Here is a 115,343-nt window from a genome sequence, read left to right on the forward strand (position 1 = left end):
TCTTGCATATTCACTTGAATCATCAAAGTCGACCAGACTGCCGGAAATGCTGCTCCGCCATTTTGGAGTGAACTTATGGGTAAAGCCGATATTCAGACTGTTAAATGAATTCAGTAAAAGTTCATCATTCGCAGTATCAACTGAATAATCGCCACCCCAGGCTGCGCCATCGACGGTCGAGCCCTGAACTAAATAGGCCGCAATCCGTTGATCCCCGACGATATGAAAATAATTGCCCTGAACCGAGTTTTTATCATCAATAAGATAGCGTCCACCAACGCCCACGCCCCAGCCGATTTTATTAATATCACCTGTATCCGTTTGAGCCTGCTTTTCATTGACAAAGCCTTGTGCCAATAAATGTAAGGGACCAGACTGATGCACATATTTGCTGGTGAATGCCGGTAAGGCAGATGAGCGGTCGCCACTTGCCATATATTCCAGACCGACATTCCAGGTATTTTCCGGATCAAGCTTAAAAGCATAACTGACTTGAGGCGTACGCAGAACCGAACCGCCAAGCAGTAAACTGTAGTCTACTGCTTCTGTGCTGATTTCAGGTGTAGACATCAGTGACCAGGCCTGACCAAAAGTCCAGTTATAATATTTAAAATGGGCATGACGAATGCGCAAGCCGCCATCACCTTTACCATTATTGGTCCAGAAGTCAGCTTCTACACGTGCCGATACATTTGGATTGCCGCCAATATCTTTGGCCAGAAAACCAATCCGGCTGGCTGCTAAAGTGAAATCTGAACGTACCGAATCCGGTTCAGTAAAAGGCACTTTATTGATCTGGTTAATGGTACGGCCACGCGTTTCGGTGGTGCTCTTAAAATCTACTGCGCCATCCAGACGGATCAAGCCATAAACATCGACATTATCAAGCATTGAACCTAAAGTCTTGGCGTCTGCAGTTTTAGTTTGTTCCTGTTGGGCTTTTAAGGACAACTGGGCTGCTTTTTGTTGTTCCAGCTCAGCCTGAATTTGCTTTAATTGCGTTTCTAAAAACTCGATACGATCAGGAGAAACCTCTGCTGAAAATGCCTGTGCTGATGCGATACTGCAAAGCGTAACTAATACTATTTTTTTCATTTCTTAATCCCTAAAGAAATTTTCAGATGTAAACAAGGAAAGCGCTTTCCTTGTGATTGCCTTAATTTTTAAATTCAAATAAAGATGATTTTCACTTTCGAAGCCTGAATATCGTGCTCGTCAAATGAGCAATATTTTGTTCAGCTAACAACAGATATTGGCTTGCAAGGTCAAAAAAGATGAAGTGTAAGGAGGGTGGTTTGCTCAACCGCCCTCCAGGTGGTCAGTTATTCTGCTTTTTGTGGATCGTATAAACGGTCTTTAATAAACAGGGCAGGAATCAGGCCACACAGGAAATAAGCTGCACCCATCACCATCAGGCCGGTTCCGATTGAACCATGCATCGCCAGATAACCAATGGTGATTGGAGCAAAGACAGCACCAATTCGGCCAATGTTAAATGCACCGCCGACAGCAGTACCGCGCACTCCGGTCGGAAAGCTTTCAGTCAAATACGTTGCATTAATGGCATAAGGAATACCGTACAGGAAACCGAAGATCAGCATTAAGACACCAATATTTTCAGGGGTATGCAGATATACCACCACTGGAATAAAAATCGCGGTGCCCATGGTGCCAAAAGCAAATACGATGCGGCGGCCAATTTTATCTGCCACATAGCCGGCAATCACTTTGGCAAAGATCATGGTCAGGAAAGTACCGACCATATAAAGGGCCATTTCCTTGAACTTGATGCCTAACTCAGCTTCCAGATATGTCGGTAACCAGTTACTTACTCCAAAATAACCGAACAGCAGGAAACCGGAACTGAAAGACCACAAGATAAACATTTTGCCATGGGTCTTGTCTTTCAGAATGGTGAGATATGGATTGCCTTTTTTGGCATCATTATCCACGATCTGACCAGTACGCTTCATTTCACGGACACGTTTCCATGATTCTGGCTCAGGTACCATAAAATGCATCAAGACACCCAGTGCCAGTGGTGCAATGGTAATCCAGTACAGCATACGCCAGCCAAACTCGGGAATAATCCAGCCAGACAGCAGGGTAATCACCAGCGAGCCCAAGGTAAAACCGGTCATGAGTGTGGCCAATACTGTGGTACGGTATTTGGTTGGCACATATTCAGACATCAAGGTGTTACAGGCAATATATAAACAGCCTAAACCCAGACATGAAAGCGTACGCAAAATTGCAAATTCAGTATAAGACTGGGCAAAACCTGAATAGGCAGACAGTAGGGAAAAGGTGATGGTGGCCAGTACAATCACACGAACCCGTCCAAAGCGATCACAGGCCCATCCACCGACAAACCCGCCAATCCCCATACCCAATAAAGACCAGCTGCCTAAAGCACCCGCCTGCATCGAGCTTAAACCCCATTCTGCTTTTAAGCTGGTCAGGCTAAAAGCCAAAATACCAATATCCGCACCGTCACACAGCAAGATCAGGAAAGCAAAGATAAAAGCTGTAATCCACAGGCGTTTTGGTGCCTGTTTAATGGTGTCCTCGGAAGAGACAGGTGTTTTATTGTCTCCTGTGACGATCGTGTCGCTTGTCATTCTTATATCCTCTATTTATTAAAAACAGCATTCCTATGCTGCCACTACATCCATTTCATTCCTCACGGAAACGTATTTCCCTTGATCTAAGGAGATTGCTTCTGTTTGCCTTAGCCGTATCCACCATCCGGCTGCAGTGATTTTTTCAATTTCCAAGCTGAAAAAACCAGCATTTACTGAGGATTTATGTTTCACAAATCAATATTTAGTTTTGCTCTATGGTTATTTTTTACTTAAATAAACAACCAAATCACATTTAAAATATTTAATTCCGTATTGCGAAATCAATTAATCATAAAATTACTAGCCAAACAAGATTTTTTACTCTATTTTTAGTAAAAAATAACTTATTAGAGTTTATGGGCTAAAAAAACTTGATTTAATAACCTAAAAATCATATGTTTTATACAAAATAAAGTTTCGCTATACAAAATAAATGGAGATTATAATGGAACAGGTCGTTCAAATAGAGCAAATCTCGACGCATGTGGCGATGGTTAAAATTCATCGCCCTGAAGCAAAAAATGCCTTGAATACAGAAGTACGTCAGAAACTTGCTGCTGCTTTTCTACAACTCAATGATGATGAAAATATCCGTGCCATTATTCTCACTGGTGGCGAAACAGACTTTGCCGCAGGGGCCGACCTGAAAGAATTAGCAAGCGCTGAAACCATCCAGATGATGCAGCGCCGTACCGAACGTTACTGGCAGGCGATTGCCCAGTGTTCAAAACCGGTAATTGCCGCTGTAAACGGATATGCACTGGGGGGTGGCTGTGAACTGGCAATGCATGCTGACATTATTATTGCCGGAAAAAGTGCCCAGTTCGGTCAACCGGAAGTGAAAGTTGGCGTGATGCCGGGGGCAGGTGGCACTCAACGTTTATTCCGTGCAGTGGGTAAATTCCATGCCATGCGCATCATCATGACCGGTTGTCTGGTACCTGCGCCGGAAGCTTATCAAATTGGCCTGGTCTCTCAAGTGACCGAGGACAATGAAACCCTTGCCACTGCCATCAAGATGGCCGAAGGTCTGGCAAAATTACCGCCAATTGCACTGGAACAAATCAAGGAAGTGGCATTACTGGCCGAAGATGTGCCGCTCAATGCCGGTCTTAGCCTGGAACGGAAGTCTTTCCAGATGCTGTTTTCTTCAGAAGATCAGAAAGAAGGCATGCAGGCCTTTATCGAAAAACGTAAACCGAATTATCAGGGACGATAAGCATGAGCATTCAAATTCAGAAAATCGGTATTATTGGTGTCGGCACCATGGGTGCAGGCATTGCCCAGATTGCCATTCAGTCTGGTCATGATGTGGTGTTATTTGATGCCAAAGCCGGTGCAGCCGAACAGGCGCAGGAAAAACTGGCTAAGACACTGAATACTCTGGCCGATAAAGGCAAGTTTAGCCACGAAAAAGCAGCTGAAGATATTGCCCATTTATCAATCGCGCAGCAGCTAGAAGACTTGAAAGATTGTGATCTGGTTGTTGAAGCGATTATCGAAAATCTGGAAATCAAGCAAAAGCTGATGCAGCAACTGGAAGCGCTTGTAAAACCGGAAGCCATTCTGGCATCGAATACCTCTTCATTATCGATCAGTGCCATTGCTGCCAATTGCAGTCAGCCGGAACGTGTAGCTGGCTATCATTTCTTTAATCCGGTACCACTGATGAAAGTGGTCGAAGTGATTGAAGGCTTTAATACCCGCGCTGATATTGTGCAAGCCTTGACTCAATTATCTACCAAGATGGGACATCGCCCGGTCAAAGCTAAAGATACCCCAGGATTTATCATTAACCATGCTGGCCGTGCTTTTGGTAGTGAAGCCTATGCCATTTTGAATGAAAATGTCACGCCATTTTATGATATTGACCGGATTTACCGTGACGGTATTGGTTTTAAAATGGGACCATTCGAGCTGGGTGATCTGACCGGTATGGATGTGTCGCACCCAGTCAGTGAATCGATTTATCAACAGTATTATCAAGAAGCTCGTTACCGTCCAAGTGTGATTACCCGCCAGCGTTTTATCGCTAAACAGTTAGGTCGTAAAACCGGTAAAGGTTTCTATGATTATACCTCGGGAACTAAAGAGGGTGATGTTGCTCCCACATTGGTTGAAAAACTGGCGCAATATCCAGCAGTTTGGCTAGGCACCGAATATGAGCAAGACCATCAGGCGCTTGAGCAGTATCTGCAACAGTTCAATATTCAGATCGAGCAAACTGAAACACCTTCGGCAGATGCCTTAATCTTAATTGCCACTTATGGTGAAGATGCAACTTCAGCCGCTGTTCGTTATCAGGTGGCACCTCAGCAAGTGGTGTGTATCGACCTACTGTATGGGCTGAATAAACACCGCACCTTAATGCCAACTTTTGTGACCAAGCCTGAACTGACCCAAGCGGCTCAATCGATTTTCAATCTGGATGGTGTGACTGCGAGTGTAATTCAGGAAAGCGTTGGCTTTGTGGCTCAACGTGCTTTGGCAATGATTGTGAATCTCGGCTGTGATATTGCCCAGCAAGGCGTCGCGACAGTTGAAGACATCAATGTTGCGGTAAAACTAGGCCTCGGTTATCCGCATGGCCCAATTGAATGGGGCGATGTGCTGGGTGCTGAAAAAATTCTGAAAATTCTGGATCGCATGACTGCGATTACCCGTGACCAGCGTTATCGTCCAAGTCCTTGGTTGCGTCGCCGCGTTCAGCTTGGTCTACCTCTTGTTCATACAACACATTAATTAGAAAGTTAAAGGAATAACACTCATGTTAAATGCCTATATTTATGATGGTTTACGTTCACCAATCGGTCGCCATGCAGGAAGTCTGGCAAGCGTACGTCCAGATGATCTGGCAGCAACCGTGATTAAAAACCTGCTGGAAAAAACCGGTATTCCGGCAGCAGATGTAGAAGATGTAATCTTTGGTAGCACCAACCAGGCCGGTGAAGACAGCCGTAATGTGGCACGTTTTGCAGCATTGTTAGCAGGTATGCCGGTAACAGTTCCGGGTCAGACGGTAAACCGATTATGTGCTTCAGGTCTCGGTGCTGTGATTGATTCGGCACGTGCCATTACTGCAGGTGAAGGCGAGTTGTACATTGCTGGTGGCGTAGAAAGTATGACCCGCGCACCTTTTGTGATGGGTAAAGCAGAAAGCGCTTATTCACGTGATGCCAAAATTTATGACACCACGATTGGTACACGTTTCCCGAACCGTAAATTCACGGATCAGTTTGGCGCGCACAGCATGCCTGAAACAGGTGATAACGTGGCTGAAGAATTTGGCATTAGCCGTGAACAAGCTGATACATTTGCAGCTGCATCACAAGCCAAATATCAGGCTGCAAAAGAAGCGGGATTCTTTGAAGGTGAAATTACCCCAATTGAAGTATCACAAGGGCGTAAATTACCGCCTAAACAGGTGACTGAAGATGAACATCCACGTGCATCTTCAACATTTGAAGCATTATCCAAGCTAAAACCGCTTTTCGAAGGTGGTGTAGTGACTGCGGGTAATGCATCAGGTATCAATGACGGCGCTGCAGCACTGATTATCGGCAGTGAAAAAGTTCAGGAACAGTATGGCTTAAAACCTTTGGCTCGTATCCTGTCTTCTGCAGCCGCTGGCATTGAGCCACGCATCATGGGTGCAGGCCCAATTGAAGCGATTAAAAAGGCAGTACAACGTGCTGGTTTGACGCTGGACGATATGGATATCATCGAGATTAATGAAGCCTTTGCCAGTCAGGTATTATCTTGCCTGAAAGGTCTGGATGTCGCTTTGGATGATCCGCGTGTCAATCCAAATGGTGGTGCGATTGCCATTGGTCATCCACTGGGCTGTTCGGGTGCGCGTTTGGCTTTAACCGTTGCACGTCAGTTACAGCGTACTGGTAAAAAGTATGCCGTGATCAGTCTGTGTATCGGTCTGGGTCAAGGGCTGGCGATGGTGATTGAAAACCCTGAAGCTGCATAACAGTTTTAGTCATCACCTAAATGCCATGTATCTATGATATGCATGGCATTTTTTATTGAGATTTTTCTTTCAAAATAAAAAATCCCCGCGCATGGCAGGGATTGATTAAATCAGTTCAATGATTATTTACGGCCAGTGACCAACAAAGTCGCTGAACCAAAGGCATAAACTTTACCTTCTTTATCGATAATTCGGCCTTCTGAGGTCAGTACATTACGCCCGATCCGGATGACTTCACCAATAGCTGTATAAGTTTCGCCGCTTTTCATCGCTTTCAGCATTTTGACATTCAGGTCAATGGTCGAAAAACTGACGCCTGCATCGATTGTGGTATGCACCGCAGCACCAGTCGTACTATCTAAAACCGTTGCGCAAAAGCCACCATGAATGCCACCTTGTAAATTGAAATGACGATGATCCGGGCGTACTTCATATTCCACATAGTTTTCACGCACTACACTCAGGCGCATGGGAATAATTTCACTCATGGGTGAACTGGCAATTTCCCCATTCTTAATTGCGGTGAGATATTCAAGTCCATTTAATTGTAATTTTCGCATATCAACTCCTTGTAATGATTTATTTCGCTTTATGAAATAATATTCTGTTTTTCTAAAATTATGATATAACAGATAGTGATCGAAATGCTATATTTTTCCAGGATGGAATCATGACAATAAAAAATCTCGTCACAGATGCTGAATGGCAGGCACGTTGTGAACTCGCAGCGCTTTATCGCATTATTGCGCATTACCGGATGACTGATCTAATTGATACCCACATCAGTTTAAGAGTTCCTAATCAGCCTGACTGTTTTCTGATTAATCAGTATGGTGTTGCTTTTGAAAAAATGCGTGCTTCAACGCTGGTCAAGATTAATCATGAAGGGCAGGTCGTAGAAAGCTATGAACAGGACAAGCCGGTGAATATGGCTGGCTTCGTCATCCACTCCGCAATTCACGAAGCACATGCTCATCTGAACTGCGTCATTCATACACATACCGCAGATGGGATAGCCGTTTCTGCCCAGAAACATGGACTTTTGCCAATTTCCCAGCATGCGCTGAAATTTTATCAGCAGGTGGCCTATCACGAATATGAAGGCGTGGCACTCTCAACAGATGAGCAGGAGCGCCTGATTCAGGACCTAGGCGGCCATCGCGCCATGATTTTACGCAATCACGGACTTTTAACGGCTGGCGAAACGATCGCTCGGGCCTTTCATGAAATCTATTTTCTGGAGCGTGCCTGTCAGGCACAGGTGAAGGCCTTAAGTGGCGGTGCTGAATTGCATTATCCAGCAGAAGAAGTCCGAATTAAAACTGCTAAACAGTTCGCCAGTCCGTTGGTAGAACCGATTTTACAGCGTGCCTGGCAGGCTGCGTTATCCCTGATTGAGCATCAATATACGGAGTATGCATCATGATTGTGATATCCAGTACTGTGCCGAACATTGAAGCCATTCTGGTCAAGTCTTTTCAGAAATATGCCCCTGAGAGCAGTTTTTGTACAGTGGACAGCCCGGAAGCAGAGCAGGCGACCACGGCCGCATGCTGGTTTCCAGATCTGGAGAAATTGCAGCAGCTCCCAAAACTTGGCCTGATTCATTCGATTGCGGCAGGAGTCGAGCATTTAAACTTGAATGAGATAAGACCTGATCAAGCCGTGTGCCGGGTACTCGATCCGCATCATCAAAAAGGCATGTTTGATTACCTGCTTTGGGGTGTGCTGTATTTTCAGCGTTATTTTGACCGCATGATTCAGCAACAAAAGCAGCAGTTGTGGAAGCAGTATCGTCAGAGTTATAGCCAGCATATCCAGATCGGGATCATGGGTCTTGGGCATATGGGGGCTTATGTAGCGCAACGTCTTGCTGACATGGGCTATCAGGTCTCGGGCTGGGCCAATTCCCCGAAAGAGATTGATCAGGTTAAAAGCTATGTCGGTTCAGAACAGTTCTCCGATTTCCTGGCCCAAAGCCAGATCCTGATTAATCTGTTGCCACTTACAGAAGACAATACCGGCATTCTATCTGCTGAATTATTCCAGCAACTCCCTGAACAGGCAGCTCTCATTCAGGTCGGGCGAGGCCAGCATTTAATCGAACAGGATTTATTGGCAGCGCTGGATTCAGGCCATTTGCGTGGTGCAATTGTCGATGTGTTTGAACAGGAACCGCTGCCTGCCGAGCATCCATTCTGGCAGCATGAAAAAATTATCGTAACCCCACATGTGGCCTCACATGCGCCGATGTCGGTAGTGGTGGAACAGATTCTGGAAAATGACCGCCGTTTCAAGCAGGGTCTGCAGTTGTGTCATCAGGTAGATGTCAACAAAGGTTATTAATTGTAGGGATACAGATAAAAATAGGGAGATTGCGAATGTGGGATACGATTCAAACTCAGGTTCAGCAAGGCGTCGCGACTTTAAGCTTTAACCGCCCGGATTCACTCAACAGTTTTAACCGGCAAATGCATGAGGAAGTGCAGCAGGTGCTGAAAAACTGGAATACAGATCCGGATATACGGGTGATTGTGATTCGCGGCAATGGTCGGGCCTTTTCAGCGGGACAAGACTTAAAAGAACGTGCCGGACAGCTCGGCAATGTGCCTTTGCCGCCACAAGGTTCGCTAGCCAAATATTATAATCCCTTGATTAAGCTGATCCGTGAGAGCCCCAAACCGGTGATCGCAGCAGTAAATGGAGTTGCTGCCGGTGCTGGTGCCAATATCGCGCTGGCCTGTGATCTGGTCATTGCCAAGGAAAGTGCCCAATTTATTCAGGCCTTTTCCAAAATCGGCTTGATTCCCGATGCTGGGGGCACCTGGATGTTGCCGCGTTTAATCGGTTATGCACGTGCCATGGCACTGACTTTATTCGGTGAACCTGTGCATGCCAAAGAGGCTGCCGAAATGGGCATGATCTGGAAAATGCTTCCAGATACAGAATTTGATGTTTATATCGACCACATTGCACAGCGACTGGCACAACAGCCGACTTATGCACTGGCTTTAACTAAACAGGCCTTGCAACGCAGTGCTGAAAATACCATCGACCAGCAACTGGAGCTGGAACAAAACCTGCAATATCTGGCGCTGAACAGTCAGGACTATAAAGAAGGTGTTCAGGCTTTTGTCGAAAAACGCCCTGCACAATTTACCGGATGCTAAGGAGAGCTTGCATGAACATTCAGACCCGTATAACCGAGCTTTTAGGGATTCGCTATCCGATTATTCAGGGTGGCATGATGTGGGTCGGTACAGCGGAAATGGCCAGTGCTGTATCCAATGCTGGCGGCTTGGGAACATTAACGGCACTAACGCAACCAACGCCAGAAGCACTGGTCAAGGAAATTGCACGCTGCCGGGACATGACTGATCAGCCTTTTGCGGTGAATCTGACTTTATTGCCCGCTGTGAATCCGCCGCCGTATGCCGAATATCGACGGGCCATTATTGAAAGCGGTATCAAGATCGTAGAAACAGCAGGAAATAAGCCACACGAACATATTGAGGCATTTAAACAGCATGGCATCATTGTGATTCATAAATGTACCTCGGTTCGTCATGCACTTTCAGCGCAAAGAATCGGTGCGGACGTGATCTCGATTGACGGTTTTGAATGTGCCGGGCATCCAGGTGAAGATGATATTCCTGGCCTGATCCTGATTCCTGCGGCAGCAGATCAGCTTACTGTGCCGATTGTGGCCAGTGGCGGTTTTGCCGATGGTCGTGGACTGGTGGCAGCATTGGCTTTGGGTGCCGAAGGCATCAATATGGGCACACGTTTTTGTGCGACTCAGGAAGCGCCAATCCATCCGAACATCAAGCAGTTTTATGTCGACAATGATGAAAGGGCGACGCATCTGCTGTATCGGCAGTTTAGAAATACTACGCGTGTCGCCAAGAATGCAGTATCTGAGCTGGTGATGAAGATGAGTGAAGATCCAGATCTGAAATTTGAACAGATTCGTCCCTATGTCAGCGGTTTAAAAGGCAAGCTTGCTTTAGAAAATGGCGATGTAGATGCGGGCGTACTGACCGCTGGGCAGGTGATGGGATTGATTCATGACATCCCGACCTGTCAGGCGCTGATTGACAATATCATGCAGGATGCCGAGCAGATTATTCATCAACGTTTGGCTCAATTTTTCCCGCGCTAAATCATCTAAGCTTTATTACTCAATAAAAAGCCATTCAAGCACGAATGGCTTTTTTTCATGTTGAATATTTTTATTTTTTAAATAGGAAATTTCACAGAATGACTAGATTTTATACTTGGACTTATATTATATTGGATTTAAAACATAATTTCGTATTATGAAATTTTAAGTCATAAATGTATAAATTAAAAACTCATGCAAGGGAATTACGATGAGAAATTATATTGCGCCATTAAAAGACATGACGTTTGTACTGAAAGACCTGCTTAATGTGGAACAGAAATATCAGGGCTATGCCAGGTTCGCAGACAAAGTATCGATGGATATTATGGAGCAATATCTGGAAGTCGCTGCCGATTTTTGCCAGAACGAACTGCTACCGATTAACGCCACAGGCGATCAGCAGGGTTGCCGTTTACAAGATGGCGTAGTAACCACACCAGATGGTTTTAAAGCGGCTTATGATAAATATGTGGAACTTGGCTTTACCTCTTTAACCGGCGATGAACAATATGGCGGCCAAGGTTTCCCGACTTTATACCGTATCGCGATTTCAGAAATCATCACCGCGACCAACTGGTCTTGGGGCATGTATCCGGGCCTGTCACACGGTGCCATGCGTACTCTGGAACACCACGGAAGCGATGAGCAAAAACAGAAATTTCTGGTACCTTTAATTGCCGGTCGCTGGACTGGAACCATGTGTTTAACCGAATCGCATGCTGGTTCAGATCTGGGACTAATCCGTACCAAAGCAGTGCCAAATGAAGATGGCAGTTATAGCATCAGTGGTGAAAAAATCTTTATTTCTGCCGGTGAACATGACCTGACTGAAAATATTGTGCATATCGTACTGGCACGTTTACCCGATGCGCCTGCCGGTACCAAAGGTATTTCGCTGTTTATCGTGCCGAAATACAATCTGGATGAAGCTGGGAATGTGGCTTCACGTAATGGCGTGGTCTGTAGTGCGCTTGAACACAAAATGGGGATTCACGGGAATGCGACCTGTGTACTGAATTTTGACAATGCCAAAGGTTTTCTGATCGGGCCTGAAAACCGCGGCCTGAACTGCATGTTTACCTTTATGAACTCGGCGCGTATTGGCACAGCGATTCAGGGTCTGGCTGCAGCAGAATCTTCTTATCAGGGCGCATTGGCTTATGCCAAAGACCGTCTGGCCATGCGTTCACTTGAAGGTGCCAAGGCGCCGAACCAGCCAGCAGATCCAATTATCGTGCATCCGGCTGTACGTAATATGCTGCTGACTCAAAAAGTATTTGCAGAAGGTTCACGTGCGCTGGCCTATTATCTGGCGACCTACGCCGATATTGCTGAAGCAACCGATAATCCCGATGAGAAAAAAGCAGCTGAAGACCGTCTGGCATTAATCACCCCAATTGCCAAGGCGCTCATGACGGAAACAGGCGTGGAAGCGGCGAAGCATGGTATGCAGGTCTTCGGTGGTCACGGTTATATTGCCGAGCATGGCATGGAACAGATTGCCCGTGATGCACGTATTGCCAGCCTTTATGAAGGCACCACTGAAATTCAGTCGATTGATTTGTTGGCGCGTAAAGTTCTGGGTTCAAAGCTTGGCTTGCTGACTGCATTGACCGATGAGATTCAGGCTTATGTGAAAGAATATCAGCAACATGCCCAGTTGAGCCAGCAAGTTGCACAAGTCAGTCAGCTAACTGAACAATGGCTGGAACTCACCAAAACCATTCAGACTCAGGCACAACAGTCTGCCAATGAAATTGGTGCGGCATCAGTCGATTATTTATATTTCTCCGGTTATGTGGTGTCGGCTTATTTATGGCTAAAAATGGCGATTACGGCACAGCAGAAAATTGAACAAGGCCATACCGATCCGTTCTATGCAGCAAAAATCAAAACTGCACAATTCTTCTTTGCACGGATTTTACCAAGAACTGCAACGCATACTGCCAATATTCTAGCGGGCGGTGAAAGCCTGTTCCTGCTTGAAGCTGAAGAGTTCAAATTCGATTAAACCTTTTGACCCACGATCGCCTCTCTTGATCGTGGGTCTTTTTTTAACAACCCATTTTGTATCCCCACTGTATTCAATATCAGGGTTTTTCTCTGTGGTTGAACAGACTATAAAACAACAAGATCAGGAGTCTATATGGATTTAGACGTGATTACTCGACAGTTTCCTTATGCTGGTCTGCAACTTAATTATCACGAAGTCGGACAGCGTTCTGCATTCCCCAGCATTATTCTGATTCATGGCACGGGTGGAAATACCGACAAGCATTTTAGTTATATTCTTCCGATGCTAGGCATGCATCAGCGGGTGTTATCAATTGATTTGCACACGCCTGATAAAACTGATCTGGCGATTAGCGATTTCAGCCAGCAGGTCGAAGCACTGATTCAGCATGCCGTTGCAGAAGATGAAACGATTACAGTTGTAGGTTATTCACTCGGTGCCGTGATTGCTGCACAAGTCGCCGCGAGTCTCAAACAGCGCGTAGCGCGCTTGATCCTGTTAGCCGGCTGGGCAAAAACCAGTTCGGTACAGCAACTGCGGACAAGCATCTGGCAACAGTTATTTAATGAACAATCCGCTGCCTTGCCGCATTTTGTCAATTATTGCCTGTATAGCGATGATTATCTATGTGCCCGTAGCGAACAACAGGTGCTTGATCTGGCACGCTTTGTCAAACCTTCCCAAGATGCAGCTAAACAACGTGAACTGAATTATCGCATTGATATTACCTCGATCTTGCCGGACATTTGTGCGGAGACCCTAATCGTCGCTTGCCGTGAAGACCGCATGATACCTCTGGCTCAAGCAAAGCTGCTGTTTGCCTCAATACAGGACAGCCGTTATATCGAAATTGCGTCGGGACACGCCCTGTATATCGAAGCGCCTGCAGAAGTGCTGCAACTGGTGAACCAGTTTAGCCAGCATCCACAGCAGTATCCGGCCAATCAAAAAATCCAGCCGTCGATGCCTTAAAACAGGAGAAAAATAATGCAAGCTCCAGTACAGCGCAGCAAGATTTTAATCGTAGGTAGCGGTTTTGGTGGTTTGGGCATGGCAATCCGTCTGAAACAGCAGGGCATTCACGATTTTAAAATCATTGAACGTGCCGCAGAAGTCGGTGGAACATGGCGTGATAACACCTATCCCGGTGTCGCTTGTGATGTGCCGTCTCATTTATATTCTTTTTCTTTTATTAAAAATCCGGACTGGTCGCGTGTCTTTCCGCAAGGGGCAGAAATTCAGCGTTATTTAATCCAGTGCTGTGATCAGGAAAATATCCGGCCACATATCGACTTTCAAACTCAACTGGAAAAAGCCAGCTGGAATGCCAAAGCACGTATCTGGGAAATTCAGACTTCTCAAGGTCTGTATCAGGCAGAAATTTTAATCACAGCAACCGGACATCTTGCGGATGAACATCTCCCGCAAATTCCGGGTCTGACAGAATTTCAGGGCCAGGTCATGCATTCCGCGCGCTGGAATCATCAGCTGAATCTGGATAATCAGCGCGTGGTTGTGGTCGGTTCTGGAGCTTCAGCCGTTCAGCTTGTGCCGGAAATTGCCAAAACGGCCAAAAGCCTGACCGTCTTGCAACGTAGTGCGCCCTATATTTTACCGCGGCCAGACCGAGCTTATTCTGAGTCAGAAAAACAGCTTTTCCGCAAAGATCCGGACAGTATGTCAGCACTCAGACACGCGTTGTTCTGGGGCAATGAATACAATTTTGCCCAGCGCCGTAATCTGAAAAGCCAGATCGAGCGGGTCAAGAAAAATTGTCTGCAATTTTTAAAACATCAGATTCCAGATCCTGAGTTACAGCATAAACTCACTCCGCATTATGAACCAGGTTGCAAGCGCTTATTACTCTCTAATGATTATTATCCGACCTTTTTAAAAGCGCATGTCACGCTTGAAGACTCGGCCTTGGCAGAAGTACGCCAAGATGGCGTAATAAGCAAATCCGGCCATGAATTCCCTGCAGATATCATTGTATTTGCCACCGGGTTTGAAGCAGCACGTCCACCTTATGCGGCAAAGGTCGTCGGTAAGCATGGCCTAAGTCTGGAACAACAATGGTCTAGCGGCATGCAGGGCTATCAGTCAACGACCGTACATAATTTTCCAAACCTGTTCATCCTGAATGGACCCAATACCGGCAGTGGCCATAATTCAGCGCTTTATTTTCTGGAAACCCAATTTGATCTGGTACTGGATGCCTTGCAATTTTTTGAGCAGAATCAGATTCAGGTTTTCGAGGCTGATCCGCATGCTGAAAATAGCTATATGCAGGAGCTGCAGCAACTGTCTAAAGGCAGTGTCTGGCTATCGGAAAGCTGTAAAAGTTGGTATCTGGATCCGGTCAGCCGCAAGTTGACTCTGGTCTGGCCAGATTATGCGCATTCATTCAGAAATAAAAATCAGCATTTTATTCGTAGCGGTTATCACTACCAGTATCTAGATCAGATGCAGCAAAAACTGGTGTAAAAGCCTGCTAGGAAAATTGAAACCTTAGAGTTTTAACAATACAAAATAAATTTAAAGCAAAGACAGGAGTGCTGTAATGAACAATCAGCCATGGATGGAAGAATATAAAAAGTGGAACATCAATCCGGAATTTACCCGGCCAGATCCCGAGAAAACCCTGAGCATGACGATTGCCGAGAATTTAATTAAATTTCAGGATAAAACTGCATTTATCTATCTGGATCGCAAGTTCAGCTATAAAGACATCGACGTGTATAGCCAGAAATTCGCCACCTATTTACAGGAATTGGGTCTGGCAGCTGGTAGCCGTATTGCAGTAATGTTGCCGAATATTATTCAGTACCCGATTGCGACCTTTGCCATTATTCGTGCCGGTTATGTGCTGGTCAATGTCAATCCGATGTACACCCAGCGTGAGCTGTATCATCAGCTACAGGATTCAGGAGCGGAAGCCTTGATTATTCTGGGACAGACTTTGGAGCAATTAACAGCCCTAGATGAATGTCCTGCACTCAAATATGTGATTTCAACACATCCGCTGGATTTTATTCAGGAGCAACCCGTGACTGCTTCTCGTCAGGCTGCAGAATATCCAGATAAACAGTTTTTTGACTTTAAACAGGCGATTGATCAAGTCGAAACGATTGGTTTTAAGACGCCTATACAGCATCAGCAAGATACGATCATTCTGCAATATACCGGCGGAACAACGGGTGTATCTAAAGGTGCTGAACTGAGCCATCGCAATATTCTCTTTAATATCGCGCAGAACAGTACGGTCTTTATCAGTCATTTCGGGGATCGCTTTGCCACTGAAGAAGAATATGTGTTCTGTGCCTTACCGCTGTATCATATTTATGGTTTTACCATCTGCCTGTTCAGTTATGGTCTGAGTCGTGGTTTCGCCAATGTCCTGATTCCGAACCCGAGAGATCTGGATGCTTTGCTGGATCAATATCATAAACATCCACCGACTGTGTTTCCGGGCGTGAATACCATGTTTAATGCGCTGGGTCATCATCCTCGATTTCGTGAGCTGGATCATTCACGTCTTAAAACTACCACAGGTGGTGGATCGTCTATTTTAAAAAGCACTGCCGAGTTATGGCATGAAGTCACAGGCTGCCAGATTTATGAAGGTTATGGACTTTCTGAAACATCACCTACCGCGACCTTTAATCCACCGCTGAGCCGACGCTTTAGTGGCACCATTGGTTTGCCACTGGCAGGGACTGAAATCCTGATTTTAAACGATGAGGCCAAACCGGTTGAGTTTCAGCAAGCTGGAGAAATCGCCATTCGCGGGCCTCAGGTGATGAAAGGTTACTGGCAGCAACCGGAAGCAACGGCTCAGGCATTTACGACAGATGGCTTCTTTCTGACAGGCGATATCGGCTGTATGGATGAGCAGGGTTATATCACCATTCTAGACCGTAAAAAGGACATGATTCTGGTGTCTGGTTTTAATGTCTATCCGAATGAGCTGGAAGGCGTACTGTCCAAACATCCCAAAATACTGGAATGTGCCGTGATCGGGATTGAGGATGAAAAATCCGGACAGGTACCCAAGGCATTTATTATGAAACAGGACGCCAACCTGACTCAGGATGAGGTCATGGCTTTCCTGAAACAGCAACTGACCAGTTATAAAATGCCAAAATATATAGAATTCGTATCTGAATTGCCAAAGTCTGCGGTAGGCAAAATTTTGCGTCGTGAACTGCCTCGAACTGTTCAGACCAATACCAAAGCCTGTTAAAAAAGAATAGAAAATCTGGCTAATTACGGTAAAAATAAAAAAGGAATCAAAAAGATTCCTTTTTTATTGCTCGCTAGCTTATCGCTGCTGGATAACTTTTTTGCTTTTCAGCTCATCTATTTCATCCGGGCTTAAAAACTGGCTTAAGACTACATCGGTATCTTCACCTAAACAGGGTGGCGCTTTTTTATATTCCACCGGGGTCTTGGAAAGTTTAATCGGTGAGCCAATCGAGGTGTAATCTTCACGTAAAGTATGTGGCATCTGGATGACCATCTCACGTGCCAATACCTGTTCTTCTTCCAGGGTCTGCTTCAGGTTATTAATCATGCCGACCGGAACTTTGACGGCATGAATCAGATCCACCCAGATTTTTGCGGGTTGCTTATAGAAATGCGCCTGTAGAACTGTGGTCAGCTCTTCACGATGCATGACCCGTCCTGAATTTTTTAGGAAACGAGGATCTTCGGCGACCTCAGCCAAGCCCACTGCCTGACACAAGGCCTTGAATTGCAGGTCATTACCACAGGCAATAATAAACTCACCTTGCTGTGCCTTAAACACCTGATAAGGCACAATATTGGCATGCGCATTTCCAAAACGGCCCGGCACTTTGTCTGAAGTCAGATAATTCATTGCCAGAACGGAGAGGGAGGCCACTTGGGTATCCAGCAGTGCCATATCGATATGCTGGCCTTCACCGGTTTTTTCCCGCGACAATAATGCCGCCTGAATGGCAATTGCAGAATATAAACCGGTGGTCAGGTCAGCAAAGGCCAGACCGGCTTTTTGCGGGCCGCCTCCCGGCAAGTCATCGCGTTCACCGGTGACGCTCATCATGCCCCCCATGCCCTGAATAATAAAATCATAACCTGGTTCATGTGCACGTGGGCCGTTCTGGCCAAAGCCGGTAATTGAACAGTACACCAGACGCGGATTTAACTGACTCAGACTTTCATAATCCAGACCATATTTTTTTAGAGAACCCGCTTTATAATTCTCGATGACCACATCACTTTGCTGGGCAATTTTTTTAATGATCTTTTGACCTTCAGGCGTAGACAGATCCACCGCAACTGAATGTTTACCACGGTTGGCAGAAAGATAATAGGCCGATTCATGCGTATCTTCCTGCTTGTCATTTTTTAGCCAGGGTGGGCCCCAGATTCGTGTGTCATCTCCATGATCAGGTTTTTCAATTTTAATCACTTCTGCGCCTAAATCGGCCAAAATTTGACTACACCACGGGCCGGCTAAAATACGGCTTAAATCCAGTACGCGAAAGCCTGTTAAAGCACCCATCCTTACACTCCCTGTTTTATTGTATTCAATATCATCTAATTTCTAATCCTCATATCAAAATATCTTAAAATGATTTAATAATCAAACTAGCGATAATTAATTTCGCATAACAAAACTTAATATCAAATATTATTGAAAATTCAACTTATCTTAATTACCCTGATTGGGCTCGACAGGAACAGCAAAAATAAAAGGAGATCTCAAAATCTCTCAGAGAAACCAAGAAAAACAGGAGCTAGAAATTGTCAGGATTGCATTTATAGCAACCCGTCTATGTGCAAGATGGCAATTAGAACATTAATACGAAATAAGCAATAACAAGGATATTTACGATGACGGATCTCGCAACAGAGTTAGGAAAAATCAAGCCCACGACCAAAAGAACCCAGCAAATTGCCTTTATATTTGCTTTTCTGGCCTTACTGGTCGATGGCGCAGACATGTTATTGCTGTCATTTAGCTTGAACAGCCTCAAAGCTGAGTTTGGCTTAAGCAATTTACAGGCAGGAGCACTTGGAAGTTTCACTTTGGCCGGGATGGCCATTGGCGGATTTATGGGCGGTTGGGCCTGTGACCATTTAGGCCGGGTACGCACCGTGGTCATTTCCATCCTGATTTTTTCTACATTGACTGCGGCACTGGGTTTTACCCAGAATTTTGAACAGTTCGCGCTATTACGCTTTCTGTCTGCATTCGGGATTGGCGCTTTATATATTGCAGCCAATACATTGATGGCAGAATATGTACCTACTGAATATCGGACAACAGTCTTGGGAACCTTACAGGCAGGCTGGACAGTCGGTTATATTGTAGCGACCTTGCTTGCTGGCTGGATTATTCCAGACTACGGCTGGCGGATGCTGTTCTTTGTCGCGATTATTCCAGCCGCCATGGCATTTTTTATCCAGAAACTGGTGCCAGAACCAGAGTCTTGGCAGCGGGCCAGACTGCAACGTTTATATGCGCCTGCAGATGTAACGGCAAATCAACCTGTTAAAAAAAGTACCACCAAGGAAATTTTTGCCGATCCTCGAAACCGCAGAATGTTTATCCTGTGGATCTTAACCGCTGGCTTTTTACAGTTTGGTTATTACGGCGTCAACAACTGGATGCCGGCCTATCTAGAATCTGAATTACATATGGATTTTAAATCGATGGCAGGTTATATGATTGGGACTTATGTCGCCATGATTTTCGGCAAGGTTCTGGCTGGCTTTGCAGCAGACCGTTTAGGACGCCGTTTTGTCTTTGCCTTTGGTGCTATTGGCACAGCGATCTTCCTGCCGGTGATTGTGCTGTTTAATAGTCCTGACAATATTGCCTATCTACTGATTTTCTTTGGTTTCCTGTACGGTATTCCTTATGCGATTAATGCCACCTACATGACCGAAAGCTTTGCAACCTCGATTCGTGGTACTGCGGTTGGTGGTGCTTATAATGCCGGGCGTATTGGCGCCATGTTTGCACCTGCAATTATCGGGGCGGCTGCAAGTGGTGGCTCTATCGGTTTAGGCTTCCTGATTATGGGCGGTGCATATTTCTTATGTGGTGCTGTATCCGGGATCTTTATCAAGGACCGTCAATATGATCCGCAAAAAGCATAACTATTCATAAAGTCTGTAAAAATGAGCCTGCACAGGCTCATTTTTATATGAATCAATCTGAAGCATCGTGCTTCTCATTTTTATTCTGCATTCATTTCTTTTGGCAAATGAATGTTTTTCAGGCCGTCATTGACTTTATTCAGAAGGTGAATCAGGGTAATGGCATCATCAAAAGTCAGCTTGTTCAAAGCCTGTCCATAAAAATCAAAGAAATCATTCTGCAAACTATCCCAGGTTTTAAAGCCTTCGCTGGTCAGCGCGACATTTTTAGCCCGTCTGTCTTGCTCACTGATAATCCGTTCGACCAGACCATCACGTTCCAGACGTTTTAAAACTGCGTCCAGATTTTGCCGGCTTACACCGAGGTATTCGGTCAAATCAGAAAATGACATCCCTGATTTTACCCGTGGCCGAGACAAGGCTCCCAGTACGGCCCAATGCACTGGAGAAATTCCCAGTTCATTCGAGCATTTGCGATCCAGCGTATTCCCCACCTGAAACAGCCTGAAAAAAAGTCTATTGTGGGCAGAGTATAAGGATTGATCATATTTTTTTGACACAGTATCACTCATTTGATAAGCCACCCAGCTCAACACGTCTAAATAAAAAAGAGTATAGCTTAGAGCTCACTCGCATAAATCGAATTCCAGATTGCAGCGCGCATGTAGAACCCAAGTACACTGGCACCATATTAACTTGAGAAATCATGATTTTTTTCTCTTTATTCAGTCAGCTTGATTGAATGAAGCAACATAAAAAGTTTTTTCGATTCAGGTTGCATTATTCCGAAAATGAGCCTGTGATTGATAGTGCAAATCTAAGAGTAAAGCTGATATGTGTCAATGTCTTTAATTTGTTAAAATTATAAGTTGTTGATAATAATTTATAAAATAAATATATAAACTTATTTTATGTAAATATATTGACATAAAAATATTCTAATTCTATTTTAGTGATAACAGGCGATATATGAACAATAGTTAATCAGAATCAGATAAAAATATACCAGGGAGAGCTAAATGAAAGGGCTGAAGGATAAAGTCGTAATTGTGACCGGTGGCGCAGGTGGCATCGGTTCAGCAACCTGCCGCCGTCTGGCTGAAGAAGGTGCCAAAGTTGCGATCTTTGACATGAATATTGCAGCAGCAGAAAAACTGGCCGCAGAAATTAACCAGCAGAATGGCCAGGCCCTGGCTGTGCAGTGTGACATTACCCAAAATACTGTTGTGGAGCAGGCTGTACAGCAAGTAGAAGCCGAGCTTGGCCCGATTGATGGACTGGTCAATAATGCCGGTTGGGATATTTTCAAACCTTTTATCAAAACGAATCCGGAAGAATGGGAAAAACTGATTCAGGTCAATCTAGTCGGTATGCTGAATATGCACTTTGCTGTTCTGAAAGGTATGGTCGAGCGCAATTCTGGCAGTATTGTCAACATTGCCTCTGATGCTGCCCGAGTCGGTTCTTCAGGTGAAGCGGTTTATGCTGCATGTAAGGGCGGGCTGCTTTCATTCTCAAAAACACTGGCCCGTGAACATTCTCGTCATAACATCAAAATTAATGTGATTTGTCCGGGACCAACCGATACAGCCTTACTGGCAGGTGTCACCGAAGGTGCATCGAATCCAGAAAAATTACGTGAGGCTTTCACTCGTGCTATTCCACTCGGTCGTTTAGGCCAGCCGGAAGATTTAGCTTCTTCGATTGCATTCTTTTTAAGTGAAGATGCCAGCTTTATTACCGGGCAAGTGCTCAGTGTTTCTGGTGGTTTAACCATGAGTGGTTAAGCAAAAACTGCTAGAAAATACGAATAATAAGGTCAGATAGATAAATACAGGAAGTTATAACAATGAATTTTGAAGATATTTTATACGAAGTGAAAAATGGTGTGGCCTGGATCACCATTAATCGCCCAGAAAAAATGAATGCCTTTCGTGGCACCACCTGTGATGAATTAATCAAGGCCCTAAACAAGGCCGGCTATGACCGTGAAGTGGGTGCGATTGTACTGACTGGCGCCGGTGGTCGTGCTTTCTGTACTGGCGGCGACCAGTCTGCTCACGATGGTAATTATGATGGCCGCGGCACTATTGGTCTCCCGATGGAAGAACTCCATACCGCGATTCGTGATGTACCAAAACCGGTGATCGCTCGTGTACAAGGCTATGCCATTGGTGGCGGTAACGTTCTGGCCACCATTTGTGACCTGACCATTTGTTCGGAAAAAGCCATTTTTGGTCAGGTGGGCCCGAAAATGGGATCAGTAGACCCAGGTTATGGCACAGCTTATCTGGCTCGTGTGGTGGGTGAGAAAAAAGCCCGTGAAATCTGGTATATGTGCCGCCGTTATAGTGGACAGGAAGCAGTTGAAATGGGGCTGGCAAATAAATGTGTTCCTGCCGATCAACTCGATGCCGAAGTACAGGCCTGGGCCGAAGAAATCTGTCAGCGCAGTCCGACCGCAATCGCGATTGCCAAACGTAGCTTCAATATGGATACCGCACATCAGGCAGGGATTGCCGGCATGGGGATGTATGCATTAAAACTTTATTATGATACGGAAGAATCGCGCGAAGGCGTCAATGCTCTGAAGGAAAAACGTCAGCCTGAATTTCGTAAATTTTATAAATAAGGAAAATGACTGATGACTAAAAATCCTTATATCACGGAAGAACTCGAATTTTTAGCAGAAACCGTTGAAAAATTTGCACAAAAATATATTGCCCCTGGTTTTTTAGAACGTGATCAGAGCCGAATCTTTGATCGAGATCTGGTCAAGAAAATGGGTGAAATGGGTTTTATTGCGCCGGAACTGCCTGAACAGTACGGCGGTCAAGGTATGGGACGTCTGGCTGCAGGGGTCATTCATGAAGCGGTAGCCAAGGCAGATCTAAGTTTTTCCTATATCAATCTGCTTGCTTCGCTAAATGGCCAGATTCTGGCTGAACATGGACAACCGGAAGTGGTAGAGCCCTGGCTGAAAAAACTCACTTCGGGTGAAGCGATTTTTTCAATTGCATTGACCGAACCGCGTGGAGGTTCAGATGCCGCCAACCTGCGTTTAAAAATTGAACGTGACGGCGATGAATATATCATTAACGGTGAAAAAACCTCGATTTCGGCTGCCGATCAGGCCGATGCATCGGTGGTATTTGGCCGTACTGGTGCCAATGAAGACGGCGCACATGGCGTGACAGCACTTCTGGTTCCGATGGATTTACCGGGCATTAGCACCACGCGTTTTGACTGTCATGGGCAACGTGCCATTGGTCGCGGTTCAATCTTCTTTGATAATGTTCGTGTACCAGTCAATCATCGTCTCGGTGATGAAAACAAAGGCTTTGTGCAGGTCATGCAAGGCTTTGACTTTTCACGTGCCTTGATTGGTTTGCAGGTTTTGGCCGTGGCTCGTGTCAGTCTGGATGAAGCCTGGGAATATGCAGCGCAACGTGAAGCCTTTGGCCAGCCCTTAAGCGCTTTTCAAGGGGTGTCACATCCATTGGCCGAGTATGAAACTCAGGTAGAAGCCGCACGTTTACTCTGTCTGCAAACCTTATGGCTGAAAGACAATCATCTGCCACACACCTCCGAGGCTGGAATGTGTAAATGGTGGGGGCCGAAGCTGGCCTATGATGTGATTCATCAATGTTTGCTGACCTTTGGTCATGCCGGATATGATCGTGGTGTCATGGAACAGCGCATGCGCGATGTACTGGGTTTCCAGATTGGCGATGGTACTGCACAAATTATGAAAACTATTATTGCGCGTAAAAAAGCAGGTCGAAAGGCCGTCCCGGCTTAGCGCATTATTCAGTAAAGACTCAGCCCATATAATTAAAATTAGGAGTGAACGAATGGAATTCGATGCGGTTCTTATAGCTTCCAGAAAAGAGAAGATGCTGAAAGATGGCTACTGGTTAAATAAAACCATTATTGATTCTTTGCGTCAGGCCATCGACAAGAATCCAGATAAAACTGCGCTAGTCAGTTTTAAGATGGAACACAAAACCGAGCAGGTGTTTAGCTACAAGGATCTCTGGGAGATGACCAATAAAATTGCTTTAGGCTTAAAGCAATTGGGTGTTACTCAAAATGACGTTGTCTCGTGTCAGCTGCCGAACTGGTGGGAATTTACCTTGCTGTATCTGGCCTGTAGCCGCATCGGTGCTGTACTGAATCCTTTGATGCCGATTTTTCGGGAACGTGAACTGGAATTCATGCTGAAACATGGCGAAGCCAAAGTATTTATCGTACCGAAAAACTTCCGTAATTTTGATCATGAACAGCTGGCAAATCACTTAAAGACTAAAATTGAGACCTTGCAACATGTGGTGGTGGTCAATGGTCTTGAAGAGAATAATTTTGACCGGGTACTGGTCAATCATGGGCTTGAGCAGGACCCCGCAGCAATTGCAGGCCTGGATCAGCTTGAAGCTCGTCCCGATGATATTACCCAGCTGATTTTTACTTCTGGCACCACAGGTGAGCCGAAAGGGGTAATGCATACTGCCAATACCTTATTTTCCAATATCGTTCCTTATGCCGAACGGCTACATTTAAATGAAAATGATGTGGTACTCATGGCTTCACCCATGGCGCATCAAACCGGCTTTATGTATGGCCTGATGATGCCGATTGAACTGAATGCCAAAGTGGTGTTGCAAGATGTCTGGGATGTGTCACAGGCAGTGGATTTAATTCACCAGCATCAGGTCAGTTTTACCATGGCCTCTACACCATTCCTGAATGATCTGTCTACCACGGTTGCAGAACAGCATGATCAGGTGGGTAGCCTGAAAACTTTCTTATGTGCGGGTGCACCAATTCCAGGTTCATTGGTTCAAAAAGCACGGGAAACTTTGGGGGTCAAAGTGATTTCGGCTTGGGGCATGACCGAGTGTGGCGCAATTACCACCACACGACCTGAAGATGATGATGAGCGTTCCTTTAATACGGACGGAATTGCTTTGCCCGGTGTAGAGATTAAAATTGTCAATAAAGCAGGAGAAATTAAACCGCTGAATGAGCCGGGACGCTTAATGATTCGTGCCTGTTCAAGTTTTGGCGGTTATTTAAAACGTGCACATTTAAATGATACCGATGCAGATGACTGGTTTGATACCGGAGATATTGCCTATCAGGATGAACAAGGCTATATCCGTATATGGGGGCGTAAAAAAGATGTGATTATTCGCGGTGGAGAAAATATTCCGGTGGCGGAAATTGAATCACTGCTTTATAAACACCCGAATATCGCCGTCGTGGCGCTGGTCGCTTATGCCGATGAACGGCTCGGTGAACGAGCCTGTGCGATTATCAAGCTCAAAGATCCAAGTCAGCCTTTAGAGCTGAGTGATATCGTCAGCTTTTTGAAAACCCATAATCTTGCGATGCAGTATATTCCAGAGCGTTTGGAGATTTGGGAAGATATTCCAATGACACCGTCTGGAAAAATCCAGAAGTTTAAACTTCGCGAGCTGCTGGCCAGTCATATTGCATCATCCAGTTAAGCCCCATTGATCTATAAAAACAAACTCCTGAAATGTATTTAGGAGTTTGTTTTTCATTGTTTGAAATGAAAGGCCAAGCTTTAAATTTGATTTATCTGGTTACTTTAATCGTTTGAGTAAAGCCTCAGCTGTTGCAGCCGAAGATGCCGGATTTTGTCCGGTAATGAGCAGGCCATCTTCTTTAACATGTACCTGCCAGTCTTCAGCTTTCGAGTATTTTCCGCCATTTTCTTTCAGCATGTCCTCAACCAGAAATGGAACAATCTCGGTTAGACCGACAGCATCTTCTTCGCTATTACTAAAGCCAGTCATGGTCTTGCCTTCTACAATCGAACGGCCTTCAGCATCTTCGACATGTCGAAGGACACCCGGCGCATGACAAACCAATGCCACAGGTTTATTTGCCTGCAAAGTTCGCTCAATCAGGGAAATGGAGTTCTGATCTTCGGCCAGATCCCATAAAGGCCCATGACCACCTGGATAGAATACTGCATCAAAATCATCAATAGAGACTGCACTTAGTTTCTGGGTATTTGCCAGTGCTTGCATGGCCACTTCATCTGCTTCAAAACGCTGGGTCGTTGCAGTTTGTGCATCCGGTTCGCTACTTTTCGGATCCAGCGGTGGCTGACCTCCCTGAGGAGAGACCAGGGTGACTTCTGCACCGGCATCGATAAATGCATAATAAGGTGCTGCAAGCTCTTCCAGCCAGAAACCGGTTTTCTTGCCGGTATCACCCAGCGTGTCATGTGAGGTCAGAACCATCAGAATTTTCATATTATTTTCCTGTATTTGTTTATAGATAATGCAAGTCATCGGCTGTTAGTTTAACTAATTTAACAAGTCCCAGGCGTCAGCAATGTTCTGATACGTTCAATTGCTGTATCGAGATATTGTTATTCCGATTTGATTCAATGCATTCCGGATAATATTGAATTAAACAAAACAGCTGATTTAAGCGCCAAGATAGGCTATCTGCCCATTAACAGTTCTTGTTGTACATCGGCCTGTTTACGCAAAAAATCCCAGACCAGTTTAATCCGTGGTTCATGTTGTAAATCGACCAGCGTCAGCATCCAGAAGGTGTGGGAAAAACTGACTTGATCACTGAGAACCTCTTGTAGCTCGGCTTTTTCATGGGCAATAAAACGCGGCAAAATCGCCAGTCCGGCACCGGCACTGACTGCAATCTGCTGAGCCAAAATGCTGTTACTGCGAAAGCAGGCAGTCACTTGCAGCGGTAAACGTTCTAGCGAATACAGCGCAGAGCTATAGACCAGATCATCAATATAATCGACAAAACGGTGCTGAGTTAAATCTTCTATCCCTTTGATGGGGGGATTTTGCTGTAAATAATCTTTACTGCCATACAGCTTTAAACAGTAGTTGGACAGCCGGGTAATGATATAGGGGCCAGATTTGGGCCGATCAATCGAGATGACAATATCAGCTTCACGATGCGACAATTTAATGGTTTTTGGCACAGGAATCAGGTCGATGGTTAATGCAGGATAATGCTGAGAGAATTCGGCCAGCAAGCGCGCTAAAAACGCTGTTCCGAAGCCTTCTGGAGCACCAATCCGCACCCGGCCTTGCAAGGGATCGTGGCGCTTGTCAATCTGGATAAAGGACTGTTCCATCTGCTCGACACGCGGGACCAGTGCCTGACCTTCCGAGGTCAGCTCATAACCAGTCGCCTCGCGTTTGAACAGTTGTGTACCCAGTGTATTTTCCAGCGCCTGAATCCGGCGAGCGACGGTACTGTGTTCCACGCCAATCAGGCGTGCGGCATTGGTGAGCGTTTTGGCACGTGCCAGAACCAAAAAGAAACGTAAATGATCCCAATCTACTTTCATCTTCTATTTAACATCCTGTTAAATCCCTGTGCATATTTGCACATCCATCGTGCATCAATTTCTATTGGTGGTCAAAGTGTTCTTTGTTAGTCTGCTAAAACGGCGTAAAAAATAATACGTTTAAAACAGCCAGTACAGGCACGGACAACGACAATAACAAAGCAGCACGGAGCGACCATGAACGCTATTCCTCATCCCCAGCAAAGTACCGGATTTACCACCGCCAAACTCCTGATTAATGGCGAATTTATTGAATCGAAAACCAGCCATTGGCAAGATATTGTCAATCCTGCCACTCAGGAAGTCTTGGGTCAGGTGCCTTTTGCGACGACAGAAGAAGTCAATGCCGCGATTGCGGCTGCACAAAATGCCTTTGCCAGCTGGCGTCATACTCCGGTTCAGGCACGTATGCGGATTATGCTCAAACTGCAAGATCTGATCCGGACGAACTTAAAAAGCATTGCGCAAGTCTTGACGGCGGAACAGGGTAAAACCCTGGCCGATGCCGAAGGTGATATTCAACGTGGTCTGGAAGTAGTCGAGCATGCCTGTTCGATTGGTTCACTGCAAATGGGTGAGTATATTGAAGGCGTAGCACGCGGGGTCGATACCTATACCTTGCAGCAACCTTTAGGGGTGTGTGCCGGAATTACGCCATTTAACTTCCCGGCGATGATTCCACTGTGGATGTTCCCGATGGCCATTGTCTGCGGCAATACCTTTGTCTTGAAACCTTCAGAACAGGATCCGTTATCGACCATGATGCTGGTTGAGCTGGCAATTGAGGCCGGTGTACCGGCAGGTGTGCTGAATGTGGTGCATGGCGGTAAAGAAGTGGTCGATCTGCTGTGTAGCCATCGTGATATTAAAGCCATTTCTTTTGTGGGTTCGACAACCGTGGGTACGCATGTGTACAACCTGGCAGGACAACATGGCAAGCGTGTACAGTCGATGATGGGCGCGAAAAACCATGTCGTGGTGATGCCGGATGCCAATAAAGAACAAACCTTAAATGCTCTTGTCGGTGCAGCTTTTGGTGCAGCCGGTCAGCGTTGTATGGCACTTTCGGTGGCGGTGATGGTCGGTGAGAGCAGGCATTGGGTCGATGAGCTGGTCAATAAAGCCAGACTATTGAAAGTCAATGCCGGGCACGAACCGAATACCGATGTGGGCCCGGTGATTTCAACCCGTGCCAAGGCTCGTGTAACCGATTTAATCAACAGTGGCGTTGAACAGGGTGCTGAACTGCTGCTGGATGGCCGTGATGTACAGGTTCCGGGCTATGAACAAGGTAACTTTGTCGGACCCACGATTTTTAATCAGGTTACGACCGATATGCGTATTTATAAAGAAGAAATATTTGGTCCGGTCCTGGCAATCATGCATGTCGATACTCTAGAACAAGCCATTGAGCTGATTAATGCCAATCCGTTTGGTAATGGCGTCGGACTGTTTACCCAGAATGGCAATACGGCGCGGATTTTCCAGAACCAGATTGATATCGGTCAGGTCGGTATTAACATTCCAATTCCAGTGCCGGTGCCATTTTTCAGCTTTACCGGTTCGCGCGGTTCAAAACTGGGTGATCTTGGCCCTTATGGCAAACAGGCAGTGCAGTTCTATACCCAGACCAAAACCATTACCAGCCGCTGGTTTGAAGATGATCAGGAAACCACAGGCGTCAATACCACCATCAGTCTGCGCTAAGGAGCATCAGCATGATGATTGCATTTATTGGTTTAGGCAACATGGGCGGCTCTATGGCGCAAAACCTGCTCAACGCAGGTCATCAGGTATTTGGTTATGATTTGAGTGCAGTGGCTTTACAGCATTTTGCAGAAGCAGGTGGCATCATCTGCGACAGTCCACAAGCTGCCGCAAAGCAGGCAGAAATCGTGCTCAGTATGTTGCCTGCAGCCCAGCATGTCCGCGAAGTCTATTTAGGTGAACATGGCATACTGGAAGTGCTTCAAACCGGTAGTTTATGTATTGATAGCAGTACCATTGACCCGCAAACTATTCAGGAAATAGCTGCAGCAGCGCAGGCCAAGCAAATTCGCGCCTGCGATGCACCGGTCTCCGGCGGCACTTTGGGTGCCAAAGAGGGCACTTTAACCTTTATGGTTGGTGCAGATGATGCCACTTTTGAGGCAGTCAAACCGGTTCTCAGCTGTATGGGTAAAAATCTGGTGCATTGTGGTGCTGTCGGAACAGGACAGGTAGCAAAAATCTGTAATAACCTGATTCTGGGGATTTCCATGACCGCCGTTGCTGAAGGAATGGCACTCGGCGCCAAACTGGGTATTGACCCAAAGGCCTTGGCTGGCGTGATTAACAGTTCCACCGGACGTTGCTGGAGTTCTGAAATTTATAATCCGTGGCCCGATATCTGTGCCAATGCGCCGTCATCGCGAGGCTATACCGATGGTTTTGCAGCGCAACTGATGCTGAAAGATTTGGGTTTGGCAGTCGATGCCGCACAACAGGTGGATCAGCCGGTTGTACTCGGCAATATGGTACAAAAACTCTATCAACAACTGTGTCAGGATGGTCATGCACATCTGGATTTCTCCAGCATCATGCATCAATACACCACACCACCGGCTTAACACTTAAAAGATTGAAATGGAGCAAGGATTCGCTTCATCAACAACACTGTTTCAGTAATAACGATAAATTCAGGCTGAGGTTTAACATGTTAGATTATCAAAAAACGGTTCAAGAATTTGATTTAGATGCGGTAGCAAAGCAGTATTTATCTGGCTCGATGCAGACGCTCAATGCCTGTTATGAATGTTGTGACCGGCATGCCGATTCCGATGCAATTGCCTTGTACTGGTATGGCAAAGATGGCCGCAAAGAACAATACAGCTTTCGCGAGCTGAAAAAATATTCCAGTCAATTTGCAAATTTTCTCAAGTCGCAAGGGATTGGCAAAGGCGACCGTGTTTCCGGCTTGTTGCCGCGCACGCCGGAGCTGATTATTACCATTCTGGCGACCTGGCGCATTGGTGCGGTGTATCAGCCTTTATTTACCGCCTTTGGCCCCAAAGCTATTGAACATCGCGTCCAGCTGGCACAAAGCAAGCTGGTGGTGACTGATCTGGCCAATCGGGAGAAACTCTCCGAGATTAGTCACTGCCCGCCAATTGTAACGGTACATGCCGAAACCAAGGCAGAGCGCTATCCGCAGGATCTCAGCTTCTGGACGGTATTGAACCGCCAGGCGCAAGGGTGTGAGCTGGAGATGCTGAATGTCGATGACCCGTTTTTATTGATGTTTACCTCGGGCACGACCGGACCAGCGAAAGTGCTTAAAGTCCCGTTAAAAGCACTGATTGCTTTTGCCGGCTATATGCACAATGCCATCGGTTTAACCGAGGAGGATGTCTTCTGGAATATTGCCGATCCGGGCTGGGCCTATGGTTTGTACTACGCGATTATTGGCCCTTTGATGCTTGGGCATTCGACCCTGTTTTATGAAGGCGGTTTTAATGCCGAAAGTGTCTGTGACATTGTCAAGGAATATGGCATTACCAATCTCGCAGGTGCTCCCACCGCTTACCGTATGATGATGGCGGCCGATCCTGCTCAAATGGCAAAATTGCGCGGTAAATTACGTGTCGTCAGCAGTGCGGGAGAACCGTTAAATCCGGAAGTGATCCGCTGGTTTAAAGAGGTGCTGGATGTGCCGATCTATGACCATTATGGTCAGACTGAAGTCGGGATGGTGGTATGTAATCATCATGCACTTAAACATCAGGTTCGTGCAGGTTCGGCAGGCTTTGCCAGCCCGGGTTACCAAATTGCGGTAGTAGATGAACAGGGTCATGCATTAGCGGTTGATGTCCCGGGTATCCTGGCAGTGGATATCAGCCAATCCGCAATGATGTGGTTCTCGGGTTATGAAGAAAGCCGTAAATCTCCATTTGTCGGCCAGTATTACTTAACCGGGGATACCGCGGAACTTCATGCCGATGGCAGTATGAGCTTCGTTGGGCGTAGTGATGATGTCATTACAACTTCAGGCTATCGGGTCGGGCCATTTGATGTAGAAAGTGCCTTGCTGGAACATGATGCTGTCATCGAAGCAGCTGTCATTGGTGTGCCTGATCCGGAGCGTACCGAAGTGATTAAAGCCTTTGTCATTCTGGCAAATAACTTTACAGCTTCGACCCATCTGGAAGAAGAACTGGGCCAATTTGTGAAAAAGCGCTTGTCTGCACATGCTTATCCGCGGCTGATTGAATTTGTGACTGAATTGCCGAAAACCCCAAGTGGTAAAATCCAGCGCTTTCTACTGCGCAATCAGGAAATCAATAAACAGCAATCCAAAACTGCATAACATTATAAATAAAGCCAACAAGTTGAATAAAAGATCGAGTTAAAAGATTAAAGGAAGCATCAATGCAATTTACGGAAGAGCAACACCTGATTCAGGATATGGCCAAAAGCTTTGCTCAGGAACAGATTAAACCCTTTGCCAGCGAGTGGGATCAAAAAGGTATCTTTCCTAAACAGGCCTTGGCCCAAATGGGAGAGCTGGGATTTCTAGGTATGCTGATTCCGGAAGAATGGGGCGGCTCGGGCACCGGCATGCTGGCCTATGTTCTGGCTCTGGAAGAAATCGCAGCGGCCGATGGTGCAACATCCACCATCATGAGCGTACACAACTCGGTAGGCTGTGTGCCGATTTTCAAGTTCGGAACAGAACAGCAAAAGCAGCAATTTTTAAAACCTTTGGCCCAAGGCGAAATGATCGGGGCTTTTGCCTTGACTGAACCGCATACCGGCTCGGATGCGGCTGCGATTAAAACCCGCGCGGTCAGGGACGGCGATCACTACATCATTAATGGCGCCAAACAGTTTATTACCTCGGGTCATAACGCAGGCATGATTATTGTCTTTGCCGTGACCGACCCAAGTGCCGGCAAAAAGGGCATGAGTGCATTTTTAATTCCTCGGGATACCCCGGGTTATGAGGTCATTCGGGTCGAAGAAAAACTTGGCCTGCATGCTTCAGATACCTGTCAGATTGCCTTAATCGATGTGCGTATTCATGAAAGTTTAAGACTCGGTGCAGAGGGTGAAGGTTTAAAAATTGCCTTGGCCAATCTGGAAGGTGGGCGAATCGGTATTGCCGCACAAGCAGTGGGCCTGGCACGTGCCGCTTTAGAAGAAGCCACCCAATATGCACATGACCGTGTGGCCTTTGGCAAACCGATTTTTGAACAGCAGGCGATTTCTTTCCGCTTGGCCAGTATGGCTACCGAAATTGAAGCGGCACGGCAACTGGTGCATTTTGCAGCGCGCAAGAAAGAAGCCGGTGAAGCCTGTTTAACCGAAGCCTCCATGGCCAAGCTCTTTGCTTCAGAAATGGCAGAACGCGTCTGCTCCAAAGCCTTACAAATTTTTGGTGGTTACGGTTATCTGAAAGATTTTCCGATTGAACGGATTTATCGGGATGCCCGGATTTGTCAGATTTATGAAGGCACCAGCGATATTCAGCGGCTGGTAATTGCACGCAGTTTATAATTAATTTTAAAGGGATTTTTATTATGCAATGGCAAACTATTTTAGTCGAACAGCGTAATGGCGTCGGGCTGATTACTTTAAACCGGCCGCAAGCGTTAAATGCCTTGAATAACCAGCTGATAGTTGAAGTCAATCAGGCACTGGATCAGCTGGAAAAAGACCCGGCAATTGGCTGTATCGTGATTACCGGTTCGGAAAAAGCTTTTGCAGCCGGTGCCGATATCAAGGAAATGGCAGACCTGACTTTTCCGCAAATTTATCTGGATGATTTTTTTAGTCTGGCCGATCGGATTGCACAGCGCCGTAAACCTTTAATTGCTGCGGTCAGTGGCTATGCCTTGGGTGGCGGTTGCGAACTGGCACTCATGTGCGATTTCATTTACTGCGCCGATAATGCAAAATTTGGCTTGCCTGAAGTCACCTTAGGGGTATTACCCGGCATTGGCGGAACCCAGCGTTTAACCCTGGCGATTGGTAAGGCCAAAGCCATGGAAATGTGCCTGACAGCACGACACATGGGAGCGCAAGAAGCCGAGCAAAGTGGCTTGGTGGCACGTGTATTTGCCAAAGAAGAGTTACTGCAACAAACCCTGCAAGCTGCAGAGAAAATTGCCGAGAAATCACTGACAGCGGTCATGATGATTAAGGAGTCGATTAATCGGGCCTTTGAAGTCAGTCTGGCTGAAGGCCTGCGCTTTGAAAGACGAGTATTCCATTCCATTTTTGCCGGTTCCGATCAAAAGGAAGGCATGCAGGCCTTTGTAGAAAAACGCCCAGCCCAATTTAGCCATCAATAAAAAATTCATACCAGGAACAAAAATAATGAGTGATGAAAATAATTTATCGATTCGGGTCGCAGGAGGTCTGGGCATTATCAGCCTGGACCGCACCAGCCATTTAAATGCCTTAACCTTGCCGATGATTCAGGGCATTCAAGCGCAATTAGAGCAGTGGCAGCATGACTCACAGATACAAGCCATCCTGATCAATTCCAACAGTCCGAAAGCCTTCTGTGCCGGAGGAGACATCCGTTACTTGTATGACAGCTATCAGGCAGGCAATACCCAATATCAGGATTTTTTCGCCACTGAATATAAAATGCTGGGCACACTACGCAATTTCCCCAAACCCGTCATCGTGATGCTGGATGGTTATGTACTGGGGGGAGGCTTTGGACTGGCGCAAGCCTGCCATATCAAAGTCACGAGTGAAAAATCACGCTTCGCCATGCCCGAAACCGCCATTGGCTTTTTCCCGGATGTTGGAGCAACACACTTTCTGTCCCGACTGGATGAAGTCGGTGTCTATATGGCTTTGACCGGTGAGCAGATCAGTAGCAGTGATGCGCTGTATCTGGATCTGGTGGATTATCATGTACCGAGTGAAGTTTTCGCTGAACTGGAAGCGGCATTGATTGCTGCACCTGTATTAAATCCGGTTGAAATCCGGAAAATTATCAGTGCCTACATTACCCATCCGGTAGAAAGCGAATTGCAGAAACATGTTGAGCGTATTCATCAGCATTTTGGCTATCACAGTTTGGCAGAAATAGAGCATAGTCTTGCACATACAACTGATACCACAGAGCAGGCCTGGGCCGATCAGATGTTGGCAATTTTGCAACAACGACCGGTCATGGCCAAGCAAACCAGCTTGAAGTTACAACAGGTGGGACAGAATCTATCATTGGAAAAATGTATGCAGCTGGAGCGAGACCTACAGGATGTCTGGTTAGAGCAGGGTGATTTTATTGAAGGTGTACGTGCACTGATTATTGATAAAGATAAAAATCCGCAGTGGCGAAGTGAAAATGCGGAATTTGAAAAAACCTTGCAAAAGCTCTGGCCAGTCTGGACTCAACAGCGTAGAGAGAATACCTATTAAAGTTATATAGTGATAAACCTGCTCGTCAATTGAGCATTTGTGTGAAAAAACTCTAAAACTGAAAGCCAAGTTGAGGATATCCCGCCGATCCTGCAGCGACTTTAATTCGTATTTTTAATGCTTCTCTGATTCTGATTTAAGAACTTGAGATAATAAAAAACCCCGGCATCCTGATCTGACCCCCAAAAGTTAGACAGTAAGTTAGGCAATTTCTAAGGACTGATTTCTGTATTCTACAGGGGTCAGTCCTTTTAATTTAACCTTGATTCGCTCATGGTTATAATAGTGAATATATTCTTTCACTTTTTGCTCCAGTTCATCAACTGATTTAAATTCTTCTCCATAGAAACATTCAGATTTAAGTATCCCAAAGAAACTCTCCATAGCAGCATTATCTAAACAATTCCCCTTACGTGACATACTTTGGGTGAGCCCTCGTTCTGCTAATTGTTTCTGGTAAAATCTCATTTGATATTGCCAACCTTGATCAGAATGAACCATTGGCTTCTCATTTATGTTGAGTCTCTCTATAGCTTCTTTAAGCATATCTTTGACCAGTCCGAATACTGGTCTACGTTCCATTTGAAATGCAATGATTTCACCGTTAAATAGGTCCATGACGGGAGATAGGTAAAGCTTGTCACCCCGAATATTAAATTCAGTCACATCAGTAACCCATTTTTGATTAGGTCGCTCAGCCTTGAATTGACGCTGTAATACATTGTTTGCAATTTTACCCACTTGCCCTTTATACGAACGGTATTTCACAACCCTAATACGTGATTTAAGCTTCATAGATATCATCAATCGCTGTACACACTTATGGTTCACGATCAAGCCTGTATTTCTCAATGCAAGCGTAATTCTGCGATACCCATAACGCCCTTTATGCTGATGATAGATCACTTTGATTTGCTGTTTTAAATCACTGTATTTATCATTGAGTTTTGATGACTTCTGATGATAGAAATAGGTACTACGCGCTATCTTAGCTGCACATAGCACATGCTTTAGTGGGTAGTTTTGCCTTAATTCAGATATGAATCTTGCAGCTGTTGCTGTTCGACTTTTTCCTGTTCTTTCTGCTTCTGAATCAAGGCTCTCCGCTTTTTTAGGAAAGCAACTTCAGCACGTAGATATGCCAACTCCTCAAGCAGTTCCTCATGGGTTTTGTCCTGATCTGCTTTAATCGTTTTAGCTTTGGGCATCTTGGGCTTCGGCATACTGTTAAGTTTTCCTCTAAGCTTTGGTTGCAAACCCTCTATGCCATTTTCTTTATATTGTTTCAACCAATCTCTTAACGTGCTTGTTTCATTAATATCAAAGCGTTGCATAGCTTCTTTTAATGAAATGCCTTCTTCATGTATTACTTTGACAACTTGATACTTAAACTCAACCGTAAAAGTTGTTTTAGATCTTCTACGTTCTAAGCCTGCCAGACCATAAAGTTTAAATGCTTTACTCCACTTTTGAACATCTGATCTATGAACATTAAAAAGTTGACCTGTCACAGAGTCACCATGACCAGACAAGTGATGTTCAACAACTTTTAATTTGAATTCTTGAGAATATTTAGCCATTAAAAAGCACCCTTCAAATTAGACTAAGAGTGTCCAACTTTCGGGGTGCAGATTATCCTGCCGGGGTTTTTCGTATTGGTTGCTAGGCATGACTCCTGTCGTACCTCACGATCCTGGTGCTTAAACTTATTATTGTTGTTTTCTGTTTCGGAACATCCTGTTCCTGTATGACTTCATCATAGGAAAATTCCACTGTTCCAGGTAGCCGCAAAGGGCCGAGTTTGATGTGAGCCAAAACGTACAAAATGGAATAAATTTTATCCAAAGTAATTGGGGATAGTTTTATACCCTTGATCCGCATAAAATGTGCACTAACTACCAAGCCGATCACTTATTAATCAATTTTTTTGGCAAAATGTTACAGATTCTCTTGAAAAACTACCAGCTTATTACAAAATCTATTTTGTTAATTAATATCAATCTTAATTTTATATATTGCCTATTATTTTAAATGAAGGTTAAAGTGATTAAGTTGAAATTAGGAAAATCATAAGAATGAATAGCTCTTGCTATACGTCTTTAATAAGAGTGTAGAAAAAATGTGATAAATCATAGGTGAATTTCTGAATTAATGCAGAAATATAATAGTCTGTATCATCAGCTTCAAAATAGATAGTTTTATATTTTTTGAGTAATGCCTTTAATTCATGTTGAAAGAAAGTCAAATAGTGGCTTATTTGATCTTCAAATAACCCTCCCATATAGGCGATTTCTACTAAATGATCATCTGAGTTACCAATAATGATATAGGCACAAGGATCACAATGACTATTTAAGAGGATTCTTGATTGCACTAAGCTTATATTTTCTAAATGTGCGAACAGTTGATCAGGAGAAATTTCTTGAGCTAAACGATTAACACTTTCATGATATCGGCTATAGTTAAAGTGGAATAGTTTCTTAAATTCTATACATTGATCTACGGATATCTCATTTAAACTTTTAGTTGTTATTATTGTATCAGTAACAATTTCATCTATTTCAGTTAATTCAATGAAGTAAGAGGTTCTAGCAATATGGAAACCATGTGATTCGAATAGCTCATGTAAGTGAGTATCTCTGGAATTGAGTAACATTTGTAATTTTTTTGTCTTAGAGTTCTTCTCCAGACAATTGATCAAATTGGAGAATAGACTAGGTTCTAAATAATTTTGCAGATTATGAAATAAGATATAATCACGATGAGGATGTATTTTACTGGTATAAAGCATTCCCAAAGCCATGATCGCATGATCTTTTATCGCAACTACATGATAGAAACCTATCTTAGGCAAATGATGCTTAATCAAATATTGCTGTAAAATTTCATTTGTTTGTGAATTGAGGTGCTGAGATTCTAAAATTTTAATATTCATTTTAATTTACTAATCTAGGTTAGAAGCTATAACAATTACAGACTTAATTAGAATTTATAAAATGAATATAATATACTTTATTCTAATTCGAAAATGGGGGTCTTAAACTCCCAATTTTACTATTTTTTTAAAGTTTTAAACCACAATTGTTAAACACTGAATCTATTAAAACCATGCAATTTTAAAAAGATAACGATCTCAATCAGACCGCTATCTTCCTTGCCCGATTAACCATTGATGATACTACCGCCATTGACATGAATCACCTGACCAGAGATATAACTGGCTGCTTCACTGGCCAGAAATAAATACGCCGGTGCCACCTCACTAGGTTGGCCCATGCGTCCCATGGGAGTCTGTTTCCCAAAGTCCTTGAGTTGTTCTGCATCAAAACTGCTTGGAATGAGCGGTGTCCAGATAGGTCCCGGAGCAACGCCGTTGACCCGAATCCCGGTTTTATTTTTTAACAGGTTGGTTGAAAGGCTTCGGGTAAATGTTGTGATGGCACCTTTTGTACTGGAATAATCAATCAGTTCGTCATGCCCGTGATAACTGGTAATACTGGTGGTATTAATAATGCTATCACCTTCATGCATGTGTGGGATCACCGCCTGAGTCAGGTAAAACATCGACAGGATATTCACATTAAAGGTCTTGAAAAGTTGCTCTGGAGAAATATCGCGAATACTTTCTTGCGGATATTGAACTCCGGCATTATTCACTAGAATATTAATGGTTTTAAATTCCTGAAGGGCTTGCTCGACCATCTGTTTGATTTTATCTTGATCCTGTAAATCACATTGAATCAGCAGACAACGCCGTCCTTCATCCTCCACCATCTTTTGGGTATCTTGAGCATCTTGTTCCTCATCCAGATAGCAAATGACGATATCGGCACCTTCACGTGCAAACAATACCGCTACAGAGCGGCCAATTCCGCTATCACCACCAGTAATCAGGGCCACTTTGCCTTTTAGTTTGTCACTCCCTTTATAATTCGCTTTGATGATTTCTGGTGCCGGGTCCATTTGGGTTTGTACACCCGGTTGATGGTCTTGTGTTTCAGTTGAAGCGGGGGTTTCAGGATAGTTATTCATATTTTCCCTTTCTCTGCACAAAGTTTAGAAATATCTTAGAAGCTTTCTGACGCTATGCATGCTGACTCAACATTTAATAACAGAATGTATTCGAGATTTATCAATTATTCATAGCAGTTTGATTGACAGGAACTTAAATGGATTAAATTTCTGCTCCCTGAAGCCCGGCTCTCTGATGTTCTATAATCACATGCATCAGTACCTTCAACCGCTCAATCCTGAGCAGCATCCTTGAGAAAACATGAGGTTTTTAAAGACAGCTCTGCATCTCAAATGTTCCATTCTGGCGCATAAATTGCTTGGCAGAATGCTAGAAAAGAGTTGTTTTAGAACTTATGCCTGAAGGATTTGATGTAATGACACGCTACTTACGCGGACAAGCCTTAATTGACGATATACGTAATCAACCTTATTCCCGTGACCTGATTGGTTATCATGGCGAACCACCAAAAGTGCAATGGCCAAACGGCGCGCGTGTCGCGGTACAGTTTGTACTGAATTATGAAGAAGGTGGTGAAAACCACATTGAACATGGTGATGCGGGTTCAGAACAGTTTTTATCTGAAATCATTGGTGCTGCCAGCTTTCCAGACAAGCATATGTCGATGGATTCTATGTATGAATATGGCGCACGTGCAGGTTTTTGGCGCATTCATCAGGAGTTCCAGAAACGTGGTTTACCGATGACAATTTTTGGTGTGGGCATGGCACTAGCCCGTAATCCTTATATCGTCGAGGCGATTAAAGACGCCGATTATGATGTGGTATCACATGGTCAGCGTTGGCTGCATTATCAGGATATGCCGATTGAACTGGAACGCCAACACATGGATCAAGCGATCAGTGTCTTGCAGGCACTTTTTGGTAGCGCGCCTATTGGCTGGTATACCGGTCGAGACAGTCCGAATACGCGCCAGTTACTGGCTGAATTTCCTGAAATCAAATATGACAGCGACTATTATGGCGACGACTTGCCATTTTGGCGCACATTGACCAATCTGGCAGGCGAAACACGCCCACATTTGATCATTCCATATACTTTAGATAGCAATGATATGAAATTCAGTTCACCTGGCGGTTTTAATCATGGCGAACAATTTTATCAATATCTCAAAGATGCATTCGATGTGCTCTATGCAGAAGGGGAAACTGCCCAAAAAATGCTATCGATCGGGATGCACTGTCGCATTTTAGGACGGCCGGGGCGTTTTAAAGCACTACAAAAGTTCCTGGACTATATTCAGAATTATGACAAAGTCTGGATTTGTCGACGTGCTGATATTGCTGAACACTGGTACAAACACCATGCCCCATGATTAAAATAATTTATTTAAAAAGAGAGCTTTAAGTTCTCTTTTTTTAGTTTATACCTATCATAAAAATAACAGGAAAATCAGATTTGGCATTGTTATTGCAGCAGTAGTCTTAAATAAGCAATCAAGATTATTAGGTAATTTAATAGTGCAACTCCTTGAATTTAATCAGGCCTCTCCACAGGAGCTCATCAGTTTTTTAAAGCACTGTGTGCAAATTCCCAGCTGGTCGGCCGAGATTACGGCAAAGCGTCCTTATGCATCGATTGAAGATATCCTGGATCGCGCCAAACAACAGGCCATGAGCTGGACCTGGGAAGAAATTAAAACTGCTTTGGATAATCACCCGCGTATTGGCGAGAAAAAAGCCCAGGCTGAATTGAGTGAAATAGAACAAAATTTTTCCAATCGTGAGCAATCCTCCATTACAGCGGATGAAGACACCCAGCTGGCTTTGCTCAAAGGCAATATTGCCTATGAAAAAAAATATGGCTTTATCTTTTTGATTAAAGCCTCAGGATTAAGTAGCGAAGACATCCTGCAAGCATTGAAATATCGTCTGGTCAATGATCCCGAGATTGAAAAGCGTATTGTTCATACACAATTGGTGGAAATTGCCCTGTTAAGACTGGCTCAGGAGCTTCAAGCATGATCAGCACGCATATTCTAGATACCCATCTGGGCCAACCGGCCGCACAGGTGCAGATTAAACTTTTTTCCGCAGATGGCAGCCTGCTCGGTGAAGCGCTGACCAATACAGATGGCCGGGTAACAGATTTTGGTTTCACCGAATTGAAAGCAGGGAATTACAGCCTCGAATTTGCCACGTCTGACTATTTTGCAGGCTTGGGATTAGACACTTTTTTCCCTAAAGCCGTCATTCATTTTTATGTGAAAGATGCATCGCAGCATTTTCATATTCCTTTGCTGATCAGCCCATTCGCGTACTCCACATATCGCGGAAGCTGATTGTATTTTTTGACTTTGAGGGAGAAAAAAAGAATGACACAAGAAAATCAAATACGTTCACCGGAACATGAATATTTAGGTGCCGGAAAAAGTGCTGCCTATGGGTTGCAACATGTATTGACCATGTATGGCGGTATTATTGCCCCTCCTTTAATTGTAGGTACTGCGGCAGGTCTAGATGCCTATCAAATTGGCTTGTTGATTGCAGCCGCTCTCTTTGTTGGTGGTTTAGCCACAATTCTACAAACCATCGGGGTGAAATATATCGGGGCAAAATTACCCTTAGTACAAGGGGTATCATTTGCCGGTGTTGCGACGATGGTGGCCATCGTCACCACGGGCGGTGGTTTGCAAGCGGTCTATGGAGCCGTTATTGTGGCGTCATTGATTGGTTTCTTTATTGCGCCTTATTTCTCCAGAATTATCCGTTTTTTTCCACCAGTCGTCACTGGCTGTGTAATTACCATAATTGGTTTGTCATTGCTGCCTGTAGCGGTTCGCTGGATGATGGGGGGCAATAAAAATGCACCGGAATGGGGAAGCATTGAAAATATTGGCCTGGCCCTGATGACCCTGGCTCTGGTGATCTGCTTGAATCTAAGCCGACATGCCACTATTCGCCGTCTGTCGATTCTACTGGCAATTGTATTCGGCTCAGTCTTGGCCTATTTATTTGGTTTTGGTGATTTCTCCAAGGTTGCAAATGGCTCATGGATACAAGTACCCAGTTTCTTCGCATTTGGACTGCCGACCTTTGAATTGACTGCCATTATCTCCATGCTGATTGTTACTCTGGTTATTATGACCGAAACCACAGCAGATATTATTGCGGTCGGCGAGATTGTAGGTACGGAAGTAGACTCGACCCGTATTTCAGATGGCTTGCGTGCCGATATGTTCTCGAGCGCAGTGGCGCCGTTATTTGGTTCATTTATGCAAAGTGCTTTTGCCCAAAATGTGGGTTTAGTGGCAATCACGGGGGTGAAGAGCCGTTTTGTTGTCGCTGCAGGTGGCATGATTTTAGTGGTTTTAGGATTATTACCGGTTATGGGGCGTTTGATTGCCGCGATTCCGGTACCTGTATTGGGCGGTGCGGGGCTGGTACTGTTTGGAACAGTAGCGGCCAGTGGTATTCGTACCTTGGCTAAAATTGATTATAACGAGCAAAAGAACCTGATTATTGTCGCGACTGCTATTGCAGCCGGTATGATTCCGATTATTGATCATTCTTTTTATGCTCAATTTCCCCAATGGGTGCAAACCTTGTTTCATTCAGGCATTAGCTCAACCTGCTTAATGGCCATTTTATTAAACCTGTTATTCAATCATTTAAATCTATTTAAAAATAAAAGTCTCATTAGCACGGAAGTGGCAGCAAAGAGCCTGCATTAGAATCCTCAATCCCAGATTAAAACAGTCCACTAAAATGGGCTGTTTTTTTATCAAAAATTAAAAATATTGGCTTTTATTTTGCTAGATATTCCAAGTGATTTTTCTATTACTATTGGGGTTTCTTATTCATGCAATTTACTCAAGTGACTGTTGCCGCCTTATTCGTCTTCGGTGCTATGTCAGCACAGGCAAAACCGCTCTGGCAGGACTTTAGCCTCACAGGTCTATATGGTGAAAACTATGCAGTGCTCGACCCGAAGCAAACCACTGTAACATTTGAGTATGCGGCGAAAGTTAAATATGCCGATGTATTCTTCTTCGTTGACCGTATGCGAGGTGGCGATGATGCAAAGTCCAGTTATTTTGAGTTTTCACCACGCTTAAGCTTGGGGGAAGTCTCAGCCCAAAAACTTGCATTTGGCCCTGTCAAAGATGTACTGGTTTCGGCCACCTGGGAAGGTGGAGAAAAGTTTGATAATTTTTTGTATGGTGTAGGTTTTGATCTGGATCTTCCATACTTCCGTTATGCCAGCATCAATCTTTACCGTGCAAATAATGAAAATATGCATGATGACTACCAGTTGACCCTTACTTATGCTGTACCGTTCCACTTGGGAGCAGAAGAATTTTTGGTCAATGGCTTTCTGGATTGGTCAACGGCAGAAGAAGATCATAACAGTGAGATGAACTGGACCACGCAATGGAAATGGAAAGTCGGTAAACACATTTCTCCGGATACGAATTTATATCTAGGGATCGAACACTCGGTATGGAACAATAAATTCGGTATTGCAGATGCTGATGAAAACAACGTCAGTGCTTTAGTAAAATATCATTTTTAAGCAAAGCGTCGAGCATAATAAAAAGCCCTTAAAAAAATAAGGGCTTTTTGTTGATTAAAGGTCTATAAGAATTTTTTCAGGAAATGTATACACATCACAGTTTGCTCCAGTTCCAATCCGGTCGACCACCACGAAATCGCTCGGTGCTTCACGTGTCAATAGAGGATGATGCCACGTCCCGGCACGATAATTGATCGCTTGCGAACCGTTGCTGATAAATCCCTGAATCTGCGTAAGATCAGGTTGCTGCTGATCAAGAGCAGGGGCAACAACAATTAAAAACTGTTGACCCTGCATGGGAATAAAGGTTTGTGAACCGAAAGGGTGCCGTTCCAGCATTGAAATTTCAAAAGGGATTTGTGTGACTTGAATATTCCTGAATAGACTGAGTCCAACTTTTGCATCGGTTTCAACCTGTGCCAAGGCATGATAACGCTCGGTATGTCGATCATTAATGTGAAAAAATGGATTGTTTTCACAGGCCAGCACTTCTCCAAAAGGTAAAAAAGCTTCCGCAGTGAGAGGCTGGATTTTTACTGTCTGTATATTCAACATATTCATCAGCCTTAAACCATTTTTCCCCAGAGTCGAATCCGGCTTATGCCGCCGTCAGGGATCATATTCACACGAATATGCGAGATTTTTTCGTGCTGTAAAATCTCACTGATGTAATGATGCAGATGATCCATTTGCATGGGCTGTGCTTCTAATAAAAAAGGCCAGAACATACTTTGTGGAACAAGTTGCGGGTCGGTGGCATCTTCAATATAAATGGCTTGAATAGAAACTTCAGCCGGATAGTTACCTTTAAAATGTGCGGTATCAATATCAATTTTTTCAATTCTGGCACTCGCACCTAGAGCCAAAATACACCAGTCAAATCCAGGAGCCCTACGGCGCTTGGTTTCCCAGCCATCGCCCATATTGATGCCACGACCCGGATTAATCAGATTACGTGGGTGACCAAAATGCGCATCGCTGTAGGCAATCACGCGTCCGCCATTTTCCAGTGCTAAAACATCTAGGATTTGATCATGATCTTGACGTTCGATTTTTACACTGCCATATACTTTAAAGCGTGCAATACCGCCGTCGGGATAAATATTCAGACGGACATGGGTAAATATATGGTTTGATGAAATGGGGAAAATATGGTGCTGGCTAGGGCCGAGGACATTATTTTCTAAAATACTGATCCATTCTGCCGCGTCAATATTTCCATCTGGTGCATAGCATGCTTCAACAGCAGCAGATGCGGGATAATTACCGCTAAAAAAAGTCGTATCAATGTCCAGTGCCTGAATTTGACCCGCAACCGCCAGCTTGATAATCGCCCAGTCATAGCCTGCAAAGCGCTTCCGCTGTGTTTCCCATCCATCCATCCATTTACCGTGATCATCAAACTTGTCTTCAATAAAAACCGGCGCATCAAATTGCAACATCCGTTGTGCTTCAGCAAAAAATTCATCTGAACATTCAAAAATTTCTGCACCAATTCGAGCATCTGCCAGGTTAGTTAACTGCTGTAGTGGAGCAGGCAAATCAAAAATTGGAGCTAATAAGGTCGCCATCTTAAATTTCCATAATAATTATAAGTCACGTGAATGCGCATTGTTTTAAAAGTGCAAATCTAGTTCTGCATCTATAAAAAACAGGGCATTAGGTAGATTTAAAAGCACAGCTTGTGCCAACTTTTGCTATTTTTTTAGTGCATATTTCTAAAAATGGCACGTTTTTAGCTATTTAACTGGTAATTCATATCAAATAATCAGGAGTAATAGATGGAGATTGCAATTATTGGTGCAGGCATAGGAGGCTTAACCGCAGGAATTGCACTAAAAAAGTTCGGGCATCAAGTCACCATCTATGAGCAGGCAGAACAGATTTTACCCGTGGGAGCTGCAATTTCCTTGTGGTCAAATGGCGTAAAGTGTTTGAATTATTTAGGTTTAACCGAACAGGTAGCAAAGCTGGGAGGGCAAATGGATGATCTAGCTTATATCGATGGCCTGAATGGCGAGGTCATGACTCAGTTTAGCCTGGCACCCTTAATTGAAGAAGTCGGGCAACGTCCCTATCCGGTATCGCGTGCTGAATTACAAAATATGTTAATGGATGAATTTGGTCGGCAAGAGATCTACTTGGCTAAAAAAATGGTATCGATTCAAGATAGCGGTCAACAGGTCGAAATTAATTTCCAGGATGGCAGCAGTGCCCGGGCAGAATTATTGATTGGCGCGGATGGTACCCATTCCATTACACGTCAATATGTATTAGGCGAGCAGGTTGAGCGTCGCTATGCAGGCTATGTCAACTGGAATGGTCTGGTTGAAATATCTGAGGATCTGGCACCGGCAAAACAATGGACAACATTTGTGGGTGAGGGCAAGCGTGCATCGCTTATGCCAGTGGCAGAGCAGCGCTTTTATTTCTTCTTTGATGTGCCATTAGCTGCAGGTTTAGAGAATAACCGGGCCGAATATAAGACGTTATTAAAGCAGTATTTTTCCGGCTGGTGTCCACAGGTTCAACACCTGATTGACAGCATTGATGAACAGACGACCAATCGTGTTGAAATTCATGATATCGAACCCTTTACCCGGTTCTATAGAGGTCGTGTGGTGATTCTAGGAGATGCCGCACATAGCACTACACCTGATATTGGACAAGGTGGCTGCCAGGCCATGGAGGATTCGATCTATTTATCACGTGCCTTGCAAATCAACACTTTGGGCTTGGAAGATGCTTTAAAGCGCTATCAGAATAAACGTAATGAGCGCGCCAATGAATTGCTGCTGCGTGCACGTAAACGTTGTGATGTCACGCATATGAAAGATGAGCAGATTACCAAAGCCTGGTATGACGACCTGCGTAAAGAACAGGGGCCTCATATTATGAAAGGGATTATCAGTAATATCGTCGGCAATCCATTAGATTAAACCCGGCTGTTCCGATCCCCGTACAGCACCCAAAGAACCACGATAAGAACTACAGCCCAAGCTGCATGATTCTGCAGCTTTTGAGGCTTAGAAAAGCTTGCGACAATAACAGAGAAAATAGGTTTTATATGAATGCAATTCCAGTCACTCATTTATTTAACAAGCCCTGCTATAGCCAGTTTGATGATCAGGACTGGGATATTCTGGCGCAGCACTGGTATCCGGTTGCGCGGATTCAGGACGTTTCGACTCAACCGCAACAGGTGATGTTACTTGATATCAAACTGGCGCTGTATAAAACCGAAAATGGTGCCATCCATTTGGTACGTGATATCTGTCCACATCGGGGCGTGCCATTAAGTAAAGGCTGGGTATCTGGCGAAAATATTGTCTGTCCTTATCATGGCTTACATTACAATGGCGAGGGCAAATGTATCAAAATTCCGGCACAGCCTGAACTGACCAAAATCTCTGATCGCTTTTCACTCACTCAATTTCCAGTGGTCGAAAAATACGGTCTGATCTGGACCAGTATCTTTGGCCGTGACCCAGAAAAAGCCAACTTTCCTGTTCTGGATACCTGGGAGATGCCAGATCATCAGGCGATTTTACCGCCTTGGGTCGATATTGCCGGTTCAAGTGGACGTCAGCTGGAAGGTTTTATTGATGTGGCACATTTTGCCTGGGTACATCATGCTTCGTTCGCTGATCCCGACAACCAGATCGTACCTCAATATAGTACCGAGCGCACAGCTTACGGTTTGCATACGGAATATGTCAGTAATGTCAGCAACTATCCACATGCTATGCAGGATTTAGCACCGGAAGGATTTTTATGGAAACGGGTCTTTGATGTTTATCCACCATTCGCTGCGGTGTTGACTATACATTTTCCAGAACAGGGTCTGTTAAAGATTCTAAATGCCTGCTGCCCGGTGTCACATAACCAAACCCGTTTATTTGTGCCGCTGACACGTAATTTCGATACCACAGGCGATTTACAGGCAGTCTATGATTTTAATGCACAAATCTTTGCAGAAGATCAGGATATGGTAGAAAGTCAAAAACCTGAAGAATTACCCCTCGACATTTCCATGGAAGCACATTTTGAAGCAGATCGCTCTTCAACTACTTATCGTCGGATATTGGCCGAATGGGGCTTGAGTAAACGTTATGTTGTTTAATAGGACGTCTGATCCTACTGCTTTTAACCCTAGAACAATAAGCTGAAGGGCTTTTTATCATCGCTTGTGGCTCAATTGATCAAAAGCAGAGGATTCGCTTTTATTTGTAGATCCAATAAAAATATAACAATGCCAGCAACATGAATTTAGCTCATCTTTAAGTGAATTTATATCGTTTTACTCATGTTTTGATTCGCGCTTAAATACAGCCATACAGAAATTTAGCTTTTATTGAAAAAATTTAGGGCAGTGAATCTCCATGAGTACAGCATTTCAGTGTTCCATTAAACGCATCCGTTTTGATGAAAACTATCAACCCGCAGATAACACACGCTTAACCACCAATTTTGCCAATTTGGCGCGTGGTGAAAGTCGCAAAGAAAATCTTGCTAGAACTTTTGTGATGATCAATAACCGCTTTAACAGTCTGGCCAAGGTCGACAACCCGAGAGGTGACCGCTATTCACTTGAAATCGATATTATTTCTGCCGAACTCGATGTTGAAGGCAATGGTCAAACTTTCCCATTTATTGAAATGCTGCAAAGCACTATCACTGACCATCAAAGCAATGAACGCATTCAGGGCATGATCGGCAATAGCTTTTCATCCTATGTCCGTGATTATGACTTTAGCGTGGTATTACCAACTCTTGGATGCCAAATAGATGAAAAGCCAGATAACTTTGGTGATTTGCATGGCAAGCTATATCAACATTTGGTTAACTCGGATGTTTTTAAAGCTGAATTTAACAAACAACCTGTCATTTGCCTCAGTGTTTCAACTTCAAAAACTTATTATCGCACTGCCAATGTACACCCTGTACTTGGTGGCGAATACAAGAATGATGAATATTCACGTACCGATGCATATTTCAAAAAAATGGGTTTAAGTGTTCGTTACTTCAAACCAGAACATGGCAATGCACCTTTGGCATTCTACTGTGCAGGCGATTTGTTACGGGATTACACCGATTTTGAACTGATCAGCGCGATCAGTACCATGGAAAGCTTTCAAAAAATTTATCGTCCAGAAATTTACAACACTAATTCGCCTGCCGGTCTGGTATATAAACCCAGCTTGAACTATCAGGATTTTTCCCTTACCCGTATTGTCTATGACCGGGTTGAGCGTGCTGAACTGGCAGTGAAACAGGGCAAGTGGACGGAAGAAAACTTTATCAAGCCTTATAAAGATATTCTGGATAAATGGGCTGCCAACTTCACTGTAGAAAAAGCCCATCAAAACAACGCAGCCTGATCCATCCCATAGATAAGACCCATATAGAGAAAGAAGATTAAATATGACCATTTTACTCCCGACATCAACCGCAGGCAGCTTACCAAAACCGGCCTGGTTAGCTGAACCTGAAAAATTATGGTCACCCTGGAAATTACAAGGTGAAGCATTACTCGATGCCAAACGTGATGCCTTAAAGCTATCACTGCATGAACAACGCCAAGCGGGGATTGATATTGTCAGTGATGGTGAACAGACCCGTCAGCACTTTGTCACCACGTTCATTGAGCATCTGGAAGGTGTGGATTTTGAAAAACGTGAAACCATGCGTATCCGTAACCGTTATGATGCAAGTGTACCTTCTGTAGTCGGTGAAGTTTCCCGTAAAAAAGCAGTGTTTGTGGATGATGCGAAATTCCTGCGCAGCCAAACTACACAGCCAATCAAATGGGCACTGCCTGGTCCAATGACCATGATTGATACCTTATATGATGGTCATTATAAGAGCCGTGAAAAACTGGCCTGGGAATTTGCCAAAATTTTGAATCAAGAAGCACGTGAATTAGAGGCAGCAGGGGTGGATATTATTCAGTTTGATGAGCCTGCATTTAACGTGTTCTTTGATGAAGTGAATGATTGGGGCGTGGCGAGTTTAGAGCGTGCGCTTGAAGGCTTGAAATGTGAAACGGCAGTGCATATTTGCTACGGTTATGGTATTAAAGCCAATACCGATTGGAAAAAGACCTTAGGCAATGAGTGGCGTCAATACGAAGAAGCATTCCCTAAACTCCAGCAATCAAAAATTGATATCGTATCGCTTGAATGTCAGAATTCACGTGTTCCGATGGATTTAATTGAATTGATTCGTGGCAAAAAAGTCATGGTCGGTGCTATTGATGTAGCAAGCAATCAGATTGAAACTGCTGAGGAAGTGGCAAATACTTTACGCAAGGCACTGCAGTTTGTCGACGCTGACAAGCTATATCCGTCAACCAATTGTGGTATGGCACCTTTATCTCGCACGGTGGCACAAGCTAAACTCGCCGCTTTGAGTGCAGGTGCAGCGATTGTCCGTCAAGAGCTAACTGCTTAATTCTGGGCTGTCTCGCATAAGTAAAGGCTGGATGATGAATCGGATCATCCATTACCCAGACTTGAGCCAGAGACCAGTACTATACATATTTGAGATGAAAGAGATGATTGAAGCAACAGACTTTAGAAACGCAATGTCTTTGTTAACCACTGCTGTAAATGTGATTACAACAGAAGGTGAAGCAGGTATGCATGGCTTTACTGCCTCGGCAGTCTGTAGCGTGACAGATACACCACCAACATTGTTGGTCTGTATGAATCAATCCTCTCGCTCCCATGCGCACTTTATTGAAAACAAGGTCCTTTCAGTCAATGTATTGGGGGCACAGCATGAACAGATCTCAAATGCCTTTGCCTCAAGTAAATTCAGTTCCGAAAAGCGCTTTCAGCTAGGTGCATGGACAACACTTGAAACAGGTGCCCCGATTTTGCAAGATGCACTGGTCAATTTCGATTGCCATATTGAAGAGATTCAAAAAGTAGGCACACACAGTATTTTCTTATGTCGTGTCGTCGCGATTAAACAAAGTCAGCAGGATGAAAGTCTGGTGTATTTTAACCGTGCCTATCATCGTGTCGGTGAAGTCGAAGTTGTATAAAGCTCTGCTCATCTCAATTATGCATTTTTCTTCGTAATTTTAGGCGGCTTGGGAGTGATGATTGTGGGTATTCACAAGCAGGTTGTTTCTCTCAAGCGTATGAGCATGTTCAGAATACAATGATCAATTTGAGATAAATTTGGCTGATTCTCAGGATAAAATGCCCATTCAATATGGGCTTTTTTTTAGATTTGAGAATATTCACCGATATCTAATCACAAGTTTTATGGGTATAAGATTAATGCTATGTGATCACAATAGGCACAGAATTCCTTTAGTCTGATTTTAGTCAGATCAACTTCTCATAAACTGGCTTGGATTCTTTTGAGTCACTCGCTGGAAGGCACGAGTAAATGCCGCTACAGACTTATATCCCACCTGTTCAGCACAATCTGCAATAGAATGACCTTGGCCCAGGTATTGTTGTGCCAATTGGATCCGATAATATAAGACGAATTGTGTGGCCGAAAATCCTGCAATATCTGTAAAGTATTTAGCAAAACTTGCACGTGATATTCCACATACAGCCGCCATAGATTGTAAGGTCCAGTCTTGTTCAGGTTTGGCAATAATTCCTAAAATCAGCGGATAGAGCATCGGATCATTAAATAAGGTCCACAGCGGAATATTCTGATGATTTCCCTGATTAAATGTATGCCGGATCAAATAATAAAACAAGATACTGGTCAGGCGCTCAATCAAGCTGGCTGAAGCCTCATCATCTAACTGTGCTTCATGACGAATAAGCTCAAATACCTTTAGACACTCAGTGAGCGCCTGATCATTCTGTCTTAAGACTAAATAGGGCGGTAAGGCATCAATAAAAAGCTCGGACAACTTTGAACGAAATTTAAAATAACCGCATGCCAAATGTGTCGAACAAGACAGTATATTCGGGTCATCATCATTGACTAGATTGCGTTGCAAATGGCTTAAAGAAGGGGCAATTCTCTGGGTTGCATCGGTAATAATAAAAGGGAGATCTTTTAAAAGAAAAATAGCATCACCTTGATACAGATGAATAAAATTATCTTCTTGCAACAGGTGGAAATGACAGTCCTGCTGTATGACTAAATGGAAACTCGCCTGACCTTGTCCCTGAATAGAGGTTGACCATTGTTGATGATAGCGGCTTAAATGCTGAAGGGAGGTTTCAATTTCTAAGCGGTCAATCAGCCAGCTTAGCATTTTTTCAGAATTATTAAGCATAAAATCTTCCAATAGTTTAGACGATAAAACATTTTTAAATACCAATAAGCATTGAGAGAATACTATAAATTTTCAACACTAGGTACTCTTAACGGAGTACATACCATGACGACTTATTTCAAACCGCTAACAAGTGAACAAGCACCTGAAGAAGCGAAGCAACGCCTCATTAATGCTGAAAAAGCCAATGGTTTTAGTTCAAACCTTTTAGGCGTTTTGGCATATGCACCAACTGCGTTAGAAATGTACCAAACCGTTTCTGAAATCAATAGCCGTAGCAGCTTGAGCATTCAAGAACGTGAAGTGGTGCAATTGGTTGCAGCAACAGATAATGGCTGTACCTTCTGTGTTGCAGGTCATACTGCTTTGGCAAAAAATAAAGCCAAGCTTGCCCCTGAAATTGTTCAGGCTTTACGTGATCAGACCGAATTACCAGAAGCACGCTTAAATGCACTATCAACTTTTGCACGTAAAGCACTCATCACTAAAGGTGCTGTAGATGAGCAAACCACTCAAGCATTCTTCGATGCCGGTTTTACTCAACAAAATGCTTTAGATGTGTTATTGGGCCTAAGCCTTGCGACCCTATGCAACTATGCAAATAGCTTGGCACGCACCGAACTGAATAGCCAACTTGCTGCACATCAATGGGAACCAAAAAATGCTTAATGCTGCTTTAGCTGTTTGGTTAGAACAGCATGCAGAGGCTTTAAATGCAGGCGAAGCAGACGTCAGTCTTGCTTTGCTTCAGAAATTAGGTCAAGCCGATGTATTTAGACAAGGGGTACCTGAGCAATTTGGTGGATTGGGCAATACCTTAAAAGATGCAATTGAAACGATAGCTCAAGTTGCTGAGTATTCAGTTACAGCAGCTTTTGTGAGCTGGAGTCAACGTACTTATATTGAGTATCTACTCACAGCAAAAGCAGATGTTTTAGACGAATTTCGTTTTGATGAACTGCTTGCTGGTGAATATGCCGGTGCAACAGGCTTATCCAATGCCATGAAATTCCTTTCAGGCCTAGAACCATTACAAATTCAGGCTGAAGCAGTAGAGGGAGGTTGGAAACTGAATGGCAAACTGCCATGGGTGACCAACTTTCATCCAAATGGTTTTTCTGTCGCCGTAGCTGCAGATAGCGCACAAGGTCCTTTATTATTCCTTGTTCCTTCTAGTTGTGCCGGCTTTGACCGTCGACCCAACCTGGAATTGATCGGATTGAAGGGCAGTTCTACCGCAGCGGCTATTCTGACGGATGTATGGGTATCACCAAACGAACTGTTAAGTGACCAAGCCAAACAATATCTTCCTGCGATTCGTCCGGCATTTTTAGGTCTACAGTGTGCATTATCGATTGGGCTGATTAAGCGTAGCGTGCAGCAAGTGATTGCCAAAAAGCATTCGAATTTGGTCAATGATCAGGTGAATGATATTCAGCAGCAGTTAGCAGCTCATGTAGCAGCCCTGTTTAGCGGCTTGGAGTCTGGACAATTTGTCACTCAGGCGCGCCGTCTGTTTGAAATTAGAATTGCACTCAGTGAACTGACCCAACAGGCAATTCAGCTTGAATTGTGCAGTACCGGCGGCAAATGCTATTTGACACCTTATGAAGATGGCTTTACCCGACGTTTAAAAGAGTCAGCCTTTATTCCAATTGTGACACCAAGTGTTTTGCAATTAAAAACTGAACTTTCACGTTTAAGTGCCTGATACATGAAAGATAGACAAGCCTTACTCACTGCAACACAACTCACCATCAGTCATGCTGGTAAAAAGCAGCCCGTGATTGATGGTGCTGATTTTAACATTCAACAGGGCGAAATCATTACCATTTTGGGGCCAAGTGGTGTGGGTAAGTCGACTTTATTGTCGACAATTGCCGGGTTACATGCGCCAGAAAAGGGACAAGTTAAGTTATTAGACAAGCCGGTTGTTCAGCAGAAATCTGAAATGGCTTTTATGTTTCAAACGGCCGTATTACTGCCTTGGCTAAACATTTCTGAGAATGTGGCGTTTGGGCAAAATTTTAAGCAGCAACCTAAACAAAATGAATCAGAAATCCAGGCTAGGGTGAGTAATGCCTTGAAACGGGTGAAGCTCGAGCATATTCCACATGCCAAACCTAACACCTTATCAGGTGGTATGGCACAACGTGTGGCATTGGCACGTGCTTTAGCCAAGGCCCCAAGACTGTTGTTACTTGATGAACCCTTCAGCGCATTAGACGAACTGAATCGCGCCCAGTTACAAAAACTGCTGGTAGATTTAGTTCACAGCCAAGAGATTGGTGCTGCAGTCATGATCACGCATGATATTGATGAAGCTTTATTAATCTCTGATCGTATTTTCTTTTTATCAGGCCAACCTGCCAACATTAGCCAGATATGGACATTATCGCCTAATCATCCACGTGATATTTGGGAAAATGAGTTTTCTCAGATTCGTAATGAAATTTTAAGATTGCTACATCAACATCAAGCCAAAATGCTCGAAAAAATTTAAGGAAATAGCCATGTGTGATGACGATATTAATCACTCTCGTCGAGAATTTCTTAAATTGATGGGGATTTTTGCCGGTACTGCCGCTTTACCCATGCAAGCCAGTTTGGCACAAACCAAATCTGAAAGTACGCAGACCAAACGGGTACGAATTGGTTATATTCCCATTACCGATGCAACACCTTTATTGGTTGCTTATCAAAACAAGCTATTCGAAAAACAGGGATTAAAAGTTGACCCGCCTATTTTATTCCGAAGCTGGGCACAACTGGTTGAAGCTTTTTTATCTGGCAGTGTGAATGTGATTCACTTGTTGTCACCAATGGCAGTATGGACCCGTTTTGGCAGTCATTTTCCGGCAAAAATTGTGGCATGGAATCATACTGGCGGTTCAGCACTGACTGTTGCAAAACATATCAATAGTTTAAAAGATTTAGGTGGAAAACAGGTTGCGATCCCGTTTTGGTATTCAGTGCACAACGTGGTTTTACAAGAAATGCTGCGTAATGCTGGCCTGAAAGTGATCACCAAACAAAAGGGGAAATTGGCAGGCAATGAAGTGGGTATTATCGTTTTGTCACCTTCAGATATGCCACCTGCACTCTTGAGCAAGCAGATCTCAGGTTATTTGGTCGCAGAACCGTTTAATGCCATTGCAGAACATCTCAAGATTGGGAAAATTTTACGATTCACTGGTGATATTTGGAAAAAACATGCCTGCTGTGTGGTGTATATGCATGAAAAGGACTTACAGCAACAGCCCGAATGGTCACAAAAAGTCGTGAATGGTATTGTGGAAGCGCAACTGTGGTGTCGTAATCATCGTGCTGAAGTTGCAAAATTGATTTCACGTGAGCATAAACCTCGTTTAACACCCCATATTCATGCTGTAATTTCTCAGGTGATCAATCCTGATCCGGCACGACAAAAGCTATATTTAAGTACAGGTGCTATTCAACATCCTGCATGGCAAGAAAATCGTATCGATTTTCAACCTTATCCCTTTGAAAGTTATACCGTCGAGTTGATCAGACGGATGCGCCATACTCAGGTTGAAGGTAATCCTGCGTTTTTAAAACAACTGAATCCAACTTTAGCGGCCCGTCAATTGGTCGATGACCGTTTTGTTAAAAAAGCCATTCAAAAATTGGGCGGCATGAAAGCATTTGGTCTGACTGAGTCCTTTACCCGTCAGGAAGTTTTTCAATTATGAACAAGAGCGTGATGCCAAATTGGCAATATCATAGTTATGGATTGATTGGGCTGATCAGTTGTTTTGGGCTATGGCTATTTGCAGGAATGTATATTCCGGAAGGTTTTTTTCAGCAATTTACTTTAAATGCAACATTGCTCAAGTTTTTAGTTTTGATTCAAGACAGTGAAACCTACGTCCATATTTGGATGAGTATTCAACGCGTGTTGGTCGGGCTGGGTATTGCTCTGGTTATTGGCATTCCAGTAGGGCTGCTGATTGGGCAAAATCAGAAAGCAGATGCATTGACCTCTCAAATTTTTCAGTTTTTGCGCATGATTTCTCCCTTGTCATGGATGCCTATTGCGGTGATGATTTTAGGGGTCGGTGATAAACCAATTTATTTCCTGCTAGCTTTTGCTGCGGTCTGGCCGATTATTCTGAATACAGCAACAGGCGTGAAGAAAGTTGATCCACAATTGTTAAAGCTTGCACATAGCCTAGATGCGACCCCACGTGAGATCCTGCAAAAAATCATCTGGCCAAGTGTACTTGGGCAAGTATTGGTGGGCTTGCGTTTAGCCATTGGCATTGTCTGGATTGTTTTAGTTCCTAGTGAAATGTTGGGCGTAAGCTCTGGACTAGGTTATTTTATTTTAGATGCGCGTGACCGTCTGGATTATACTGAACTCCTTTCAATTATTTTAATCATTGGATTTATCGGGTTTATTCTAGATCGTTTAGTCATTAATTTACAAAAGTGGGTCTCAGTTTAATCCCACATAAAAAGCCCGAGTTGATCGGGCTTTTTTATATCCTGAAAATATTCTATTCAGTGCTGCTGTCTATTTGAACAGGAAGAAATTTTCCTGTAAACAGACCTAATTCAAATAAACCCCACATCGGTACGGCAAGCAATAACATACTGAGAACGTCCGGTGGAGTAATAAACATTGAAACAAAGAAACAGCCCACAATAATAAACTTTCGCTTCTGTACCAACTGTTCCAAAGTCACCAGTCTTGAAAGTAATAACAGCATAATCAGCACTGGAATTTCAAAACACAGACCAAAAGTAAAAAACAGTTTTAAGCAAAAGCTTAAATAACTGCTGATATCTGTCATGGGCAAAACAGTATCAGGCGCGATATGCATAAAAAAATACAGCACAGAAGGGAGGACGACATACCGTGAGAAACCGATGCCGAGATAAAATAAAATCAAGCTTGAACTCGACAGTGCCAGGATCAATTTTTTTTCTTGCATATACAGTGCAGGCGCGATAAAACGCCATATACGCCAGATTAGAAATGGCAAGCAGATTAAAAATGCGATAAACAGCGTTAATTTGAAAGGTGCTGTAAATGTCGTTGTAATATCTGTAGCAATCATTTGGCTATTGGCAGGTAATGCTTGTAATAATGGCTCTGCAAATATCTCATAAAGTGTTTGAGCAAAAGGTAATAAACATAGAAAGACAACGGCCAACATACATATCATCTGAAGCAGACATTTTCTGAGTATTGTTAAATGACCTAGTAAATGTATAACAGTTGAAGACTGATCTGGAGATGCCATGAAAGTAATGTCTAATTAGATATAGGAAGAAATGTTACGCTGATTTAAGGTCATGTAACTTAAGGGATAAAGATGAAAATATTCTGCTTGATCTATAGGAACAATAGCTTCAATCTTGCCTAGACTGCTGTAAGGCAAGCCAATATAGACTGGCTCATCGGAATGTAACTCTGCATAAATTTTCTGACTGAGTATTTGTTCCAGATCTTTTACTTTGTTGATTTCTGCTTCGAGCGTTTGTTGCAGCTCATTAAGTTTAAGTTCCCGCTCTACATCGGTTTGAAAGTTTTGTAACAGGCATTTAACCTTGTGATAGAGTTGATAGGCAGATTTTAATAGTTCTAACAGCTTTTCAGGGCCTAAGAAAATCAAGGCAAAGCTGATAAAAAACAGCAGCTCAAATAAACCAATATTTAGCATGGGAGAACAGGGGAAATGTGGTCAGTCAGGATTGTTGATTCTTACTTTTAGTTTGTGATATTTCATCTTTATCAGCATCATTTTGCATTGAGGTTTTCAAATCCTTAAATACCCCGCCCAAATCTTTACCTAAATTTTTCAATTTTGCTGTACCAAATAATAAAATTAAAACCAAGGCAAATAAGGCCAAGTGTCCAAGTGATAAACCCATCATGCAGTGTCTCTAGATCGTTATATTCAACGAGCTATTTTAAACGATACATTGCTCTTCTTAATCACATTAAGTGATTAGCTATTTACTTATTATTTAATAGAATTTTAGAACAATTATTTATGCCTATGGATTTATTATAACTTCAACAGAAAACAGGTCAATCATGACTGCCAGTTCAACTTTAAATGCTTCAGATATCGTTTAAGGCTTTAAGCATGTTATTAATTTAATTAGTCATTTTCTAGCTAAAAAGTTAGCAGCGAATAGGTGGCTATTCAATCTATAACTTACATTAGCTACATGTTTATTGGGGATAGCTCGATAAAATCCACCCAAATAATGCCATGCATTTTTTGCATGGCATTATTAAATTTTGCATTATCGTTTTCCCTTAAAAACAGTGACACTTGCCACAGTTAATTGCTAGATCGAGGATTCTGCAATTTTCTTTTTAAAATCGAATCTACAAAAATTGATCAACATGGAAAGTCATCAATGCCTTGCTATTAAGTTAGTAAACATAATGCGAAGAAGATTAGAGAAGGAACTATTTTTATGAACCAGAAAAAATTGCTCAAATATATCTTGATTGCAATGATCTCGGGAATACTCATTGGTTGGGCCTTTCATAGCACCTTAACAACAGCTCAAATAACGGAAATTTCAACCTACTTCAAGATAGTCACGGATGTATTCCTCAGATTAATTAAAATGATTATTGCACCTTTGGTTTTTGCCACAATTGTTTCTGGCTTAATTTCAATGGGTAAATCGTCTTCTTTGGGATCAATTACGCTAAAGGCAATGGGATGGTTTATTGGCGCATCATTTATTTCACTGTTGCTGGGAATGGGCTTAGCAAATCTGTTCCAGCCAGGCTCAGGTATGAATTTAAGCGTCCCGAAAGAAGTTGTAGATGTAGGAGTTAGTGCTTCGAGTTTAAGCCTGGAAACATTTATTACCCATATTTTCCCGCGCAGTTTCGCAGAGGCCATGGCAAATAATGAAATATTACAAATTTTAGTTTTTGCGATTTTCTTTGGTTCGGCATTGGCCTATGTTCAGAATCGTAGTGAAGCTACCGTGATTGGCCGAATTATTGATGAACTTTGTAAGGTCATGTTCCGGATTACGGATTATGTTATGGCTTTTGCACCTATTGCAGTTTTTGCAGCCATTGCCTCGGCCATTACTGTTCAAGGACCGAAGTTGATCCTCGATTATAGTATCTTTATCGGACAGTTTTATGCTGGCTTATTGATTCTCTGGATCATTTTAATTGGCTTTGGCTATATTTTCCTGAAAAAAGACGTTTTTAGATTAATGCGTGCGGTACGAGAACCAACTATGTTGGCATTTGCAACCGCCAGTAGTGAATCGGCTTATCCAAAGACCATGGATGCTTTAGATCGATTTGGTGTGCCAAAACGCATTACCAGCTTCGTTCTTCCATTAGGCTATTCATTTAATCTTGATGGTTCAATGATGTATATGGCATTTGCAGTATTATTCATCGCGCAAGCCTATAATATTGACTTGAGTTTTGCGCAGCAAGCATTGATATTATTTACTTTGATGATTACCAGTAAAGGAATTGCAGGTGTTTCTCGTGCCTCTATTGTCGTGATAGCTTCAACGCTTGCTATGTTCAAACTTCCTGAAGCTGGTATTTTATTAATTTTAGCTATCGATCAATTTTTAGATATGGGAAGAACTGCAACCAATGTCATTGGAAACAGTATTGCTACAGCGGTAATTGCCCGTACTGAAGGTAATAAGCATGATCTTCCAGAAGAAGAAGGGGTTGCCGCAGATCCCCTTATTCCTGTAAATCGATTGGCTGATAATAGTTAAGGTACTTTATAAATTGAGTCAAAGCAGAGACATCACTTAATTAGTTCGACTAAAAATTAACTTCTAAAACATATAGCACATTTTTATTGTGCTATATGTTTTTAAAAATCACCTGTTTATTCTAATAAACTAATACGTCTATGTTTCAACAACTGACCATTCTTCAAATAAAGCGATAGACCTCAAGACAGTGTGAATCGGCCTTATTCTTTTAATGAGCTCAAGCATATTTCTGCAATATGTCAGTATTTATGCCAATATACAGTTTAGTTTTTACGATGATATTCAGACTGATATATTTTCATTTTTATTTTTCAAGCAGAGGAGAGCTGTTAATTTCTTCAAGTGGATACGCCGTTTATGATAGCCAACTGCAATGAATGACAGTATAACAGTCAGTCTTATTTCCTTTTGATGGTATCAATTATTATAGGGTGATATTAAACAAAATCAACAACTTAAAAAACTAAATAATAAAAATTGAGTGCACAATAAATTTCAGTTGAATAATTTATCTTCCAAAAATCCTATTACTTAATTAGTTCCTCTAAGATAATCATACCATTCATTTAGACCAAAATTTCAAAATAAGAGCCAATTTAATATTTTTAAATTAAATACCCATAAATAGAAATGACCTAAATCACTTCAGGTCATTAAGTTAAAAAATATTAAAAAACTTACAGTTATATAGAAATTCTATCTATAAACTACCTTCTGAAAAGGTGGTAGACATTTAACTTATTTCAGGCTGGCTGGTTAGTGTATTCCAGATATAATTGATCTTATTTGTAAATACTATCTTTTGCCTAATAAGATATACATCCTGGAATAAATTATATTCACTAGAATCGATAACTGCCAATTTACCCTCATGAATTTCTTTTTCAACTAAAAGTTTAGGTAGCCAGGCAATACCTAAACCTTGCAAGACTAATTCTTTTAAATCACCTGCATTATCTGTTTCATACAGGGTTCGGTAATCTAATTTATTTTCAATGGCTTCATCTACACAGCTTCTTAGATAAGCCTGTTTACTATACGCTAGCAAGGGAAACGACTGTGCAAATGAATACTTTAAAGTATTATTATCATTTAATGCAGTTATAGGTAATATTTCCATTTCAAAAATTTTATGAAAAATAAAAAAAGAGGGATCAAGTTGCTCTAAAGTTTTGTGATCACAATAAGTAATTAAAAAATCGCAAGAACCATCTTTGAGTAAACGCATTCCTTGTTTTAGATTAGCAGCAATAATTTCTAACTTTAAATCTTCCATGCTGGTCGATAATTGATGAATAAACCGAGGGAAAAACTGTGTAATTAAAGAATGAGAAACTGCAAATTTAACTGTTAACTCATCGTTTTTAATATTTTTTTCGAGATACCTGATAGTTGTATCCAGCTGGTTTTTAATACTTTTAGAAGATGCCAACAAGACTTGACCTCCTTCTGTGAAATCAATGTTTTTACTGTATCTCTTTAAAATTTTGAAACCTAATGCATTTTCAATATTCTGAATCCTACGTGTAAATGCGGATTGGGTAACATGTCTTATTTCCGCTGCCTGGGAGATTGATTTCTCTTGTTCAAGAGCAAGTAAATCTTCGATCCATCGAATTTCTAATGCCATAATTAATCCTTAGTATATAAAAAATACTTTTGTGAATTATAATCTATTATGCAAAAAATACATACATGAATATTTTTTTACATTATGAAAAACTTACTATCCATCTTAATATAAATTCATTGGAAATTAGAGTCTGTTTAAATGAATATTAAGATTAACACACGTACTGAAAAAGATTTATTGGGCTATAAAGAAATTCCAGCTCATTGTTATTATGGTATCCAAACTTTAAGAGCCTTAGAAAACTTTAACTTAAGCCAGAACAAATTAAGTCAGTTTCCTGTTTTTATTAATGCACTGGCAATGGTTAAATCAGCATGTGCACATGCAAATTTCAAACTAAACAAGCTTGATGAAAATAAAAATAATGCGATTCAATATGCCTGCCAGCAAATTCTAGATTATAAGCATCATGATCAGTTCCCAATTGATATGATTCAGGGAGGGGCAGGAACCTCAACCAATATGAATATAAATGAAGTGATTGCCAATATTGGTTTAGAACATTTACAGCATTTAAAGGGTGAATATCAATATTTACACCCAAACAACGATGTTAATATGTCACAATCTACCAATGATGTTTATCCTACAGCAATAAAAATTGGTTTAATTTCTGCAATAGAACAGTTAAATTACCCGTTTCAAGGTTTAATTCAAAGCTTTAAAAATAAATCAGATGAGTTTTCTGATATTTTAAAAATGGGTCGTACCCAGTTGCAAGATGCTGTTCCGATGACTTTAGGTCAAGAGTTTGGTGCTTTTGCCACTACGTTGCAAAATGATTTGAATAAGCTCAATCAAATTATGCCAGATGCTTTAAGTGTGGTGAATTTAGGAGGAACTGCAATTGGAACGGGTATTAATACTGAAGTAAAGTACCGTGAATTTGCGATAGCCTCATTATCCGAGATAATGCAACGAAAGATTAGTAGTGCACCTGATCTGATTGAGGCAACTTCTGATATGGGTGATTTTGTTCTATTATCTAGCTTATTAAAGCGTACAGCGACCAAGCTATCAAAAATCGCCAATGATCTGCGTTTACTTTCGAGTGGGCCACGTACAGGTATAAATGAAATCCATTTAGAACCACGTCAACCTGGTAGCTCAATTATGCCAGGTAAGGTTAACCCAGTTATTCCAGAAGCTATGAATCTGGTCTGTTATCAAGTTATTGCTAATGATTTGGCCATAACTTTAGCTGCAGAAGCAGGCCAGTTACAATTAAATGCGATGGAACCTTTAATTGCGTTCAAACTATATGAGTCTATTGATTTATTAGGCAAAGCCATGCAGATGTTCCAATATAAATGTATTGAAAATATACGTGCAAATATTAAACATTGTCAGGAAAATGTTGAAAATTCAATTGGGATTATTACTGCATTGAATCCTTATTTAGGTTATGAAACAACAACACGTATCGCAAAACAAGCTAATGAATTAGGCCAAAGTGTTCTAGCTTTAATCAAAGCCGAGAATCTACTATCAGATCAAATTTTGGCTGATGCTCTCGCTGTTAAAAATATGGTAAAACCTAAACAAAGTGCTTAATAATATGTTGCATCGAGCTAATTAGATCCTCTGTTCATAGCGAGAAAGTGAGATTCGGTAGATAAATCAAACTCACTCCTCGCTATAACTTTGTAGGATGCTAACTGATTAGCATAGGTTAAAACTAAAAATCGATGAGCAGTAGAAATCAAAGATTAAGCTGCATCTAAAAAAATTATGCCAATTGATATAAAATTAAATAGTAGATCTCTTGTATAAATCAAAAAATGATCGTTATATTCAAACTCATATTAAAAATCTATTCTCCCTCTGCGATGAGAAGTATTGCTTCGCAATAGAATGAGATGATTTCTAAGAAAAACCTTTCCCTTAAGCAGCAGTGCTGCGTAGTGATTCAAGAATAATTTATGACAGACCCCCCAATATCGAATGAGATAATGGTTGCACTTTACTTAATTGAATATTCCTAAAAAATCCAATTCAAAATCTATTAATGAAGATAGGGGTGGGATACATAAAATAAACTCTTTAATTAAAAACTTCTTTGCAAAATTAAAAATCAGTATTATTTCGACTCATAGAGATCAACCAGAAAAAAATATGGAAGCTCATTTTTTCTATTTTATTTTTATCCATGTATGAAATTCTTTCCAATAAACACATAGAGTAATTTGCTGCTGTTTAACCTCAAAACTAAAGCCAGGAGCTTAATTTGATAATTCAGCCGCTGGCTATAGTCCTTCTGTTTTCAAATCAGTTTCTTATTCATCATCTGGAATTATCTCTATAAAAAAATTATAGATTTTTTTATGCTTAATATTCCCAGAACATCTTTTGAATCTGTTGAGTATCATTGGTCTTGGTTAATGCCAAAGCAGTCAAAATTCGGGATTTTTGCGGATTTAAATCGTGCGCGGCGATCCAGCCATATTTATCATCAGGCTGCTCGGCATTACGAATAATAAAACCTTGTGGGACACGTGATGAACGTACAATCTGGATGCCTTTCTCATCATGGAGTTTTCTTACTTCTGGCACTAGATAATTCGCCATAGAGCCATTACCAGTTCCTGCATGAATAATCGCTTTTACACCTGCTTTGGAAAATGCCTGGTATGCATCAGGGATCATGGAACTTGAACCATAAACAATTTGAACATTAGGTAATGTATTACCCTGAATATTTTCAATATTAAATTCAGAGTTTTTGGTATGTTTTTTCACTGAACTTCTGAACCAATAGGGCTTTCCTTCAACTAAAGTACCCAAAGCTCCCCATTGGCTCACAAAAGCGTTGGTATGAATATTGATGCCTTTAGTTACATCCCGTGCAGAAAAAATTGAATCATTCATTAAGACCATTACGCCTTTATTTTTGGCATCATCTGAAGAAGCCAAAGCAACGGCGCTATATAAATTTAATGGACCATCTGCAGAAAGGGCAGTTGAAGGCCGCATAGAGCCAACCAGTACAATAGGTTTATCAGTATGTATGACTAAATTTAAGAAGAAGGCTGTTTCTTCCATAGTATCTGTACCATGGGTAATCACAACTCCATTCACAGATGGTTTCTTCACCAAATCATTGACTTGGCGCGCTAAAGACAACAATTCTTTATCCGTAATACTTTCAGATGCAATTTGTAGTGCCTGTATTCCTGTTACATTTGCCAGATCATTTAATTGTGGTACAGCTTTGATCAGTGTATCCACTGGGACTTTAGCTGCACTATAAGTTGCACTATTGGTAGAATTTTCACCAGCGCCAGCAATCGTGCCGCCAGTAGCAACGACTACGACATTATTTTTTGCATAAATTGTCATTGAAGATGCTAAAAGGGTGAATATGAAGCCACATATTTTTAAATTTTTACTTATCATTCATCTAATCCTAATTTTTAAATTCCCTTAATAATAATGTTTGATTTAAGCAAACATTAGCAATATTAAAGATTTTTTAAGCAATATCGTCATTGGCATTTTGTATATTTTCTTAAAAATTTCCATGTAAATTATTCATAGAAAAATAATTTTTTGCATTTTTAATTCTAAGCAAAATTTGATAAATATTGAGGTCGTTATATAAAGATGATACAGGGAAATTTAATAATCGTTTGGAAGTGCTTCTTGGCAAGGATCAGATCAGATTCAGGCTAGTACAACATAACTCGCATTCTATGCACTACATTCAACTTATATTTACTTAAAAGCTGGCTCAGAAGCTTTCTTAAAAATAATTACTTCACTTTTCAAAGCTTTATTTTAATAAGATTAGATTTTTCTCTTGTATTAAGTTCATGAAACTACTATAGGCTTGATAGATACAACATGCAATTCGCAAAGTGTTTAAGAGCCAATTGTTCGCTATATAGCAAATTTTGGATAGGTATAGTAAAATATTCGCTATATAGCAAATTTTGGATAGGTATAGTAAAATATTCGCTATATAGCAAACTTATATATGCAGGTTAGCGATATTTCGCTAAATGGCAAACAAATGAGGTGAGTTTATGGCTAGTCGTGCGGAGATAGGAATAAGAATACGTGAGGCAAGACAGAAATTAGATTACACACAACAAATGATGGCAAAAAAATCTGGAGTCAATAAATCGACCATTTCTGAAATAGAAAATGGTCATTTCACAGGTTCATTTGATATTTTTGAACGTCTAATAGATGCGGTTGGATTACAGTTTGAAGTCACGCCCAAAAAACGAAATCTGCCAAATTGGAACGAGATCGACACTCTATTTAGTGAAGAAGATTAATGGACAACTTTCAACTACCAACAGAAATCAAGTCTATTGAAGTATTTACAGATGATTTCAAACAAGGCTTGTTGACGCATAGTGGGCATTATTACTATCAACCAGTACAAGAACAAAGATTTGTATCCCTTACCATGACTTTGCCTGATATGCAGGGATATTCACATGGGGCATTACATCCTATTTTCTCCCAGAATTTACCAGAGGGGCATAATCGCCATTTTATTGCCAGTAAACTTGCCAGATATGCCAATGTCAATGAAATGTATTTATTGGCTCTGCAAGAAGCGAATGGTATTGGCATGTTGTCCTATAAAAGTGAATTGCAATTACCAGAAGTAGAAATAGTAAGCCTGGATGAAATTCTTAACTACAATAGCCAAGTTCCACTTTTTCCACAGTTATTAGAAAAATACTATTTACGAAATTCCTTAGCTGGCGTTCAGCCCAAAGTTAGTATTCCCAATGTGACAAGCATTACGGAGCGTACTGTTCAACAAAAAGACCTGATTGTTAAGTCTTATGATGCAGACTTTGATTTACTGACGGTAAATGAATTTGTCTGTATGGAGGCAGCTCGTTATTGTGGTTTGCAACCACCCAAAACATATTTATCAGCCAATTTAGAAACATATATTATTGAGCGTTTTGATAAAGCTGCTGATGGAACCAAATTAGGCTATGAGGATTTTACGACTCTTCTTAAAAGGTCTAATGACCCAAACGAGAAGTACAAAGGTAGCTACGAAAACTTGCTAAAAGCCACCTATCTATACACCCGAAGTGAAGCAGAAGTCGTAAAAATGTATAAGTACATTGTTTTTAATTGCCTGATCGGGAACGGTGATGCTCATCTTAAAAACTTTGCTCTGCAATATACGCCAGATATGAGCGAGATCTTTGTATCGCCACCTTTCGATATCACACATACACTTATATATAAAAATATTGATAATCAGCTCGCCCTTAAAATAAATGGCAGCAAGCAATTCCCGACTAAGTCAGAGCTGTTGAAATTGGCTGAAAGCCCTGAATTTCGCATTAGAAATGCCAAAGAAATTATAGAGTATTTCAGTGATCAAATTGCTGATTATTTAAATTTATCCAATGAAATTAAATACTTAGATGGACTGCGAGAATCTATTGAGCAGAATCTATCAAAGGTAATGAGAACTCATTCAATCAAGCCTGTATATAGACATGACAAAAAGAAAAAGTACAAATAACCCATCCTGCAATAATTTACAACCATAGTTAACTACTACGGGGAAGCTCAAAATACGTATTATCAATTTGCTATTGAATACAGAATAAAGCTTCTAGATTTCTTGGTTTTTACCTGGTAATTGGGGGAAGATTAACCCAGAACATCCATATAGAGCAATACAATTCAACTGATTTATTTATATATAAATCAGTAGTTTATATAGAATATAAAATTGAATTATTATAATAATTTAAGATATTCGATTTTATAGTTTTAACAGTTCATGAACTTTTAAATGAATCAAAAATTTTCTGAGCAAGTGAATTTAATAATTCATATTTAAATTTCTGAGTTTTGAAATTAAGGTCATCGGATTAATTCCCAGCAATTTGGCAGCACCATCTTCACCAAAAATATTTTATTCACCCAGCTAATTATAACGCTATAGCTCGAATATGTTTCTGGCTACAAGAGAGATAGGGTATTTAGGCTGTTAACAAGTCAGCTTAGTTAAAATGGCTGACCAGAACAGGAATGTTTTCTTTGCGTTCACGTAGAGCTGGTGAGAAGACTTGAAATACATTCAGAGGGAAATAAAGATCTTCACGGATTGGAAGTTCGCCAACTCATTAGATATCTTTTGTTCTAACTGGATACTTTTGACTTCAAACATGGTGAACTTCATGAACTAAAATTTAGATCAACTTAAAATACTGAGGCTAGGGTTTCTGTTTGGCTTTTTGGCGTAAGACATACAAATATAAGTTTTCTACTTTTTCACGTGCCCATGGTGTGGTACGTAAGAATCGTAATGATGATTTAACACTTGGATCTATACAAAAACACCTAATTTCAATTTTACGACTTAAGCCTTCAAAGCCACCGTAGTAATCCAATAATTCATCCAAAATGTCAGCAAGTTTTTTGCCGTGTAGAGGGTCATTGGAGGCATTCATGATAGATCAACCATATTTTGGGAGGTCATTATTATAACCTGAGCTAGTTAGAAAATGAGAGGGTTGGAATTTAAACTTATTAAAATAAGTAATTGAATTTTGGTTTAAGAACAGAAGATATGAAGTTATTGTCTGGTATAAATTATTTAACATAATATACATTATACGAAATCAGTATTATAAGTTCCAAATAGAAATGTCCGCTTTTAGAATATGTACTTTTGCAATTTCCTTAGCGAACGGTTTGATATGTTGGTATCTATGCCTGACAAAGAAATTCAACGTGTGCTGTACTGTAAAACGTGCGAGATCATCGTATTACCCAAGTCCGTGCTGCTGAAATCCTCAATCTTTCTACCCGCCAAATTACCTGGTTATACCCAGGCTGCTCAGCTACTTCATATTTCAAAACGTCAGATCAGACGCTTACTGCAAAAATACAAAGCTTAAATCTCATGCTATAAATTAATTCAGCTTAACCAGCCAGTAATTGTTGAGAATCAACATTTGAGTTCTGTACTGGTACATATTCAACAGCAACTTAACGACGAGATCTGAATATTGCTTAACTTGGAAATACCTGTATAGGACATTTCCATATGATCTCAAGGTGATATTCTTCTACTTTTAAGAAATAAAACTTAATATAATCAAATACTTATTTGTGATTATCTTATATTTAAAGGCGCACTAACAGCAGCCAAACTGCTGCCTTTTTAATAATTGAATTTTATAGCAACCTGCAAGATCTCATTTCAATATGTTCTTTGGTATATATGGCTGCTCCTTGGCTTTAATCAGTTTATCTTTAAATTGATTTCATGCTGATTTCTTCAAATATCTCTTTTAGGATCATCGATGCGCGTGTGAACGAGAGCCAGCAATTCAGCATCTTCATCTGAAAACAAAGCTTTTTCACCAGAGGCTTTCAGGACGTAGCAAGGTACTCGAGAATACTTGTAAGGAAATCTGTAGGCGCCATATTTTACAGTGCGAGCGTGTTCCTTTTAAATGCTGCTATATTTAAAATCATATTCGATTAAAAGGTATCTAAAAAATCAGGAGCTATCAATCCCCTTTTCATCTTCACATTCTGTTCACGACACGCTGCTTAAAGTATAAACATACACTGAATATGGATCGTGATCATGAGATATGTAAAAACAATAACGGCAGCAGCCTTATCCTTACCGCTATTATTTTTAACAGGATGTAAAAGTATTCCCAGCTATTCATCAGATTATGCAAAAGCCAGAACCAATATTCAGGGTATAGCACTAGATCAGGCTAAAGCTCAAGACATCGGCATCCGCTTTACCTCAGCCTTTAATACTTTAGGTACACCGGCATTTGTCGAAAGAGCTGGTTCACTGTATGCCGATCAACTTTTTATCAACGATACCCTGTCTCAATTTTCATCCCGTAAAAATCTGCTAGAGCAATTTGAAGGCATGAATAAAAGGGTCAGTAATGTCAGCGTTAAACTATTAAACACCTCATATTATCGCGACTCTGCTTATGTGCACTGGCATATGACTTATGATTTTAAAATGTTTGGCACGAGTCGAAGCATGGATTCTTTTGGCATCAGTGAAATCAAGGTCAACGAGGACAATAAGATTATTTTCCAGCAAGATTTCTGGGATCCGGCAAATGGTCTGTATCGTTCAATTCCTTATGTAGGAGGTGCTTATTCATGGGTATTGCCTTTCAAAAAATAGCGATAAGCACAGCGTTATTGATGGGATCTGGCATCAGCTCATGGACTCAAGCACAGGCCTTAAATCAATGTGGTACTGGTCCATTACTGGTAGGCCAAAAGCAGGTCGGTGCTGCCAGTTATTTTGCCCAGGACTGTAGCCTGCCCTGGCAAGATCAGAATATCCAGATGGATTTTTCTTATAGCCATAATATTCCGGAGTGGGCATTTAAGCGCGCGGCTACACATCTATTGAAACGTAATGTTAAAAATGCCAAAACACAAGCCCTGTTTAACCCCGTCACCGATCTGTATCGTCCGGTCAGATCAGGTGACCTGTACCGTCTGAAATATACACATGCCACGCAAACCTTGAGCTTATCCTTAAACCGGCAGAATCTGGGGCAACTCCAGCATCCACTTGCCCAGCAATATTTTAATATATGGCTTGGCCCGCAGCCATTTAGTGCTAAATTGAAACAGCAATTATTAAATTAGTATCCGCAGCTATGACCAAACATTTTATCCTGATGGTTGAAGACCATTATGAACTGGCCTCTACCTTGTGCGAGTTTCTGGAAGAACATGATTTTGTGGTCGATCACGCCCGAAATCTGAATGCTGCACGTCAGTTATTGAAACAGCAGCGTTATCATATTCTGCTCTTAGACATTAATTTGCCGGATGGTTCTGGTTATGAACTGTGTGAATGGCTGCGTCATGAACAAGGTCTGGATCTACCGGTTTTGATGCTCACTGCTCGGGATACACTGGATGACAAACTCAAGGGTTTTAATGCCGGGACAGATGATTATCTGGTCAAGCCCTTTGATTTTAATGAACTAGTGGTTCGGGTCAAAGCCCTGATCAAGCGTTCCCTGGGTGAAGTTTCCAGTAGTCGCCTGCAAATTCACGATCTGATTTTAGACCCTGCCACACAGCAATTAACCCGGGCTGGACAAAGCATTGAATTGCCGCCAATTCAGTTCAAGTTATTGAAACTGCTGATGCGCCATTCACCTAAAGTACTGACCAAACAGGAAATCATGCTGGAACTCTGGGGGGATGAAGAACCGGAAAGTGATGCCCTGCGCAGCCACATTTATAATTTACGCAAAATGGTCGACAAGCCTTTTGAGCAGAAACTGATTCACACCATATCTGGCGTGGGTTTAAAGATTGCTTTAGAAGCCTAGGCCGTGCGAGGCTGCAACTCAGTTTAAATACACCACCACGATCAGGCCGGTGGTCATCGCCAGATCAACCTCCTGATGGGTGCTGAGATAATACTGCCGGTCAAACAGTTCAACCCGCCAGCCCAGCTGTTTGCATAACTTCTGTACCAGTTGCAGCCCGATACCATGTCCTTTGATCTCCAGTTGTAACTGCTGGCCAGACAGCTCCTGAACTTTAGAATTATTGGGTAGAGAGATCCCGACGCCATTGTCAGCGATCAATACCGTATTTTTTTGCAAAATCACATCAATTTCTGTGCCTTGCGAATAGTTCAGTGCATTGCGCAGAATATTGCCAAAGACCATTTTGGTCATGGATGGATAAAGTTTACGTGGCTGTTCATCCAGATCTTTTTGCAGGTCAATCTGCATGCCTTTGTTATGACTGACACTTTGCAGATCTTGCACCAGATTGTCCAGACATTCTGACAGCATGGTCGGTTCAGCAGTTAAGGTATTGGTAGTATTGCGTGCGATGGCCAGTAAGGTATCGACCAGCAACTGCATATCTTCAATGGTGTTATGCAGACGGGTAAATGACTTGTTGTCGCCATAGCGTGCCTGACACAACTGCACATTGCCTTTTAAAATGGTCAGTGGCGTGCGCAGTTCATGACTGACATCTCCAGTAAATTCACGTTCGCGCTGAATAAACTCGCTTAACACCTGATGGTATTTTTCCAGTGCCTGCTTGAGATATTCTGCTTCCAGATTGGAGTCGGTCCGGATGTCCTGAAAGGGTGAAGCCTGATTCTTCTGATGTTCCCAGTCAATATGCTCTAGTGCATTGGCCAGACGGGTTATTGGAGAAAAATAGCGCCGGGCACGCCGGTTCCACCACCACAACACGCTATACAGCACAAACAGGCTGACCATTAATGGGGCCAGACCAAACAGCCAGACCAGCTTGTTGACATTGCTTTCGCCAAAGACCAGTAGGACATGTTGCCCATCTTTTTGACCGTACACGGTCATGCGTTCCTTGCCATCCACAAAATGCCGATTTACACCCTGCTCAAGATGCATCTGTTGAAACTGTGCAGGAGGCGTGTCAGACCAGCGGTAACCATACAGGTTTTTGGTATCGGGTAACTCTGCGGCCGGATTATTCTCCAGCCGCTGCCAATAATGCGACATTTCCTGGTCCAGCGCAGTTCTGAGCAAAGAGCCTTTGACTACCCAGGCACTACAGCCAATCCCGATCACCACAGACAGGGCAATAAATCCGATTTGTAACCAGTAGTAGCGGTTAAACACTTCTCCGAGAGGATGATCACGTTGATCCCTAAACAGCTTTAACATGGATGCTTTCCCCGCTGGCCCATCTGATGCGCGGCTCAATTAGACGGCTTTATTTTTAAACAGAAAGTGACCAATTACCCACTCACGTCCATGATCATAACCAAACAGCTCGGCACAAGCCATAAAGAAAATCCGCCAGCGTTGCCACCAGATTGCGGCATCTGCACCATAGGTTTGTTCAAACAGCGGTTGCAGATCGGCCTGCTTACGATCCATATTCTCCAGCCAGGCATTTGCGGTACGCTCATATTGTGTGCCGTCCCATTGCCAGTGCTGTTCCAGCTGTAAATGCGACTGAAAATGCAGGAAAGTCGAGGCTGCAGGCATCAAGCCACCGCTGAAGAAGTATTTCGACATCCAGTCAAACTCATTTTTAATTTCAAACGGGTAATGTAGAAAACGGTGACAGAAAATATGACACCACAATAAGCCATCCCTTTTGAGCCAGAGACTGATGTTTTCAAACAGTTTCTGATAATTGCGCACATGCTCAAACATTTCCACTGAAACTACCCGATCAAATGATTCTGCTTCTAGTTGCAAGACATTGACGTCGCAGGTAATTACCGTCAGGTTATCCAGTTTTTTTAACCGGGCCTGTTCCTGAATATACTGGCGCTGGGTCGAAGAATTAGACACCACCATAATGCGGGCTTTCGGATAATGCTCGGCCATATACAGACTTAAAGAGCCCCAGCCACAGCCAATTTCTAAAATGTCCTGGCCTTCTTGCAGTTGTGCACGCTGGCAATAGCTGGCCAGTGCTGCCTCTTCGGCCTGATCCAGGGTGCTATGTGCATGTTCAAACAGACTGGCACTGTATTTTAGACGCTTGCCCAGCACCGCCTGAAAAAATTCGGTTGGCAGTTCATAATGCTGCTCGTTGGCCTTGTCGGTCTCAATGGCAATCTCGCTGTTTTTGAGCATGCTGAGCACGTCCATATAACGCTGTGCTGCCAATACCGGATCATAACGTCCTTCCTGTGCCAGGCGTTTTTTGCTTAAAGTGCGAATACCTGCCCGAATGACTGGATCAGGTAACTTGCCACTTTCAACCAGTTTTAAAGATTGTTGAATCATAAAGTTCATGAATTTACCTACTCTTTGGGTGGCCACAGAATAAACATTGAAGTTCGTTGTTGATAAGCTTTGTAGTTGTCGCCACGATGTGCCAGTGCCTGCTGCTCACTAAAAGGAATTCCGGTGATGTAGTATAAAAACAGCCACATCAGCAGCGGATAGACCCATAACCCATAAACGCCTGCCGCCAGACCGAGGATGGGATAGGCAAACCAGTGCAGCCATTCAAAAAAATAATTCGGATGCCGCGAGTATTTCCATAGTCCTCGATCCAGAGTTTTACCGCTATTTTGTGGATCAAGCTTGAAACGGTAAAGTTGCTGGTCAGCCGTGCTTTCTCCAATCAGGGCCAACAGCATGATGAAACCTGCAACCAATACGGTCATCAGGGTCGAGTCATTCCATTGCTGAGCTGGAATATTCAGCAGTTCCAGCATCGGATAGGAAAACAGTACCACCAGCCCGGCCTGAAACATAAAAAAGGCCAGAAAGCCCAAATGCTGATAACGACCCATGGCCCGGCGCATATTGGCATAGCGGGTATCTTCCTCAGTTTCACTGGCATAGCGACGCAGCAGATGCCAGGTCAGCCTTAAAAACCAGATGCCACTCGCGATTCCCAGGAACATGCGCACCAGTAGCGGTGCAGTTTCCATGACCCAGGCGGCAATGATGACATTGAGGGCAATACTAAAACTCCAGCTGACATCGACCAGTCCGGCTCTGCGGTTGTAAGTCACCAGTACCCAGCTACATAGCATGATGAAAACATTCAGCAAAAATAAATCCAGCAGCATATCCGCCCTCCTGTTTTATCTGGGCTTAATACGCACTGGCTTCAAATAGCAGATGTACATCACTGATCACGCCCTCCCGGAAGCCGCCTTCGCAATAGCACAGATAAAAATCCCACATACGGATAAAGCGCTCATCAAAACCGAGTTGCAGCACCTGATCACGCTGCTCTAGAAAACGCTGACGCCAGCAGTTCAGGGTTTGCGCATAGCTCTGGCCAATATCTTCCAGATGCTTGAGTCGCAGTTTTTGTTCAGAAGCCGCCTGAGTCATGACACTGATACAGGGAATAAAACTGCCCGGAAAAATATAGCGCTTGATATAATCCACTGTATTCAGGGCTTTGGCATAACGTGCATCTTCGATGGTGATGGCCTGAATCAGAGCCAGACCATTCGGTTTCAACAATTCACGGCATTTATTAAAATAGGTCGCTAAATACTGCTCACCTACCGCCTCGATCATTTCAATCGAGACCAGCTTGTCATATTTGCCATCCAGTAAACGGTAATCTTTCAGCTGTACACTCACGCGATGTGACAATCCGGCTGCAGCGATCCGGGCAACGGCTTCATCATATTGCGCTTGAGAAATAGTAATGGTCGTGACCTTGCAGCCATAATGCTGCGCTGCATAAATGGCAAAACCACCCCAGCCACTGCCAATTTCAACCAGATGATCCATCGGTTTAAGCTGCAATTTCTGGCAGATCAGTTCTTTTTTATAATCCGAAGCCTGTTCCAGACTCATGTCGGTTTCTTTAAACACCGCACTTGAATACATCATGCTGGAGTCCAGAAACAGCTTAAAAAAGTCGTTGCTCAGGTCATAATGCTCGGCAATATTTTTGCGGCTACCATCAATCGAATTTTTTCGGGATTTATACCAGGTCTTTAACAGGAACTGGCTGGCCTTAGCCACTGCATTCTGATTCATCCGATCAAGTACATCGCGGTTTCGTGCCAGAATGCGGATCACATTGACCAGATCGTCACTGCTCCAGTATCCATGAATAAAGCCCTCAGCAGCACCGAGTACCCCATTGCGAAATAGTAGATCCATCAGACGTGTATCATGTACCTGAATCACTGCTTGCAGATCACTACTTTCCCCGACTGCCCCATCCCAGACGCCTTTAAAAATCAGCTGACCATGACGCAATTTCAGTAGATGGCGTAGCACCACAGGGAGTGACGTATGCTCACCCATGAACAGTGTTTTCATAACAAGGTGTTTCCTTTTTCTTTTTTAGGATGTCGGTAAAACGGGATTTTATTTTTCCATAAACGCAAGGCATGCAGATAAATCCCGCTGATCATCCTGAACGGCTCAAGAACTTTAAACACAGCATAACGATGCTGTTGTGAAGGAAGTGTGATGGCCTTTAGAGAAAATTTCAGGGTGGCATCAAATTGCAAAATTTCCTGCTCAAACAGCTGCATATGAATTACATTTTGCGTGTCAGAAAAGCTAAAGCGCCAGCGATAATCCAGCGCCATGGGCATAAAGGGCGACACATGAAACGCTTTTTTAAAATCAAACTGGTGAGTCTGATACGGTGCGTGTTCAGCTAGATTATGCCGGCAGTCGTGAATATAAACCTGACGTTCATTCCAGGGCGTGTTGGTGATTTCACTCAGTACAAAAATAAGCTGTTCTGTGGCATCAAAGACCAGATAGAACACCACCGAATTAAAACGAAACCCCAGTGTCCGTGGTAAAGCCAGCACCCGGATCGAAGCAGTATGCGCCAACAGATAGTTTTCCCGCTTGATCAGCAGACGTGCAACTTTCTGCCGGATCGAACCACATTCCATGGTCAGAAAATCTCGCTCATCCAGGGTCAGTAAATTCCAGCGGCTCAAGGACCATAACCAGGATTTCTGGCTAAATTTTGCAAGCTGATCGGGGTCAAACCAGAGGTAGCTCAGTGTGGTTTCAAAAGCATAGGCTTTAGGCAAATAGCGGCGATGCCGAATTTGAGCAGAAGCAATCGCCAGTGGATAGATCTGCATCATGCACTCCTAGGCGGCCTGTTCGGACTGTTGTAATAGCTGATCGACCACCCAGGCAGCACTACGGGCACCATCTTCGTGAAAGCCCCAACCCCAGTAAGCACCGCAATATGAAGTTCGGTTTTGAGCATTGATTTCGGCCCAGCGTTGTTGTGCCTGAATGGCAGCTACATCAAATACTGGATGACGATAATGCCGTTCTACCCAGACTTTTTTAGGATCCAGAGAAAAATTTGGATTCAAGGTAGCAAAGATCTGGGTGCTACAGCTCAGATTCTGTAATTGGTTCATCCAGTAACTGAAGCCATAGTGCATGCCACTGTGCTGGAACGGTGTCTGTTCAGCAGCCTGAGTCGGTGTCACATGTACATGCCAGCTGGCCCATTGACGTCGGGATTTAGGCATGATGCGGGTATCGGAATGCAGCACCATGCGGTTATCCTGATAACGAAACTTGCCAAGTACATCCAGTTCCTGTGCGGTCGGGTCTTGCAGTAACGCCAGGCTGTCATCGGCATGACTGGCAAAGATCACCCAGTCAAAACGCTGGCTGCCCTGTACAGTTTCAATGATGACATTATTGGCACTGCGGGATACCTGGAGAACACCGGTCTTGCAAAAACTGATATTCGACTGTGCCTGAATAGCCCGGACATAACGGGCTGATCCTCCTTTGACCGTGAGCCACAAAGGCCGATCTTTGAGCTGCAACATGCGATGCTGCTGAAAAAAGCTCACCACAAATTTATAGGGAATCTGTCCAGCCTGTTCTACCGGGCAAGACCACAGTGCCCCACACATCGGATAAAGGTGTTCCTGACGAAAGGCTTCTGAATAGCCATGCTGATTCAGATAGTCATCAATACTCAGCTGTGCATCAACCTGCCCGACATCAATATCTTTATTAGCAGCATAAAACCGGAACAGATCCGACAGCATATTGCGAAAATTCTTATTGAAAAAGTTCTGCGGCCTAAATAACAGGGAGAATTTTTTCGACGGATTGTACTGCAAACCAGTGACCTGATTATTTACCGAAAAACCCATATCGCTGCTTTGCGAATGAATACCGAGTTCTTTCAGCATGGCGCAAAATAACGGATAATTATGCTCATTAAACACAATAAAACCGCTGTCTACGGCCACCTGTTCGCCATCGATATTCAGTTGATGGGTATCGGTGTGACCACCGAAATAATTATTCTTTTCAAAGACAGTCACCTCATGCACTTTGCTGAGTTTCCAGGCGGCGTACAGACCGGAAATACCTGAACCAATAATCGCAATTTTCATGGTGATTCCTTCGATTGAATAGGAGTAATGCCTGTTTTGGTCATTTTTTTCTGTTTTCTGGCCTGGGCAATTTTGCTTACTTCATAGACCCGTGCCGGAATTGGTTTTAGACCCCAGACCAGCCCCAACCAGGACATGATTTTCAGAAGGTAATAAGTCACATCAATTTGCCACCAGTAAAAGCCCTGCCGGGCGCTACCTGCATAATAATGGTGATTGTTATGCCAGCCTTCCCCCAACGTGATGATAGACAGGAATAAATTGTTGCGGCTATGATCTTCAGTCTCAAAGTCACGGCTGCCGTAATGATGTGCCAGTGAATTGATACACAAGGTAGCGTGAATCAACAACACCGTAGACACCACAAAGCCCCAGACCAACAGTTGCAGCCCGGAAGTACCAAGTTGTGGCCAGGTGCTGGCCAGCCATTCTCCCAATGCATAAATTCCGCCCGCGGTCAGTAACACCACAATTAGACTGAAACGATCCAGCCAGACCAGTTCCGGATATTTCAGCCAGTCCTTAATGACCTCTTTACGCGTGGCAAAGTTATATTCATTCAGGAACCAGCCGACATGGCTATACCAAAAACCATGCGTAGAGGAATGTGGGTCTTGTAAGGTATCGGTATAACGGTGGTGATAACGGTGATGGGCCACCCACCATAAGGGGCCACGCTGCGCACTCATGGTTCCAATCAGTACAAACAGGAACTGTACCGGACGCGAAGTCTTAAACGTTTTATGCGACAGATAGCGATGAAAAAAAGCAGTAATTGAAAACATGCGGATCAGGTAGAACAGTAGCATAAACGCTATGGCAAACCAGGATACCCCTACCCAAAATACGGCTATACAGGCCAAATGCAACAGAATAAAGGGCAAAATCCTCAGCCACTGAATCTTGCTATTTTCAGCGCTTAGCGTTTCGGGCTGTGTGTTTGTGGACCAGCTGTCTATCCATCGCATCAGACTTTTCAACATGGACTCATCCTAATTTTAAGCAAGCATCTTTATCCTATTTGGTGAGTTTAATCAGTTAGATATCAATTTTATGTGAAGTAGAATAAAAAAAGCCGAACTGTAGAGAGATAAAATAGTTCGGCAAAGTGGTAGCTGTTTAATGCGGCAATTTAATCAGTTTTGTTACGTCATAACCATAGTGCTTGGCAGTTTCTAAATAGGATTGATAAGTTGCTTCATCCAGTTGCGGTTCACGCGATAAAATCCACAGGTATTTATTGCTTGGTCCACCTACCAGCGCCATTTTATATTCCGGGTCAACTCGTAACACCCAATAATGACCTTTGGTAAAAGGAATCCAGCGCAAACCTCGGGGCAAGAAGCTGACCTTGAGTTTGCTGTTCCCTTCATTTTGTGGATAGGCAACACCTTCGGAGCTGATCATCTCGCCACTGGCAATACGGCAGCTATTCAATACCCCCATAGTCTGGTCAGCATTGACGCTATATTGCGCCGTGATATTGGATACACACTTACGCTGAAAATACATGGGTAAATGTGCAATTTCATACCACTTGCCTGCATACTGCTGTATATCAACCTGATCGACTGCCTGAGGAGCGACCGTTTCTGCTCGGGTATTCAGACTTAAACCCATTACGACCAGCGCCGTAGCTGCAAAAACTGACTTCAATAGAGTATTCATTTTTAAGCCTTATTTGATTCTATAGCTAAAATAACCCAAGTAGGTGTGAACAAAGTGTGAATATGGCAGCATGAAATCCGGATTTCTTCAGCATATAGTTCCATCTGGATATTGAAGCAGAATCTTTTTGCTCAAAGCCATGCTTTGGTATCATCTGCGACAGGAGTCCCATTCATTACATGCTGAATCATGGCATAGGCAATACTGCCCTTGAATGGAATCTCGGGTAATTGATCAAATTTGAAAAATTGCGCATCGCTGAGTTCATTTTCCTGGATCTGAATTTGTCCTGCATGATATTCCGCCTTGAATGCCATCATCAGATTACTGGGAAATGGCCATGGCTGACTGGCCAAATATTGAATATTTTTAATCTGAATGCCGACCTCTTCCAGGGTTTCGCGGCGTACTGCCTCTTCCAGGGTTTCCCCTACTTCGACGAATCCGGCAATCAGACTGTACATCTGGCTTTTATTGCGCACACTTTTTGCCAGCAGAATTTCATCTGTACCCCGGGTGATGATAGTAATCACACAGGGGTTGACCCGCGGATACTGGTTATAGCCGCAGGATGGACAGAACATGGCATACTGAATGGCATGCTGCCGGGTAGCATGACCACATTGACTGCAAAAACGGTGATTACGACGCCATTCCAGTAACTGTACCGCACGGCTGGCCTGTTCAAACTGTGCTTTGCTCCAGACTTGTACCAGTTGACGGATCGGAACCAGCTGATAACCTGCCGGCAGAGGTTCTTCTGCTTGCAGGTCGCGTGCAATTACTTCGCCATTTTCCGAAAGATCCAGATCATGCTGAAGCCTTTCGACCTGCGGCAACTCGAAATGATCATCTACCAGCAATTGTTGCTCTCTGAAAATATATGCTTTTGAATGTATGCTCATGATCATCGCCTGATTAAAAAAAATCCCATACAGAGGGGTGTATGGGACAAAACTAAGGAAGCATACATGGAATAGCTTCATCTGAAATACTAGGTGTAAGTCATCTGATTTACAACCATAATAATTTGTATCTTTTTGATTAAAATCACATAATTTTCACACCGTATATGAATTGAGCAAACATATGCAGCGGGTTGCATCAATCTATTTTTAAATATACGTCTGCATCTTCACAAAAAATTGAAGTTACCGTATTTACACTCCATTCTCTTAAATCAGCTTTGGAGTTAATACGTGTTTGGGTCTAATTCTGATGAATCGGCTACCGCATCAGCTTGCCATGCTTAAGGTCAGATAGCAGATCATACTTATATGTACTCAACCGGATTGACGAATCACAAACGATGAAAAAACAGCATCTCCCTGAAAAAATCTGTATCCACTGCTTGCGTCCTTTCAATTGGCGCAAGAAATGGCAACGCTGCTGGGACGAAGTCAAATACTGTTCTGAGCGTTGTAAGCGCCAGTCAAGACAACGCTCAGACTAAAGCTTAGAAACGCTTGTACTGCCGTGAACAATGAGAGCGACTTACTTCAGGTGAACGTAAGTGTAAATGCTTGGTTTTTCGCCCGGTCATGCGTTCACGCCACATTTTAAAGCTACTGACTTTCATATTTTGCCGCATTAAGCGGATCACTGCGGCTTCATTCAAACCAAACTCGCGCTGAATGGCTTCAAATGGAGTTCGATCTTCCCAAGCCATTTCAATAATCCGTGACAGGTCCGCTCCCACATATTCAATTACTTGACGCACAACATGCCCCTTATTGCTTTGATCTTTAAAAATAGGAAATAGATAATACTGAAGCCAAAAGCTCTCGATTTCGCGATCAGGTATCACTGATCAGTTTTATTTTATGAAAATGAACATGAAGAATTTGTGATTTTTTGCAGAATTTATATTTTTCTTATGCAGTACTATTTCAACCAGACCCGCCTATTTTTCTTGTGCAGCGATGAACTCTGGAAAACACAGCCAGCAAGCATACTGCCCTTCGCTTTATTTTTCTGAACATATCCAGGAAACGCCGTCTGGATAATTTCAAAAGCAGATATAAGGCATACTACTCCAAGTTCCAGCTTAGATTACCCCCAGATAAGTGACGGAACTTAAGCACCTATCCGAGAAGATAAATCACATGATCTCCTTACTTCTTCCCTCTGAAATCATTGATTAAGTACGATTCAAATTTAGCTAAAAATCAAAAAAATATTTATGGCAATATATAAAATGTCTCTCATAAAATTTCGGAATCATTTATTTTTCATCTTATTTTAGAGAAGTAATTTTCTATATTTTCTTTTAAAGTATAAAAAAAAGTTTAAATAAAAAAAGCTAAGATAAAGCAGCCTGTTCATACTTATAAAAAATCTTTGAGGAAGAATTAGCGCTTGTCATCATCTGGGTAGACTAGATAAAAAATAAAGAAAAAGATGATTTTTCCAAGAAAAATAGTGCAAACCAATTCACATTTTTTAATATTTTACCAGATAAATTGGTACTTTTTGTGATAGATCATGTCACTATGAAGATGATTTAATTAATTCACGGAATAACAACAAATATTATAGGAAATAATAATTAAATTTTGGCTCTCTGCTTCTTTTTATAAGAACAACTTAAACAAAGAAAGACTCAGAGGATTTATTTTAAACGAATTGGAACAGGAGATGGAAATACACCAAATATAAGACTAAATCACCTTATGACAAAGTAGTCAATATTTTGAAATAAAATGCATTGTTAGGCATTTATAAAACCATCACATACAAAAGAGTTAAGGTCATGACAAAAAAATACAGTAAATTTTTATCTATTCCAGCAGATTTTAATTTAGAAGATTCACCCTATCACTGGATTACTCAAGTGCACACTCAATATGTGCAAAACGTTGATTATGCGTTAAAAAAATATGGCTTAGATAATTCGAGAAGACGTATCTTGCTGGCATTAAAATCTAAAGATAGAGCTAGTATTTCCGACTTGTCCGACATGCTAATTTATAAGATGTCGACTACGACTAAAATCATTTATCGCCTGAAAGAGGAAGGACTGGTACAGACTTATTCCTGTGAGGACGATGCACGAATCACCCGGGTATTGTTAACAGAGAAAGGTCAGCACATGATTAACAAGATTAATGATCTGAGTGGTGTTGTACTAGAACAATCTTTCGATGGTTTAACGCCTTTGCAAATTGAAAAAATGCTACGCAGTCTCAAGCATATTTTTCACAATCTGGCTCCTATACATTAATTCAATCCAACCTGAATTAAGATTTATAAATGTTGAATAAATCAGGAGAAATTTATCTGATTTAGTTTTTTGTCGATTTGGGGCGTAATATTTTGCTATTTTTTATAAATCTTGGATTAACCTTTGCAGTGCAATACCCTGCTCTTGAAATAATACCAGACTCGGACCTCCACAGCCGAGTCTTTTTCCTGGATACTGATTTAGAAGATTGATGATTTTTATTAATAAATAATAGTTATCTGTGTAATCATGGAGAAGACTACTTTTCTAATCTATTGATCTATTAATCCATTCGTTTTTGGGTGTTCTCATCTTGTATCCTGTAGTCTAAGCATCAGTAAAATAGAGCTTTATTTCAACCTATCAATGAATTCCGAAAGTGAACCATGATTCAATTTCAGGTAGCCGATTATGAATATGATCTGTAATTTCTGAATCATAAATATTGACAACATGTGTCACCCCTATTTTTATTCGGTTATATCTGCCAGTAAACGGAATACAGTCTGTAAAAGGATTTATTCAGGACAACATTTAAGTTTCAAAGTACTTCAAACTCAATCCGGCGATTCTTTTTACGACCTTCAACTGTCATATTGTCAGCTATAGGCTGGGTTGATCCCAGGCCCTCAACACTTAAACTTTCCGCTGCGATACCTTTACTGATCAAATAATTTTTAACTGCTGCTGCACGCTGCTGGCTCAGCACTAAGTTTTTATCTGCATCACCCGAACTGTCCGTATGCCCAATAATCCGCACTTTCTTTCCGCCCACTTTATTTAAAGCCATGACCATTTCATCCAGGATTTGTGTACCTGAAGACGCCAGTACCGCACTACCAGATTCAAACTCGATAATTCGGTTATTCAAGACTGCATCAATAATCTGCTGTTCTGCCTGATTTGCAGTGAGCTGTGCGTTTAAATGATAGTTTTCTGGTATTAAACCCTCAAATTTTTTAGTCATTATTTTAATTTCATTGGGGTTTAAAACCTTGCCATACAACTGAATATCAGCTCCTTTAATTATTAACTTTCCTTGTTTCACCTTTTTAAGATCGTCATTTATCACATTATTAACTATAGTTGACCAACCCTCAGGCACAGTCACCAGACGAATCTGAATGCGATCGACTACATTTTTCTCGCCATACGTTGCATGTAGTTTAGTCAAAATTTCCTGTTTAATACTGTCATTTGGAACAACACCTTCAATAATAATCGGTTGAGCATAAAGATTGAAACCCAACAATCCCATTGCTAAAACCACGATCTTATATAGATTTTTATATTTCATTTTTTTTATTTGTATATTCATTTTAAGCTTCTAAAAATGTTTGTTTAAATAATTTGATGTCTTGGTTTATCCCATCTGTACCCTTGAACATATCGCTGATTGGTCAAGATCATGGCAAGCTAGCGCCTGTTTTTTCTGCCGGCAGCGTCGAGGTTTGAGCTACTTTTACAGATGCAACTGTACTCTGTGCTGCAATCACCGCTACTGATTGATTCGAAACCACCTGATCTACCAACTGTAAATTACTATAATTTGGATTAGCTCCGATGGAGCTTGCATTATTGCCACTCACTAGCCGGAAATGGGTCTTTACAAATAGTCCAGGCTGATCTTTACTGCGCCAGACCATTTCAAAAATATTACCCTTTTGAGTACGTTGTGCACTATCAATCAGACGGTTAATACCATATTCACCTGGTTCATCGAATATCGTATGGGTCTTCCCTTCCAGATCAATCACTGTAATTCTTGCCCCCGGAATACTGTCAGGATTTGGCCAGATAAAATTTACCCATTGTTGAACGCCATTTTCGAATAACATTCTTTGTCCATCAATATCAATGGTATAAGCCAGTAAATGAGACTGTTCCAATGGATAAAACTGAAAATTGGATTGATTGACATTCATGCTCTTGGAATTGGTATGGTTTATCTCCCCAGTTGGCAGACCATGTACAGGAGCGACATAATTTTGAAAATTTGCAATAAATTCAGGGTTTAGACTGATGCCTAAACCTTGCCAGGTTTTTGAAGTCAAGCTATACCCGCGCCGGATTATTAAAGGATCCAGATGCGCTTTGACAAAGCGCGCAATACTACCATTTTCACCAAAAACCTGATTAATTTCTTGCGTGGTTGCCTGCAAACTGGCCTGACTGCTAAAAGGATATTTTTGTGCCAAATTTCCATTGAATGGTTGATAGGCTTGGATCTGCCATAACTTATTCATTTCAGCCTGTGCCGGAATGATCAAACTTTCAAAGGAACGTGTTAGCGGAATACTCAATAATTTTTTAATCAGCTGCTGATCCAGTTCATTGCTTCCCACCGATATTTTTTCATCAATAAACTTTTGGGTAAGATTAAAGATGGAGGTCTGCTCGTTAATGGTTTGTTGAAGTAACGATATGCTGGCCGGCCCAATATCTCCAGAACTTTTTAAATCATTAAAATGGCTGCGCACTTTGGCCATAGCCTGCATATATTCATCTAGTAGTGAACGGTTTTGCAAATCATCCCGTGAGCGTACGATCTGATAGAACAGCTGGAAATCTTTCGCAATCATGCCCTGAGAGAGCTGTGCCGCAGAATTCTGTGCCAGTTTTGCATCATCCCGTTGCAGGATCTTGCGTTTGAACCAGGCCATAAAACCTTTTTGTGGAACCGCCAATTCAGCTTGTACCAGCGGATTATCCCAGCTGGTCTCCTGTGCTACACGTTGCATGACCTTGCGAATGGGCGAGTTTTCTGGCTCGGCCAAGATATCAATCTGACGGCTATGCTGATTAAAATCGGCTGCCTTGGCATAATGAATAGCATTTAAAAATTTACGCCATTCGCTGATATATTCTTTTTTATACAATTCAGTCAACTGGCGTCGAATTTGTTCAGGACTACCACTAAAACTCAGGTCATCTGCTTGTGAGGTATTCAGCACCCAGTCTTTGCTCTCGGTGGAGCTGTGTGCCGCTGTATCTATGGCATGTTGTACGTATTCATTCCAGGCCTGATAACTATAAAAACCGGGCAAGGCATAACTTCCCAACATCATGGTCTGTCCTCGTTCCCCGACTATCTGCTTGATCGTTAAGGCCGGAAAACGTACCGAAGCCCGCATTTTAATTTCGTTATAGACACGGTCACGTGCTGATATACCTGTGGTTATTCCAATTAAAACCTGACGGGTCTGTTCCACCAGAGCAGGATCTGAATCAAGCTGCGGAAATAAACTGGAATCTGTCAAGGTCATCGTATAACTCAGCAACTGTTCAGCCTTCTGCAACATTTCAGCTCGTGGCTGCTGGCCCTGATGCCGATCTAACCAGATCCGCCAGAAACGTGTCAGCTGATCACTCAGATGATTTGAATCGATATAATGACGGTTGCTCAACATCAGATATGTTTTAAGTGCATTATAGGCATCTTGAGGATTCTGCTCAGAAGGCGCTAAGGCCAGTTGTTGGACTTGGGCAACCGGATGAATGGCTACATTGACATGATTTTCTTTTAGCGCTGCTGAATTGTTCTGTACCTGTTGCAGGTATGCTGCGATATTCTGCTGGGTAGGCTGCAAGATAAATTGCTCAATGCCTTTCAAATATTCAGTTTGCAGTTTCTCCCGAAGTTGCTGGCCTTGATACAGGCCAAGACTATATTTGAATGGACGATCTTGATCGAATTGATCCAGCTGCTGTAAATGCCCTTGCAGGATTAATAAGGCATCCATTTGCGTGGCCAGCTCATTGCCAGACTGTTGCTGCATCTGTACGACCTTATGCAGATCAGCCTGCACCTCGGCCATTAATTGCTGATTGTTCCGATAAGACCATATCCACAAACTTAATATGATTGCTACGCTGAGCAATGCTCCACTAAAAGCCATAAAGCGCTGACGTTTTCGTGCCGGATTAATATGCTGCTTTACCAGATTTTTATCTTTGAGAATGACCTCAGAAAATAGATCTTTCAGGAAATAACCACGGTTTCGGGATTTCGATTGAGTTGACAGGCCAGTTTCCCCATCACTGCCAACCAGATGAAAATCCTCAGCAATCTGTTTTGTCATCGGACTTTCGATTCGGCCTTCCTGTAAGGCACTGGTAAAATAAAAACCGCGAAAGATCGGTTTAAACTGGTAGGGGTTTTCTTGAAACAGGATTGCAATAAAAGTTCTTAATACCGGTTTAAGATTCTTAAATTCCAGAGGAAAGGTCATTATACTGGGTGAAATCTGCTGCGAATGACGACGACTTAGATGAGTCGTGCTGACATTTTTGAGTCCCTCATATAAAACACTAAAGTGCTTCTCAAACAGATGAACTGCATTCTCGCTTGAGTCTGGTTCATAAGCCAGGGTGGCACCCCAGACCTGATCGAACTCCTGCTCATAGTAACAATCAAAAAATTCGCTAAATCCGGCAATCAGATCCATCTTGGAAAATACCAGATAAACCGGAGCAAATACCTCTAAACGTTCAGTCAGATCCTGAATACGCGCACGCAGGTTTTTAGCCAGTTGAATGGATTTTTCCGGACTTTGATTGACCAGTTCGGCCACACTGACCATCACAATCAATCCATTCACAGGTGCCTGAGCACGATTTTTCTTGAGAATATTCAAAAGTCCCAGCCATTCCGGATGATCTTCTGGATAGACCGAATAACGTCCGGCTGTATCGAGCAACACGCCCTGTGTTGAAAAAAACCAGTCACAGTTCTGCGTACCAATGCCTCCGGCAGATCGCGTGCTTTGATGGGTTTCTTCAAATGGAAAACGCAGACCTGAGTGATAAATAGCTGAACTTTTCCCTGCTTCAGGATGACCAATCACCAGATACCATGGCAGCTCATAGAGTGCAGCATTACCCTGGCGATCGCCCAGTTTAGATTTGCGAATCAGCTGAATCGACTTTTTGAACTGTTGACTCATTAACTGAAGTTCTGCTTTATTGTTTTTATTTTGAGCTGCTAGATCTTTAGATAAGGCACTTACAATTTCCTGGCCCTTTTTAGTATGCCGGTAACGCTGGATCCAGACATAGAATCCCCAAACCATTAAAATAGTTGCATATCCTCCCAGCACAATCCAGAAGGTACGATCAGAAACCGTATTTTTCATAGAAATAATGACTACGAGAAAAGATAAGGCCATCATCGCTTTAGGATGACTCATATACTGCCAGACATAGCCCAAGGCTGCATAAAATAATGTATTCACTGTTATCTCTTATTTTAATTTTTATTAATAATTAGGCGACTAATGCGCATTCATCCAGTTGACCATTTTCTGTATTTATAAAAGATAAATAGGTGAATTCCTGTTGTAGGCTATACGCTATTGTAATGGCATTGTTAGTTAAATGTGCTGACAGCATCGCTGCAAAAACTGTCGCTAGATGCTGGCTATGCCCACAATAGCTGACTGGATGAAGGCTATGTTCTGGTTCGAAATCAATATTCGCGAATTTTTTTTGTACTTTCTTGATCTTTTGTGCATGCGTGGCTTCATCTAGCAAAACCAGAAAAGGTTCAGTCTGTTCTAGTTGAGCAGAGAGATTAGGTTGCTGTTGAGCCAGATATTCCTGCAGATGATGGACATGCTTACCGATTTGCAGGATTCGTAACGGGATCATTCCTTCTATTTCTAATTCCTGTGCAGCGAGGCACCAGCTAGCGGCATATTCTGCTGCAATATAATGTTCATTTTGCCAAACTTGATCATTAAGATATTCCTGATCAATTTCAGAATCCGCCATGATAATGAGACTGATCTCATGGGATTGTGCTGTGCTCTGCTGCACCAGCTCCAGCCAGTTTGCATAGGCAATATCAGCCGGAAAAAAATGCCATGCGATATGAATCTGGGCAGGAATAAGTGAATATTTTTGCTCAATCTGGCTTAAAAGTTGCTCTTCATAGCTTTTATTCCAATCATCAACCCAGCGATTGGCCAATAAAACATGAATATTCAAGCGGTTTAAGCGAGTAACTGCTGCTGTCATCGAGGCATTATTATTCTCATCTTCATGATAATTTTCCTGTGACCATGCTGGATGTATCCGATATTGATATGCCAGTTTATGATCATAAAATATTGCAGAATGCTTTAACTGTCTTGCAATTAAGCAAAGACTTTCCCGATGCTGTTCTAGCTGATGTTGAATGAGTTGTTGAATACGCCGTTCCCCCAACTTTGTAATCGGCTCTTTTTCAGACAGGTCTTGCTCAGGCAATTGATCTATTGCATGAATACGATATGACAGCACAGGCAGACCAAAATGATTCAGCAATGTTGAATCTAGATCAGGACTCCTGAACTTCAGCATTTGCCGCACGATCTCTGCATTTTCACCAAAAGCGTGCCAAGCGGCAGCCGAAAAAATATTTAGGGTATCATCTTCAGGTAGCGTTACAGGTTCTTTATTATTTTCAGAATTTTGCTGCTGTACTTGGGCCAATGCATTTGCTCTGTTCTGCTGCTCTTGTTTTCTTTGCTGATGGTATTCCACCAGGATGTATATAAAATAAGGGCTAAATAACAGCAAGCAAAGTAACAAAGGTAAAATACCAAGATACAGTGTCAAATCTATGCTTGATGGATCGTACTGGATATCTCTCCAGTAATAAATGACAAGACCACTGGTCAAAACAAAAAAAACTAGAAAAATCTGTATGATAGACTTGATCATGACATCGTTCCTATTAGACTATAACAAGTTTCCGTACTATGTGTTGCCGGATTGGACATCAATGCAGCCCCTCTTGCCAATCCCATGGGATTCACTTGTCCGAGTTGTACTGAACATAACTGATCTTTATCTAGAATTAGCCGAAGATCGACCAATAAGGTGGGATTACACCAGATTTGCAGTAACTGTTTCAGCTTGTCACTTTGTCTGCCTCCAGATAAAAAACTCAAATAATCTGCGCGTTTTAAGGGGCCGATCACAATTTCAATTTTTTCATCAATTTGCTGAATTCTTTCCCCACAAAAGCTGTTGATTCCCAGCAAAACTGGTAATGGTGCTCCTAACCTGCTTTTTTGCTGCTCGCTCAGCTCAAAAGTTTCCGGGATAAACTCATTGATCTGAAAGTTAAATTTGAAAATACAGGACAGGATGCTGCTTAATGCATAATGGGTATTATTTTGTCCCTGCATCAAACCTGAAAATTCAGCAAAATAGTCATCTATATTTTGCTGCTCATGCGACTGTGCCGTATAGCCACTCAAAGCATGTAACATGCTCAGATAATGATTTTCCTGTTCAATTTCATAGCGTAATGGTAAATGATAGTTCAGACAGGCATCCACATATTGGGCCGTCAATTTATGATTAAATAAACCCAGAAAATGTAGAATTTCTTCTCGCTGTAGTCGTGTTCCCTGTTTAATTTTATGCGTATAAATATAGGGCAATACTCCTTGAATGCCCGTTAGTCCCACCATTAAACTGGTCAATTGCACTTTATTATCTTGATTTTTCAGTGATTCAATTTCAGAGGCTGGGAAATTAAGACTCAGCGAACTGAAAAATTGAAAGGCTCTACTCCATTCCTGATGGTTTTTTTGTTCAGGTGCATGTCTTAATAACCGTGTGGCCTGAATAAATTCAAAGCAGGTTGGTTGCTGATAGAGCTGGTTCACTATAGAAGTCTTTTGCCACCAATTTGCTGTACGCATTGGTATAACTCCTGCTTTGATTTTGCATCAATGACGTGCATATCTACATAACTATTCATTTGAACTTTTAAATTAAAAATATGATTTAGAATCTGCACAAATATATAGAGGCTGGCTCCCCGAAATACTTCAGTATCGATCTGAATATCCACTTTGACACCACGTACAAATAGTGGGAATGGTGTATGTTGATGTAGTTTCTGCGTCAGGGAAAACTGTATAGCCTGGATTGAATTAATGATCAGACGGTTTTCTTGGGATTGCGGCAAGTTATAAAGCTCAAGTAATTCTTTAATATGACTGACCGCGTCCCCTTGCATTAAAGAAAGATTATTCAATGATAAGTGCGAAATGATTCGCCACTGTTCCTGTAGTTTTTGACCAAAATAATAAGGTAAATTCGGCCTTTTCAGTAAGGTCGCTTTACGTATCAGACTATGATCATTTAAAGATAAAGTGTTTTGATTTTTATTATAACTTTCATAAGGCAGATCCCGATTGCAGCATAGCAACTGGATACTGACAAAGTCTGACGAAATTTGATGGGGTTTTAATGATTTTGAAATAATTGAATATTTCAGTTCTGTAGAATTGTTATTGTCGTTCTCTGGTCGTAGATGATAAAAAAATTGCACATCTGCCTGATAATGACTCATGGCAAAGAAAGGTAAAACTGAATAGCTTGAGCCTACCTGATTTTTTTCACTTTTTTCTCGCAATAGATTCATTTCAGTAATTGCATAAACCTGAAAAAATTCAGGGTGATGTATATCACTTATTAATGAATATTCCAGGTGCTGATGATCAATTTTCTGTGGTTCTGCTTGTTTGGGGAACAAATTTACTACGGGTGTAGCAAATAATTTAAAATTAGCGCTATTTAATTCTGAATAGTTTCGGATTATTGCCTGATCATTCAGATTCATTTGAAAATGAATTTTTAACTCAAATTCAGTAATTTCTATATTCAGGGTTTTAAGAAAACTTAAATTCAGATTAAGAAAATTAAATTTTTCTGGAAAGCAAAAATATTCGGTTAATAAGCGATAAGCATGCTGGGTATGCTGATCGATTGGCAGCACACTTTCTGCTTCAGTAAAACCGATCAACTCAAATGGATTGGTAATATCAATTTCTTGATCCTGTATCCTTATAACAAAACGGGTCTCAGGCTTAAAAATACAATCCAATACCTGTAATGGAAAATTGGAAATCGCATCCAGATAAATCGGCAGTTTTTTTTGTTCGAGCAACCGTTGCTGCTGATTTAAAATTTCAAAACCAAAAATGAAGGTCGCGTTCCGATGTAAATGGATATGCGCTGAAGCATGTGTTTTGAAATTCAGCGTTTTTAATGCAATCGGCAATAGCTCAACCGGGTTTGCCGTCCGATATTCACATTGCACGCCACGAAGACTTTTGGATTTTAATATCGTCTGCTTAGGAATGAGCTGGCAGTCTTTAAGCTTGCTGATTTTATGACTATCGCCAAAACTTACCACTGAACAGGCTGGAAAAGGCTTCAGATATTGAGGAAACATCACCTCGAAAATAGAGCGGGTAAATACCTCATAGCTGTCATGCAGCTTTTTATCAATCCGGGCAGAAATTAATGCAAATGCCTGAATCAAGCGTTCAATATGCGGATCATCAATTTGTTCCCGATTAAGTGCAAGACGTTGGGCAATTTTTGGATATTTTTGGGCAAACTCGCGTGATTGTTGTCCAAATTCTTGTAATTGCTTTTCATAATACGGTAATAAGTCTTCAATCACAGCCCACCTGCTGAAGTTCTCGACAAAATTACATATTGTTGTGTTGTCGGTTTTAGGAAGGCATCAAAAATCACCGGTTCATATAGGGGATAAATATTTAAATAGGCTTGAATACTCAGACACACATTCCCCCTATTTTGTTCATCTATCAATATCTCGACTTGAACCTGTTTTAAACGGGGCTCATGCGCATGAATAGACTGTGCAATAGAACGACAGATTTTATCCCGATCCAGCGGATTTGCCGTTGAAAGCCCGACAAAATCTATAATGCCAAACTGAAGAATTGATTTTTTGACCTGATCATACCCTTCAACCATATTCTCTAGATTTACTAAGCGGCTATTTAAGAGATCTTCCAGATCGGCAGCCACCGACTCTCTTAACGCCTGTAATGATACACCCTCGACACCATGAGTATCCTGAGACAAAAGGCGGTCAAATAATGTTGTTCTAAATCCGTACGGATAGAGCTGATCCAGGTTCATATTATTATTTTCTAATTTTATTTATTTTGTTAAATAGGTTGAGAGAGGCTGATAAAGACCAGCCTCTAAAGTAACCAATTATGCTGCATAAGATGCAGTATTATTAGACAATGACCATTTTTTGGTCACTGCACCTTTTTGTGTGCCATTAATATCCTGCTGATTATACGTCCATTCAACTGCTGCATATTTCAGACCAAAAGCTTCAGTTGGCACGCCTTCCTGATGCACTGTAGGACTAACTTGAGAAACCAGCACATGCTTTAATTTAATCTGCAGATATTTAATACGTTTATCACCATTGGCTCGATAAAAATCGATTTGTACTTCATCGAAGGTATAACCAGCAGAACAGGCTTCCCATAGTTTTGGACTGGTTGCATCCAGATCTTTCATAAAAATCATATCAGCGTGTTCAACTCGTTCTGCCGTATGGCCACCAACACTCGAAGACGTGGCCGATTTCGGCTGGCGAATGTGGTGAGACCAAGAGTTCACTTCTAGCCAGCTTTTATGTTCTGAATCACGAGATTCGCCATCGACTTTATATTTGCCTCGAAATTGGATATAAATGTCTTTCATTTTTAATTATTTTCCTATTGTTATAAACGTTATTATAATTTTACCGACAGCTTTAATTACCCGACTGCGGCAACTCAGTGACCAGTCGCAAAGATACAGACAACTCGTCTAACTGAAAATGCGGTCTCAAGAAGACCACAGACTTGTAGTGTCCAGGTTTAGCCGGATTTTCTACAACTTTGATAGAAGCTTCACGTAGTGGATACTGTGCTTTGGCTTCCTGTGAAGCACCGTCATCCAGCAACACATATTGAGATAACCAATCATTTAAAAATGCTTCGACATTTTCTGCAGATACGAAGCTTCCTACCTTGTCACGCATCATGGCTTTTAAATAATGGGCGATTCGTGAAACGGCCATAATGTATTGTATTTGACTTGATAATGCAGAGTTGGCATTGGCAAGATCATTTGCATATTTTTTCGGTTTTTGAGTCGATTGGGCGCCGAAAAATGCAGCATAATCAGTATTCTTACAATGTACCAAGGGAATAAACCCGAGATCACTGAGTTCTTTTTCACGACGGTCGGTAATGGCAATTTCAGTTGGACATTTAAAGACAACGTCCCCGTCATGGGTTTTAAAAGTATGCACCGGTAGACCTTCCACCAGTCCCCCGCCTTCAACCCCACGAATTGCCGCACACCAGCCATGTAGATCAAAGGCATTGCTTAAACGTGTACCCAAAGCATAAGCAGCATTCATCCAGAGGTATTCATTGTGATTTTCACCTGAAACTTCTTCTACATAGTTAAAGCCTGCTGTCACATTACCTTCTTTAGGGTGATAAGGTAAACGTCCCAATACTCGTGGAATTGTCAATGCCACGTAGCGGGCATCATCACTTTCTCGGAATGAGCGCCACTGTACATATTCAGCTGTTTCAAAAATTTTAGATACATCACGTGGACGATCGATATCGGTAAAGGATTCCAGTCCAAACATGGCAGGACTGGCAGCAGAGATAAATGGTGCATGTGCCGCTGCTGCCACATGTGAAATCTGCTCGAGCAGATACAGGTCCGAAGGTGTTCGATCAAATTCAAAGTCGCCAATTAAAGTGGCATAAGGTGCTCCACCAAAAGAACCATATTCTTCTTCATAGATTTTTTTAAATAAGGTACTTTGATCAAAATCTGTGGCACTCTGAAAATCCTTAATCAGTTCTTTTTTCGTGGTATTCAACATGCGAATCTTGATTAAAGAATGCGCTGGCGTTTCCTGACAGAAATAATAGAGTCCTCGCCAAGTTGACTCAACCTTTTGAAACTGCTCGTGATGCATGATCTTGCTGAGTTGAGTCGAAATTAACGCGTCAATTTCTGCAATACGTTTATCCAGGGCCAGGGTCATATTTTCGGATACAACAATCGTGCCGGCCATAACCTCCTTGGCCAGCTCCCCAATCAGGCTTTTAGCACGACCATGCTCTTCTTCGCTCCGTGCAATTCGACTACGTTCAACGATAGAATCCAGAACCGAATATTTTTCTGTACAAAGTTGTGTTGCAGTTGCAGTTGCAGCATTAGCAGGATTCATTTTCTGCCTCCATACTTATTTTTCTAATTTGGTCAGTATTCTGTAAAACCTCATCCAGTAAATCTTCCAGTCGTTCGTTATTAGAAATCTTATTACGCAAATCAGTTAAACGTTCTCTTGCTTCAACGAGTTTTCGCAAAGGCTCTACCTGTTGTACTACCTGTTCTGGCCGGAAATCATCCATGGCATTGAACACCAAATTTACCGAAATTTTACCGCCCTCTTCGCTCAAGCTATTGTCTACCTGAAAACTGGCACGAGGTGCTAAGGACTGCATCACCTCATCAATGTTTTCGAGGTCTACATTGATAAATTTTTTATCTTTAAGTTTGCTTTTTTCTAGCTCCGAGGCTGCTGAAAAGTCTCCCAGCATCCCAACTACAAAGGGCAATTCTTTGACCTCACGGCCATCTCCGACTTCGACATCGTAAGTCAGTTGCACACGCGGTGGCCGAATGCGTTGTAATTTTTTTTGTACACTTTCACGCTTAGCCATCATAATTTTCCTTATTAATTATTCTTGAATGACCCAAATGGATGTGTCGTTATACTTTGTTGGTTTTTAGTATTGATCACAGCCGTATTCATTTTTGGACTATTGCTGGTCTTTTTGTTTTTATTAAGCTTAACATTTTGTTTTAATGAGTTATTCTTGCCCATTTTAGCCTGTTTTGGCTTGGAAATTAGTGCTGTACTGGATACTGGTTCAGAAAAAACTGGTGCCGGTTGTGCCAGATAAATCTGTTCAGTCAGTGACCTGGCCTGCGGATAGGTGAAGTCATTTAAAGCACGCACTTCGCTACTACGCATCTGTTCTAGGTTTTGGGCAGAGATTCCGACACCTGCCAGAAAACCAAGATCAGTCAAATCCTGATGATGGTAATTCTGCTGATGTAATCTCTCAATTAAATTTAATGCTTTCAGATTATTACCTAGCTCGACATAGCGTTTGGCAATCTGTGTATTTAATTGATGCTGTCGCTGAATGTTTTTCTTCGCCGATTTTTCACATAATTGTTGATATAAACCGATCAGAGTTGAATCAGTATCATTTTTTGCCTGTGGATAGGCTTTGATACATGATCTGTTTAATTCTGCTGCATGCGCTTGAGCGGCACATACCTGTGCCATACCTAGCATGATTAATGCCATAATACCTAGATCGTTTTTCAAAGTGAGCCTCAATTTTTGTTGTTTTTTATTTTCGAATATTAAAAAATGATTTTTATATTCTTATAATTTTTAAATCGTGTGGCGGATTTAACAAAAAATGCTCATAAGAAGTCAATACAAAAATGAGTTTTATTTAAAAAAATTATCTAATTTCCAAAAATTATTAAATTCCGATCAATGAATGCAGACTTTTTATTAGATTTGAGTAGAATATGCCAAAAATCGTGAGTCCAGATCTGCTGATCACTCATAGATTAAATTAAAAATATAAAAATTAAATTTAATAATAACAACTATATAGCAATAAATTCCAAAAATATCAGGCTATATATTTCAAAAGAGAGCAACATGAGTAATTTAAAAATTTTGATTACAAAGTTATCTGAGCATGCACGCCTATGTCTTGAAAAATCGGCGAATTCCTGCATTCAAAAGCAAAATTATGAAATCGAAATTGAGCATTTTTTCTTGGAGTTGCTACAACAAGCTGACTTGAACGATATAAAGTTATTGCTGAAGAAATATAAAATTAATCAAGATGATCTGATCGATGATCTTAATCAAAGTATTCGGCAACTGAAAAAAGGTAATTTTCGTACCCCTACCTTTGCACAATCAATTATTCGTGTATTGGAACAAGCCTGGCTTTTGGCGTCGGCAGAGCAAAATCCGATGATCCGTAGTGGACATTTACTGCTTGCCTTGCTTAGTGCACCTGATCTCTACCAGATTGCAACCCGTGCTTCTCCTTTGTTTGAGTTGTTTCCAATTCATACCATGAAGCACCAGTTTTTAGAGTATTGTGATCAAAGTGTTGAGCATCCAAGCTATCGTCATTCCAGTACAATTCAAGAAAGTGCATATGATCCACAGCCAGCATCAAATAAAACTCCAGCCCTTGATCAATACACGATAAATTTAACTAAAAAAGCGCGTCTGGGCCAGATTGATCCTGTCATTGGGCGTGAGTTTGAAATCCGCTTAATGCTGGATATTTTGATGCGCCGTCGTCAGAATAATCCGATTCTTACTGGCGAGCCAGGAGTGGGTAAAACTGCAGTCGTTGAGGGGCTGGCACTTAAGATTGTGAATCATCAGGTGCCTGATGCATTGAAAAATGTGCAACTACATGTACTGGATCTGGGTCTATTACAGGCAGGTGCCAGTGTGAAAGGCGAATTTGAGAGCCGATTGAAACAAATCATTCAAGAAGTTCAATCATGTAGCCATCCTATTATCCTATTTATTGATGAAGCCCATACCTTGATTGGTGCGGGAGGTCAAGCTGGTCAGAATGATGCGGCCAACCTGCTCAAACCAGCTTTGGCCCGTGGGGAGCTACGTACCATTGCAGCCACAACTTGGGCTGAGTACAAGCAGTATTTTGAAAAAGATGCTGCGCTTAGCCGGCGGTTTCAGGTGGTAAAAGTAGAAGAACCAACAGAGGAAGTCGCTATCGACATGTTACGTGCGATGATTCCACTCATGTCTCGACATTTTCAGCTGCAAATTGATGATGAGGCGATTATTGCTGTGGTACGCAACTCGCATCGTTATATCAGTGGTCGACAATTACCGGATAAAGCCATTAGTGTTCTGGACACGGCAGCAGCACGGGTTGCCTTGAGCCAAAATGTAGAACCTGTCAGGTTAGAGCAGTTGAAAGCACAGCTGCATAATTCTCAGCTGGAATATCAACTGTTAAATACAGAGCATCAAGACCTTTTAATCCATCAGGCACGTTTAATAGAATTAACAGAAAAAATTTCCAGCCTGGAGCAGGAAATTTCTCGAGTCGAAATACAATGGCAGCAAGAGCTTCAGCTCATTCGGGAAATAAAGTCCTTGCAGCTTGAATCAGAGCATGCAGCGCATCAGGATAAAATCAAGGTCTTACGTCAACATTTAACCCAGATTCAGGCTAAAAATCCCTTAGTCTTTGAACGCGTCAATATCCATATCGTCAATCAAATCATTTCAGACTGGACCGGAATTCCGCTAGGCAACATGGTAAATAATGAGATTCGGCAGATATTGACGATGCAAGATAAGTTGTCGCAGCGTGTGATGGGGCAAGACTTTGCATTACAACAACTGGTTCAAGGTATCAAAACTTCTAAGGCGCAACTGGATGATCCGAACAAACCGCAAGGTGTATTTTTACTGCTTGGCCCAAGTGGTGTCGGAAAAACGGAAACTGCCCTGGCTTTGGCTCAGGAACTGTATGGTGGCGAGACGCATCTGATCACGATTAACATGTCGGAATATCAGGAGGCCCATACCGTCTCCTCCTTAAAAGGTGCACCTCCAGGTTATGTCGGTTATGGTCAGGGAGGTATTTTGACTGAAGCTGTACGCCGTAATCCATATAGTGTGGTTTTACTGGATGAAATCGAAAAAGCACATTGCGACGTGCAAGAATTATTTTATCAGGTCTTTGACAAAGGAACGCTTGAAGATGGTGAAGGTCGAGTAATTGATTTTAAACATACCACCATTCTGTTGACTTCAAATATTGGCTCCAGTGTCATTATGCAGGCCTGTTTAAATCAACCAAGGGAAAATTGGCCAGATGCCAAGACCTTAATCGATCAATTAAAACCATCTTTATATCAGAAATTTAAACCGGCATTTTTAGGACGTATGCAGGTTGTACCTTATTATCCTTTACACGATGAGCTGTTAATCCAGATTATTCAGCATAAACTAGGAAAAATTGCCCAGCGTATCCAGCAGCAATATGCTACCCAAGTGACTTATAGTGAGCAATTAATCGAACTGCTACTTAGCCGTTGTACTGAAGTTGATAGCGGTGCGCGTAATATTGACCATATTTTAAATGCTTCAATATTGCCGACTTTGGCTACAGAAATCCTGACTGCCATGAGTGAAGAAAAATTGCCTAAATTGATTCATATCGATGCTGATCATGATGAGATCCTTTATAGCTTGGATCCAAAAATTAAAACCATAAAAAGATCTCGTTCTAAAATTAATAAAGCAGATGCTGCATAGTCCATGCATGTGATGATTCAAAACAAATAAATATAATAATTGGTATAAAAATGACTCTGGAATTTGAATATTTATTGCAGGAAATTTCTACTGCACAGCCTTGTGGCATGGATTGTTCATTCTCACATGATTTTCATGCGATTAAAAAAGCCAGAACTCGGGATGATCCCCTACTGGATCAAGGTGACTGGGTCACTGAACCCAAACAAGCTGATTGGCAATTTGTGAATGACAAAGTCATTGAATTATTATGTGAAAAAACCAAAGATCTGCGCTTATATACCTGGCTAATTGAAGCTTGGAGCCATTTATACGGTTTTAATGGTATTGCTAAGGGACTGGAACTAATCCAAAAAAGTTTGGACCATTACTGGCTTGAATTACATCCTGTGATTGAAGAGGATAATCTCGATCAACGTCTGGGATTATTACAAGTTTTGATTGTGCAATTGCCCATGCTGATGAAACAGGTTCCTTTGATTAGTACCCCACCTTTTTATAGTGTAAACGATTATGAAACTTTCTTACATCAGCGCAATCTGCAGCTTAAACAACAGGATTATGTTGCTGAAAGTGATCCTGTTCAGGATCTGGAATATTTTGAACAGTTGTTGCTGAATACCCCCAAAACTGAGCTAAATCAGAATGATCAATTTCTTCAACAGATACAGATGCAATGGCAGCAACTTAAAACTATTTTAGACCAGTTGTTAGGTTCAGATGCACCGAGCTTTGCTGCAACAGATTCTCAAATTGATTTGATTCTTTCCAGTATTAAACGAATCTATAAAAAAGATACTTTATCCGAAATACTGTTAGATCCGGTGGATTCATCCACCTCCCAGAATTCTGAAGCAAGAAAGCTAAATGTACTGCATTCAAATTCTGATCTGCAAAATTTCCAGCCTCAGGCTCAAAATCATCTGGCCAACCGTCAACAAGCCATGCAGTTATTAAAAGAAATTGCGGAATATTTCCGGACTCATGAGCCGCATAGCCCAGTCAGTTATATGCTGCAAAAAACCATTCAGTGGAGTCAGATGCCATTACATAAATGGCTGGCGCAAGTGATCAAAAACGAGAATCCGATAGAAAATGTACATGAATTACTGGGTGTGCATGGCAACAACGAATCTGATAATGAGTGGTAAAAATTAAATGTTCAGAGCAGAAAAAGTACTGTGGGGCGAAGGCCTTTTTTTAAGACCACAACATTTTCAATTACAAGATGCTTATCATGAGCAACGCTTGAGTCATATGATTCGTGCGACCTTTCCTTTTGCTTACGGAATTCAGTCTCTTCAGTTTGATGAAGCACAATTTAAGATGCATATACTGGCATTAAGTAAAATTGAAATGATCTGGCAGGATGGTGAAATTTATCAGGCACCGGCACAGGATTTATTGCCTGAACCGGTACAGCTGGATACTTTGAACCTGAATGGAGAGATGCAGATTTATTTAGCTTTACCGATGGTACAGCCCAATAAACAAAATGTAAGTCATACTGAAAGTACTCAGGCCAGCCGTTATCACTCACTGCTAATTTCAACTCATGATTTGTTTACCGATGCCACGACTGCGGAAATCACCTTATTACGCCGTCGCGCTGAATTTAAGCTGTTTGAAGCCGGACAAGAACCTCAACAACAGCTGGATGGCTATCTATATATTCCGATTGCTCAGATCAAGAGGCAAAGTTCAGGAAGTTTTATTTTTAATCAAAAGTTTATTCCTCCAATTTTACATATCCTGGCCTGTGAATACTTATTAGATCGCTTGAAACGTACCTTAAATATCATTCAAGCCAAAATTAAGATGATTCAATCTAATAACCGTGAAAATGAACAAAAATTAATTGAATTCCGCTCTGGGGATATTGTCTCTTTCTGGTTGGTCAATGCTTTAAATACTGCACATGCGAGTTTGAATCATATTTTGCAGTATCCGCAAATTCATCCCGAACGGCTATATTCAGAACTCTTAAGACTTACTGGATCTTTACTCACCTTTTCCACTGCTTATGAGATTGATCAACTTCCACGGTACCAACATCATCGTTTATATGAAAGTTTCAATCAGTTAGATCTTATTCTCAGAGATTTACTCGATACGATTATCTCGAATCGCTATATCAGTATCAGCTTGAAAGAAACGCGTCCATGCTACTGGCTTGGCAGTCTGGAAACGGATAAGGTCAGCAGAAATACCCGATTATATCTGGCCGTGTCGAGTAGTGTGATGCCAGCGCATGAACTGATTGCATATGTTCCGATCCGTTTTAAGGTGGGCAGTAGCATTGATGTCGAACAACGTGTCATTGCAGCCTTACCTGCTGTACCAGTGCAGCATCTTATGCAGGTTCCTACCGCAATTCCGGTACGCTCCGGTGTGCATTATTTTGAGATTGAAGCAAATCATGAACTGTATCAGCGCATGCTTGATTCGGAAGCAATTTGCGTCTATATCCCGAATGGATTTCAGGATATTACGATTGAACTCATTGCGGTTATAAATGGATAAAACTAGAGATGAATACAATCACCAATCGTTCTCCTGCAATGTTTGATGAGAAACTCATCAAAATGGGTTATCCATCAAAGCAAGCGTTTGAAAGCAATATCTCATATGGGGCAAGTTTGCTGGATTTATTGCATGATGGTTTCTATATTATTTTTCTTCTAAAAAATCATTACATTCCTGCTGATATAGACTCATTTCGTGAAAAAATTCTGCACATGTTGAGCCAGTTTGAAATTCAGGCACGTAACATACAATTTTCAGCTGAAGATATTCAGGATGCCAAATATGCTTATTGTGCTTTGCTGGATGAAACAATTGTTACACAACAGGATACGCGCTTTTTTGATTTGCAGAATTCCTGGATGCTGAGTCCTTTACAGTTAAGTTTATTTGGTTCGCAACTGGCCGGTTATCGCTTTTTTGAATATCTAGAGAACATTCGCCATAAAGACAAGGATCGACTGGCTGTATTGGAAGTTTATCATTACTGCCTATTATTGGGTTTTCATGGAAAATACCGGATTGAATCGATTGAGCATTTAAATAATCTTGTGGCTCGAGTCGGAGATCAGCTTGATTATCTCAAAGTGAAAAAAACAGCATTTGCTCCTTTTTCAGCGCTTCCCGATCAAATCAAAAATAGAATTCATCGAGAATTACCATTTTTCTGGATTCTGATTTTTTTATTTTTATTCGCAGTATTTAGTTTTATAGCTTTTAAATATGCTTTATCGACACAACAGACCACTATTTTTTCCCAATATAAGAATCTGATTAGTGCTCCTGCTGAACAAGCCCATATTACGATTCATTTACCCTAATTAAATTATTCAGACTACAACTATGAAACCCTATAAAAATAAAAACTTAAAAGTATTTTTCTTCGAAGAAATTAATAAAATCATTGCAACAAATTACGCCGTCGCACGACTGAGCTTAGTTAAGAAAGAGCTTTGATTGAAGCAAAATTAAATCCAGTATTTAAGCATGATCTTGATTATATTGAGCAGCTTTACGCTATTGAGTCTGACCATGTTGGCCCTGTTATCTTATGAAATAAGGTTTAAAATGCAGGCGGTTTTGCTAAGAGTCATTCAGAACAGTAAAGATCAATTCGCTCGACTAAAACAATTTGCCCAACGATTTCATCAGGCAGCTTCGCCTGAGCATATCCAGTCCTATTGGTATTTGCAGCAATGGTGGATTTTAATTGCCGGATTCACATTATTTGGCAGCATTTTAATGCTCGCTTTTACCAAGCCATTGACTGCCAGTAAATTCGAAGCCGAATATTTAAGGAAAGTTGACCCACAGATTTATGCGCTTTTGGATGGGCAAATGTTGACAGCTCCAGCTGAAGTCGCTGACTCCCTTATTATTGAAGCACTTCAAAAAGAACACTTTTCAGATCATCCTGTTATTTCAGCGCAACGTTTTAATCTGAATACTGAAGATATTCATACACCAGCAATGCATATGCATTCAGATCTCAGTGCAGCAGACCGTAAATGGGACAAGATGAATCCACGGTTTAAACAGCGTTTACTGATGGTATTTAAAATCATGAAAGAACAGCATGATTATGAGCTGGTTTTACTTGAAGGTTACCGCAGTCCAGAACGGCAAAATTCTTTAGCCACCAATAGTAATATTACCAGAGCCAAAGGCTTTCAAAGTTATCATCAATTTGGACTGGCTGCAGATATTGCTTTTAAACGCCATGGCAAAGTCGTGATTACAGAACGTGATCCCTGGGCAATGCGCGGTTATGAGTTATATGGTCAAGTTGCTGAATCAGTGGGTTTGACTTGGGGTGGACGCTGGAAATCGATTAAAGATTTTGGACACACAGAGTATCGTATGCCCGGTTTAAAGAAAACTGCTGAAATGGCGCATCAACTGATTCATGAGGGCCAATTAAAAGCTCATACATTTCAGCCTTAGAAATAAACTTATGCCTTAATCCAGAAAATCTTGCATGTGTTTAATCACTTCATCAGGTTTTTCTCCATGTAACCAGTGCCCTGCATTTTCAATGACTTCTATTTTTGCCTGAGAAAATTGTTTAGTAATAGCCTCAAAGTGTTCAGGTTTTGATATATAAAAAGAATGGCCACCACGCAGGAATAGGGTCGGCAAATCAATTTTTTTAAGTTTTTCCCAAGCCAGAATATCTGAATAGTGATCAAATAAACTCTGGACATTAAATAACCAATGCCCTTTATTGAAGGATTTGAGCAGAAATTGAATGACCATTTCTTCTTGGATATATTCACGCATGATTTTTGCTGCATCAATACGTGAGCTCAGCTCAGCTTGCTGTACGGCAAATAAAGCTTTGAAAATATCTGCATGATGATTTTCGTGATATTGAATCGGTGTAATATCCAGTACAACTAACTTTTCAACTTGTGTACGAGCTAAGTCTGCGAGCTTCATGGCGATTTTTCCACCCATAGAATGTCCCACGACAATAAATTTTTGAATATTTAAACTGGACAAAGTTTCCAGTACATCCTCTGCCATGAGTTGATAATTTAAATCTGTGCTATGGCCAGAAAGTCCATGATTACGTACATCAATTTGAATTACTGTTCTAAACTCAGAAAAATGTCGAGCCAAGATTCCCAAATTACTTAAACTACCGAATAGACCGTGAATAAACACTATTGGAGATAGTACTGAGTTTTCATGGTGTTGTAGTTGATAATTGAGGATCATTTGAGAATTCCGTGATTTCTTAATTTAGGTATTTATATTGGATTTATATTGAGAATTAATCAATTGCCAAATTTTCAAATATAAATTTTGCTTAGGCTATTTATAGGTGAGTTTAAATTGCTTAGGCTAAATGGGTCTTTTAGTTTCCATCATTAAATGAGTGATAGAAATGAGTTCTCTGTATTGATATTCAGATGGATCTTAAAAGTCCTTTTTCAACTTAGGGAGAAAAAGTGCTATGTCTTAAACTTCTCACAAAAAAAGAAATTTCCTTGAGAGTAATTAACAAAAATAATTGATAAAAAAGGCTATTATTTATTTCAGTCTTTCCGCTATGAGATCTCTTTTTATTCAAGAGTTTGAATCTAGATTCATTCATCAAGCTAATTATTTCTCAAAACCAAAAAAACAGGCCTGATTCTTATTTTCTGGTATAGGCACTTGGAACAGGTAAATTTTAAAAATTCCAGCCTGTTTTTTTTAAACAATATTGAGTGAATATGAATCGCTATTTAAGACTCCCCTTCTCTTTTCTTTTGGGGATTTTTTAATGAGAGTTTTTTCATAATAAGTAATACTACTTTGCTTAGGCTATTTAGCGTGAGCACAAATTTTAATTTCAAAAGGAATAGCAGTAAATTAACTTTAATCTCAAACTTTATAATGTATCTTAGATCAACTGTATGTATGCTGACGGCGCTACCCTGTTGCCAAAAATCTGTCTAAAAAGCTTTATACAGACCTGTGAGGAAGAATTTAAAACTGAGTTAAAATGACTCGTATCTGTAATTATTGGAAATTACATCAAAATTATACTGTTAATCTATACTTATCATTATTTAATAATGTCAAATATATTCCCGAGAAAGTTTATATTAATAGAATAAACTGTTTAATAATTCTAATTAAATTGAGTAGAAGAAGCTCTTTATAATCAATTTTTCCAGTCAGATGAAGTCGTTAATATATTGGAAATATTCTTTTTTTATAAAACCCGCATGGGGGAATTATGAAAATAGGACTATATGCTGCCCTATTCAACTTCTCTATTTTTACAAAATACCGCTGTCGTCATGCCAGATTTAGTTAAACTCTGATCCTGACGTTCAAGAAAACTCTTGGCGACCATGGTCATTGTGGACGCCATATTTAGACTGCTGTTTTCTTCGGAAACTTTTTGAATATCCTGATAGGCTTTCAGTCGATTACAGAAAGCCTGACGTTGCGTTTGGGCATCAGCTTTTTGATCATCTTCATCTAAAATGTGCTTGGTTTCATTCACGATTTTAGTCTGTTCTGAAATAAACTGATCATAGGCACTTTGGGAAAGCGGCGCTGCAGATACCGTGCTACTCAGTAACACTACACTCAATCCTGCACAGATCAAAGCTGATGGTTTTAGCATTTAGAATTCTTCTTTCCAGACATCTTCATAATCATCCGCATCAATCATGAAGCGATAACCTGTTTCTAGCGCCAGATACGGTAAAACTTCAGGTGCAATATCTTGTAATTCACGTACGGTCATGGTTTCAAAAGCATCTTCACTAGAAGGCTCTCCACCATAAATGTACCAGCTGATATTTTCCGCTGTCTCGGGCTTTTTACGAATACCGACTATCGGATCCTGCTTTAAGGTATGTACGGCCACCGCAACAACATCATCACCGCTGACTTCAACATAAGCCGAACCGACTTCTTCACAGAGTAGTTTTTGCTCTGCAATCAGTTCTTGTAAAGGTGACAGGTTTTGCGCGTTTTTCGACATTCTATATTACTCATTCATTTGCATTAGCACGCTATTTTAACTGAATTTTAGCGATGCTGATGCAGATTTCATCGAGATCTTAAAATATCTGCTCTTAACCAATTTAAGAGCAGATATAAATTAAAGCTTATTTGAAGATTTTAAAACGCTCTTCGTCTGCAAGATAATCTTTGGCACGTGGCTCGCCTTCTATTGAACCAAAGACCAGCTGTGCGCGAAGCTTCCAGTTGGCTGGAATCTCCCACTCAGCATGTACCTGCTCATCTACAATCGGATTATAATGCTGCAAGGATGCGCCCAGACCTTCTGTATGTAATGCCGTCCACGTTGCAAATTGCGCAATTGCCGTAGAATGTTCTGCCCAGATTGGGAAATTATCAGCATAAGACGGAAATTGTTGCTGCAAAGCTTGTACTACGGTTTGATCTTCAAAAAATAGTACGGTGCCTACACCAGCAGCAAAGCTGCCCATTTTAGCAGTTGTTTTTGCAGCGCTCTCTTCGTCTTTGGCATAGCTTGTTAATTTATCTGCAACGATACCCCAAAACTTTTCATGTTCTGCATTGAATAAAATCACGGCGCGTGAAGACTGGGAATTAAAAGACGATGGGCTTTGCTTGATCGCAGTTTGAATCAAATCGCTTAAATACTCAGGAGATTGTTCTACATTCTTGCCAATAGCATAAATAGTACGGCGTTTAGTAATTAAATCTAAAAACTGATTCGACATTTTCTAAAATCCTGGGATATATCATCGGGAAAATTTGAACCTTCAACTATTTTTGTGAAGGAAAGCTAATCAATCTAGCTTTTACTTTATCTAAGCATAAAGTCCATCTACCTTAAAAAATAATGACCTGAATTACCAGGATATTTATTTGATATTTTTATATATTTTAAGCTAAAAATGGTTTGGTTCATCTATTTTTTGAACAATTGTTAAACTTACTGGCGTTAGAGGAGTATCTGAGCAGAAATAGTGATTGATCACACCCTATTGCTGATAAATTTTTATAAATAATTAAGGTGAATACTGATTTATTGAAAATCTCTTATTGCTTAGGCTATTTTTAGAAATCATGTTTTTAAGAAGAAAATCTTATTTCTCCCACAAAATTAATCCCCCAAAACTGGAGGACTAATTTGTTTAATCAAAACTCTAAACTTAAATTAAAATTTTGCGTTCAAGACTTGAGAAGTAACTTTACTTTTCCACAGCTCACGCAATGTTGGTAAATAGAATTTCTCACCCAGCTCGACCAGTTCTGCATCAATAAGCGCATGCATTTCATGCATAAACAGATAATCAAGCTCAACAGTCGTCAATTTCGCCTGCTGTTTTTGATAGTCTCTGCGTTTCTGCTGGGCTTGTTTAACCAAACGATCGGCAAATGCCTTATCTTTAAACTGGGTGATCGCCTTTAAGCGCAGTTCGATAATGCCCCAGCCGGTTAACAACATCTGGAAGGTCTCAAAATCACTACTGGTCGATTCCCAAGACATTTCTTCCAGATTTTCATCATCCGGCAGGACTGGTAAAAGAAGTTCCATGACGCTCGGAAAAATCTTTTTAAAATTCAGAATAAATTTAACAGGATGCTCACCTGGATAATCCTTGAATTGCACCTTTCTTTGAACATCTGTTAAATAAATATCAAGCATAAAACAATCATCAGTGGTTAATCTCATCTCGTGCTATTGTACGCAACTCTGCACGAGATAAAAACCACTGCTGACAATTCCATGATAAAACAGGCTTAAAGATTGAAAATAAAAGCGTTAACAGCTTTATTTGGCATTCGGCGAAACCATATTTTCAGGTCTTACCACCTCATCGAACTGCTCTGCTGTCACCAGGCCAAGCTCAACAGCCACCTGTTTTAAGGTTTTACCTTCTTTATAGGCCGTTTTCGCAACCTTGGCTGCATTCTCATAACCAATCACCGGGTTCAATGCAGTGACCAGCATTAATGAATCATGCAAGAAATGTTCAATTTTCTCATGATTCGGCTCAATACCAACGGCGCAGTGATCATTAAAACTGTTACAAGCATCACCTAGAAGCTGAATCGATTGCAACAGGTTGTATGCAATCACTGGCATAAACACATTCAGCTCAAAGTTACCTGATGCGCCTGCCACATTAATGGTGGTGTCATTGCCAAGTACTTGTGCCACCACCATGGTCATGGCTTCACTTTGGGTCGGGTTGACCTTACCCGGCATGATGCTTGAACCTGGCTCATTTTCAGGAATACGCAACTCTCCAAAACCACAACGAGGTCCACTGGCCAGCCAGCGAATATCATTAGCAATCTTATTTAGGCTAACAGCAAGGGTTTTTAATGCACCCGAAGCAAATACTGCAGCATCACGACCTGCCAGCGCTTCAAATTTATTCGGAGCAGTCACAAACGGTAGACCGGTCAGTTTTTCCAGTGTTTCTGCGGCCTGAACTGCATAATCAGGATGGGCATTTAAACCTGTGCCGACTGCGGTTCCGCCCAATGGCAATTCATATAAGCCCAGTAAAGCCTGCTGTAAGCGAATCAAGGCATGATCCAACTGTGATACATAGCCACTAAATTCCTGACCAAGGGTTAATGGCGTCGCATCCTGTAAATGGGTTCGGCCAATTTTAACAATATCGGCAAAGGCTAAAGATTTTGCATGTAAGGTATCGCGTAGACGGCTAACTGCTGGAATGAGCAGTTCATTGATCTGCAAACTCGCTGCCACATGAATTGCAGTCGGAAAAGAGTCATTGGTAGATTGGGCACGGTTGACATGATCGTTCGGATGAACCGGTTTCTGTGCGCCTAAATGATTACCCAGTTTCTGATTGGCAATATTGGCAATCACCTCATTACAGTTCATATTACTTTGCGTGCCTGAACCAGTCTGCCAGACCACCAGTGGAAACTGGCTATCCCACTGCCCGCTAATCACTTCGTCTGCTGCATCTACGATATAGCTCGACAGCTCTTGTGGAATCTGGTCCAGCTCAGCATTGGTTAAGGCCGCGGCTTTTTTTACCAGCCCCATTGCACGAATCATTGCCCGTGGTAGTCGTTCATTGCCAATCTTGAAGTTTTGCAAGCTACGCTGAGTCTGTGCGCCCCATAAAGCCTCACTTGGTACAGCAACTTCGCCCATGGTGTCATGTTCAATACGTGTTTGCATGTTTAACCTCAATTTTTATGACATGTTACTGATTTAAAAAGTATCTATACTGATACTTTGCCAGATTGATTAAAAGTAATCGATTCTATTAAATATGTAAATGATAATTATTATCAAAATTACCTCAGTATCTAAGTCACTGTCCTCTCAAGGTATTCTGATAAAACAGCCATTCATCCTCAAGCATCTTTCTTATTGAGCGCTGTGGTTGCCAGTGCAGGATATGCTGTGCCTTTTCAATATTTGCGCCGAGCTGCTCAAGTTCGGCATGCGGATAAGGCAATGCATCGACTGTTTGAATGGCGGACTGGGTGACTTCAGCCAGCTGATCCAGCAAACTCTGTATGGAAATCAGTGTGCCTGCGATATTAAAGGCTTCGCATTTTAAATCCTGCTGTTGTGATAGCCATTGCAAGGCTTTGATGACTGCATCACAACCATCTGCCACGTGTAGAAAACTGCGTTCTACTGTGCCATCCGTAGTATGGGCCTGACGGCGTAATTCAAGATATTCGCGTTGCTCTGCAGCGACCTGCATTGCCAGAGGCACAATATTTTTCGGTAAAGGTGGCACCGCCTCGCCGAGCACACCATGCTCAAAGGCACCGGCAATATTGGACAGACGCAGAATTGCAATTCTCCATTCATTATCAGTTTTAGCGGTATCCCGGATGATTTCCTCAACCATCTGTTGCGATTTAATATAAGGATTCGGATAAGTAAAATTAAAAGATGTATCTTCGCTTAAATCCGTCGCAGATTGCCCATAGACTGCCAGACTGGATAAATGCACCAGATGCCGTACACCGGTACGTTGCATGGCGCGCATCAAACTCATGATACAACTGACATTATCATTATAATATTCAAGTGGTTTTAACACTGATTCTTCTAGCGACTTAAAACTTGCCGTATGTACTACAGCCTGAATTGAATGCTGTTCAAAAACTTTGTTTAATGCCGGTGTATTGCGAATATCAATTTTAATAAAAGGCACATACATGCCGGAAATATATTCAAGTCGCTCCAGCGTCTGCAAATTGGCATTGGCCAAATTATCGACCACAATGACCTCTAATCCTTGTGCTAACAGACTTAAAGCAATATGTGAGCCTAAAAAGCCTAATCCACCCGTCACTAAAATCATTGTATACTACCTACTTTCTGATGAAGCCCAGATCAATCTGTTGCTATTGATCAAGCCTGTAGTGAATTTCGATGAGCACCTTAATTCTTGTTACCTCCGCACCGACTTCTATTTACGCCTGGCATGCCCTCGGTTTGGCACAGGCATTACAAAATAAAAACCAAGAATTCCGTGTATTCTTTTATCAGGACGGCGTATCAGTCGCAAATGCCCTGCAATGGGTGCCCGATGATCAGCGTCATCTCACACATGCCTGGCAAGCATTGAATATTCGCCTGCCTGTCTGTGTAAGTGCAGCACTGGCACGAGGAATTACAGACCCGGACAATGCCCAACGTCACAATATTCAGCAGCATAATCTGGCGGATGCCTTTGAATTAGTGGGCTTAGGTGAACTTGCCGATGCTGTTCAATCCTCACAACGTCTCATTCAATTCTAGATGGTTCATTTTTTAGAATGTGTTGCTTTTCCAAGGAATCTTGTGTGAAATCTGTACTTGTTATATTAACCCAAGCCAATCTGAGCAGTTTGCAGGTGCATGAAAGCCTGTCTGCCACCATGGTTCTAGCCACTTTTGGCGCAGAAGTTAAGGTCTTACTGCAAGGTGCTGCCTTAAGTTTGCTTCGTTCAGAATTGCAATTTGATCAGCTGCAACATGCCTTTAAACTGGCCTCGAATATGGTCGACAGTTTTGAATTTTACGATCTCACCCCGATCCTGATTGAACAGAAAAACCAGCATTCACCTTTTGTCGTTCAGAGCGAACAAGAGATTGAATTCATTGAGCTAAACCCTGCGTTTATTCAAAGCTTTGATCATGTGCTGTATTGGTAAGGAATAAAGGATATATAAATGTCAAATCACACACTGTATCTGATCCAGTCTGACTATGCGGCGACGGCGCAGATCCTGGAGCAGTTGGCTCAAATTTATACAACGGGTGACCAGGTCGTACTGATGGGTGAAGCAGTATTGCAGTTAGAACATGCTTCTCTACAAAAATTGCCGAAAATTCACATGCTGGAAAATGATGCAGAACTCCTGGCACAACCTGTGCCTGAGCAGGTCAAGCTGCTCAATTCTGCGGATTTTGCAGATCTTTGCCTTGAGTTTAATCGCTGCATTTCAATGAAATAATAATAGGTCAGATATGAATTTAGAATTAGATCAAGATGGTCATCTGGTCGACTATACCCTATGGAATGAAGATGTTGCTCAAGTCCTGGCAAATAGTCTGGAGCTGAGTTTAACGCCATGGCATTTTGAAATTCTGCAAGCGGTACGTCAGTTCTATCAGCAGTTTGGCCATTCACCGGCAACACGTCCTCTGATTAAATTTCTAATGAAAACGGTCAGTGCGGATATCAATAATGCCCTGCTTCAGGAAAAGTTTAATACTGGGCTGGTCGCACGGCATTTAAGTCGTCTGGCCGGTGTGCCCAAGCCTGCGAATTGTTTATAAAAGCAGTTAACGATCCATACTGTATATTTAACAGCCCGAATTAATGAAAGCCCAAATCAGCCTTTGGGCTTTTTTTATGAGAATAACTTTTATATTCAGCCTAATTAAAGATCTGCCTGATTGGAACTGATCAAATTCGGGTTTGCTCTAATACTTTCAAGGCCCGATACAGCTCATGCTCCATTTCTGGTAAAACCTTAATCAGAAATTCAATTTGTGCTTTGGCTTCATCCCGGGTGACCAGTTGGGCCTCTACCAGCTTTTGCTGCTTCCTGATCAACAGGCCAACCTGCTGAAAATCTGGCTGTTGTCCGGCACTTAAGGCATTAATGATTTGCGTAAAGTCCAGATACAACTGTTCTTGTTGCTTTAACAATTGGTTTTGCTTTGCAGTTGCATCCGTTTGTTCTGCCCGGGTCATTTGAGTATTTGCAACGGAACTGACCAACGCAGAGCTTGTGGGCTTTTCAACGACAGGGATCGGATCAGAATGAGCCTGATCATTCAAATTTGTCCGATAGATTTCCTGTCGTATCTGATAGCCGATAACCATTAAAATACCGAACAAGAGAAAGCCGATCATTACATATAAAAGAATTGCTTTATCTTTCATCTGTCTATCCTCAGCCGAAACAAGACAGCCCTGATCAAAAAGCTGTCTTTTCGTTAAATCGACTACGGCGTTGACCAGTCTGCTGGCGCATAACCGATCCGGACGCGTTGTGGATGATTTCCTACCAGCACACTCAGTACTTTATTGCCTGTGGCAAAATCAATCACGGTCACCACGTCGGTTTCACTTTCGGAAATTACACAGCTTTTACCATCCGGGCTACGTGTTGCCCAATAGGGTTTGCCTGCAGGAATCAGTTTTCCGGCGGTGAGCGTTTTGCGGTCTACAATGGTGGCATAGTCATCCATGGTACCGGCAACACAGAGTTTTTCACCATCTGCACTGATCGAAAGGCCATGATGGCGCGAGTCATTCACCCATTTTGTCCGGTCTTTCGGAATACTATCACTACCTGGAAGCTGACCAATACGAGTAACTTTATTTTGATCCAGATCATATTCGATCAAGCCATTAAAGAATGAAACCTGGGCATACAGTTTGCTTTCATCCTTACTAAACACCATGGGACGGACTGAGTTGGATAAATCCTTGCGGCCAACAGCATCCAGTGCGGGTCTGAAATCAATTTTTCTTAGCACTTGATGGGTATTGGCATCTGCAATGGTAATATAACGTTTGCCCTTGGTAAAATCCTGCCACTGCGCATCCATTGAGGTTTCTACATTGCCGATGGCAGAGTTCAGGATCTTGGTGCCGCCATCGAAGTAGATATTTTCATGCGGTTTATCACCTGTAGCAAAACGGCCTAACTCTTTTCCTGTATGAATATCCAGGACATGCACGACATTACCTGAAGATGCCGAAACTGCGACACGCTGGCCATCTGGTGAAACTGCCATGTGATCGGCACGGAAGCCTTCAACCGGTGTACGCCAGTTAATCTTGCCGGTCTTGATATTAATAGACACCACATCGGCAAAACTTGGCCGCGATGCCACGATGGACTGACCATCTGGAGTCGAGTACATATCATCGACCAGCTGGTCATTCCCTTCACCAGCTGTGGCCTGAATATAGGTATAGGCAATCAGCTTGATTGGATTGAGATGTATTTCTTTAAGACGCTCTTTACGATCAGGGATCATGTTAATCACCCCCACCTTGCCAAAATCGCCAGAAGGACGGATTACAGTCACGGTGCCATCCCAGTTATTGCCGACAAAGAAAACCTGTTGACTATTTGCTGGTTGAGGAGGTACAGATGAAGCGGCCTGTACAGCAGGGATGGTTACTGATATTAACATTGCTGATACTGTCAGGCTAAAACGTGGCCAGATTTTGTTTTTAATATTCATGGATGAAGCTCCGCATAATCATTTATATTTTTTTAATTTATTGTTGTGCACATTCGTGCTGTACTTATTCTTGGCCTAATATACAAATGTATAAAATGTTTTGCTAATTTTTCCGACCAAAAAGTCTGAAGCTATTTTTTTTAAAATCTCACTTCAGACACTATTCTTTTAAATCTTCAGCGAAATTGAAGTCTAATCATCCAGTACATCAACAAATTGTGCATTCAGCACTTTGGCAAGATCATCCGGTTTTAAGCCAATATCCAAACCACGCTTGCCTCCACTGACATATATTTTCTGGAGTTTTTCTGCCGATGCATCAATTACGGTCTTTAAACGTTTCTTCTGTCCGACCGGGCTAATTCCACCGACCAGATAACCGGTCAAGCGTTCTGCCTGTTTCGGATCTGCCATTTGCAGTTTCTTGCAACCCAAAGCTGTCGCTACTTTTTTCAGGTTTAACTGATGATGTACAGGTAAAATTGCCACAAAATATTGCTTTTCATCTGTCACCAGCAGCGTTTTAAAAACCTCTTCGACTTGCAAGCCTAATTTTTCTGCTGCCTCTAAACCAAAGCTTTTCGCATTGGCATCATGTTGGTATTCGTGAATGCTATATTCAATTTTTTGGGCTTTTAAGAGTTTGCATGCAGGCGTCATAGTGATTCTGGTTGAAGGCTAATGGCATAAGTATATAAATATTCATTCAAGAAGTTAATTTCTTAGCTCAATTTTATAAGCTGGCTCTTTAGTGATTTGAATATTTATCAGCATAGCTTCTGAGCAGAAAGTGAAACATAAAAGCCAATACCATTTAGAGCCAAAAGGAAGTTTATAGCCCATCTATCTACAATTTAACTTTCAATGCTTTTGTTCTATTTTCACCACCCACAGTATTTTGAGCATTTTTGCAAAGAGAGAGCCGTGCAAAATACCAACAAATATATGCGTTTTTGCCACTATATATAGGTTTGGCAAGTTCTTAATACCTCATTTACAGATGTTAAAGATGAACACATTTGTCACTTCAGTACGCTATAGACTCTCTGACTCTACGACAAAGACTTCTGTTGCTTGCTATTAAGCTCAATATCTGGCTTCGCATGACATGTATATGATCCAGTATGAAATTTGGCACTAAGCTCGGAGCTGCACAGACTTAGCTTGATCTGCTATTTGGTAATAAAATGCATAGAAAAACAGGATCTAAAACCTTATAATATAATCATTAATATATTGTTTTATTTTGCATTTTTAAATACTGGTTAGGCTTTTAGACAAGCTGCTGGCTTTAAATGGCGGCGATAAAAAGCTCAAGTGCTGGAATCCACTTTTTATTGCAGGTCTATGCAAATCCCTACTAAATATCGAGTTTAGTTGAACCAAGTATGCTTTGATCGAGATTAAAAATATAATCAAAAGGAAGAGTTTAACGTTAACCTGAAGATACAGTTACATAAAGGATATTAACTGTTTTTGCCAATTGGGTTTACAATGAAAATAATCTGAATGCCCAGCGAATTGTAATTTTTTAACATTGCCAAATCTCTGCAAAGTTCTCATTATAGCGCCACTGTTTAAGATATGCTTTCTACGTTAATTCAAAGAAATTATAAATAGTCATGTAGAAAATCATGCAATAATAAGCAGAGTTTGCAGCTATCTTGCAAACAAACCCCGATACTTTTTAATTGGAGCATGCTGGATGAGTTCGACCATTTTGGTTATTCATGGACCGAATTTAAATTTGCTTGGGAAGCGCGAACCGGATGTTTATGGTCACCTTACTCTTGACGATATTAATCAGCAACTGACTGCTCAGGCTCAACAGGCCACATTACAACTTGATACCTTTCAAAGCAACTGGGAAGGTGCAATTGTTGACCGGATCCATCAAGCGCAACTCGACGGCGTTGAATATATCATTATCAATCCGGCAGCATTGACCCATAGCTCTGTTGCGGTTCGTGATGCCCTGCTTGGCGTTGCCATTCCTTTTATTGAAGTCCATTTGTCGAACGTCCATGCACGCGAGGCATTTCGACATCATTCGTACTTGTCCGATAAGGCAATCGGCGTGATCTGTGGTCTGGGTGCAAAAGGCTATGCCGCTGCTCTGGACTATGTCATTGAAAAAATACAATCTTCTACACAATCTTAATTAGGAATACTGTCTCATGGATATCCGTAAAATCAAGAAACTCATCGATTTGATGATTGAATCTGACTTACAGGCGATCGAAGTTAAGGAAGGCGATCAATCGATTGCATTAACTCGTCGTAATCCAGTGGTTGCAGCAGCTGTTCCTGCGATGCCTGCACCTGCAGCTGAAGTGCCTGCGGCGAAGTCTCCTCGCGGTGCTGTTGAAACCTCTCCAATGGTTGGTGTGTTCTACTCGGCACCAAGCCCAGGCGAAGCAACCTTTGTTAAAGTAGGTCAAACCGTTTCTGCTGGTGATACTCTGGGTATTATCGAAGCAATGAAAATCATGAACCCGATTGAAGCAACTCAAAGCGGCGTGATCGAAGAAATTCTGGTGAAAAATGGTGAAGTGATTCAATTCGGTCAACCACTTTTCCGCTACCGCGCTTAATCACCCCGGGGATTTATAATGTTGCAAAAAGTTTTAATTGCAAACCGTGGTGAGATTGCATTACGCATCAC

The 115,343-nt window shown here is 41.9% G+C and carries 107 protein-coding genes and 1 pseudogene (2 of these 108 only partly in view); 58 read left to right on the plus strand and 50 right to left on the minus strand.

What is annotated here, in order from left to right; genetic code table 11:
- Together AC3IT7_RS07030 and AC3IT7_RS07035 are read right to left on the minus strand one after the other, a co-directional pair.
- Positions 1-1,095, minus strand: the 5' portion of a protein-coding gene (locus tag AC3IT7_RS07030) for a DcaP family trimeric outer membrane transporter (protein WP_489249894.1). Its footprint begins 171 nt before the window's first position; only the first 1,095 of its 1,266 coding nucleotides appear in the window; it begins with the start codon at positions 1,093-1,095; the stop codon falls past the left edge of the window.
- 227 nt (positions 1,096-1,322) lie between these two features.
- Positions 1,323-2,621: an MFS transporter gene (locus AC3IT7_RS07035; protein WP_489249895.1), complete on the minus strand. Its 1,299-nt coding sequence runs from the start codon at positions 2,619-2,621 to the stop codon at positions 1,323-1,325.
- Between the two features lie 448 nt (positions 2,622-3,069).
- Here AC3IT7_RS07035 and AC3IT7_RS07040 point away from each other — a divergent pair, with 448 nt between their 5' ends.
- The 3 genes from AC3IT7_RS07040 to AC3IT7_RS07050 are packed head-to-tail and all read left to right on the plus strand — an operon-like array spanning position 3,070 to position 6,603.
- Positions 3,070-3,843: an enoyl-CoA hydratase gene (locus tag AC3IT7_RS07040; protein ID WP_489249896.1), complete on the plus strand. Its 774-nt coding sequence runs from the start codon at positions 3,070-3,072 to the stop codon at positions 3,841-3,843.
- 2 nt (positions 3,844-3,845) lie between these two features.
- Positions 3,846-5,366 (plus strand): 3-hydroxyacyl-CoA dehydrogenase, encoded by a 1,521-nt coding sequence (locus AC3IT7_RS07045; protein ID WP_489249897.1) that lies wholly within the window; start codon positions 3,846-3,848, stop codon positions 5,364-5,366.
- Between the two features lie 25 nt (positions 5,367-5,391).
- The gene (locus tag AC3IT7_RS07050) at positions 5,392-6,603 is read left to right on the plus strand and encodes a 3-oxoadipyl-CoA thiolase (protein WP_273797574.1); all 1,212 of its coding nucleotides are present in this window, start codon (positions 5,392-5,394) and stop codon (positions 6,601-6,603) included.
- A gap of 122 nt (positions 6,604-6,725) precedes the next feature.
- Here AC3IT7_RS07050 and AC3IT7_RS07055 read toward each other — a convergent pair whose 3' ends face one another.
- The gene (locus AC3IT7_RS07055; protein WP_005106942.1) at positions 6,726-7,163 is read right to left on the minus strand and encodes a PaaI family thioesterase; all 438 of its coding nucleotides are present in this window, start codon (positions 7,161-7,163) and stop codon (positions 6,726-6,728) included.
- 110 nt (positions 7,164-7,273) lie between these two features.
- Here AC3IT7_RS07055 and AC3IT7_RS07060 point away from each other — a divergent pair, with 110 nt between their 5' ends.
- The 8 genes from AC3IT7_RS07060 to AC3IT7_RS07095 all read left to right on the plus strand — a co-directional run bounded on the left by AC3IT7_RS07060 (position 7,274) and on the right by AC3IT7_RS07095 (position 17,025).
- Positions 7,274-8,029 (plus strand): class II aldolase/adducin family protein, encoded by a 756-nt coding sequence (locus AC3IT7_RS07060; RefSeq protein ID WP_005222162.1) that lies wholly within the window; start codon positions 7,274-7,276, stop codon positions 8,027-8,029.
- Positions 8,026-8,949, plus strand: coding sequence for a 2-hydroxyacid dehydrogenase (locus AC3IT7_RS07065; RefSeq protein ID WP_489249898.1), 924 nt, complete (start codon positions 8,026-8,028; stop codon positions 8,947-8,949). Before AC3IT7_RS07060 ends, AC3IT7_RS07065 begins: the two co-directional genes overlap by 4 nt.
- Before the next feature lie 35 nt (positions 8,950-8,984).
- A complete protein-coding gene (locus AC3IT7_RS07070; protein WP_489249899.1) occupies positions 8,985-9,773 on the plus strand; it encodes an enoyl-CoA hydratase-related protein in 789 nt (262 codons plus the stop codon).
- Between the two features lie 11 nt (positions 9,774-9,784).
- On the plus strand, positions 9,785-10,765 hold the full coding sequence (locus tag AC3IT7_RS07075) for an NAD(P)H-dependent flavin oxidoreductase (RefSeq protein ID WP_489249900.1): 981 nt from the start codon (positions 9,785-9,787) through the stop codon (positions 10,763-10,765).
- Between the two features lie 211 nt (positions 10,766-10,976).
- Positions 10,977-12,779 carry an acyl-CoA dehydrogenase C-terminal domain-containing protein gene (locus AC3IT7_RS07080; RefSeq protein WP_489249901.1) on the plus strand — a complete coding sequence of 601 codons (1,803 nt, stop codon included), beginning with the start codon at positions 10,977-10,979 and terminating at the stop codon, positions 12,777-12,779.
- A 135-nt stretch (positions 12,780-12,914) separates the two neighbouring features.
- Positions 12,915-13,754: an alpha/beta fold hydrolase gene (locus tag AC3IT7_RS07085; RefSeq protein ID WP_489249902.1), complete on the plus strand. Its 840-nt coding sequence runs from the start codon at positions 12,915-12,917 to the stop codon at positions 13,752-13,754.
- Between the two features lie 15 nt (positions 13,755-13,769).
- Positions 13,770-15,266 (plus strand): flavin-containing monooxygenase, encoded by a 1,497-nt coding sequence (locus AC3IT7_RS07090; protein WP_489249903.1) that lies wholly within the window; start codon positions 13,770-13,772, stop codon positions 15,264-15,266.
- A 76-nt stretch (positions 15,267-15,342) separates the two neighbouring features.
- Complete coding sequence (locus AC3IT7_RS07095) at positions 15,343-17,025, plus strand: AMP-binding protein (protein ID WP_489249904.1); 1,683 nt, start codon at positions 15,343-15,345, stop codon at positions 17,023-17,025.
- 78 nt (positions 17,026-17,103) lie between these two features.
- On the opposite strand, the gene AC3IT7_RS07100 is transcribed toward AC3IT7_RS07095, so the two are convergent.
- Positions 17,104-18,327 carry a CaiB/BaiF CoA transferase family protein gene (locus tag AC3IT7_RS07100; protein ID WP_489249905.1) on the minus strand — a complete coding sequence of 408 codons (1,224 nt, stop codon included), beginning with the start codon at positions 18,325-18,327 and terminating at the stop codon, positions 17,104-17,106.
- 332 nt (positions 18,328-18,659) lie between these two features.
- On the opposite strand from AC3IT7_RS07100, the gene AC3IT7_RS07105 reads away from it, so the two are divergent.
- Positions 18,660-19,931 carry an MFS transporter gene (locus AC3IT7_RS07105; protein ID WP_489249906.1) on the plus strand — a complete coding sequence of 424 codons (1,272 nt, stop codon included), beginning with the start codon at positions 18,660-18,662 and terminating at the stop codon, positions 19,929-19,931.
- Between the two features lie 80 nt (positions 19,932-20,011).
- On the opposite strand, the gene AC3IT7_RS07110 is transcribed toward AC3IT7_RS07105, so the two are convergent.
- On the minus strand, positions 20,012-20,503 hold the full coding sequence (locus AC3IT7_RS07110) for a MarR family winged helix-turn-helix transcriptional regulator (RefSeq protein ID WP_005170960.1): 492 nt from the start codon (positions 20,501-20,503) through the stop codon (positions 20,012-20,014).
- Positions 20,504-20,950: 447 nt separating this feature from the next.
- Between AC3IT7_RS07110 and AC3IT7_RS07115 the strand changes: the two genes are divergently transcribed.
- The 4 genes from AC3IT7_RS07115 to aliA all read left to right on the plus strand — a co-directional run bounded on the left by AC3IT7_RS07115 (position 20,951) and on the right by aliA (position 25,441).
- Positions 20,951-21,718 carry a glucose 1-dehydrogenase gene (locus AC3IT7_RS07115; RefSeq protein ID WP_489249907.1) on the plus strand — a complete coding sequence of 256 codons (768 nt, stop codon included), beginning with the start codon at positions 20,951-20,953 and terminating at the stop codon, positions 21,716-21,718.
- A gap of 62 nt (positions 21,719-21,780) precedes the next feature.
- Positions 21,781-22,563 (plus strand): 2-ketocyclohexanecarboxyl-CoA hydrolase, encoded by a 783-nt coding sequence (gene badI, locus AC3IT7_RS07120; RefSeq protein ID WP_489249908.1) that lies wholly within the window; start codon positions 21,781-21,783, stop codon positions 22,561-22,563.
- 12 nt (positions 22,564-22,575) lie between these two features.
- Entirely contained in the window at positions 22,576-23,733 is a 1,158-nt protein-coding gene (aliB, locus tag AC3IT7_RS07125; RefSeq protein ID WP_489249909.1) for a cyclohexanecarboxyl-CoA dehydrogenase, read from the plus strand.
- Positions 23,734-23,785: 52 nt separating this feature from the next.
- Complete coding sequence (gene aliA, locus AC3IT7_RS07130; protein ID WP_489249910.1) at positions 23,786-25,441, plus strand: cyclohexanecarboxylate-CoA ligase; 1,656 nt, start codon at positions 23,786-23,788, stop codon at positions 25,439-25,441.
- A 99-nt stretch (positions 25,442-25,540) separates the two neighbouring features.
- Here aliA and AC3IT7_RS07135 read toward each other — a convergent pair whose 3' ends face one another.
- Together AC3IT7_RS07135 and AC3IT7_RS07140 are read right to left on the minus strand one after the other, a co-directional pair.
- Positions 25,541-26,218 (minus strand): type 1 glutamine amidotransferase domain-containing protein, encoded by a 678-nt coding sequence (locus tag AC3IT7_RS07135; RefSeq protein ID WP_489249911.1) that lies wholly within the window; start codon positions 26,216-26,218, stop codon positions 25,541-25,543.
- A 194-nt stretch (positions 26,219-26,412) separates the two neighbouring features.
- Entirely contained in the window at positions 26,413-27,297 is an 885-nt protein-coding gene (locus tag AC3IT7_RS07140; protein ID WP_475654229.1) for a LysR family transcriptional regulator, read from the minus strand.
- A 177-nt stretch (positions 27,298-27,474) separates the two neighbouring features.
- On the opposite strand from AC3IT7_RS07140, the gene AC3IT7_RS07145 reads away from it, so the two are divergent.
- The 6 genes from AC3IT7_RS07145 (at position 27,475) to AC3IT7_RS07170 (ending at position 34,716) form a co-directional block, all read left to right on the plus strand.
- Positions 27,475-29,004 carry a CoA-acylating methylmalonate-semialdehyde dehydrogenase gene (locus AC3IT7_RS07145; protein WP_489249912.1) on the plus strand — a complete coding sequence of 510 codons (1,530 nt, stop codon included), beginning with the start codon at positions 27,475-27,477 and terminating at the stop codon, positions 29,002-29,004.
- An 11-nt stretch (positions 29,005-29,015) separates the two neighbouring features.
- Positions 29,016-29,906 (plus strand): 3-hydroxyisobutyrate dehydrogenase, encoded by an 891-nt coding sequence (gene mmsB / locus AC3IT7_RS07150; protein ID WP_489249913.1) that lies wholly within the window; start codon positions 29,016-29,018, stop codon positions 29,904-29,906.
- Between the two features lie 86 nt (positions 29,907-29,992).
- A complete protein-coding gene (locus AC3IT7_RS07155) occupies positions 29,993-31,642 on the plus strand; it encodes an AMP-binding protein (RefSeq protein ID WP_489249914.1) in 1,650 nt (549 codons plus the stop codon).
- Positions 31,643-31,704: 62 nt separating this feature from the next.
- Positions 31,705-32,832: an acyl-CoA dehydrogenase family protein gene (locus tag AC3IT7_RS07160; protein ID WP_489249915.1), complete on the plus strand. Its 1,128-nt coding sequence runs from the start codon at positions 31,705-31,707 to the stop codon at positions 32,830-32,832.
- Positions 32,833-32,855: 23 nt separating this feature from the next.
- Positions 32,856-33,629: an enoyl-CoA hydratase gene (locus AC3IT7_RS07165; RefSeq protein WP_489249916.1), complete on the plus strand. Its 774-nt coding sequence runs from the start codon at positions 32,856-32,858 to the stop codon at positions 33,627-33,629.
- Between the two features lie 25 nt (positions 33,630-33,654).
- Positions 33,655-34,716 (plus strand): enoyl-CoA hydratase/isomerase family protein, encoded by a 1,062-nt coding sequence (locus AC3IT7_RS07170; protein WP_489249917.1) that lies wholly within the window; start codon positions 33,655-33,657, stop codon positions 34,714-34,716.
- A 201-nt stretch (positions 34,717-34,917) separates the two neighbouring features.
- On the opposite strand, the gene AC3IT7_RS07175 is transcribed toward AC3IT7_RS07170, so the two are convergent.
- The 3 genes from AC3IT7_RS07175 to AC3IT7_RS07185 all read right to left on the minus strand — a co-directional run bounded on the left by AC3IT7_RS07175 (position 34,918) and on the right by AC3IT7_RS07185 (position 38,748).
- Positions 34,918-36,296, minus strand: a protein-coding gene (locus AC3IT7_RS07175; protein WP_489249918.1) for an IS3 family transposase whose coding sequence is annotated in 2 segments (ribosomal slippage) — positions 34,918-35,822 and positions 35,822-36,296 — 1,380 coding nt in all. Because the reading frame shifts where the segments join, the coding sequence is not laid out codon by codon here.
- Positions 36,297-36,805: 509 nt separating this feature from the next.
- Entirely contained in the window at positions 36,806-37,651 is an 846-nt protein-coding gene (locus tag AC3IT7_RS07180; RefSeq protein WP_489249919.1) for a hypothetical protein, read from the minus strand.
- A gap of 227 nt (positions 37,652-37,878) precedes the next feature.
- A complete protein-coding gene (locus tag AC3IT7_RS07185; protein WP_489249920.1) occupies positions 37,879-38,748 on the minus strand; it encodes an SDR family oxidoreductase in 870 nt (289 codons plus the stop codon).
- 356 nt (positions 38,749-39,104) lie between these two features.
- Between AC3IT7_RS07185 and puuE the strand changes: the two genes are divergently transcribed.
- The 5 genes from puuE to AC3IT7_RS07210 all read left to right on the plus strand — a co-directional run bounded on the left by puuE (position 39,105) and on the right by AC3IT7_RS07210 (position 43,264).
- Positions 39,105-40,064, plus strand: a complete 960-nt coding sequence (puuE, locus tag AC3IT7_RS07190; protein ID WP_489249921.1) for an allantoinase PuuE — start codon at positions 39,105-39,107, stop codon at positions 40,062-40,064.
- Positions 40,065-40,209: 145 nt separating this feature from the next.
- The gene (gene uraD / locus AC3IT7_RS07195; protein ID WP_489249922.1) at positions 40,210-40,713 is read left to right on the plus strand and encodes a 2-oxo-4-hydroxy-4-carboxy-5-ureidoimidazoline decarboxylase; all 504 of its coding nucleotides are present in this window, start codon (positions 40,210-40,212) and stop codon (positions 40,711-40,713) included.
- Positions 40,710-41,030, plus strand: coding sequence for a hydroxyisourate hydrolase (gene uraH / locus AC3IT7_RS07200; protein ID WP_489249923.1), 321 nt, complete (start codon positions 40,710-40,712; stop codon positions 41,028-41,030). Before uraD ends, uraH begins: the two co-directional genes overlap by 4 nt.
- A gap of 33 nt (positions 41,031-41,063) precedes the next feature.
- Positions 41,064-42,422, plus strand: a complete 1,359-nt coding sequence (locus AC3IT7_RS07205) for a nucleobase:cation symporter-2 family protein (RefSeq protein ID WP_489249924.1) — start codon at positions 41,064-41,066, stop codon at positions 42,420-42,422.
- A 128-nt stretch (positions 42,423-42,550) separates the two neighbouring features.
- Complete coding sequence (locus tag AC3IT7_RS07210; protein WP_489249925.1) at positions 42,551-43,264, plus strand: outer membrane protein OmpK; 714 nt, start codon at positions 42,551-42,553, stop codon at positions 43,262-43,264.
- Positions 43,265-43,318: 54 nt separating this feature from the next.
- Here AC3IT7_RS07210 and AC3IT7_RS07215 read toward each other — a convergent pair whose 3' ends face one another.
- The gene (locus AC3IT7_RS07215; RefSeq protein ID WP_489249926.1) at positions 43,319-43,819 is read right to left on the minus strand and encodes an ureidoglycolate lyase; all 501 of its coding nucleotides are present in this window, start codon (positions 43,817-43,819) and stop codon (positions 43,319-43,321) included.
- Positions 43,820-43,830: 11 nt separating this feature from the next.
- Entirely contained in the window at positions 43,831-44,835 is a 1,005-nt protein-coding gene (gene alc / locus AC3IT7_RS07220; RefSeq protein WP_489249927.1) for an allantoicase, read from the minus strand.
- Between the two features lie 210 nt (positions 44,836-45,045).
- Between alc and hpxO the strand changes: the two genes are divergently transcribed.
- The 5 genes from hpxO (at position 45,046) to AC3IT7_RS07245 (ending at position 50,315) form a co-directional block, all read left to right on the plus strand.
- Complete coding sequence (gene hpxO, locus AC3IT7_RS07225) at positions 45,046-46,203, plus strand: FAD-dependent urate hydroxylase HpxO (protein ID WP_489249928.1); 1,158 nt, start codon at positions 45,046-45,048, stop codon at positions 46,201-46,203.
- 128 nt (positions 46,204-46,331) lie between these two features.
- Entirely contained in the window at positions 46,332-47,387 is a 1,056-nt protein-coding gene (locus tag AC3IT7_RS07230; protein WP_489249929.1) for a Rieske 2Fe-2S domain-containing protein, read from the plus strand.
- 259 nt (positions 47,388-47,646) lie between these two features.
- A complete protein-coding gene (locus AC3IT7_RS07235) occupies positions 47,647-48,645 on the plus strand; it encodes a putative oxygenase MesX (protein ID WP_489249930.1) in 999 nt (332 codons plus the stop codon).
- A gap of 43 nt (positions 48,646-48,688) precedes the next feature.
- Positions 48,689-49,717 carry a methionine synthase gene (locus AC3IT7_RS07240; protein ID WP_489249931.1) on the plus strand — a complete coding sequence of 343 codons (1,029 nt, stop codon included), beginning with the start codon at positions 48,689-48,691 and terminating at the stop codon, positions 49,715-49,717.
- Between the two features lie 103 nt (positions 49,718-49,820).
- Entirely contained in the window at positions 49,821-50,315 is a 495-nt protein-coding gene (locus tag AC3IT7_RS07245) for a flavin reductase (RefSeq protein ID WP_489249932.1), read from the plus strand.
- Between the two features lie 294 nt (positions 50,316-50,609).
- Here the strand turns inward: AC3IT7_RS07245 and AC3IT7_RS07250 are convergent, their stop codons facing one another.
- Complete coding sequence (locus AC3IT7_RS07250; RefSeq protein ID WP_489249933.1) at positions 50,610-51,524, minus strand: AraC family transcriptional regulator; 915 nt, start codon at positions 51,522-51,524, stop codon at positions 50,610-50,612.
- A 105-nt stretch (positions 51,525-51,629) separates the two neighbouring features.
- On the opposite strand from AC3IT7_RS07250, the gene AC3IT7_RS07255 reads away from it, so the two are divergent.
- The 5 genes from AC3IT7_RS07255 to AC3IT7_RS07275 are packed head-to-tail and all read left to right on the plus strand — an operon-like array spanning position 51,630 to position 55,992.
- Positions 51,630-52,193 carry a carboxymuconolactone decarboxylase family protein gene (locus tag AC3IT7_RS07255; RefSeq protein ID WP_489249934.1) on the plus strand — a complete coding sequence of 188 codons (564 nt, stop codon included), beginning with the start codon at positions 51,630-51,632 and terminating at the stop codon, positions 52,191-52,193.
- Positions 52,186-53,235: a hypothetical protein gene (locus AC3IT7_RS07260; RefSeq protein WP_489249935.1), complete on the plus strand. Its 1,050-nt coding sequence runs from the start codon at positions 52,186-52,188 to the stop codon at positions 53,233-53,235. Before AC3IT7_RS07255 ends, AC3IT7_RS07260 begins: the two co-directional genes overlap by 8 nt.
- Positions 53,236-53,238: 3 nt before the next feature.
- Entirely contained in the window at positions 53,239-54,027 is a 789-nt protein-coding gene (locus AC3IT7_RS07265; RefSeq protein ID WP_489249936.1) for an ABC transporter ATP-binding protein, read from the plus strand.
- 10 nt (positions 54,028-54,037) lie between these two features.
- A complete protein-coding gene (locus AC3IT7_RS07270) occupies positions 54,038-55,237 on the plus strand; it encodes an ABC transporter substrate-binding protein (RefSeq protein ID WP_489249937.1) in 1,200 nt (399 codons plus the stop codon).
- Positions 55,234-55,992: an ABC transporter permease gene (locus tag AC3IT7_RS07275; RefSeq protein WP_489249938.1), complete on the plus strand. Its 759-nt coding sequence runs from the start codon at positions 55,234-55,236 to the stop codon at positions 55,990-55,992. The genes AC3IT7_RS07270 and AC3IT7_RS07275 overlap by 4 nt, the downstream gene beginning before the upstream one ends.
- Before the next feature lie 52 nt (positions 55,993-56,044).
- On the opposite strand, the gene tatC is transcribed toward AC3IT7_RS07275, so the two are convergent.
- Genes tatC through AC3IT7_RS07290 form a run of 3 tightly spaced genes read right to left on the minus strand, consistent with a single transcriptional unit; the run spans position 56,045 to position 57,425 of the window.
- Positions 56,045-56,794, minus strand: coding sequence for a twin-arginine translocase subunit TatC (tatC, locus tag AC3IT7_RS07280; protein ID WP_489249939.1), 750 nt, complete (start codon positions 56,792-56,794; stop codon positions 56,045-56,047).
- A gap of 15 nt (positions 56,795-56,809) precedes the next feature.
- Positions 56,810-57,214, minus strand: coding sequence for a twin-arginine translocase TatA/TatE family subunit (locus AC3IT7_RS07285; RefSeq protein ID WP_489249940.1), 405 nt, complete (start codon positions 57,212-57,214; stop codon positions 56,810-56,812).
- A gap of 25 nt (positions 57,215-57,239) precedes the next feature.
- Positions 57,240-57,425 (minus strand): twin-arginine translocase TatA/TatE family subunit, encoded by a 186-nt coding sequence (locus AC3IT7_RS07290; RefSeq protein WP_489249986.1) that lies wholly within the window; start codon positions 57,423-57,425, stop codon positions 57,240-57,242.
- Positions 57,426-57,983: 558 nt separating this feature from the next.
- On the opposite strand from AC3IT7_RS07290, the gene AC3IT7_RS07295 reads away from it, so the two are divergent.
- Positions 57,984-59,282, plus strand: a complete 1,299-nt coding sequence (locus tag AC3IT7_RS07295; protein WP_489249941.1) for a dicarboxylate/amino acid:cation symporter — start codon at positions 57,984-57,986, stop codon at positions 59,280-59,282.
- Positions 59,283-60,018: 736 nt separating this feature from the next.
- Here the strand turns inward: AC3IT7_RS07295 and AC3IT7_RS07300 are convergent.
- Complete coding sequence (locus AC3IT7_RS07300; RefSeq protein ID WP_489249942.1) at positions 60,019-60,915, minus strand: LysR substrate-binding domain-containing protein; 897 nt, start codon at positions 60,913-60,915, stop codon at positions 60,019-60,021.
- Positions 60,916-61,056: 141 nt separating this feature from the next.
- Between AC3IT7_RS07300 and AC3IT7_RS07305 the strand changes: the two genes are divergently transcribed.
- Positions 61,057-62,472 carry an aspartate ammonia-lyase gene (locus AC3IT7_RS07305; protein ID WP_489249943.1) on the plus strand — a complete coding sequence of 472 codons (1,416 nt, stop codon included), beginning with the start codon at positions 61,057-61,059 and terminating at the stop codon, positions 62,470-62,472.
- A gap of 774 nt (positions 62,473-63,246) precedes the next feature.
- Here AC3IT7_RS07305 and AC3IT7_RS07310 read toward each other — a convergent pair.
- Positions 63,247-64,314 (minus strand): asparaginase, encoded by a 1,068-nt coding sequence (locus tag AC3IT7_RS07310; protein ID WP_489249944.1) that lies wholly within the window; start codon positions 64,312-64,314, stop codon positions 63,247-63,249.
- A 629-nt stretch (positions 64,315-64,943) separates the two neighbouring features.
- Here AC3IT7_RS07310 and AC3IT7_RS07315 point away from each other — a divergent pair.
- Both AC3IT7_RS07315 and AC3IT7_RS07320 read left to right on the plus strand, forming a co-directional pair.
- Positions 64,944-65,201 carry a helix-turn-helix transcriptional regulator gene (locus AC3IT7_RS07315; protein ID WP_489249945.1) on the plus strand — a complete coding sequence of 86 codons (258 nt, stop codon included), beginning with the start codon at positions 64,944-64,946 and terminating at the stop codon, positions 65,199-65,201.
- Positions 65,201-66,427, plus strand: a complete 1,227-nt coding sequence (locus tag AC3IT7_RS07320) for a type II toxin-antitoxin system HipA family toxin (RefSeq protein WP_489249946.1) — start codon at positions 65,201-65,203, stop codon at positions 66,425-66,427. Before AC3IT7_RS07315 ends, AC3IT7_RS07320 begins: the two co-directional genes overlap by 1 nt.
- Positions 66,428-66,904: 477 nt before the next feature.
- On the opposite strand, the pseudogene AC3IT7_RS07325 reads toward AC3IT7_RS07320, so the two are convergent.
- Both AC3IT7_RS07325 and AC3IT7_RS07330 read right to left on the minus strand, forming a co-directional pair.
- Positions 66,905-67,016, minus strand: a pseudogene (locus AC3IT7_RS07325) (hypothetical protein); the annotation flags it as partial.
- A 111-nt stretch (positions 67,017-67,127) separates the two neighbouring features.
- Positions 67,128-67,364 (minus strand): VF530 family protein, encoded by a 237-nt coding sequence (locus AC3IT7_RS07330; protein ID WP_489249947.1) that lies wholly within the window; start codon positions 67,362-67,364, stop codon positions 67,128-67,130.
- Between the two features lie 1,148 nt (positions 67,365-68,512).
- On the opposite strand from AC3IT7_RS07330, the gene AC3IT7_RS07335 reads away from it, so the two are divergent.
- Genes AC3IT7_RS07335 through AC3IT7_RS07345 form a run of 3 tightly spaced genes read left to right on the plus strand, consistent with a single transcriptional unit; the run spans position 68,513 to position 70,259 of the window.
- Positions 68,513-69,085: a nuclear transport factor 2 family protein gene (locus tag AC3IT7_RS07335; protein WP_489249948.1), complete on the plus strand. Its 573-nt coding sequence runs from the start codon at positions 68,513-68,515 to the stop codon at positions 69,083-69,085.
- Entirely contained in the window at positions 69,061-69,561 is a 501-nt protein-coding gene (locus tag AC3IT7_RS07340; RefSeq protein WP_489249949.1) for a chalcone isomerase family protein, read from the plus strand. The genes AC3IT7_RS07335 and AC3IT7_RS07340 overlap by 25 nt, the downstream gene beginning before the upstream one ends.
- Before the next feature lie 11 nt (positions 69,562-69,572).
- Entirely contained in the window at positions 69,573-70,259 is a 687-nt protein-coding gene (locus AC3IT7_RS07345; protein WP_489249950.1) for a response regulator transcription factor, read from the plus strand.
- A gap of 18 nt (positions 70,260-70,277) precedes the next feature.
- Here AC3IT7_RS07345 and AC3IT7_RS07350 read toward each other — a convergent pair whose 3' ends face one another.
- The 9 genes from AC3IT7_RS07350 to nudC form a co-directional block, all read right to left on the minus strand.
- Positions 70,278-71,600 carry a sensor histidine kinase gene (locus tag AC3IT7_RS07350; RefSeq protein WP_475653548.1) on the minus strand — a complete coding sequence of 441 codons (1,323 nt, stop codon included), beginning with the start codon at positions 71,598-71,600 and terminating at the stop codon, positions 70,278-70,280.
- Positions 71,601-71,639: 39 nt separating this feature from the next.
- Positions 71,640-72,689, minus strand: a complete 1,050-nt coding sequence (locus AC3IT7_RS07355; protein ID WP_489249951.1) for an SAM-dependent methyltransferase — start codon at positions 72,687-72,689, stop codon at positions 71,640-71,642.
- Between the two features lie 8 nt (positions 72,690-72,697).
- Positions 72,698-73,477 carry a DUF1295 domain-containing protein gene (locus tag AC3IT7_RS07360; protein WP_489249952.1) on the minus strand — a complete coding sequence of 260 codons (780 nt, stop codon included), beginning with the start codon at positions 73,475-73,477 and terminating at the stop codon, positions 72,698-72,700.
- Between the two features lie 25 nt (positions 73,478-73,502).
- Positions 73,503-74,699, minus strand: coding sequence for a class I SAM-dependent methyltransferase (locus tag AC3IT7_RS07365; protein WP_489249953.1), 1,197 nt, complete (start codon positions 74,697-74,699; stop codon positions 73,503-73,505).
- Positions 74,696-75,490 carry a DUF1365 domain-containing protein gene (locus AC3IT7_RS07370; protein ID WP_489249954.1) on the minus strand — a complete coding sequence of 265 codons (795 nt, stop codon included), beginning with the start codon at positions 75,488-75,490 and terminating at the stop codon, positions 74,696-74,698. The genes AC3IT7_RS07365 and AC3IT7_RS07370 overlap by 4 nt, the downstream gene beginning before the upstream one ends.
- Before the next feature lie 9 nt (positions 75,491-75,499).
- Positions 75,500-76,783, minus strand: a complete 1,284-nt coding sequence (locus tag AC3IT7_RS07375; protein WP_489249955.1) for an NAD(P)/FAD-dependent oxidoreductase — start codon at positions 76,781-76,783, stop codon at positions 75,500-75,502.
- Positions 76,780-77,766: an acyl-CoA desaturase gene (locus AC3IT7_RS07380; RefSeq protein ID WP_489249956.1), complete on the minus strand. Its 987-nt coding sequence runs from the start codon at positions 77,764-77,766 to the stop codon at positions 76,780-76,782. Before AC3IT7_RS07380 ends, AC3IT7_RS07375 begins: the two co-directional genes overlap by 4 nt.
- Positions 77,767-77,902: 136 nt before the next feature.
- Positions 77,903-78,451 (minus strand): lipocalin family protein, encoded by a 549-nt coding sequence (locus tag AC3IT7_RS07385; RefSeq protein ID WP_489249957.1) that lies wholly within the window; start codon positions 78,449-78,451, stop codon positions 77,903-77,905.
- A gap of 131 nt (positions 78,452-78,582) precedes the next feature.
- Positions 78,583-79,356 (minus strand): NAD(+) diphosphatase, encoded by a 774-nt coding sequence (gene nudC, locus AC3IT7_RS07390; protein WP_489249958.1) that lies wholly within the window; start codon positions 79,354-79,356, stop codon positions 78,583-78,585.
- Between the two features lie 404 nt (positions 79,357-79,760).
- Between nudC and AC3IT7_RS07395 the strand changes: the two genes are divergently transcribed.
- Positions 79,761-79,904: a DUF2256 domain-containing protein gene (locus AC3IT7_RS07395; protein ID WP_489249959.1), complete on the plus strand. Its 144-nt coding sequence runs from the start codon at positions 79,761-79,763 to the stop codon at positions 79,902-79,904.
- Positions 79,905-79,907: 3 nt separating this feature from the next.
- Here the strand turns inward: AC3IT7_RS07395 and AC3IT7_RS07400 are convergent, their stop codons facing one another.
- Positions 79,908-80,120, minus strand: coding sequence for a TIGR03643 family protein (locus AC3IT7_RS07400; RefSeq protein WP_489249987.1), 213 nt, complete (start codon positions 80,118-80,120; stop codon positions 79,908-79,910).
- 1,083 nt (positions 80,121-81,203) lie between these two features.
- Here AC3IT7_RS07400 and AC3IT7_RS07405 point away from each other — a divergent pair.
- Positions 81,204-81,674 (plus strand): MarR family winged helix-turn-helix transcriptional regulator, encoded by a 471-nt coding sequence (locus tag AC3IT7_RS07405; RefSeq protein ID WP_489249960.1) that lies wholly within the window; start codon positions 81,204-81,206, stop codon positions 81,672-81,674.
- Positions 81,675-82,215: 541 nt separating this feature from the next.
- Here AC3IT7_RS07405 and AC3IT7_RS07410 read toward each other — a convergent pair.
- From AC3IT7_RS07410 to AC3IT7_RS07455, 10 genes are all read right to left on the minus strand, one after another.
- Positions 82,216-82,932, minus strand: coding sequence for an OmpA family protein (locus AC3IT7_RS07410; protein WP_489249988.1), 717 nt, complete (start codon positions 82,930-82,932; stop codon positions 82,216-82,218).
- A gap of 148 nt (positions 82,933-83,080) precedes the next feature.
- Positions 83,081-86,908, minus strand: coding sequence for a type VI secretion system membrane subunit TssM (tssM, locus tag AC3IT7_RS07415; RefSeq protein WP_489249961.1), 3,828 nt, complete (start codon positions 86,906-86,908; stop codon positions 83,081-83,083).
- Between the two features lie 31 nt (positions 86,909-86,939).
- Entirely contained in the window at positions 86,940-88,379 is a 1,440-nt protein-coding gene (locus tag AC3IT7_RS07420; protein ID WP_489247994.1) for a hypothetical protein, read from the minus strand.
- Positions 88,376-89,371 (minus strand): type VI secretion system baseplate subunit TssG, encoded by a 996-nt coding sequence (gene tssG, locus AC3IT7_RS07425; RefSeq protein ID WP_489247995.1) that lies wholly within the window; start codon positions 89,369-89,371, stop codon positions 88,376-88,378. The genes AC3IT7_RS07420 and tssG overlap by 4 nt, the downstream gene beginning before the upstream one ends.
- On the minus strand, positions 89,335-91,146 hold the full coding sequence (gene tssF / locus AC3IT7_RS07430) for a type VI secretion system baseplate subunit TssF (RefSeq protein WP_489247996.1): 1,812 nt from the start codon (positions 91,144-91,146) through the stop codon (positions 89,335-89,337). The genes tssG and tssF overlap by 37 nt, the downstream gene beginning before the upstream one ends.
- Entirely contained in the window at positions 91,143-91,634 is a 492-nt protein-coding gene (tssE, locus tag AC3IT7_RS07435; protein ID WP_489247997.1) for a type VI secretion system baseplate subunit TssE, read from the minus strand. The genes tssF and tssE overlap by 4 nt, the downstream gene beginning before the upstream one ends.
- A gap of 78 nt (positions 91,635-91,712) precedes the next feature.
- Positions 91,713-92,216 carry an Hcp family type VI secretion system effector gene (locus tag AC3IT7_RS07440; RefSeq protein ID WP_489247998.1) on the minus strand — a complete coding sequence of 168 codons (504 nt, stop codon included), beginning with the start codon at positions 92,214-92,216 and terminating at the stop codon, positions 91,713-91,715.
- 52 nt (positions 92,217-92,268) lie between these two features.
- Positions 92,269-93,756: a type VI secretion system contractile sheath large subunit gene (gene tssC / locus AC3IT7_RS07445; protein ID WP_489247999.1), complete on the minus strand. Its 1,488-nt coding sequence runs from the start codon at positions 93,754-93,756 to the stop codon at positions 92,269-92,271.
- Positions 93,743-94,252, minus strand: coding sequence for a type VI secretion system contractile sheath small subunit (gene tssB / locus AC3IT7_RS07450; protein ID WP_489248000.1), 510 nt, complete (start codon positions 94,250-94,252; stop codon positions 93,743-93,745). Before tssB ends, tssC begins: the two co-directional genes overlap by 14 nt.
- Positions 94,253-94,266: 14 nt before the next feature.
- Complete coding sequence (locus AC3IT7_RS07455; protein WP_489248001.1) at positions 94,267-94,929, minus strand: hypothetical protein; 663 nt, start codon at positions 94,927-94,929, stop codon at positions 94,267-94,269.
- Between the two features lie 348 nt (positions 94,930-95,277).
- Here AC3IT7_RS07455 and tssH point away from each other — a divergent pair, with 348 nt between their 5' ends.
- From tssH to AC3IT7_RS07480, 5 genes are all read left to right on the plus strand, one after another.
- Positions 95,278-97,944, plus strand: a complete 2,667-nt coding sequence (gene tssH / locus AC3IT7_RS07460) for a type VI secretion system ATPase TssH (RefSeq protein WP_489248002.1) — start codon at positions 95,278-95,280, stop codon at positions 97,942-97,944.
- A gap of 50 nt (positions 97,945-97,994) precedes the next feature.
- Entirely contained in the window at positions 97,995-99,095 is a 1,101-nt protein-coding gene (gene tssA / locus AC3IT7_RS07465) for a type VI secretion system protein TssA (protein ID WP_489248003.1), read from the plus strand.
- 7 nt (positions 99,096-99,102) lie between these two features.
- Positions 99,103-100,467: a type VI secretion system baseplate subunit TssK gene (tssK, locus tag AC3IT7_RS07470; protein WP_489248004.1), complete on the plus strand. Its 1,365-nt coding sequence runs from the start codon at positions 99,103-99,105 to the stop codon at positions 100,465-100,467.
- Between the two features lie 8 nt (positions 100,468-100,475).
- Positions 100,476-101,288, plus strand: coding sequence for a type IVB secretion system protein IcmH/DotU (icmH, locus tag AC3IT7_RS07475; RefSeq protein WP_489248005.1), 813 nt, complete (start codon positions 100,476-100,478; stop codon positions 101,286-101,288).
- 166 nt (positions 101,289-101,454) lie between these two features.
- Positions 101,455-102,411: a M15 family metallopeptidase gene (locus tag AC3IT7_RS07480; protein ID WP_489248006.1), complete on the plus strand. Its 957-nt coding sequence runs from the start codon at positions 101,455-101,457 to the stop codon at positions 102,409-102,411.
- A 15-nt stretch (positions 102,412-102,426) separates the two neighbouring features.
- Here AC3IT7_RS07480 and AC3IT7_RS07485 read toward each other — a convergent pair whose 3' ends face one another.
- The 7 genes from AC3IT7_RS07485 to AC3IT7_RS07515 form a co-directional block, all read right to left on the minus strand.
- Complete coding sequence (locus AC3IT7_RS07485; protein WP_489248007.1) at positions 102,427-103,188, minus strand: alpha/beta fold hydrolase; 762 nt, start codon at positions 103,186-103,188, stop codon at positions 102,427-102,429.
- 1,033 nt (positions 103,189-104,221) lie between these two features.
- Complete coding sequence (locus AC3IT7_RS07490; protein WP_489248008.1) at positions 104,222-104,593, minus strand: hypothetical protein; 372 nt, start codon at positions 104,591-104,593, stop codon at positions 104,222-104,224.
- Positions 104,594-104,956: an immunity protein Imm33 domain-containing protein gene (locus tag AC3IT7_RS07495; protein ID WP_489248009.1), complete on the minus strand. Its 363-nt coding sequence runs from the start codon at positions 104,954-104,956 to the stop codon at positions 104,594-104,596. It abuts the gene before it with no gap.
- Positions 104,957-105,083: 127 nt separating this feature from the next.
- Positions 105,084-105,686 (minus strand): nitroreductase family protein, encoded by a 603-nt coding sequence (locus AC3IT7_RS07500; RefSeq protein ID WP_489248010.1) that lies wholly within the window; start codon positions 105,684-105,686, stop codon positions 105,084-105,086.
- A 440-nt stretch (positions 105,687-106,126) separates the two neighbouring features.
- Positions 106,127-106,618, minus strand: coding sequence for a hypothetical protein (locus AC3IT7_RS07505; protein WP_100328659.1), 492 nt, complete (start codon positions 106,616-106,618; stop codon positions 106,127-106,129).
- 126 nt (positions 106,619-106,744) lie between these two features.
- Positions 106,745-108,139, minus strand: a complete 1,395-nt coding sequence (fumC, locus tag AC3IT7_RS07510) for a class II fumarate hydratase (RefSeq protein WP_475653691.1) — start codon at positions 108,137-108,139, stop codon at positions 106,745-106,747.
- A gap of 136 nt (positions 108,140-108,275) precedes the next feature.
- Positions 108,276-109,286: an NAD-dependent epimerase/dehydratase family protein gene (locus AC3IT7_RS07515; RefSeq protein ID WP_489248011.1), complete on the minus strand. Its 1,011-nt coding sequence runs from the start codon at positions 109,284-109,286 to the stop codon at positions 108,276-108,278.
- A 71-nt stretch (positions 109,287-109,357) separates the two neighbouring features.
- Here AC3IT7_RS07515 and tusD point away from each other — a divergent pair, with 71 nt between their 5' ends.
- The 4 genes from tusD to AC3IT7_RS07535 are packed head-to-tail and all read left to right on the plus strand — an operon-like array spanning position 109,358 to position 110,749.
- The gene (gene tusD / locus AC3IT7_RS07520; protein WP_475654457.1) at positions 109,358-109,726 is read left to right on the plus strand and encodes a sulfurtransferase complex subunit TusD; all 369 of its coding nucleotides are present in this window, start codon (positions 109,358-109,360) and stop codon (positions 109,724-109,726) included.
- A gap of 44 nt (positions 109,727-109,770) precedes the next feature.
- A complete protein-coding gene (locus AC3IT7_RS07525; protein ID WP_475654456.1) occupies positions 109,771-110,121 on the plus strand; it encodes a hypothetical protein in 351 nt (116 codons plus the stop codon).
- 18 nt (positions 110,122-110,139) lie between these two features.
- Positions 110,140-110,424 carry a hypothetical protein gene (locus AC3IT7_RS07530; protein WP_489248012.1) on the plus strand — a complete coding sequence of 95 codons (285 nt, stop codon included), beginning with the start codon at positions 110,140-110,142 and terminating at the stop codon, positions 110,422-110,424.
- Positions 110,425-110,437: 13 nt separating this feature from the next.
- Complete coding sequence (locus AC3IT7_RS07535; protein WP_489248013.1) at positions 110,438-110,749, plus strand: TusE/DsrC/DsvC family sulfur relay protein; 312 nt, start codon at positions 110,438-110,440, stop codon at positions 110,747-110,749.
- Between the two features lie 130 nt (positions 110,750-110,879).
- On the opposite strand, the gene AC3IT7_RS07540 is transcribed toward AC3IT7_RS07535, so the two are convergent.
- The 3 genes from AC3IT7_RS07540 to ybaK form a co-directional block, all read right to left on the minus strand.
- Positions 110,880-111,362, minus strand: coding sequence for a hypothetical protein (locus AC3IT7_RS07540; protein ID WP_489248014.1), 483 nt, complete (start codon positions 111,360-111,362; stop codon positions 110,880-110,882).
- A gap of 62 nt (positions 111,363-111,424) precedes the next feature.
- Positions 111,425-112,678 (minus strand): YncE family protein, encoded by a 1,254-nt coding sequence (locus tag AC3IT7_RS07545; protein WP_489248015.1) that lies wholly within the window; start codon positions 112,676-112,678, stop codon positions 111,425-111,427.
- Between the two features lie 192 nt (positions 112,679-112,870).
- On the minus strand, positions 112,871-113,338 hold the full coding sequence (gene ybaK / locus AC3IT7_RS07550) for a Cys-tRNA(Pro) deacylase (RefSeq protein WP_489248016.1): 468 nt from the start codon (positions 113,336-113,338) through the stop codon (positions 112,871-112,873).
- Between the two features lie 1,045 nt (positions 113,339-114,383).
- Between ybaK and aroQ the strand changes: the two genes are divergently transcribed.
- The 3 genes in view from aroQ to accC are tightly spaced (at most 18 nt apart) and all read left to right on the plus strand, a layout consistent with a single transcriptional unit that may run on beyond the window.
- Positions 114,384-114,839 (plus strand): type II 3-dehydroquinate dehydratase, encoded by a 456-nt coding sequence (gene aroQ / locus AC3IT7_RS07555; RefSeq protein ID WP_475654401.1) that lies wholly within the window; start codon positions 114,384-114,386, stop codon positions 114,837-114,839.
- A gap of 16 nt (positions 114,840-114,855) precedes the next feature.
- The gene (gene accB, locus AC3IT7_RS07560; RefSeq protein ID WP_005096830.1) at positions 114,856-115,272 is read left to right on the plus strand and encodes an acetyl-CoA carboxylase biotin carboxyl carrier protein; all 417 of its coding nucleotides are present in this window, start codon (positions 114,856-114,858) and stop codon (positions 115,270-115,272) included.
- An 18-nt stretch (positions 115,273-115,290) separates the two neighbouring features.
- Positions 115,291-115,343: the beginning of an acetyl-CoA carboxylase biotin carboxylase subunit gene (accC, locus tag AC3IT7_RS07565; protein ID WP_475654402.1), read on the plus strand. It continues 1,312 nt past the right edge of the window; 53 of the gene's 1,365 nt are visible here — the first part of the coding sequence; its start codon is at positions 115,291-115,293; the stop codon falls past the right edge of the window.

The organism is Acinetobacter sp. KH_038 (genome assembly GCF_057839405.1).

What these genes read in the sequence shown, in the direction of transcription:
- AC3IT7_RS07310 (WP_489249944.1), bottom strand. Translation starts at nt 64,314, where the DNA reads ATGATAAGTAAAAATTTAAAAATATGTGGCTTCATATTCACCCTTTTA.
- AC3IT7_RS07265 (WP_489249936.1), top strand. Translation starts at nt 53,239, where the DNA reads ATGAAAGATAGACAAGCCTTACTCACTGCAACACAACTCACCATCAGT.
- AC3IT7_RS07300 (WP_489249942.1), bottom strand. Translation starts at nt 60,915, where the DNA reads ATGGCATTAGAAATTCGATGGATCGAAGATTTACTTGCTCTTGAACAA.
- AC3IT7_RS07500 (WP_489248010.1), bottom strand. Translation starts at nt 105,686, where the DNA reads ATGTCGAATCAGTTTTTAGATTTAATTACTAAACGCCGTACTATTTAT.
- tssC (WP_489247999.1), bottom strand. Translation starts at nt 93,756, where the DNA reads ATGAATCCTGCTAATGCTGCAACTGCAACTGCAACACAACTTTGTACA.
- AC3IT7_RS07320 (WP_489249946.1), top strand. Translation starts at nt 65,201, where the DNA reads ATGGACAACTTTCAACTACCAACAGAAATCAAGTCTATTGAAGTATTT.
- AC3IT7_RS07345 (WP_489249950.1), top strand. Translation starts at nt 69,573, where the DNA reads ATGACCAAACATTTTATCCTGATGGTTGAAGACCATTATGAACTGGCC.
- AC3IT7_RS07250 (WP_489249933.1), bottom strand. Translation starts at nt 51,524, where the DNA reads ATGCTTAATAATTCTGAAAAAATGCTAAGCTGGCTGATTGACCGCTTA.
- AC3IT7_RS07365 (WP_489249953.1), bottom strand. Translation starts at nt 74,699, where the DNA reads ATGAAAACACTGTTCATGGGTGAGCATACGTCACTCCCTGTGGTGCTA.
- fumC (WP_475653691.1), bottom strand. Translation starts at nt 108,139, where the DNA reads ATGCAAACACGTATTGAACATGACACCATGGGCGAAGTTGCTGTACCA.
- AC3IT7_RS07210 (WP_489249925.1), top strand. Translation starts at nt 42,551, where the DNA reads ATGCAATTTACTCAAGTGACTGTTGCCGCCTTATTCGTCTTCGGTGCT.
- AC3IT7_RS07205 (WP_489249924.1), top strand. Translation starts at nt 41,064, where the DNA reads ATGACACAAGAAAATCAAATACGTTCACCGGAACATGAATATTTAGGT.
- AC3IT7_RS07405 (WP_489249960.1), top strand. Translation starts at nt 81,204, where the DNA reads ATGACAAAAAAATACAGTAAATTTTTATCTATTCCAGCAGATTTTAAT.
- AC3IT7_RS07215 (WP_489249926.1), bottom strand. Translation starts at nt 43,819, where the DNA reads ATGTTGAATATACAGACAGTAAAAATCCAGCCTCTCACTGCGGAAGCT.
- AC3IT7_RS07335 (WP_489249948.1), top strand. Translation starts at nt 68,513, where the DNA reads ATGAGATATGTAAAAACAATAACGGCAGCAGCCTTATCCTTACCGCTA.
- AC3IT7_RS07545 (WP_489248015.1), bottom strand. Translation starts at nt 112,678, where the DNA reads ATGAATATTAAAAACAAAATCTGGCCACGTTTTAGCCTGACAGTATCA.
- tusD (WP_475654457.1), top strand. Translation starts at nt 109,358, where the DNA reads ATGAGCACCTTAATTCTTGTTACCTCCGCACCGACTTCTATTTACGCC.
- tatC (WP_489249939.1), bottom strand. Translation starts at nt 56,794, where the DNA reads ATGGCATCTCCAGATCAGTCTTCAACTGTTATACATTTACTAGGTCAT.
- badI (WP_489249908.1), top strand. Translation starts at nt 21,781, where the DNA reads ATGAATTTTGAAGATATTTTATACGAAGTGAAAAATGGTGTGGCCTGG.
- nudC (WP_489249958.1), bottom strand. Translation starts at nt 79,356, where the DNA reads ATGAGCATACATTCAAAAGCATATATTTTCAGAGAGCAACAATTGCTG.
- mmsB (WP_489249913.1), top strand. Translation starts at nt 29,016, where the DNA reads ATGATGATTGCATTTATTGGTTTAGGCAACATGGGCGGCTCTATGGCG.
- AC3IT7_RS07085 (WP_489249902.1), top strand. Translation starts at nt 12,915, where the DNA reads ATGGATTTAGACGTGATTACTCGACAGTTTCCTTATGCTGGTCTGCAA.
- AC3IT7_RS07230 (WP_489249929.1), top strand. Translation starts at nt 46,332, where the DNA reads ATGAATGCAATTCCAGTCACTCATTTATTTAACAAGCCCTGCTATAGC.
- alc (WP_489249927.1), bottom strand. Translation starts at nt 44,835, where the DNA reads ATGGCGACCTTATTAGCTCCAATTTTTGATTTGCCTGCTCCACTACAG.
- AC3IT7_RS07115 (WP_489249907.1), top strand. Translation starts at nt 20,951, where the DNA reads ATGAAAGGGCTGAAGGATAAAGTCGTAATTGTGACCGGTGGCGCAGGT.
- AC3IT7_RS07075 (WP_489249900.1), top strand. Translation starts at nt 9,785, where the DNA reads ATGAACATTCAGACCCGTATAACCGAGCTTTTAGGGATTCGCTATCCG.
- AC3IT7_RS07535 (WP_489248013.1), top strand. Translation starts at nt 110,438, where the DNA reads ATGAATTTAGAATTAGATCAAGATGGTCATCTGGTCGACTATACCCTA.
- AC3IT7_RS07055 (WP_005106942.1), bottom strand. Translation starts at nt 7,163, where the DNA reads ATGCGAAAATTACAATTAAATGGACTTGAATATCTCACCGCAATTAAG.
- AC3IT7_RS07360 (WP_489249952.1), bottom strand. Translation starts at nt 73,477, where the DNA reads ATGCTGCTGGATTTATTTTTGCTGAATGTTTTCATCATGCTATGTAGC.
- AC3IT7_RS07255 (WP_489249934.1), top strand. Translation starts at nt 51,630, where the DNA reads ATGACGACTTATTTCAAACCGCTAACAAGTGAACAAGCACCTGAAGAA.
- AC3IT7_RS07105 (WP_489249906.1), top strand. Translation starts at nt 18,660, where the DNA reads ATGACGGATCTCGCAACAGAGTTAGGAAAAATCAAGCCCACGACCAAA.
- AC3IT7_RS07170 (WP_489249917.1), top strand. Translation starts at nt 33,655, where the DNA reads ATGAGTGATGAAAATAATTTATCGATTCGGGTCGCAGGAGGTCTGGGC.
- AC3IT7_RS07490 (WP_489248008.1), bottom strand. Translation starts at nt 104,593, where the DNA reads ATGCTAAAACCATCAGCTTTGATCTGTGCAGGATTGAGTGTAGTGTTA.
- AC3IT7_RS07260 (WP_489249935.1), top strand. Translation starts at nt 52,186, where the DNA reads ATGCTTAATGCTGCTTTAGCTGTTTGGTTAGAACAGCATGCAGAGGCT.
- aroQ (WP_475654401.1), top strand. Translation starts at nt 114,384, where the DNA reads ATGAGTTCGACCATTTTGGTTATTCATGGACCGAATTTAAATTTGCTT.
- AC3IT7_RS07485 (WP_489248007.1), bottom strand. Translation starts at nt 103,188, where the DNA reads ATGATCCTCAATTATCAACTACAACACCATGAAAACTCAGTACTATCT.
- AC3IT7_RS07240 (WP_489249931.1), top strand. Translation starts at nt 48,689, where the DNA reads ATGACCATTTTACTCCCGACATCAACCGCAGGCAGCTTACCAAAACCG.
- AC3IT7_RS07480 (WP_489248006.1), top strand. Translation starts at nt 101,455, where the DNA reads ATGATCTTGATTATATTGAGCAGCTTTACGCTATTGAGTCTGACCATG.
- AC3IT7_RS07135 (WP_489249911.1), bottom strand. Translation starts at nt 26,218, where the DNA reads ATGAAAATTCTGATGGTTCTGACCTCACATGACACGCTGGGTGATACC.
- AC3IT7_RS07400 (WP_489249987.1), bottom strand. Translation starts at nt 80,120, where the DNA reads ATGGCTTGGGAAGATCGAACTCCATTTGAAGCCATTCAGCGCGAGTTT.
- uraH (WP_489249923.1), top strand. Translation starts at nt 40,710, where the DNA reads ATGATCAGCACGCATATTCTAGATACCCATCTGGGCCAACCGGCCGCA.
- AC3IT7_RS07160 (WP_489249915.1), top strand. Translation starts at nt 31,705, where the DNA reads ATGCAATTTACGGAAGAGCAACACCTGATTCAGGATATGGCCAAAAGC.
- icmH (WP_489248005.1), top strand. Translation starts at nt 100,476, where the DNA reads ATGAATACAATCACCAATCGTTCTCCTGCAATGTTTGATGAGAAACTC.
- AC3IT7_RS07290 (WP_489249986.1), bottom strand. Translation starts at nt 57,425, where the DNA reads ATGGGTTTATCACTTGGACACTTGGCCTTATTTGCCTTGGTTTTAATT.
- AC3IT7_RS07185 (WP_489249920.1), bottom strand. Translation starts at nt 38,748, where the DNA reads ATGAATAACTATCCTGAAACCCCCGCTTCAACTGAAACACAAGACCAT.
- AC3IT7_RS07395 (WP_489249959.1), top strand. Translation starts at nt 79,761, where the DNA reads ATGAAAAAACAGCATCTCCCTGAAAAAATCTGTATCCACTGCTTGCGT.
- AC3IT7_RS07385 (WP_489249957.1), bottom strand. Translation starts at nt 78,451, where the DNA reads ATGAATACTCTATTGAAGTCAGTTTTTGCAGCTACGGCGCTGGTCGTA.
- AC3IT7_RS07540 (WP_489248014.1), bottom strand. Translation starts at nt 111,362, where the DNA reads ATGAAAGATAAAGCAATTCTTTTATATGTAATGATCGGCTTTCTCTTG.
- tssK (WP_489248004.1), top strand. Translation starts at nt 99,103, where the DNA reads ATGTTCAGAGCAGAAAAAGTACTGTGGGGCGAAGGCCTTTTTTTAAGA.
- AC3IT7_RS07095 (WP_489249904.1), top strand. Translation starts at nt 15,343, where the DNA reads ATGAACAATCAGCCATGGATGGAAGAATATAAAAAGTGGAACATCAAT.
- AC3IT7_RS07530 (WP_489248012.1), top strand. Translation starts at nt 110,140, where the DNA reads ATGTCAAATCACACACTGTATCTGATCCAGTCTGACTATGCGGCGACG.
- AC3IT7_RS07165 (WP_489249916.1), top strand. Translation starts at nt 32,856, where the DNA reads ATGCAATGGCAAACTATTTTAGTCGAACAGCGTAATGGCGTCGGGCTG.
- AC3IT7_RS07305 (WP_489249943.1), top strand. Translation starts at nt 61,057, where the DNA reads ATGAATATTAAGATTAACACACGTACTGAAAAAGATTTATTGGGCTAT.
- tssE (WP_489247997.1), bottom strand. Translation starts at nt 91,634, where the DNA reads ATGAACCTGGATCAGCTCTATCCGTACGGATTTAGAACAACATTATTT.
- puuE (WP_489249921.1), top strand. Translation starts at nt 39,105, where the DNA reads ATGACACGCTACTTACGCGGACAAGCCTTAATTGACGATATACGTAAT.
- AC3IT7_RS07495 (WP_489248009.1), bottom strand. Translation starts at nt 104,956, where the DNA reads ATGTCGAAAAACGCGCAAAACCTGTCACCTTTACAAGAACTGATTGCA.
- AC3IT7_RS07245 (WP_489249932.1), top strand. Translation starts at nt 49,821, where the DNA reads ATGATTGAAGCAACAGACTTTAGAAACGCAATGTCTTTGTTAACCACT.
- AC3IT7_RS07275 (WP_489249938.1), top strand. Translation starts at nt 55,234, where the DNA reads ATGAACAAGAGCGTGATGCCAAATTGGCAATATCATAGTTATGGATTG.
- AC3IT7_RS07140 (WP_475654229.1), bottom strand. Translation starts at nt 27,297, where the DNA reads ATGAAAGTAGATTGGGATCATTTACGTTTCTTTTTGGTTCTGGCACGT.
- AC3IT7_RS07295 (WP_489249941.1), top strand. Translation starts at nt 57,984, where the DNA reads ATGAACCAGAAAAAATTGCTCAAATATATCTTGATTGCAATGATCTCG.
- AC3IT7_RS07180 (WP_489249919.1), bottom strand. Translation starts at nt 37,651, where the DNA reads ATGAATATTAAAATTTTAGAATCTCAGCACCTCAATTCACAAACAAAT.
- AC3IT7_RS07380 (WP_489249956.1), bottom strand. Translation starts at nt 77,766, where the DNA reads ATGTTGAAAAGTCTGATGCGATGGATAGACAGCTGGTCCACAAACACA.
- AC3IT7_RS07090 (WP_489249903.1), top strand. Translation starts at nt 13,770, where the DNA reads ATGCAAGCTCCAGTACAGCGCAGCAAGATTTTAATCGTAGGTAGCGGT.
- AC3IT7_RS07235 (WP_489249930.1), top strand. Translation starts at nt 47,647, where the DNA reads ATGAGTACAGCATTTCAGTGTTCCATTAAACGCATCCGTTTTGATGAA.
- AC3IT7_RS07035 (WP_489249895.1), bottom strand. Translation starts at nt 2,621, where the DNA reads ATGACAAGCGACACGATCGTCACAGGAGACAATAAAACACCTGTCTCT.
- AC3IT7_RS07045 (WP_489249897.1), top strand. Translation starts at nt 3,846, where the DNA reads ATGAGCATTCAAATTCAGAAAATCGGTATTATTGGTGTCGGCACCATG.
- AC3IT7_RS07155 (WP_489249914.1), top strand. Translation starts at nt 29,993, where the DNA reads ATGTTAGATTATCAAAAAACGGTTCAAGAATTTGATTTAGATGCGGTA.
- AC3IT7_RS07050 (WP_273797574.1), top strand. Translation starts at nt 5,392, where the DNA reads ATGTTAAATGCCTATATTTATGATGGTTTACGTTCACCAATCGGTCGC.
- AC3IT7_RS07100 (WP_489249905.1), bottom strand. Translation starts at nt 18,327, where the DNA reads ATGGGTGCTTTAACAGGCTTTCGCGTACTGGATTTAAGCCGTATTTTA.
- AC3IT7_RS07070 (WP_489249899.1), top strand. Translation starts at nt 8,985, where the DNA reads ATGTGGGATACGATTCAAACTCAGGTTCAGCAAGGCGTCGCGACTTTA.
- AC3IT7_RS07355 (WP_489249951.1), bottom strand. Translation starts at nt 72,689, where the DNA reads ATGAACTTTATGATTCAACAATCTTTAAAACTGGTTGAAAGTGGCAAG.
- ybaK (WP_489248016.1), bottom strand. Translation starts at nt 113,338, where the DNA reads ATGACGCCTGCATGCAAACTCTTAAAAGCCCAAAAAATTGAATATAGC.
- AC3IT7_RS07410 (WP_489249988.1), bottom strand. Translation starts at nt 82,932, where the DNA reads ATGGGATTGTTGGGTTTCAATCTTTATGCTCAACCGATTATTATTGAA.
- AC3IT7_RS07340 (WP_489249949.1), top strand. Translation starts at nt 69,061, where the DNA reads ATGGGTATTGCCTTTCAAAAAATAGCGATAAGCACAGCGTTATTGATG.
- AC3IT7_RS07145 (WP_489249912.1), top strand. Translation starts at nt 27,475, where the DNA reads ATGAACGCTATTCCTCATCCCCAGCAAAGTACCGGATTTACCACCGCC.
- AC3IT7_RS07285 (WP_489249940.1), bottom strand. Translation starts at nt 57,214, where the DNA reads ATGCTAAATATTGGTTTATTTGAGCTGCTGTTTTTTATCAGCTTTGCC.
- tssH (WP_489248002.1), top strand. Translation starts at nt 95,278, where the DNA reads ATGAGTAATTTAAAAATTTTGATTACAAAGTTATCTGAGCATGCACGC.
- AC3IT7_RS07370 (WP_489249954.1), bottom strand. Translation starts at nt 75,490, where the DNA reads ATGCAGATCTATCCACTGGCGATTGCTTCTGCTCAAATTCGGCATCGC.
- tssA (WP_489248003.1), top strand. Translation starts at nt 97,995, where the DNA reads ATGACTCTGGAATTTGAATATTTATTGCAGGAAATTTCTACTGCACAG.
- AC3IT7_RS07440 (WP_489247998.1), bottom strand. Translation starts at nt 92,216, where the DNA reads ATGAAAGACATTTATATCCAATTTCGAGGCAAATATAAAGTCGATGGC.
- AC3IT7_RS07330 (WP_489249947.1), bottom strand. Translation starts at nt 67,364, where the DNA reads ATGAATGCCTCCAATGACCCTCTACACGGCAAAAAACTTGCTGACATT.
- AC3IT7_RS07065 (WP_489249898.1), top strand. Translation starts at nt 8,026, where the DNA reads ATGATTGTGATATCCAGTACTGTGCCGAACATTGAAGCCATTCTGGTC.
- AC3IT7_RS07040 (WP_489249896.1), top strand. Translation starts at nt 3,070, where the DNA reads ATGGAACAGGTCGTTCAAATAGAGCAAATCTCGACGCATGTGGCGATG.
- AC3IT7_RS07350 (WP_475653548.1), bottom strand. Translation starts at nt 71,600, where the DNA reads ATGTTAAAGCTGTTTAGGGATCAACGTGATCATCCTCTCGGAGAAGTG.
- tssG (WP_489247995.1), bottom strand. Translation starts at nt 89,371, where the DNA reads ATGCGTACAGCAAATTGGTGGCAAAAGACTTCTATAGTGAACCAGCTC.
- aliB (WP_489249909.1), top strand. Translation starts at nt 22,576, where the DNA reads ATGACTAAAAATCCTTATATCACGGAAGAACTCGAATTTTTAGCAGAA.
- AC3IT7_RS07110 (WP_005170960.1), bottom strand. Translation starts at nt 20,503, where the DNA reads ATGAGTGATACTGTGTCAAAAAAATATGATCAATCCTTATACTCTGCC.
- tssB (WP_489248000.1), bottom strand. Translation starts at nt 94,252, where the DNA reads ATGGCTAAGCGTGAAAGTGTACAAAAAAAATTACAACGCATTCGGCCA.
- AC3IT7_RS07270 (WP_489249937.1), top strand. Translation starts at nt 54,038, where the DNA reads ATGTGTGATGACGATATTAATCACTCTCGTCGAGAATTTCTTAAATTG.
- AC3IT7_RS07420 (WP_489247994.1), bottom strand. Translation starts at nt 88,379, where the DNA reads ATGATCAAGTCTATCATACAGATTTTTCTAGTTTTTTTTGTTTTGACC.
- AC3IT7_RS07060 (WP_005222162.1), top strand. Translation starts at nt 7,274, where the DNA reads ATGACAATAAAAAATCTCGTCACAGATGCTGAATGGCAGGCACGTTGT.
- AC3IT7_RS07515 (WP_489248011.1), bottom strand. Translation starts at nt 109,286, where the DNA reads ATGATTTTAGTGACGGGTGGATTAGGCTTTTTAGGCTCACATATTGCT.
- hpxO (WP_489249928.1), top strand. Translation starts at nt 45,046, where the DNA reads ATGGAGATTGCAATTATTGGTGCAGGCATAGGAGGCTTAACCGCAGGA.
- AC3IT7_RS07315 (WP_489249945.1), top strand. Translation starts at nt 64,944, where the DNA reads ATGGCTAGTCGTGCGGAGATAGGAATAAGAATACGTGAGGCAAGACAG.
- accB (WP_005096830.1), top strand. Translation starts at nt 114,856, where the DNA reads ATGGATATCCGTAAAATCAAGAAACTCATCGATTTGATGATTGAATCT.
- AC3IT7_RS07080 (WP_489249901.1), top strand. Translation starts at nt 10,977, where the DNA reads ATGAGAAATTATATTGCGCCATTAAAAGACATGACGTTTGTACTGAAA.
- AC3IT7_RS07505 (WP_100328659.1), bottom strand. Translation starts at nt 106,618, where the DNA reads ATGCTTGATATTTATTTAACAGATGTTCAAAGAAAGGTGCAATTCAAG.
- AC3IT7_RS07375 (WP_489249955.1), bottom strand. Translation starts at nt 76,783, where the DNA reads ATGAAAATTGCGATTATTGGTTCAGGTATTTCCGGTCTGTACGCCGCC.
- aliA (WP_489249910.1), top strand. Translation starts at nt 23,786, where the DNA reads ATGGAATTCGATGCGGTTCTTATAGCTTCCAGAAAAGAGAAGATGCTG.